The following is a 111538-nucleotide window of genomic DNA, read 5'->3' as shown; positions in this document are numbered from 1 at the left end:
TCAGCCGGGAAGGCGTCGGGTGTCACACCGCAGAATCGAGGGTGTCAATGCGGGCCTCTTCCCGGCTAAAGCCGGTCCTGCGCATGCATCGCGCGGCACTTCATTCCCTGCGACCACTTCCAGAGCCATTACGCTATAATCCCGCCCTTTAGCTGTCTGCCGCCGTGGCGCCAGACACACCTTATTTGTCAGGCGCGTGATGCCTGCATGCAGACTTAAGAGGCTAGACCCTAGTGGCATTGACGATCCTTGGCCTGTCCGGCGCCCTTAGCCATGATCCTTCCGCAGCCCTGTACATCGACGGCAAGCTGGTTGCTGCGGCCGAAGAAGAGCGTTTCGTTCGCGACAAGCATGCCAAGAACCGCATGCCCTATGAATCAGCGAAGTTCTGCCTCGAACAAGCGGGCATCAAGCCTTCCGATGTCGACGTCGTCGCCATTCCTTTCGCGCCCATCAGCCTGTTCGGCGAAGCGCGCTGGCACTACGCCAAACGCTACTGGTATGCCCCGGACCGCGCACTCGACGCGATCCTGATGGGCAACCGCCGCTACAAGCGCTATCGCAACAAGATCGTCTGGTGCCTGGAACAACTCGGTTTCGATCCGAAAAAGATCAAGATCGAACCCGTCGAGCACCACCTGGCTCACGCATCGAGCGCTTATCACTGCTCCGGTTTCCAAGAGAAAACCGCGATCCTCGGCATCGACGGCAAGGGCGAGTACGCCACCACGTTCTTCGGCTACGGCGAAAACGGCAAGATCCACAAGATCAAGGAATTCTTCGATCCGGATTCCCTCGGCGGCCTGTATGGCGCGATCACCGAATTCCTCGGTTTCGAGATGCTCGACGGCGAATTCAAAGTCATGGGCATGGCGCCGTACGGCGACGCGACCAAATACGATTTCTCCCGTCTGGCCACCTTTGAAAACGGCGAACTGGTGATCAACACCGAATACGCCAACGTCATCGGCCTGCGCCGTTACAAAGAGAAGGGCAAAGGCTTCTACTTCTCGCCGAAACTGATCGAGTGGCTGGGTCCCAAGCGCGAAGGCGACATCGCCGACGAGCCGTACATCCATTACGCCGCCAGCATGCAGGCGCTGTTCGAGAAGCTGTCGCTGCAGATGATCGACCATTATCTGGGCGACATCCTCAAGGAAACCGGCAAGCTCGCCTTTGCCGGCGGCTGTGCCCTGAACGTGAAGCTGAACCAGAAAATCATCGCGCGCCCCGACGTGAAAGAGCTGTTCGTTCAGCCGGCGTCGGGTGATGCCGGCACTGCTGTCGGTGCTGCCGCCTACGTTTCCCACGCCCGCGGCGTGCCGGTCGAGAAGATGGAACACGTTTACCTCGGCCCGTCCTACAGCAACGAAGACGTGATCGCCGCCTGCGCCCGCCACCCGAGCAAGCCGGCCTGGCGCCAGATCGACAACACCCCCGAGCGCATCGCCAAGATCATGGTCGCGGGCAATCCGGTGGCCTGGTTCCAGGGCCGCATGGAGTTCGGCCCACGCGCCCTCGGTGGTCGTTCGATCATCGGCTGCCCGAGCGTCGCCGGCGTGGCCGATCGCATCAACCATCAGATCAAGTTCCGCGAGCGCTGGAGGCCGTTCTGCCCGTCGATGCTCGACACCGTCGCCCCGCAGATGATCAAGATCGATCACCCGGCGCCGTTCATGACCTTCACTTTCGAAGTGGCGGAAGAGTGGAAAACCCGTGTGCCGGAAGTCGTCCACGAAGACGGTACGTCCCGCGCCCAGGTGCTCAAGCGCGAGTACAACCCGCGTTACTACGACATGATGAAGGCGCTCGAAGACCTGACCGGCAACGGTGTCTCGCTCAACACGTCGCTCAACCGCCGCGGCGAGCCAATGATCTGCTCGCCGACCGACGCGCTGAACATGTTCTTTGGCTCGGATCTGGAGTACCTGATCATGGAAGACATTCTGGTGGTCAAAGACGGCGTGGACACCCATGACACGCTCAGCTGAGCGTCATGTTTTACAGTTCTGCCACGGCTATGACGGGCCGTTCCTCGACTGCGCCCGTCAATACGCCAGCCTGTTCGTGGGCAGGGGATACCGGGTCACCACGGTATTCCTGACCGGCGCCGCCGATGCCGACGTTGCAGCCAGCTGCGCGTCGGACGAAGTGCTGTTCATGGAGTACAGCTCCAAAGCCATTGGTGGCATGAAGGTGGGAGCCATTCGCGATCTGCGCAAGATCGCGGCGTCGCGCAGCTTTCAGTTTTGCATCACCCACCGTTTCAAGCCGACCTACATCGCCCTCGTTGCGACTCGCTTGCCGGTGATCGGTGTTCATCATGCGTTTGGTGATTACCGCCGCCGCAGCCGCAAGGTGCTGGCTAACCTGTTCCGCTCCCGTTTGAGCCTGCTCGGCGTGTCTGATGCCGTGCGCGATGACATACGCAAATGCCTCCCCAAGTGGCCGGCCGAGCGTATCCAGACCCTCTACAACCGCATCGATGTCGATCAGCTCAGCGCTACGCTGCTGTCCCGCGAAGAGGCCCGCGACGCATTGGGCCTGGCGCAGGAGGCGTGGGTAGTGGGCAATGTCGGTCGGCTGCACCCTGACAAGGACCAGTCGACGCTCCTTCGCGGTTTCGCCCAGGCGTTGCCCGACCTGCCCGCTGACAGCCAGCTGGTGATTCTCGGTCAGGGCCGACTGGAGCAAGACCTCAAGCACCTGGCAGTCGAGTTGGGCATCGGCCAAGAGGTCATGCTGGCGGGGCAAGTGACCCAGGCCAGCCGCTACTTCAAGGCCTTCGACGTATTCGCGCTGAGTTCCGATCACGAGCCCTTCGGCATGGTTTTGCTCGAAGCCATGGTGGCCGGTGTGCCGCTGCTGGCCACAGCCTGTGGCGGCGCGAAGGAAGTCGTCGAAGGCGTGGGCATTCTGTTCCCCCTGGGCGGTGCCGAGCCGTTGGCTCAAGGGCTGGTACATCTTTCGCGGATGGACGCCGAACTGCGCCAGTCCTGCGCGGATGCGATGCTGCAGCGGCTTCACGACCGTTTCAGCGACGAGGCGGTAAAAGCGGTGTTCTGGCAGCTGCCGCAAGTCGTCGCGCTCACTTCGGAAACCTGATTTCACTCGAACCGCTGGCAGCCATTGGCCTCTGATAGCAATGAACACCCGGCTGCATAGCACAGGATATGGATTGGAATGGTTGTAAAAAATTTGCCGGCACGCGCGGGGTACATTGCAGGTTTACTGCTTGCAGTGGTGATGCTGATCATATTTCTCGGGCCGTTCTGGTGGCCCGGTGAGTCAAGTTCCTGGGCTGCGTTCATTCGCGCGGCGCTGGTCATTGCCTTGCTCTGCGCCGCGCCGGCGCTGAGCCGGCGGTCATTTTCAGTCAGTCCGCTGACGTATACCGTCCTGCTACTGTTCGCCTATCTGCTGATCAACAGCCTCCTGGCCGACGACGACATGAAGTCCCTGCGTCGGCTTCTGCTCATTCTCGTGTTTTTCATCGGCGTTGGCGTGATACGGGCGAGCGGCACCTTCGACTGGGAAAAAATCCTCAAGATCTCGGTGGCGGTGGTCGCCCTGTTCGCCGGGTTTTCGATGCTCAATCTCGCCATTCACGGCGCCTTTGTTCTGGGCTATCGGCAGATGTCACTGGCCGGCTCGGGCGTGACCGATGTGGCCGACTTCGGCAACACCATCGTTGCCGGCATGAACTACGGCTTGTTTCTGCTGGCCGGGGTCTGGCTGACGCTACGTTCACGGCGTCGTGCCGAAATCGCTCTCTGGTTGCTGTGCTGCGCCCTTATTGCCACCTACATCTACTTCACCTTCGCGCGCAGCGCCTGGCTGGCTTCATCGGTCGGCGGTCTGGTGCTGCTCGGCACCATGACCAGCGGCAAACTGCGCCGCAACATTCTCATCCCGGCGGCTATCGTCATCGCGCTCGTGCTCATATTCGGCTTCAGCGAGCTGGCGTACGAAGTGCAGACCCGCGGCGTGACGGGGCGCAACGAAGTCTGGCTGGCGGTGTTCGAGCGACTGGCCGGGCACTGGTGGTTCGGGGTTGGCGCCGGTACGCCGCTGGGGGAAGTTCACCTTTCCACCGGGCAAATCGTACGCAATACCCACGGCCTGTATTTCGAGGTGCTTTACCAGTTCGGCATCGTCGGTCTGGCGCTGCTGCTGGCGACAATGCTGCACGCCGGCGCTTGTCTGGCGCGAGCGCGCAAGACCTCGGAGACCGCCCGGCTCTGGCTGGCGATCCTCTGCGCCGGTGGCGTGGTGATGACGGTCGAGCTGCACACCTTCGTTGGGTCACCCAATCTGGTGTGGGAATGGCTCTGGCTGCCGCTGGCCGGCGCCGTGGCGATCTCCCGGGAGGCGCGGCGTGCTGAGGGTTGAAGCGCGGGGCGAGCAATGCTGGCTGGTAGGGCATGATCTGGAAATTTGCCTGCAGGACTTCGCGCACTCACGGCGTTCTGTCACAGGGCCGGTGCTGCTGCTGGCGTCCGGACCCTCGGCGAACGAGTTCCCGCTTTCCCGTTACCGAAGCCTGCCGGTCGTCGCCATGAACGGCTCGATCGTGCGCTGCGTCGACGAGGGCATACGGCCTTTCTATTACCTGTGTGACGATCCGAACTTCGTCATCGGCCGGCCGGCGCTCGCATTGATGGGGGTCAGCCATGGCGAGCATCTGGCGATGAGCCTTGATGTGCTTCAGGCGATTCACGCGGCTGACGCCACTGCCCTGAACGGCAAAAAGATCTATCTGCTGGAGCGGGTCAATCGCCAGGAAGGCAAGGCCGTCATGTCAGATCGAGCCTATGCGTGGTCTATCCGTAACGACGATGAGCTGATCTCGAACTTCTCCCTGCTGCGTCGCAAGCCCAACCGTATCGGCTTCAGCCTGAACCTCAAACGAGGCTATTTCGGCAGCCGGACCATTCCTTTCGGCGCCTTGCAGCTGGTTTGCCATCTGGGGTTTCGTCAGGTGTTCGTGGTCGGAATGGACCTGCGTCAGGGCGGGGGGCGCTTTTACGAGAAAGGAGAAGCGGCTTTGCCCAGCAGCCTGGACGAGGATTTCGAGCAGTACATCCTGCCAAGTTTCGCGCTGATGGCCCGCAAGATTCTCCCAAGAACCGGCATGCAGGTGTTCAACCTATCCCGCGTCAGCCGCATGCCGGAGCGGGTTATTCCTAAAATCACCCTGCAGCGCCTCGACGAACTGCTGGGCGTCCAATCCGACGCCTCTACGCAAACAGCGCCTGCAAACGCGCCGTAAAGTGCGCGCTCCGGCCTTTTGTGTAAGCCGAAATAAAGGCCACGCCCGCATCGCTTTCCACCAGCCACGCGCGATCTTCCTTGTAGCGGAGCAGGTGTTGGAAATTGCGCAGCCGCTTCGAGTCGCTCAACGTCCTGCGCTGGCACTTCATGTCAGAGATATCGATCAGCCCCAGTTTTGACTCGGGGGTGAGGATCACGTTGCCCAGATGCAGCGAGCGGAAATAAACACCTTGATCGTGCAAGCGGGCGATGAACGCACCCAGCTCAGCCCGCAGTGGCGCGCTTTCACCGTGCTCTTTCAGCACCTGGCGGATGGTCAGGCCGGGGAGCGGCGTGTAGCGCACGCCGTCGCGGCTGATGCTGGCAATTCGGTAGGTGGCGATGACGTCCGGGCAGGGAATGTTGCGCTTTTTGAGGGCTTCGATGTTGTCGGCGAAGCGTTGCGCGTAGGGAAACAGCAAGGCCGAGCTGATCAGGCGCTTGCGGCGGAACAGTTTGAGAATGGTGCCGTCCTCAAGCAACAGAACCTTGTCCCCGGATCCGTCCGCTTCGAGCACGGTGGCGTTTTCTCGCAAGGCCAGATAGGCGCTGTGTTCCATTGGATGCATCGGCATACTTACCTGAACAAATGCGGCATGTTACCCGAGTCGGCCCCGCTTGGGTCGCAGCAGGGGTCGACAAAAATGGGTTGTGCTACCATGCCCGCCTAATTTTTTCGTGCGGATTCCCATGAGCAGTCCTGATCCTCAAGCTAAAACGACCCTGGCGATTTACTTTCGTCTATTGACCTATGTGCGGCCGTATATAGGCCTTTTCTGCTTGAGCATTGTCGGCTTTCTTATCTTTGCGTCCACCCAGCCGATGCTCGCCTACATCCTCAAATACTTCGTGGATGGCCTGGCCAATCCTGAAGCCAGTCTGTTCCCCGGCAACCCTTATATTGGCCACCTGCAATTGCTGCAGGCGGTGCCGCTGATGATCGTGCTGATCGCGGCGTGGCAAGGTGCCGGCTCGTATCTGGGCAACTTCTTCCTGGCCCGCGTCTCCCTCGGGCTGGTCCATGACCTGCGCGTCGTGCTGTTCAACAAATTGCTCACGCTGCCCAACCGCTTCTTCGACAACAGCAACTCCGGGCATCTGATCTCGCGCATCACCTTCAACGTGACCATGGTCACCGGCGCTGCCACCGACGCGATCAAAGTCGTGATTCGTGAGGGCATGACGGTCATCTTCCTGTTCGGCGCGCTGCTGTGGATGAACTGGAAACTGACCCTGGTGATGCTGGCGATACTGCCGCTGATCGCGGTCATGGTGAACAGCACCAGCAAGAAATTTCGCAAGCAGAGCAAGAAGATTCAGGTGGCCATGGGCGACGTAACCCACGTGGCGTCCGAGACTATTCACGGCTATCGCGTGGTCCGCAGCTTTGGCGGCGAAGACTACGAAAAGGCCCGCTTCGAAAAGGCCAGCCGCAGCAACACCAAGAAGCAACTGGCGATGACCAAGACCGGCGCGGTCTACACGCCGATGCTGCAATTGGTGACCTACAGCGGCATGGCCATCGTGATGTTCCTTGTCCTTTATCTGCGCGGCGATTCCTCGGCGGGGGATCTGGTGGCCTACATCACCATGGCCGGCCTGCTGCCCAAGCCGATCCGCCAGCTGTCCGAAGTCAGTTCCACCATCCAGAAGGGCGTCGCCGGTGCGGAGAGCATCTTCGAGCAACTGGACGAGCAAACCGAACAGGACCTGGGCACGGTAGAGCGCGACAAGGTTTCCGGCCGTCTGGAGGTCAAGAACCTCACGTTCACCTACCCGGGCACGGAAAAACGCGTGCTGAACGACGTCAGTTTTGTCGCCGAAGCCGGCCAGATGGTCGCGCTCGTGGGTCGCTCCGGCAGCGGCAAATCCACGTTGGCGAGCCTGATCCCGCGTTTCTACGATCATGTGCAGGGCCAGATCCTCCTTGATGGCGTCCAGACTCAGGATTACACCCTGCGCAGCCTGCGCCGACAGATCGCCCTGGTGAACCAGAACGTCACGCTGTTCAACGACACCATCGCCAACAACATCGCCTATGGCGATCTGGCGGGCGTGCCGCTGGAAGAGATCAAAAAAGCCTCGGCCGATGCCTATTCCGATGAGTTCATCGACAAACTGCCTCAGCAGTATCAGACCCTCGTTGGCGAGAACGGCGTGCTGCTGTCCGGTGGCCAGCGTCAGCGTCTGGCAATTGCCCGCGCGCTGCTGAAAAATGCACCGCTGCTGATTCTCGACGAAGCGACTTCAGCGCTGGATACCGAGTCCGAGCGCCACATCCAGAAGGCGCTGGAAAAAGTCATGCAGGGCCGTACCACGCTGGTCATCGCCCACCGCCTGACCACCATCGAAAAAGCCGACGTTATTCTGGTGATGGACGAAGGCCGTATCGTCGAGCGCGGTTCCCATGCCGAACTGCTGGCGCTGAACGGCTACTACACGCGCCTGCATGCCAAACAGTTCGAAGAAGACGAGCCTGTCGAAATCGATCGGGCAGTCGATGCATGCTGAGTCACTTGCGCGCATGGCGTGAGCGAGGCTGGACCCCGATCGATGCAACGACTTACGCCACCGCCTGGCAGCAGTTTGGCGGCAGCGTTGCCACGCACCCGCAGGTGATCGAGCGTCTCGCCGGTTTGGCGGATATTCCGGTTCGGTATCTGGGTTGGCTGCAGGACGGCAACGTTGTCGCTGCGGTCGCCTGCTGGGGCCGGGATCTGGCGCTGGCTAAAAAGGTGCTCAAGCAGCGTGATCGGCGGGTCTTCGATCTGGGCAATGCAGAGATCATTCTGCCGGTTGCCCCTGGGGTGACAGTGCCAGTGCGCCAGCGCATGAGCTATGTGTCGGAGTTGAACGCCGGCCAGATCGACACCCTCAAACCGCAAGCCGAGAGCCTGGCGATCGCCCGCGCGCTCGAGGACTATTCCAAGAAATTCCGCTACAACCAGCGTCGCGAGCAGCGGTTGCTTGAGGAGGCGGGCGGGGTCGTGCAGCCGATGCTGGACTTCACGTCGGAGGAACAAGCGCGCATTTACTCAAGCCTGTTTCATGCCCGCTGGGGCTTCGACGTACCGGGCAAGGATCACTTGGCCAAGGTGTTCGAGCTGATGCGCGAGTTCATGACCGGCTCGATAATCCTGCTGGAGGGCAAGCCCATTGCCGCTCAGGTGCTGTACAGGGTCGAGTCGCCGCATTGGGTGTCGGTGGAATACATCAACGGCGGTGTGGATCCGGCCCATCAGGCGCTGAGCGCCGGCAGCGTGCTGAGCTTCGTCAACACGCAGAACGCCTGGGCTGACGCGAGGGCGGTGAACAAGCCATTGCGCTATTCCTTCGGCCGCTCCGATCGTGAATACAAAGACCGCTGGTGCCAGACGGTGCCTGTCTACAAGGTTGGATGACATGTCCGGGCGCAAGCAGCAGCTTCTGAAACGACATCGGCGCAACAAGCGTCTGGCGCTGATCATCGGTCTGGTGCTGCTGATCGGCATTGGTATCGGGGTCGCGTGGTGGCTGGTGCCGTTGCTGATCGTTGCTGCCTGGGTGGCCCACGAAGCCTGGTTCTCCGACCATCTGTTTTATTCGCCCAAGAGCGACTACCGCTATCAGTTTCCCGACGCGGCCCAGTCGCAGGCTGTCTCCGTCGTCAACGGCATGCTGCAACTGAGCGAGCCATTGGCCGAGGGCGAAACGCTGCTGCTGGAGCTCGATCTGCGCAGCAACTGGCTGGGTCGCTGGCTGGACCCTTACGTGGTGGCCGGCGACGACCGCCAGGATTTCGAACGGGGTTTCGCCGGGCGTCGCTACGTGAACCTCACCGGTCAGCGCGACGTCGTTGCTGACAGCACATTGCGCCTCAAGGGCGGGTTCTGTCGCATCGGCAATGCCGCCCGTTTGTACGTGCTGAGCAACCCGGATTACCGCCAGCAACGGTTGATGATCCTCGCGCCCCACGCCGACGATGCCGAACTGGCAGCGTTTGGCCTGTACAGCCAGGCCGCCGAATGCAGCATCGTCACGGTGACTCAGGGCGAGATCGAGGCCGAACGCTATGAACGACTGGGGCTGAACCGCGCCGATGCCGCGCGGCTCAAGGGTCGCCTGCGCACGTGGGACAGCCTGGCGATTCCGTTGTGGGGCGGTGTGCCCCAGAGCCAGTGCGTGCAGTTGGGCTACTACTGCCTGCAACTGCCGGCCATGGCCCAGTCGCCGGATCAGCCGTTTGGCTCTCGCGACTCTTCAGAAACCGACATCCGCAGCGCGCGGCAGCACAATCCTTCGCCGTTGCCAGGGGATCGGGACGGCGCGCCGACCTGGAACAATCTTGTTGCCGATCTTGCAGCGTTGCTCGACGCGCATCGACCGGACGTCATTGTCATGCCGCACCCTGAACTCGACCCCCACGCCGACCACATCGCCACGACTCAAGCGTTATATGAGGCGGTGAGCAGAAGCGCGCACACGCCTGATGTGGCGCTGTTCTATGCCAATCACCTGCACGACAACGATCGCTGGCCCATGGGTCTGGCCGGGAAAGGCGTGGCGCTGCCGCCGTTCGTTGAAGCGCCGTCGGTTGATCAGCTCTGGAGTACGTCGCTCAGTGCGGACGTGCAACTTGATAAAGCCATGGCTCTGGCGATGCAGCATGACCTGCAGGGACCGCCACCCCTGAAGAAGCGTCTGCGTCGGCAGATTCAACGCTGGCTGGCCGGCCGCGAATGGCCGCTGACGGGAGACGACGAATTCTTCCGCAAGGCCGTTCGCCGGCATGAGGTGTTCTGGGTTCGCCGCTTTCCGCGTCCTTGACTGCAACAGCCGATGCACCATTAAAGGCGCCATTTGAAGCGCCGTTTTAAGCACTACGGGATTCGAGGCCAACCGGCCAGCCAGCGCTGATCGCTGTGCTAAGATTCCGTCCTTGTCCATTTCTGCCACGGGTTGTTCGATGAAGTTGTCCATGCCGCGTTTTGATCAGGCTCAAGTGTTAGTTGTCGGCGATGTCATGCTCGACCGCTACTGGCACGGTGGCACTTCCAGAATCTCCCCTGAAGCGCCGGTGCCGGTGGTCAAAGTCGACCAGATCGAAGACCGTCCGGGCGGTGCTGCCAACGTGGCGTTGAACATCGCAGCACTGGGCGCCAAGGCGTCACTGGTCGGCGTCACCGGCACCGACGAAGCCGCTGACAGCCTGAGCAACAGCCTCAAGGCCGCTGGCGTCGTCGCCTGCTTCCAACGCATCGCCCACCAGCCCACCATCGTCAAATTGCGCGTCATGAGCCGGCACCAGCAGCTCCTGCGTATCGACTTCGAAGAACCCTTTGCCACCGATCCCGAGGCCCTGAGCCGCGAGGTCGACGCCTTGCTCGACGGCGTCAAAGTGTTGGTCCTGTCCGACTACGGCAAGGGCGCGCTGAAGAACCATCAAGTCCTGATCAAGGCAGCTCGGGACCGTGGCATTCCCGTGCTGGCCGACCCGAAGGGTAAAGACTTTGCCATCTACCGTGGCGCCAGCCTGATCACGCCCAACCTCAGTGAATTCGAAGCCATTGTCGGCCATTGTGTCGACGAGGCAGAGCTGGTCGCCAAAGGCGCAGCGTTGATGAAAGACCTCGATCTGGGTGCGTTGCTGGTCACCCGTGGCGAGCACGGCATGACCCTGCTGCGCCCGGACCAACCGACGCTGCACCTGCCAGCCCGTGCGCGGGAAGTCTTCGACGTGACCGGCGCCGGCGATACGGTGATTTCCACGCTGGCAGCGGCCATTGCATCGGGTGAGGAGTTGCCGCACGCGGTCGCGCTGGCGAACCTTGCGGCGGGCATCGTCGTAGGCAAGCTGGGCACCGCCGCGATCAGTGCGCCCGAGTTGCGTCGCGCCATCCAGCGTGCCGAAGGTTCCGAGCGCGGCGTGCTGACCCTCGATCAGTTGCTGCTGGCCATTGACGACGCCCGCGCCCACAACGAAACCATCGTCTTCACCAACGGCTGCTTCGATATTCTGCACGCCGGCCATGTCACCTACCTGGAACAGGCACGCGCCCAGGGCGATCGGCTGATCGTGGCGGTCAACGACGACGCGTCGGTGAGTCGCCTGAAAGGCCCGGGCCGCCCGATCAACAGCGTCGATCGACGCATGGCAGTGCTGGCAGGTCTGGGGGCGGTGGACTGGGTGATCAGCTTCCCGGAAGGCACCCCGGAAAACCTTCTGTCCCATGTCCATCCGGACGTGCTGGTGAAGGGTGGGGACTACTCGGTTGATCAGGTCGTCGGCGCTGACATCGTCGCCTCTTATGGCGGCACCGTGAAAGTGTTGGGGCTGGTCGCCAACAGTTCAACGACAGCCATCGTCGACAAGATCCGCAGTCAGGACTGATCCGACGCCCGCAGCGCAGAGTGGCACCCCTTGCCGCTGCCATTTTTGTATTCGCAGTTCGGTATATGAACGTATGAAAGTCATGTTACTGGTGATGGATGAACAGCGCGTCATACTGGACGGCTTGTACGAAACCGTACGGCAGCAGTGTGACGACTGCGTCATCTTTCGCCTGAGCAAGCAACAGCAGCTGAATCTTGGGCCGTTTCTGGCCTCGGTCGACTATCAGAGCTACGACCGGGTGGTGATCTTCTCCCGGGTCAAACGGCTTGCTCGCCAGCGCGCGGTGCTCAAGTGCATCCCGGGGCTGATCTTTCTTGAGCACGATGCTTACCAGAATTACATGAGCGCGAGCAAATACCACGGGATGTACTCGCGCCTGTACCGGCAACTGCCGTGGAGTCGCGCGCTGCTGTCGGGCGCGATGGTGGCGCGGCGCATGCGCGACGAAGGCATCGATGCGGTATTCGTGTCCAAGGGCTATGACCAGGAAATGCTGCGCAATCTCGGGCAGCCCCGGGACATTCCGGTGGGCTTCCTTGGCAGTCTGAAGAGCCGCGAGTATTCCCAGCGCAAGCAGCTGGTGGAAAACCTCGCGCAGCGCGCCGGCATGCTGGTGACACGCACGGCCTCTGGCGCCGAATACCTGGAAACCCTTAATCGCATCAGGATTTTCGTCAGCGCCGACATCGGCATGGGCGAGTTCATGATCAAGAATTTCGAAGCCATGGCTTGCGGTTGCGTGCTCCTCGCGTGGAGTCAGGGTGAAGAGGACGATCTGCTGGGCTTCGAAGAGGGGCGCAACGTCATGTTCTACCGCTCCGAAGACGAAGCCGTCGAGAAGATCCGCCTGCTGCAGAGCGACCCCGAGCTTGCCGCGCGCATCGCGGGCGAAGGGCAAAGATTCGCCGAAGAACGCTATGCCTTTGCCCGCGTGGGTCGCGATCTGGCCGATGAAATTCAGCGGCCAATGCGCCCGTGGCGGCGTCCATCCGCGCTGACCCGTGCCTGGGTCAAGTTGCGCCATGGCATGCAGGTGCCGGCCTGATGACGCTGCCGTCAGAACACGACAGCGCCGCGCCCCTTGAACCCCCTGTATTGCCGGGCGCCGCTCAGGACGTGATCGGCGCACTTCCCGCTGCACTGCGCCAGTGCCTGGCAAACGCTGCACGGGTCATCCTCATCGCCAACAACCCTGCCATCACCCAGGCGGACTTCGATGCCTTGGGCGTGGGCGCCGACGATGTGGTGGTCAGCTTCAATCTGTGCGTCAAGGCCGCTCTGCTGAAGCCAGAAAGCGTCAACCTGTTTGTGCATGGCTTCAATGCGCCGGACTGTTATTTCTTCGGACTCCCCGCAACCGCTGAAGTACAAAAACTCGCCGCCCAACCGGGGTCACGCTGCTTCACACTGTTGGTGGGATGCGCCGTCCCGCTGTGCCCGCTGCCTGACGTTGCGCTCTATTGGGACCGCATTCCGTTGCCGGCACTGGCTGAGCACTATCCGGTTGATCGCCCCAACGGCAAGCGGTTCGTCGGGCCTTCCACAGGATTCAACGTGCTGGTGCTGCTCGACTGGCTACGCCCCCATGCCGGTTATCGCTACAGACTTTTGACCCTGGGTTTTTCCAATGAAGCCGGCAAGCTCTGGGGCGGTCACGCCTGGGACTATGAGCGCCACTGGCTGCTGGGCGCCGACGTCGAGGTGATCGCCCTCAAGCCCCGAAGCTGGTGGCGCAAGCTGCTATTTAGTAAATGAACGACCCCGTCCGCCGCTTGCGCGCGCGTGTCCAGGCGCATCGCCATTGATCCCGGAGAGTTTGTCAGTGCTGAACATTGCGGTCGCGTTTTTTGGTATCCCGCGCAACTCGGAAATCTGTTTTCCGTCCATCGAGGAAAATGTCCTTGGCCAGTTGCCGAAGGGCAGCAACGTCAAATGCTTTTACCACCTCTACAAGATCGACGAAGTGCACAACCAGCGCTCGGCGGAGAAGGGCGAGCTGAAGGCGCAGAACTACGACGTTTTCCAGTCGATGACGGGGGTTCTCGAATCCACCGACGGCGTGCTCGATCGCTGGGATTTCGAACGGGTCAAGGCGATGGGAGACACCTGGGGCGACGAGCACGTTTCCCTGCGAAACCTGATCTATCAGCTCAACTCCCTGCACACGGTCACGGGCATGATGGAGTCGTTCGATCCGGACTTCGTGGTGTTTGTGCGTCCGGACAACTTCTTCCATTCGCCGCTGCCGGGTTATGTCTTTCATTCGCCGCAGGCCCGGCGGCTGAACGCCTATATCCCGGACTGGCAGTGGTGGGGCGGGCTGAATGATCGTTTTGCCATTTGCGGCCGCGATGTTTACCGGGCCTACGGCAAGCGGATCGAACGCATCTTTGAATTCTGCGAAGCGACTGGCCGCAAACTGCACTCGGAGCGCTTGCTCAAGTACGCGCTGCTCAAGGCGGATGCCCGGGTGTGCACACTGCCAACGACCGCCTCGCGTGTGCGCATCACCGGTGCCTTCGCCGATGAGTCGTTCTCACCGAAGCGCGGGATGGGCAAACGCGAAAACCGCTATTTCCACTTCTTCGCCCGGCTGCGCACCTGGCGTGACAAACGCCTTGCCGAGAAGAGCTGAGCGGCGGCTTACTTGTGCAGGCCGCTGCGAACCAGCCTGACCAGGCGCCGCGCCTTGATGCGCAGCTTGGTCAACCCTGACTTGGGCTTCTTCTTCGGCGTCATGCCCTGCTGCACCAGCCAGTCCTTCCAGCGAATCCGCTCCTCGCGCACCACCCAGCCTTCTTGCGGAGCGAAGCTCTCGGCCAGATAAAGACCCCGCGTACCGGCAGGCGAAAGCTTGTCGTTCTTCAGGGTGTACAGCTCGGGCAGGGGCGAGCCGTTTTCCAGGGGCATCAGGTAGAGATCCGGCTTGCTGCGATTGAGGCGCGCCACCAGCTCGTTGTTTTCCAGGCTTTCATCGACGTGGAAAAGGCTCAGCGGTCGAGCCTCTTTCGGCACTTCCAGGCGCATGTCGTAAATCAGCTGCAACGAGGCGGTCGGTAAATGCACATAAGCGCGGGGCCGCTCGATCAGGGTCAGGCTGCCGCAACGTACAGGGCGTGCCGCCCCGGAAAGCGGTGTGAGGCGAAAGGGCATCGCTTCGCGGTAATGCAGCGCTGCCGCGTAGGGCGCAGGCAGCCAGGTTTCATTGAAGCGTCCGCCGAGCCAGCCTTGGGGCGTCTCGATCAGGCATTCCTCAGCGACTTCCTGCACCGCGGTGTGCAACGGCAGGTTGAGCTCGTGGGCGGGAACGTAGCCGGAGATCAGCTTGAGCACCACATCGCCACGGTCCTGACGGCGCTGGCGAACCAGCACCCAGTAATCGCGGTTCTGCCAGCGCAGAGTCAGACGCACCGAGACGCCGAGATTGGCCAGCTCGGTGGAAAACCGTTCGCTGTCCTCTACGTCGATCTTGCGACGCCGCGCCAGGGTCTGGGTGAAATTCAGCGGCATTCCGACGCTCTGGTAGGTCAGGCCTTCCGGGGTGGCTTCGACGAATATCGGCAGGGTCTTGAAGTTACTGGGGTTCTTTCGGATCAGGGTTCGCGGCATATCGGCTCCTTCTTGCGTTGGGGTCGGCCGTGCGTCTCAGGGCTGACGACGGATCACGGCAGCGGCGGTTGCCACGTTATGGGCCAGATGCAGCGGGTTGATGGTGCCGACGATAGCACCGGTGACGCCGGGATGTTCAAACAGCAACTCGAAACTGGCACGCACAGGATCGACACCGGGGCTCAGGCAAACGTGCCCGCTGGCCAGTGCTTTTTTGACCAGCACCCCTTTGCCGTGTGCAGCAGCGTAGTCGAGGACCGGCTGTTCGCCCTGTTCGTTGAGGTTGTACGTGACCATCGCGCAGTCGCCGCCCTGCAAGGCCAGCAACCCGCCTTCGACGGTCTTGCCGGAGAAGCCGAAGCCGCGAATCTTGCCTTCGCGCTTGAGCTCGGCCAGTGTCTGATACACGGCGCATTCGTTGAGCACGTGCAGGTCGTTCCCGTCGGAATGCACCAGCACCAGATCGATGAAATCCGTTTCCAGGCGCTGCAGGCTGCGTTCCACCGACAGCCGCGTATGTTCGGCGCTGAAATCGTGCCGAGACTGGCCGGCTTCAAATTCCTCACCCACCTTGCTGACGATCACCCAGTCCTGGCGTTGCCCGCGCAGCAGCGGGCCGAGGCGCTCTTCGCTGCGACCGTAGGCCGGGGCGGTGTCGATCAGGTTGATGCCCAGATCCCGCGCCAGCTTCAGCAGCATCTGCGCTTCGCCGTCGTCGGGAATCGTGAAGCCATTGGGGTATTTGACGCCCTGATCGCGGCCCAGCTTCACCGTGCCCAGCCCCAGGGGGGAAACGTTGATGCCGAGGGTGCCGAGCGGTCGATGCAGATCGTGCAGGGTCTTCATGGCAGCAGTTGATCCCAGACAGGCATGGCGAGGGGCGGCTTGGGGAAGTCGGTGTGCGGCGGTTGTGGGGTGGGGTGAATGTCATCCCGGGACAACGAGGCCAGTACGCGATCGGCGAAGTCGGGAGCCAGCGCCAGCTTGGTCGGCCAGCCAACCAGCAAGCGGCCTTGCACGTCGAGAAAGGCGTTGTCGGGGCGAACCAGACCGCTTTGCTGCGGCTCTGCGCGGTCCACGCGCAGGGTGGCGAACTGCGCCTGACTGAGGTCGACCCACGGCAGCAGATTCCCGAGTTCTTTTTTTGCGGCGGCGATCTGCTCGGCGGGGTTGCGGGCAACGCCTTCGGCCTCGGCAATGTCGCCGCCCAGGTACCAGACCCACTGACCGTCGGCCGCCGGATGCGTCGTCACCGTGATCCTTGGTTTCGGCCCGCCACCCAGGCAATGGGCGTACAGCGGTTTAAGCGTCGGGCCCTTGACCAGCACCATATGCAGCGGCCGGCGTTGCATGGCCGGCTGGCTCACGTTCAGCGCCTTGAGCAGATCAGCCATGCCTTCACCGGCGCTGAGCACCACCCGCTGGGCGTGGATGTCGCGGCCGTCGACGCGCAGTCCGACCAGTTCGCTATCAACCCGCAGCGGCTCGATGTCCTGACCCGCCAGCAGGCTGTCGCCCGCCAGATCCGTCAGTTTTTTTACCAGGCTGGGGATGTCGATGACCAGCTCGGCCAGGCGGTACACCTTGCCTTTGAAGCGCGGATCCTGAAGCGCAGGCGGCAGGTCGCTGCCCTTGACCTGATCGACGCGCCCGCGCACGGCCTTGCTGGCGAAGAAACTGGTGAGATTGCCGGCGATGGTGCCGGGCGACCACAGGTAGTGGGCTTCCGACAGCAGGCGCACGCCCGACAGGTTCAGCTCGCCTTTGCCCTCCAGCGCTTCGCGCCAGCGGCGGGGCATGTCGGCGATCGCTTCGGAAGCGCCGGACAGCGCGCCGTGCAGGGCGTATTTGGCGCCGCCGTGAATGATCCCCTGGGATTTGAATGTCTGGCCGCCACCCAGGCTGGCCTTTTCCACCACCACCGTTGAAAAGCCCTGATGCCGCAGTCGCGCGTTGAGCCAGAGACCGGCAACGCCCGCGCCGACAATCAGGACGTCAGTGGAAATAGCAGATGACATGGGCACCTCAAATGGCGAAACGAATGCCGGCATTATAGGGGAAGGCTGTTTTCAGTAACCCCCTTAATGACCGGCCGTCTTCGAGAACAGCTGGATGACCACAACGCCTGCGACGATCAGACCCATGCCGGCGATGGCAGGCAGATCCAGTTTCTGCCCATAAATAAACAGCGCGGCGATGCTGACCATGACGATGCCCATGCCCGCCCAGACGGCGTATGCCACGCCAACCGGGATGGTGCGCACCACCAGCGTGAGCATCCAGAACGCAATGCCGTAACCGACGATCACCAGCAGCAGCGGGATCGGCGTGCTCAGGCCTTTGACGGCTTTCATGGACACGGTGCCGATGACCTCGGCACAGATGGCGATGGCCAGCAGGTAGTACGCAGGCATGGTGTCACTCCTTTTCGATGGCCGTCATTAAAGCGGCTTACCCGGCACCGAACAACCGGGCGTTTTGGGGGAGGCGCGGTGGTCTCAGGTGGACTGTGCCGGGCAAGATATGTGCGAAGCTCGATGGAAATCTGACAGCAATTGGCTGATAAACTCCGCGCCCATGAATAGAACCCTCTACAGCATCCTGTTTCACCTCGGCCTCCCATTGATCGCCCTGCGCCTGTGGCTGCGCTCGCGCAAAGCTCCGGCCTACGCGCGACGGGTCGGTGAGCGCTTCGCCCTGGGGCTGCCTGCCATGCAGCGTGGCGGGATATGGGTGCATGCGGTGTCGGTGGGCGAGAGCATTGCCGCTGCGCCGATGATTCGCGCGTTGCTGGCTCGCTATCCGCAATTGCCCATCACCATCACCTGCATGACGCCGACCGGCTCGGAGCGCATTCAGTCGCTGTTTGCCCACGAGCCGCGCGTCCAGCATTGCTATCTACCCTATGACTTTCCGTGGGCCGCCGGGCGCTTTCTCGATCACATCCAGCCGAAGATCGGCGTGATCATGGAAACCGAGCTGTGGCCCAATCACATTCATCAGTGTGCGAAGCGCGGCATTCCGACGGTGCTGGCGAATGCGCGGTTGTCAGAGCGCTCCGCCCGTGGCTACGGACGCTTCGCCGGGCTGACTCGGCCGATGCTCGCCGAGATGAGCCTGTTTGCCGTACAGACCGAAACCGAGGCCCAGCGTTTTCGTGACCTGGGCGCTCGGCCCGAATGCGTCACGGTGACAGGCTCGATCAAGTTTGACCTGACCATCGATCCGCAATTGCTCGAGCGCGCCGTTCAGCAGCGTCAGCAATGGCAGACCTTCCAGCGTCCGGTCTGGATTGCCGCCAGTACCCATGCGGGCGAAGACGAGGTGGTGTTGGCGGCCCATCGCACGTTGATGGAAACCCATGCCGATGCGCTGTTGATCCTTGTGCCCCGTCACCCCGAGCGGTTCAACAGCGTGTTTGAGCTGAGCCAGCAGCAGGGGTTCGCCAGCGTTCGTCGGTCTACGGCCGAGGCGGTGACGCCGGAAACGTCGGTTCTGGTGGGCGACACCATGGGCGAGTTGCTGTTTCTGTATGCGGTGGCGGACATCGCCTTCGTCGGCGGCAGCCTCGTGCCCAACGGCGGCCATAACCTGCTGGAACCTGCGGCGCTGGATAAACCCGTTCTAAGCGGCCCGCACCTGTTCAACTTCCTCGAAATCGCCGCGATGTTGCGTAACGCCGGCGCGTTGGAAGAGGTCAGTGACTCGCCCGCACTGGCCGTAGCGGTGAGGGGCTTGATCGACCAGCCCGAGAAAGCAAAGGCAATGGCCGATGCCGGATTGGCCGTGATGAAGGCCAATCAAGGTGCGTTGCAGAGGTTGCTGGATGGGATTGGGCGGTTGTTGAACTGATTGCGCCTGAAATGCCGCCTTCGTGAGCAAGGTGGAGCGCCACCCCGGTCACTCCCACAGGTGCGCTAGTTACCGCACGGCATCGGAGTGTCAGGGCGCCACCAATCCGACTAGTAAAGCTGGCCAACTCCGCAGCTCTGCCTGCTGACTGAGTACCTGTGGGACCGACCGGGGTGGCGCTCCACCTTGCTCGGGAAGAGGCAGGTACATCCGCCAAATCTTCAGCGGCTGGAATATCGTCTTCGTGAGCAAGCTCACTCCCACAAGTACGTCATTCACCACGCTACTGCGCGGTTTCAGGGCACAGCTCACTGACTACGAATCAAGCGCAGTAATTCCCCTTTCAATGCATTACATCCTTTCAGTGAATCCGCTCACCGCTCCGTCGGCCGCTCAAAATTCTTCGCCGCTTCTTTCGCCAGATCCGGCGGCAGGAAGTCTTTGTCGGGGTTGTAGTCGGCTTTCAGGAAGCGCGACAGATCCTGCAAATCCCCAGGGCTCAGCGTGCCGGCGGCTTGTTTCAGGCGCAGGTTGTCGAGGATGTAGTCGTAACGGGTGTTGTTGTAGTCGCGCACCGACGCGTACAGCTGGCGCTGTGCATCGAGCACGTCGACGATGTTGCGGGTCCCCACCTGATAACCGATTTCCGTCGCTTCCAACGCGCTCTGGTTGGAGATGATCGACTGTTTGCGCGCCTGCACCTGCTCGACATCAGTGTTCACCGCGCGGTGCAGGTTGCGGGTATTTTCCACCACCTGACGGCGCAGGCCTTCACGTTGCTGCTCGCTTTGACCAAGACGGGCATAAGCTTCGCGGACCTGGGAACTGGTCAGCCCGCCGCTGTAAATCGGGATGTTCACCTGCAGGCCGATGGTGCGTTGCTCGACGCTGCCGTGGAAACTCTGGCCGGTGTAGTTGGGGTTGGTGAAACCCAGCGGATCGTTGTCGCCTTTCTCGTACTGCGCCACCGCATCGACGGTGGGTGCGTGGCCTGCCTTGCGCTGACGCAGGGTTTCTTCCGCGGCGCTGACGGCGTAGTTGCTGGCCAGCAAATTCAGGTTCTGCTGGGTTGCGGTGTCGACCCAGGCTTTCGCGTCGTTGGGTGTAGGCGCTAGCACCGGCAGGGTGTGCACGATGCCTTCGATGGAGTTGTAATCGCGGTTGGTCAGGGTGATCAGCGCCTGAAAGGCGTCATCGACCTGGCGTTTGGCGACGATCCGCGCAGCGCGGGCGGTGTCGTAGCTGGCTTGCGCCTGAAGCACATCGGTCTTGTCCGACAGGCCGACATCGAAGCGTTCATTGGCCTGATCAAGCTGGCGCTTGAAAGCCGCTTCCTCTGCCTTGGTCGAGGCCAGATTGTCCTGTGCGCGGAGCACGGCGAAGTAGTCTTCGGCACTTTGCAGAATCAGATTCTGCTCGGTGGCCGAGAGCTGCAGAATGGCCTGCTCGTTGACGTCCTTCGCGGCTTTGAGCTGGAACCAGCGGTCAGCGCGGAAGATCGGCTGACTCAACGTCGCGCGATAGACTGTGCCGCTGCGGCTGATAACGGCCGAGGGCTGGTCGATCGATGTGCGGGTGTCATTGATGTCGGCGCCACCGGAGATGTTCGGCAGCAGGCCAGCGCGTGCCTGAGGCACGATTTCCTTCTGCGCGTCATAGCTGGCGCGGGCTGCCGCCAGGTCGGCGTTATTGTTGACCGCTTCCTGATACACACTGACCAAACCGGTCCTAGTGGGCAGCGGCATGTCTGCTGCCCCGGCCATCGCACTCGAAGCACACGACACGGCAATGGCCAGTGAAAGTTTGCGCAGCATAGACATTCCCTAGTAATTCAAACGGTATGAAGACGGTGACGTTGCGTCCGATCCAGATGGCTTTGGCGACGCGTAGCGAGTGTAGTTCCAGAGGGTAGGGACAACAATCGGGCAAATCAGCCATTTAACGCGCGTTTGAATTTGACGCTTGGCGTTGGGCCTGCGCCGCGACTAGACTGACGCCGTTCTTGTCGGGGTGCCTTGATATGAGGCTGAGATCGGATAATCCGGATCCCGTTGAACCTGATCAGGTTAACGCCTGCGTAGGGAACAAGATTTCTCGTCTCCGGGCGAGTCCTCTTGAGTGTCGTCCGGGGTCGTCTTTGTTCAAAATCTGAACAGTCCGTGCCTCTTCGATTCTCAGCATCCATGCCGTCTCAGGGTGCATCCGTCCGTATTCATCAGGCTCAAGCTCCGACAATTCATTCCGCTGCTGGATGATGTCTGGAGAGCCCGTGATGAGTACAACACTAAAAAACGCCAATCTGAGTGAATCCGCCCAAGTCGATTCGGGGTCGGTTCAACCGTTTACCCGCTCGCAGAAAATCTATGTTCAGGGCTCGCGTCCTGACATCCGTGTGCCCATGCGTGAGATCAGCCTGGACGTCACGCCTACAGGGTTCTCTGGAACAAACAGCGGCGGCGAGTTCAACGCACCGGTCTGCGTGTACGACACCTCCGGCCCGTACACCGACCCGAACGTCATCATCGACGTGCGCAAAGGCCTGGCCGACGTGCGTTCGGCATGGATCGAGTCCCGCGCCGACACCGAGCGTCTGGCAGGTCTGACCTCCAACTTCGGCCAGCAGCGTCTGGCCGATGCCGAGCTGACCAGGCTGCGTTTCGCCCACGTGCGCAATCCGCGTCGGGCAAAGGCAGGCGCCAATGTCAGCCAGATGCACTACGCGCGTCAGGGCATCATCACTGCCGAGATGGAATACGTCGCCATCCGCGAAAACATGAAGCTGCAGGAAGCCCGCGCCGCCGGCCTGCTCACCCAGCAGCACCCAGGCCAGAGCTTCGGTGCGAGCATTCCGAAAGAGATCACCCCCGAGTTCGTGCGCGAGGAAATCGCCCGCGGTCGCGCGATCATTCCGGCCAACATCAACCACGTTGAGCTGGAACCGATGATCATCGGGCGCAACTTTCTGGTGAAGATCAACGGCAACATCGGCAACAGCGCGCTGGGCTCGTCCATCGAAGAGGAAGTGGCGAAACTGACTTGGGGGATTCGCTGGGGGTCGGACACTGTCATGGACCTGTCCACCGGCAAGCATATTCATGAAACCCGCGAGTGGATCATTCGCAATTCGCCCGTGCCCATCGGCACCGTGCCGATTTATCAGGCGCTGGAAAAAGTCGGTGGCGCCGCCGAAGACCTGACCTGGGAGCTGTTCCGCGACACGCTGATCGAGCAGGCGGAGCAGGGCGTGGACTATTTCACTATTCACGCCGGTGTACTGCTGCGCTACGTGCCGCTGACCGCCAAGCGCGTGACCGGGATCGTCAGCCGTGGTGGTTCGATCATGGCCAAATGGTGCCTGGCCCATCACCAGGAAAACTTCCTCTACACCCACTTCGACGACATCTGCGAAATCATGAAGGCCTACGACGTCAGCTTCTCCCTGGGAGACGGCTTGCGCCCGGGCTCCATTGCCGATGCCAACGACGAAGCGCAGTTCGGTGAGTTGGAGACCCTTGGCGAGCTGACCAAGATCGCCTGGAAGCACGACGTGCAATGCATGATCGAGGGGCCGGGCCACGTGCCGATGCAGTTGATCAAGGAGAACATGGACAAGCAGCTGGAGTGCTGCGACGAGGCGCCGTTCTACACCCTCGGCCCACTGACCACCGACATTGCACCGGGCTACGACCACATCACGTCGGGCATCGGCGCGGCCATGATCGGCTGGTTCGGCTGCGCGATGCTCTGTTACGTCACGCCCAAGGAACACTTGGGATTGCCGAACAAGGACGACGTGAAGACCGGGATCATTACCTACAAGATCGCCGCCCATGCCGCGGATCTTGCGAAGGGGCATCCCGGTGCGCAGATTCGTGACAATGCGCTGAGCAAGGCGCGGTTTGAATTCCGCTGGGAAGACCAGTTCAACCTCGGGCTGGACCCGGACACCGCCCGTGCGTATCACGACGAGACGCTGCCGAAAGACTCGGCGAAGGTCGCGCATTTCTGCTCCATGTGCGGGCCGAAATTCTGCTCGATGAAGATCACCCAGGAAGTGCGCGAGTACGCCGCCAACCAGAAGATCAGCGCGGTGGACGTGTCGGTGGACGAAGGCATGCGCGAGCAGGCGGCGCGGTTCAGGCAGGAAGGCAGTCAGCTTTATAAAAAGGTTTGATCTGCATGCGCTTAGTCAGCGCCGCGTGATCGTTCCCACGCTCCGCGTGGTAATGCCGCCTCTGACGCTCTGCGTCATTCAGGACGCAGAGCGTCCCGGTAGGCGTGCCCACGCAGAGCGTGGGAACGATCAACTATTAGTTTCTTCGGGACAACAAACGTGAACACACCCGGCACCTATTCCCCCGACGCCCCCGTACCCGCCGCCAAGCGGGTTTTTGGCGGACGCGATCTATTCTCTCTGTGGTTTTCCCTCGGCATCGGCCTCATGGTCCTGCAAACCGGCGCGTTACTGGCGTCGGGGCTGGGCATGTCCGGCTCGGTGCTGGCGATTCTCCTCGGCACGCTGGTCGGCGTCTTGCTGCTCGCTGCTGTTGGCGTCGTTGGCAGTGACACCGGGCTGTCGTCGATGGCGGCGCTCAAGCTCAGCCTGGGCAGCAAGGGAGCAGGCGTTCCGGCGATTCTCAATCTGCTGCAACTGGTGGGCTGGGGCTCGTTTGAAATCATCGTCATGCGCGACGCCGCCAGCCTGCTGGGCGCGGGCGCTTTCTCCGAAGGGAGCCTCTGGGCGAGTCCGATGCTCTGGACCTTCGTGTTCGGCGCCCTCGCGACCTTGCTCGCCGTGAGCGGTCCGTTGGCCTTCGTCCGGCAGATCCTGCGCAAATGGGGCATCTGGCTGCTCTTGGCCGCATGCGCCTGGCTGACCTTCAATCTGTTAAGCAAGGCTGACCTGACGGTTCTGTGGTCGCGCGCGGGTGACGGCTCGATGCCGTTTGCCGTAGGCTTCGACATTGCCATCGCCATGCCGCTGTCGTGGCTGCCGCTGATTGCGGACTACTCACGGTTCGGCAAGCGCGCCACCGGTGTGTTCGGTGGCACAGCGCTGGGCTTCTTCATCGGCAATTTCTGGCTGATGTCCCTTGGCGTGGCGTACACCTTGGCCTTCGCGCCAAGTGGTGAAGCCAACGCGCTGCTGCTGGCGCTGGCGGGCGCGGGGATGGGCATTCCGTTGCTGCTTATCCTGCTGGATGAGTCGGAAAACGCGTTCGCCGACATTCACAGCGCCGCGGTATCGAGCGGGATTCTGCTCAAGGCCAAAGTCGAACACCTGTCGCTGGCGATCGGCATCATCTGCACACTGATCGCCTGCTTTGCGCCACTCGCCCAATACCAGAACTTCCTGCTGATGATCGCTTCGGTGTTCGCGCCACTGTTCGGCGTGGTACTGGTGGATCACTTCATCCTGCGCCGCCGCCGTCACGGCATCGCGACGACGGGCCTGCGCTGGATGACGTTAATCGCGTGGATCGGCGGGATCGGCACCTATCATCTGCTGGCGAATCTGTATCCGGACATCGGCGCGACGCTGCCCGCGCTCGTTGTCGCCGGCATGCTGCAGCTGGTACTTAGTAAAGCGATCAGCTCCGGCCAGGAAACAGCTCAGGCTTGATGATGCCGTTCAGCTGCGGGTACGGAATCTTCAGCTCGATGTGGCCCATGGCGTAGGGGGCGATGGTTGTCACCGGGTACTTGAGGATCACCGCACCGTACGTCAGAGCAATGTTGGAAGTTTGCTTGAATGCCCACATGTTCTGGAACTCGGTGTCCTTGTCCAGCTTGCTGCTGATCAGCCAGGCCTGATGAGCGAGGCGGGCCTTGTCCCAGAAGGCAGCTTCCTGACCCGGCACCAGCATGTCCGCGAGTGTCAGCACGCGGTGCTGCTGGCGAGAATAGTTGATGAACGCGCGCCCCGGGTTGCCCTGGCCGCTGCCGGAATCGACGTAGCTGGACAGCTCCACGACCACGATTCCGTCATGCTGCTCACGTACCTTGGCTTGCAGGTAGCTGCTGTTGCGCGCCGGCGCGCGGCTCAGGTATTGCTCCTGATACGCCTTCAGCGTTGGCGGCACCGGACCATCGCTGTCGCTGCGGGTCAGTTGCAGCAGCGTGCGCTGGACGATCTCGTCAAGTTTCGGCTCATCGGGGAAATGCACGGTGTCGATGTTCACCAGCGGGCAATCATCGGTGGTGCAGCCGGGCTTCATCAGCTCGGAGGCGTCACGCTGAACGGTCAGCGGACTGCGCAGATTGGGTTGGAACAGGCTTTGGCAGGCGCCCAAAATCAGGGCCACGCAGGCCAGTGAAATGATCTTCAGAAAAGACATGTTGATCCTTGGCATCGGCATAAGGGGGCGTCACGTGGTAGGTAACGGCAAGGTCCTTCGACTGTGGGTGGCGCAATCAGTTCGCCATCGGGCGGATTAGAGTGCTTTCGCCGGCAGTCGTCTACCCCGGTGACCGGTTTTGCGAATTCAAAGGGCTGCATCCCGCACCACAGCGCGTTAGGATGGGCCCGGACACAGTGCTCAAGCAGTGAGAAATGTATGACGGATAGCAACAGATCGACACCGACAAAGCACGAAATTACACACCGTGAGACCTGCTTCAAAGGGTTTTACCAGCTCGACCGTCTTCAGTTGCGCCACGAATTGTTCGCGGGCGGCATGGGCCCGGAAATCAAACGTGAGTTGTTCGTTCGCCACGATGCAGTGTGCGTGCTGCCCTACGACGCCAAACGCGATGAAGTCGTGCTCATCGAGCAGTTCCGCGTCGGCGTCATTGGCAAGCATGAGAACCCCTGGCTGATCGAAATGGTCGCCGGCCTGATCGATAAAAAAGAGGAGCCTGAAGAGGTTGCTCACCGCGAGGCACAAGAGGAAGCTGGGCTGACGTTCAACGCCCTTTGGCCGATCACCAAATACTTTCCATCGCCGGGCGGCAGCAACGAGTTCGTGCATCTGTACCTGGGCAAATGCGACAGCGAGGGGGCAGGTGGGCTGCACGGGCTGGTAGAAGAGGCCGAAGACATCCGGGTTTCGGTCTGGTCATTCGACGACGCGATGCAAGCCGTCAGGGACGGGCGCATCGTCAACGCCGCAACTATTATTGCAATGCAATGGCTGGCGCTTAACCGCGCCGAAGTAAGGGGGCTATGGTCGTGAATCTTCTGCGCGAGCGCTATCGTGTTGACCTCGCCGGGCTGCAAGCCGCCTGCGAGGCGAACTACGCGCGCTTGATGCGTTTGCTGCCCGATATGCGCAATCAACAGCGCTCACGCCGGGTCGCCGTGACCCAGGGCGATCAAATGCTGGGCGTGCTGGCGGTCGAGGTCATCCTCGATTGCCCGTACACCACCACGCTCCAAGTCCGTCAGGAACACAGCCTGCCGTGGTTGCCGGTGCCCGTCCTCGAAGTGCAGGTCTACCACGACGCGCGCATGGCCGAAGTCATCGGCGCCGAGCACGCGCGTCGTTTCCAGGGTATCTATCCCTATCCCAATGCCGACATGCACCAGCCTGACGAAAAGGCCCAGCTCAACGTGTTTCTGGGTGAATGGCTGAGCCATTGCCTGGCGTGCGGGCATGAGTTTGAGGCGGTACGCTGAGACGGCGCGACTTATCGGCTGGACCTTCTGCACGCAGATGAGAACCAGGCCCTCTTTCCAGGTTTGCCGCCGCACCGATCTCACACCATAATCCGGCCACATCCGCTTAAGGAGATGGCCATTGTCGAGCCCATCCTCTCATTCCTCATCCGTGCTGGTCGTCCAATTGACCGACAGCCATCTGTTCGCCGAAGCGGACGGCACGCTGCTGGGCATGCCCACGCGCGCCAGTCTCGATGCGGTGGTCGAGCGTGTCCTCATCGAGCAGCCGGCGATCGATCTGGTACTGGCGACGGGGGACTTGTCTCAGGACGGCACGGTTGAGTCGTATCAGGCATTCCGCGAGGCAAGTGAGCGCCTGAATGCGCCCGTGCGCTGGATTCCGGGGAATCACGACGAGCTGAGGGAGATGGCGATTGCCGCGCAGAACAGCGACTTTCTCGAACCGGTCGTCGACGTCGGCAGCTGGCGGGTCACGATGCTGGATTCTGCTGTTTCCGGGTCCGTCCCCGGTTATTTGCAAGACGGCCAGCTTCAGTTGCTCGCCCAGGCCTTGAGCGAGGCGCCGGAGCGGCATCATCTGGTGTGCCTGCATCATCATCCACTGCCCATCGGGGCGGCATGGATGGAACCCATCGGTTTGCGCAATCCCGAGGCGCTTTTTTCGGTCCTGGATCGATTTCCTCAGGTGCGTGCGGTGCTGTGGGGTCATGTGCATCAGGAATTCGATCAGCTTCGTGACGGCGTGCGGCTAATGGCTTCGCCATCGACCTGCATTCAATTCGCGCCGAACAGCGTGGATTTCGGTCTTGATGACCTTGCGCCCGGCTATCGCTGGCTGCGCCTGCACGACGATGGGCGGGTCGAAACCGGTGTTTCGCGTATCGAGCCCGACCTGTTCGACGTCGACATCAACGGCGCGGGCTACTGAAAGACATTTCCTCAATTTGCCGCGATTCGTCAACAGGTGAGTCATCGCGCAGTTGACCCTGTAAACTGCGTGGCTTTGCCTTGATGGGCGGCGACAGGCCAGCCCGTCCGGGATGTATCGATTGCCGTGTGGGAGGCAACTGCGTGAACCAGGATCAATCGACGCTTCTTTATATTCACGGCCTGAACAGCTCGGCCAGGTCGCAGAAAGCCACACAGCTGACGACGCTGATGGCGCGTCTGGGTCTGAGCGATTACGTGCGCGTGCCCGAACTGCATCATCATCCGCGTCAGGCGCTGATGCAGTTGGAGGCCGCAATCGAGGAGCTCGGTCGGCCGCTGCTGGTCGGCAGCTCGCTCGGCGGCTACTATGCGACTCACTTGGCTGAGCGCCACGGCCTCAAGGCTGTGCTGATCAACCCGGCGGTCAATCCGCATCAGCTCTTCGATGGTTTTCTCGGCACCCAACAAAACCTTTATACCGGCGAGAGCTGGGAGCTGACGCACGACCACGTGAAGGCGCTGGCCGAGCTGGAAGTGCCTGCTCCGCAGGACCCGCAGCGTATTCAGGTGTGGCTGCAGACGGGCGACGAGACGCTGGATTACCGCCGCGCCCAAAGTTTCTATCGGGCTTGTGCATTGCGCATCGAAGCGGGTGGCGACCATGGGTTTCAGGGTTTCGCTGCAAAGATGCCAGCGCTGTTGAGCTTCGCCGGGTTCGCTCCAGCGCTGCTGCAGGGCGTCGATCTGAGCGGGCTCTGACCTGAGCCGTCGCTGCGACACACGTGTAGAACAGTCTTGTAAAAACATTCTTGTAAAACAGTAGCACTCCGAAATTTCATGAACGACTTGATGACGAGACCCCATGGCCAATCCCAGCGCTAGCTCTTATAACGCAGACGCCATCGAAGTCCTCTCGGGCCTCGACCCGGTCCGCAAACGGCCGGGCATGTACACCGACACCTCACGCCCCAACCACCTGGCGCAGGAAGTCATCGACAACAGCGTCGACGAAGCGCTGGCAGGCCACGCCCGGTCCGTGCAGGTCATTCTGCACGCCGACAATTCGCTGGAAGTCTCCGACGATGGTCGCGGCATGCCCGTGGACATCCACCCCGAAGAAGGCGTGTCGGGCGTCGAGCTGATCCTCACCAAGCTCCACGCCGGCGGCAAGTTCTCCAACAAGAACTACCAGTTCTCCGGCGGCCTGCACGGCGTCGGGATTTCCGTGGTCAACGCGCTCTCGACCGAGGTACGGGTACGGGTCAAGCGCGATGGCAACGAACACGAAATGACCTTTGCCGATGGCTATAAAGCCAGCGAACTGGCGGTGATTGGCACCGTTGGCAAGCGAAATACCGGCACCAGCGTGTATTTCGCGCCGGACCCCAAATACTTCGACACCCCGAAATTTTCTGTCAGCCGCCTCAAGCACGTGCTCAAGGCCAAGGCCGTTCTGTGCCCGGGCCTGCTGGTCAGCTTCGAGGACAAAGGCACTGGCGAGAAGGTCGAGTGGCATTACGAGGATGGGCTGCGCTCGTACCTGCAGGATTCGGTGTCCGACTTTCTGCGCCTGCCCGACGAGCCGTTCTGCGGCGCATTCGCAGGCAATAAAGAGGCTGTCGACTGGGCGCTGCTGTGGTTGCCCGAGGGCGGCGACAGCGTTCAGGAGAGTTACGTCAACCTGATTCCGACGGCTCAGGGCGGCACCCACGTTAACGGCCTGCGGCAGGGCCTGCTGGACGCGATGCGTGACTTCTGCGAGTTCCGTAATCTGCTGCCCCGCGGCGTGAAGCTGGCACCCGAAGACGTCTGGGAGCGCATCGCTTTCGTGCTGTCGATGAAGATGCAAGAGCCGCAATTCTCCGGCCAGACCAAAGAGCGGCTGTCGTCCCGTGAGGCGGCGGCGTTTGTTGCCGGTGTGGTCAAGGATGCTTTCAGCCTGTGGCTCAATGCGCACCCGGAAATGGGAATGCAGCTGGCCGAACTGGCGATCAACAATGCCGGTCGTCGTCTCAAAGCGAGCAAGAAGGTCGAGCGCAAACGCATCACCTCAGGCCCTGCACTGCCGGGCAAACTGGCCGATTGCGCGGGGCAGGATCCGATGCGCTCCGAGCTGTTTCTGGTCGAGGGTGACTCCGCCGGCGGCTCCGCCAAACAGGCCCGGGACAAGGAATTTCAGGCCATCCTGCCGTTGCGCGGGAAGATCCTGAACACTTGGGAAGTCGACGGCGGCGAAGTGCTCGCCAGCCAGGAAGTGCACAACATTGCCGTGGCGATCGGGGTTGATCCGGGCGCTGCGGACATGAGCCAGCTGCGCTACGGCAAAATCTGCATCCTCGCCGACGCCGACTCCGACGGCCTGCACATCGCCACGCTGCTGTGCGCCTTGTTCGTCCAGCATTTCCGCCCGCTGGTGGATGCAGGTCACGTCTACGTCGCCATGCCGCCGCTGTACCGTATCGACTTGGGTAAAGACATTTATTACGCCCTGGACGAAGCCGAGCGCGACGGCATTCTCGACCGGCTCGTGGCTGAGAAGAAACGCGGCAAGCCGCAGGTCACCCGATTCAAAGGCCTGGGTGAAATGAACCCGCCGCAGCTGCGCGAAACCACCATGGACCCGAATACCCGCCGACTGGTGCAGCTGACCCTGGATGACTTTGAGGCGACGTCGGAAATGATGGACATGCTGCTGGCCAAGAAACGCGCAGGCGACCGCAAGAGCTGGCTCGAATCCAAAGGCAATCTGGCCGAGGTGCTGGTCTGATGCGGGGCTGGTTTGCAGCGCTGTTATTGATCGCCACGCCCGTTTTCGCCGCGCCATTGCCCGAGCTCAAGCTGCTGTCAGAGCATCCGGTGGACGACATGATCGGCGGCAACCTGTCCGGGCTCGCGTCCTGCAACGGCGTGCTGTGGACCGTTTCGGACCGCGACGACACCCTGCTTTACAGCCTTGACACCTCGGCAACGGTCTGGAAAGCCAAGGCCCAGACGCTGGAAATCCCACCGATTCCGGACAGCGGGCTGTCTGCGACCCTGCGTGGCATGGCCAAGGCTTCGGCGCTGATCCGTGGCGGCGACCTGGATTTTGAAGGCGTGAGTTGCGACGCAGCGGGCAACCGTTACCTCGTCAGTGAAGCCTACGCCGCCGTGCTGAAAGTGCCGGTTGACGGTGCGCCGGTCTGGCTGGAGCTGCCCAGGAAGGTCGTCGAAGAAGCGCAGTCGGCCGGGATGCTGCAGCATTTCAACGCCATATTCGAAGGGATCGCGGTCAATCCGGCAGGCGATCAACTATGGCTCGCCGCCGAGCGTGACAAGCGCGGCCTGTTGACCGCAAAGCTCGGCAAGGACGGCTGGGCCTGTGACGCCAGCTGCATTCTGCGAGTCGAGTCCGGCAACGATATTTTGCCGCCCGAGCTGGGTGGCAAGGCCGTCTCCAAGGACTTTTCCGACGTCTCGCTGTACAAGGGCAAGCTGTTCACCCTGGAGCGCGCGGCTTACCGAATCTGCCGTCGGACCTTGACGACAGGTCAGTTGGAAACGTGCTGGTCGTTCGCCAAAGAGGCGCTCCAGCCCAACCGGCTGTATGACCAGAAATACGGCCTGACCGAAGCGCTGATCGTCGACGAAAAAGGCGCTTGGGTCGGCACCGACAACAACTTCGGTGTCCGCGCCGATGGCGAAAAACGTCCCGTCGTCTGGCGCTTTGCCGCGCCCGAGGGTGGCTGGAGCGGCAAGCCTTGACCCCGTCACCCCCCGGCAAACGCGCCGGGCGGCTGATGCTGATCATCGCCTGGGCGGCGGCGCTGTTTCTGGCGACTCGGTTTTTTGGCGAGTGGGAGCAGCGTCAGGAAAATCCGAATACCATCGTCGCCTCCGAGCATGGAGACGGCTATGTCGAGGTGAAGCTGGTGGGCAATCGTGACGGCCATTTTGTCATGACCGGGCAGATCAATACTCGTTCCGTGCAGTTCATGCTCGACACCGGCGCAACCAATGTCGCCGTGCCGGAGAACGTCGCGCAGGCGCTGCGCCTCGAGCGGGGCGAGCGCGTGCAGGTGAGTACGGCCAACGGACGCACCGACGCGTTCCGGACCACGCTGCAACGGTTACAGATTGGCGACATCGTCCTGAACAACGTGCGCGCCCTGGTGGTGCCCGGTCTGGACGGTGAACAGGTGCTGCTGGGCATGAGCGCCGTGAAACAACTCGAATTCACACAGCGCGGCGGCACATTGCTGCTGCGCCAGACGACAAAATGATGAGGCCCGCATGAGCGACTCCCTTGACCTCAGCCTGGATGGCGTAGAACGCCGATCGCTGGCTGACTTCACCGAACAGGCCTATCTCAACTATTCCATGTACGTGATCATGGACCGGGCGCTGCCGCACATCGGCGACGGCCTGAAGCCTGTGCAGCGACGCATCGTCTACGCGATGAGCGAGCTGGGCCTGGACGCTGACGCCAAGCACAAAAAATCGGCGCGTACCGTCGGTGACGTGCTCGGCAAGTTTCACCCCCACGGCGACTCGGCCTGCTACGAAGCCATGGTGCTGATGGCGCAACCCTTCAGCTATCGCTACACACTCGTCGACGGCCAGGGTAACTGGGGTGCGCCGGACGATCCCAAGTCGTTCGCCGCCATGCGCTACACCGAAGCGCGTCTGTCCCGTTACTCCGAAGTGCTGCTCAGTGAATTGGGCCAGGGCACGGCGGATTGGGGACCGAATTTCGACGGCACCCTCGACGAGCCGCTGGTGTTGCCAGCGCGTTTGCCGAACATTCTGCTCAACGGCACCACCGGCATCGCTGTCGGCATGGCCACCGACGTACCGCCGCACAACCTGCGGGAGGTCGCGACAGCCTGCGTGCGGTTGCTCGATGAGCCGAAAGCCACGGTCGAACAGCTCTGTGAGCACATTCAGGGCCCGGACTACCCGACCGAAGCGGAAATCATCACGCCCCGCGCCGACCTGCTGAAAATGTACGAAACCGGCAAGGGCTCGGTGCGTATGCGCGCCGTGTACCACATCGAAGACGGCGACATCATCGTTACCGCGCTGCCGCATCAGGTGTCCGGTGCCAAGGTGCTGGAGCAGATCGCGGCGATGATGCAGGCCAAACCGTCCAAAGCGCCGCAGATCGCTGACCTGCGTGACGAATCCGACCACGAAAACCCGTGCCGGATCGTGATCATCCCGGGCGCCCGCAAGAACTTCGACCACGATGCGCTGATGCAGCACCTGTTCGCGACCACCGAGCTGGAGTCTAGCTACAGGGTCAACATCAACATCATTGGCCTGGACGGCAAGCCGCAGCTGAAAAACCTGCGCGCATTGCTGGTCGAGTGGTTGGAGTTCCGGTTACAGACCGTGCGTCGTCGCCTGCAATTCCGCCTCGACAAGGTTGAGCGTCGCTTGCACCTGTTGGATGGTTTGTTGATCGCTTACCTCAATCTGGATGAAGTGATTCACATCATCCGCACCGAGGAGCACCCGAAAGCCGCGCTGATCGCGCGTTTCGCCCTGAGCGAAATCCAGGCCGATTACATTCTCGACACCCGTTTGCGTCAGTTGGCGCGACTGGAAGAAATGAAGTTGCGTGCCGAGCAGGATGAATTGCTCAAGGAACAAGCCAAGCTGAAAGCCCTGTTGGGCAGCGAGGCCAGGCTGAAGAAACTGGTACGCACCGAGCTGATCAAGGATGCCCAAACCTATGGCGACGACCGTCGTTCGCCTATCGTCGAGCGCACCGAAGCCAAAGCCCTGACCGAACACGATCTGCTGCCGAACGAGAAAGTGACGGTCGTGTTGTCGGAAAAAGGCTGGGTTCGTTCCGCCAAAGGTCATGAAATCGATGCCACCGGGCTCTCTTATAAGGCCGGGGATGGCTTCAAGGCCCTGGCGCCGGGTCGTTCCAACCAGTTTGCGGTGTTTATCGACTCCACGGGTCGCAGTTATTCGGTGCCGTCGCACACCTTGCCATCGGCCCGTGGGCAAGGCGAACCGCTGACCGGGCGTCTGACGCCGCCGCCCGGTGCGACATTCGAATGCGTGCTGTTACCCGAGGATGACGCGCTGTACGTGGTTGCGTCCGATGCCGGCTACGGTTTCGTGGTCAAGGGTGAAGACCTGCAGGCCAAGAACAAAGCAGGCAAGGCGCTGTTGAGCTTGCCGGCCGGGGCCAAGGTGATCCTGCCGCGTCCGGTGCCGGATCGTGAGCACAACTGGCTCGCCGCCGTGACCACCGAAGGTCGCTTGCTGGTGTTCAAAATCAGCGATCTGCCGCAACTGGGCAAGGGCAAAGGCAACAAGATCATTGGCATTCCGGGCGAGCGCGTTGCCAGTCGGGAAGAGTTTGTGACCGACCTAGCCGTCGTCCCGGACGGCGCCACGCTGGTGCTGCAGGCGGGCAAGCGCAATCTGTCGCTCAAGCCCGACGATCTGGAGCACTACAAAGGCGAACGCGGACGACGGGGCAACAAGCTGCCGCGGGGATTCCAGCGCGTCGATGCGCTATTGGTGGAAACCGCTGACTAAGGCGGTTGGTTCGGCGGTCGCTCTTCGTTTCGTCACGAGAGCGACGCAGAATCGCTGGAGTCAACGCGCATATTCACGGATGATATGACGTCCTCCGGCGCCGCTATGGCGGAATGCCTTCATGTTTTCAAAGTATTCAACAGCGTGGACGCGTTACACGGCGTTCACTTGGACGGGATGATGAATTTTCTACGTGTTCCCTGTGTTCTGTTGTTGACCGGCGTTCTGGGTTTGGCCGGTTGCAGCGTTCATCAGCCCACGTCGCTCTATCAGCTGGACAGCGGCGACCCTGGGCAACCGAAACACACCAACGGGGTCGCAGTCTTGCTGGGCCCTGTGGCGATTGCTGACTATCTGCAGCGTGAAACATTACTGCAGCGTCAGCCGGATGGCAGCCTCAAGGCCTCCACCGACGGTCGCTGGGCCGGCAGCCTGTCTGCCGATATCGATCAACTGCTTCTGCGCCAGCTGGCCTGGAAGCTCGACAGCCAACGCGTAGTGATGGCGCCTGCCGCGGCCAATTTCACGCCCGATGTGCAGGTGGTGCTTTCCATCACCCGTCTGGATTCCGGCGAGAAGCAGCCGGCGGTACTGGATGCCCAGTGGCGCTTGCTCGACCGCCGCGGCAATGTGCGCGACAGCAAGCTGGTTCACCTGGAAGAGCCCCATGCAGGCTCATCAGCTGCGCAGGTCAAGGCTCAAGGGATTTTGCTGCAGCGCCTGGCGGACAAGCTGAGTGTCGCGGTCAAGCCCATCGCGAGTCAGCCCTATGTGGCGGACGTGCCCAAAAAGGCCTCAGCGCCGGCGAAAACCCGCACTGATCAGGACAAGCCGAAGATCCCGATGGCATCACCCATCCGCACCGATCTGGAAGTGTTCCGCTTCTGAGAGTGACGGCCACAAAAAAGCCCGCAGCGATGCGGGCTTTTTTGTGGGTGACGCTTAGACCTTGCGTGCCTCGTGCATGCGCGCCAGTTGGCGCTCCAGCATCGATGGATACGGCTCCATCAGACGCTCCACACAGCTGGCACCTTCAGGGCTCGCAATCGGGCGAATACGCGCACGCTGGCGGATGGTCGGGTCTTCGCTGATCTTGCGCTCCACCAGCAGCAGATTGCGGCTGTGCTGCGACAGCGCCAAGGCGTCCTGCGCGGTTTCGGTCAGCAGCAGATCGATCTGGTTCATGCCATGCAGGCCTTCGCCCAGTGTCAGGCCCAGCTGCAGTTGCAGGGTAATGCCGCTGTCGGCGACTTCGATCTGCAACGCATGGCTCAACGCACGCAGCAACTCGCCGCAGCAGATCGCATTGGTCAGGTAGTCATCGCCGCTGTCCTGGGTGCTGAAAACCATCAGCGAACTGCCGTCGTTCAGGGTGTGCAGCTCGCTGTCGTAGAGCGAAGCGGCCTGATCGATGCAGTCTCGGTAGCGCTCGAGCAGCTCGGTCAGGCGCGTTCGCGGCAGACGGCGCAGCTGCTCCTGTGATCCCAGCTGTACCGCCAGCACGGCGCTGTATTGCGGTTGCGACGGTACGACCGGAAGGATCGGGCGCGAGGCGGGTTTTGGCGTGGTGGGAGAGTGATCACGAAGGTCCGCAAACGGATCCTCCTCATCTTCTTCATCTTCCTCGGCAGCGATACGTCGTGCCGGAATCACTGTGGCGCGTGGTTTGGGTGTGTCGTCGAAGTCAGGGTCGCTCAGGTCGCTGCTGTCGAACTCCGGCGAAGCGTCTTCCTCGTCCTCGACCTGTGCAGGCTCGGGAATGGGCGCCGGTTCCGGTTCTGGCGGCGCGTACGAAGTCTTCAACTGACGCGCCAGATCGCCGATCTCATCCTGACGATCAGTGGCCGGCGTGTACGGATCGATGTAGCGCAACCACATGCGCAGTTGCAGCATTGGCGTGGAAATATGCCGCCCAAGGCGCAGGCTCAAGGCCAACGCGAGTGCCAGCAGGATACCGGCCAGAATCGCCATGCTCTGCAAGCTGATGGTCAGCGGCTGTTGGAACTGGGCCATGTCCAGGCTGATGCGCAGCGTGCCGGCGACCACGTCCTGAAAGGTGATCTTGATCTCGTAGAGACCTTCCGCCTCGCCCAGCAAGCCGTTTTTCGGACGCTGCCCGGCTTCGGCAAGAATGCGGTTGTCGGGGCTATAAATAGCCGCGTGGGCAACCAGCGGGTTTTTCACCAGGTTGCCCAGCAGCACATTGAGGCTGAGGATGTCGTTGGACACCAGCAGTTCGGTGGCGGACGTGGCGGTCTGCGTGGTCAGGGCTTGCCCCAGTGCGTCAGCCTGCTCGTGCATGGCTTGCTTGAATTGCAAACCCATGACGCAGGCGTAGATCACCAGAGCCAGCGCGACGAGGATCACGTTGTGGCTGGCGATACGCAAAGCAATCGGTACACGTCGATGACGCAATGCCCGGAAGATCAGCACGAAGAAATTATCGGTTTTTACAGGCGTGGGCCGGTTCACTGAGCACGGCTCTCTTGGTGAAGTTGGGGCGCAGTATAGCGAGCGACCCTGTGGCGGCAAAGCGCTGGCTGTGCCCGGCGGTCACTGAAAGTGCGTAGAATGCGGTTTTTTTCAACTGCGGGGGTGCGCCTTGCGCGAAATCGTCCTGATAAACATCACCGGTGAAGACCGTCCGGGCCTCACTGCGGCCATCACCGGTGTGCTGGCCCAAGGCGGCGTGAACATTCTCGACATCGGTCAGGCGGTGATTCACGACGCGCTGTCGTTCGGCCTTCTGGTCGAGATTCCCGACACAGAAGCAGGCGCGGCCGTGCGCCAGAACGTGCAGGCGACAGTCGACCAGTTGGGGCAGCACGTGCGTTTCACTGACGTGTCCGAAGCTGACTATCAGCACTGGGTCGACGGTCAGGGCAAGGCGCGGCACATCGTGACGCTGTTGACGCGCAAGGTCACCGCCGAGCAGCTGCAAACGGTCAGTGCGATCACTGCCAAATATGGCTTGAACATCGACCGCATCGATCGCCTTTCCGGGCGCATGCCGCTCGACATGCCCACCGAGAAGAGTAAAGGCTGCATCGAGTTTTCCGTGCGCGGCGAGCCGGTCGATCCTCAGCAGATGCAGGCTGAATTCCTCCATGTTGCCCAGGAGCTGAACGTCGATATCGCGTTCCAGCAGGACTCACTGTTCCGCCGCAACCGTCGTCTGGCGGTGTTCGACATGGACTCCACGCTGATCGAAGCCGAGGTCATCGACGAATTGGCCAAAGCCCACGGCGTCGGCGAGCGCGTGTCGGAGATCACCGAGCGCGCCATGCGTGGCGAACTGGACTTCCGCGCCAGCTTCAAAGAGCGGCTTGCGCTGCTTCAAGGCCTGGATGTGAAGGTGCTGGATGAGATCGGCGCTTCGCTGCGTTTGACGGAAGGCGCTGAAACGCTGTTTGCCGAACTCAAGCGGCTGGGCTACAAGACGGCGATCCTGTCGGGCGGCTTTACGTATTTTGCGCGTCAGCTGCAGGCCAAACTGGGCATTGACTACATCTTTGCCAATGAGCTGGAAGTGGTGGACGGCAAGTGCACGGGTAACGCGATCGAGCCAATCGTCGACGCCCAACGCAAGGCTGATCTGCTGCGCGAACTCGCCAGCAAGGAAGGGTTGAGTCTGGAGCAGACCATTGCAGTGGGCGACGGCGCCAACGACTTGCCGATGCTCGCCATCGCCGGCCTGGGTGTGGCGTTCCGCGCCAAGCCGCTGGTCAAGCAGTCGGCGAAGCAGGCCATCTCGACGCTGGGACTGGATGGCGTGCTGTATTTGCTGGGGTTCCGCGACCGGGAAGGGCGCAGCGCTTAACACGCATGGACGTTGAGGCATCTGCAACGGATGCCTCGATGGCTCAGAGCACTGTCCACAGCGAGTCGAATTCCTGCTCCGGGCCGTCGTCGTCTGGCGTCGCGGCCTTTTTCGGTCCTTCAAGAATCTGATATTCAAACTGGTTGTAGCTGCCCGTCGTCGCCCGACGATTGCTCAGGCTCGCGCGTCGCTGTTCGCCGCTGGTATTGATCAGCACCTTGGAACCGTCCTCGAACGGCAGGCGCGGAGCGATGACCGTCGCGGGTACGTCAATCGCACGAACTTCCGGCAGCAGCAGGGCGCGCAGAAACTGACTGCTCTGTTCGGCGCGCGTGAGCTGCATGCCGCACGCCTGGGCAAAGGGCGCAATCAGTTCCACGCCCATCTGCATGCCACCGCCACGAACCTGCCGCACCCAGCGCACCACTGCGATGCTCCAGCCGTGACCGTGGTCCTGGATGCCAATCATCTCGCCGGCCTGCAACTGGTCCGGCACTTCTTTCGGCCAGGCCAGGCAGTAGCCGCCCGGGCTGTGATTGACAATGTGCAGCGCGTAAGTAGGGAAGCTCTTTTGCCCGTCGGACGCCGCATTGGTTTCAGCGTCGTCACGTTTGTATTCGATTTCCTCGAACGGCAGCATGCTGTTCGAGGTGCCATCGCGTTGCGCGTCTGCAGTCTGCGCCCACGGATCATGCTTGACCGGCTTCAAAGGCTGCAGCGTGTAGTCGACGACTCTGGACAGCGTCGACATTTGCAGCAGGTCGCTGAAGGACTGCTGACCGCCGACGTAATAATGCAGAGCGCTCATGCCCACGCAGACGGTCAGGGTGCCTTGCCCCGGGGTGCGCTGAAACGCACGTTCCGACACGTCGCCCCACGCGGCTGCCAGGTGCTGCAGGACGTCGATGGACAAACCCGCCGGCACTTTCAGGGCTGACTTCGAACGTTCTTCAACCGGTGTTTCGGTGTAGCGCTCCAGGGCAGCCGACAAACCACGGGGGTCGATGCCGAGCAAATTTGGCCGCTGATCTTCGTCGTACAGCGCGGCATAGCGTGGCGCTGTGTCCGTACCTGGAGACACCGCGTACAGGCTGTTGCTGTCCAGCGGCTGCTGCAGGGTGACCATCGCGCTCCACGCATCCAGCGCTTCGGCGAGTTTGCCGATGTTGTGCTGGCGCATCTGATTGCAGCGCGAACACCCCATCAGCAGCGCAACGATGTATGTCTGTTCAACGCTCATCGCCTGAGTGTTGTGGGCGAGGCTGTCGGCAACCGGCACGTTCTGCAATTGATGCTGGCGGGCGATCTGATAAATCTGATGCATCTCCAGCCACAAGCCGTCCTGCACCGGGCAGTAAAGTTGGTTGGCGCGGATAAGCGGGCCGTTCAGGCAGCTGAGCGCACGCTGAAGGGCGGTGGTCAGCAGGCCGATGCGGTCTTTTCCGAGCTTGACCGCGACCCGCGCGATGATCTGTTTGTAACCAATGGCCAAGTGGTTTTGCAGGGCCTGGCACAGGTTGGCAACCTTGCGCGGACGCTCTTCGAGAACAACCGACTGGTTCAGGAAGTGACGCTCCAGATGCTTGCACACGAAAAAGACTTCCGGGCGAAGCAATTCGAGGAGCTGCATGCGGTTGTCGCTTGGGGTGAGCAACTGGTTCAGCTCGCCCAGCCCCTGATAGAGCTGGCGCGCCATTTCGCCGAGATTGGCCTTGGGCAGGGTGGCGATCCAGCGCTTCATGTCTTTGGGCGTCGCGTCACAGAACGACAGGCTCGACTGCGTCGGCACAGGTGCGCGCAACAACAGTGGGAGACTTAAATTACTCATGTGACAGGAAAACTCCGACAACTACAGGCCTGAACGGCGGCGTCCAACTCCGGGGCAAGCACCCTCGCCGGGCGAAAAGAGCACGTTTACGTCCATTGAAAGCGACGTTTCCTAAAGCGCTGACAACTGGACTCTAGCAGCATCCTGCAACGTCGCAGCCTGGGCCCAGGGTCATGCGGCCTGGCTCAACCATCCCTGACGAAGCGTAATGCTGCGCGACGCCTTGGTGCCGTTAGCGCCAGAAAAACAGCATCACGCTCTCAGGGGACTAGCTTACGCAAGAATCAGGCCTGCAATGGCAAAGCGAGGCCCTGACCCATTTGCACCGGCGAACCGGCCGCCAGCAGTTCGGACCATTTCACCTGATTTGGGCCAAACAGCACGATGGCCGTGGAGCCCAGCTTGAACCGACCCAGCTCGGCGCCTTTTTCCAGATGAATGGGGGCGCGCGCGGCTTCGTCGTAACGGAAAGTCTTGAGCTCGCGCTTGGGCGGCGTCACCAGACCTGCCCAGACGGTTTCGATCGAGGCGACGATCATGGCGCCCACCAGCACGACGGCCATCGGACCGCGCTCGGTATCGAAGAGGCAAACAACGCGCTCGTTACGGGCGAACAGCTCCGGCACGTTTTCCGCCGTCGTCTGGTTCACCGAGAACAGCCGGCCCGGTACGTAAACCATTTCGCGCAGGGTGCCGGCGAGCGGCATGTGAACGCGGTGATAGTCCTTCGGCGACAGGTAAACGGTCGCGAACTCGCCACCCATGAACGGCGCGGACAGGCGCGCATCGCCGCCCAGCAGTTCAAGCACGCTGTAGCTGTGGCCTTTGGCCTGGAAAATCCGGCCGTGTTCGATTGGGCCCAGTTGACTGACCGCGCCGTCGGCAGGGGAAAGAATCGCGCCCGGGGTTGAGTCCAATGGACGCGCGCCCGGCTTGAGGGCGCGGGTGAAGAAGTCATTGAAGTGCTGATACCCGGTGATGTCCTCGACCTGAGCCTGGGACATGTCGACCTGATAGCGGCGCGCGAACCATTGAGTGAAGGCATTTTTGAACCAGCGCACGCGGCATTCGGCCACACAGCCTGCCAGTTGCGACAGCAGATGGTGGGGAAGCAGATACTGGAAAAGGATAAACAGACGCTGTTTCATCAAGATTCCTAACGTTTGAAAAGGGGAATACGGGTCGACTCCACACGGGGCGCCGATTTTATGTCTCGACCGGGGTGTCCGGATGGTTGCCCCATTCGCCCCAGGAGCCGGCGTAGCCCTTGACCCTCGGGTAACCCAGCGCCTTGGCCACCAGATAGGTGAAGCCCGAGCGATGATGGGTCTGGCAGTGGGTAATGATTTCTTTCTCCGGAGTGATGCCCAAGTCTTCAAGGATCTTCGGCATGTCCTTGCGGATGCGCAGGTGGCGCGCCTGATCCATGCCGGCGGTCCATTCGAAGTTCACGGCGCCGGGAATGTGACCTCCCTTCGCAGCGACGACTTTTTCGCCGGAGTACTCGGTCGGCGCGCGCGCGTCCCAGATCGCCAGGTCAGCAGCGCCCAGGCGGCTTTGCAGGTATTCGCGGGTGGCCGTGGGCTCGTCGTGCAGGGTCAGCGAAACCGGACCGCCGACGGCTTTCGGCACCTCGGTCGACAGCGGCAGGCCTTCGGCTTGCCAGGCGAGCAGGCCACCGTCGATATAGTGATACTTTTTGTGTCCGATGACGTCGAGCAGCCAGATGAACCGGCCGGCCCAGCCGCCGCCTTCGTCGTCATACACCACGTATACCGCGTTGGGGTTGTGGCCCAGTTCGCCGAACAGCGCTGCCAGTTGCGTGTGCGAGGGCAGCAGCCCCGGCGCTGGTGGCAGGCCCAGTTGCGTACGCTTCGGATCGACGAATCGTGCTCCCGGGATATGCCCGGCCTCATAGCGGGCCGGGCTGGTCAGGTCGACCAGAATGAGCTCTGGCGCGCTGAGGCGTGCTTGCAGGTCGGCGGGCTCGATGACCAGCGGCAAGCTTGAAAAGGCAGACATCTAGCGTCTCCGGATCGCGAAAAGGTTGCGAATTGTAGCTCAGCCGTCAGCCATTGCGATGGCTAAAGGCAGTAAGCGCTTTCTCGATGCACTGACCGGTTTTTCCGAAAGCCTGGACGGACATCTCGGAAAACGGGCCACCGCCCTGATCGGCCATCACCATCATCACCACGCGTCCGTTGCTGGCCAGTGAGCGGATCAGCAGGTTCTCGCCGCTGAACAAATTGCGCAGTTGTGGCGGCAGCAGCGCCGAAAACTGAGCGTTGTTGGCCGGCGTCAGGCGTAATTGCGTGGGCTGAGCGAGCAGGCGTTGCAGCACGGTGCTGTCTTTGTAAGGCACCAGCAACGCCGCGGCCGACTTGTCCACACCCGCAATCTGATGCACACGCAGGCTGTCGGTCTTGCGATCGGTCATCAGCAACACCACCCGCTGCATGCCCGCCGCCACCAGAGCGTCCCGGGCGCAGGTGGTCAGGTGTATCGCGTTGATGAAAATGCCGGGCTCTTTCAACAGATCCGCGCAGTGCTTGCGCCACAGTTGCAGGGCGTCGGGCGAGGGTGGCGGGGCGGGCAGCAAGCCTTTATGTATCCTTCGCGCATGCCACGGCCAGAGCAACGCCTGCGCGGGGTGCCAGATATCCGGGCCGGAATGCTGGCGAGCGCTGGCCGCCGCGTTCTGATGAACCTGCTGCTGAAGCTCGTCGAGTGGCTGCTGCAGGTACAGGCTGGTCAATAGCTGCCAGCGCAGGCTGTGCGGCGTGTCCCAGGCCTGGTGCGCCGACAGCGCGAGGCCGTTGGCTAGCAGAATTGTATTGGCGGGCTGGTTAAGCCAGCGCCGCAGCGGCAGATCGGCGTCGAGTTGCTGTTGCTGCTTGAGTGGGTCGTTGTTGCTGTGGGCGATGCGCAGCACGCTTACCAGATTGCGTTGCTGTGAGGTCAGCAGTTCGTAACCCTGGGTCACCCAGATCGGCAGGCGCCAATGCTGTGCCAGCCCCAGACACAAATCCACCAGCCGCACGCCAAACAGCGTGTTTTCCACAGTCTTCGCGCACTCACCCTTGTGGATAACCCGCAACTCCCACGCTTCCAGCAATGTGGGGTGCGCCAGCGCCATCGGCCAGAGCGGCGACAGAAACAGCAGGCTGCCGAGATGGATGTCCTGCCACAGCCGGGCCAGTTGGTTGGCGAACAGGCCGTAAGCCTGCTGCATGGCGTGCTGACTGATCAGCTGTAGCTGACGGAGCGCCACCGGGATATCCCGTGCATCGACACTGGGCAGTCGCGCCAACAGCGCTTCGGTGCGCGCCAGGCCCAATCGGTTGATGGCGACTTCAAGGCTCTCCGCAGGCTGGGCGGTGGCGGGGCTGTGCAGGTTGGCGTCACGCAAAACGTTGAGCACCAGCGCCGGGCTGTCCTGCATGAGATCGGCAATATCGCGCAGCGAGCGGCGACTGTCGGTCAATGCTGCCTGCACGCGCTGATGCGCCACCCCGGGCACCGGCAGGGCGATGCCGTCGAGTTGTTTTATCCATTGATCCAGGGTGCGCGGGACAGGTAGCGAAGAAGCTTTATCTGATTGCATTCACAACACCCGTACGGCTGGGAGGTTAGATCGATGTCGGATACTGGCATCATGCTGGCCCTCGTGGCGCAACGTCCGTTGCGACGCACCGGTCAGCATTTTCCTGTGATCTGACTATAGTCTGGCGCATTCATGCCGATAAGCAGGACAAGAGTTTCAAGCGCTTCTCGCACAATGACCATGAACCCGACTCAGTAAGTATTTTCTACCTATGGCAAAAATTATCGGCATCATCGTCGTTTTCGCGAGCGTTCTCGGCGGATACGTACTGTCCCACGGTCAGATCGCAGCGTTGATCCAGCCTTTCGAGGTCATGATCATCGGCGGTGCGGCGCTGGGTGCATTCCTGCAAGCCAACCCGGGCTATATGACCATGCTGGTCATCAAGAAGTCCTTGAAGATGTTCAGCACCCGGTTCACCCATGGCTACTACCTCGAAGTGCTGGGCCTGGTCTACGAGATCCTCAACAAGAGCCGTCGCGAAGGCATGATGGCCATCGAAGGCGACATCGAGGAGCCTGAGAACAGCCCCATTTTCGCCAAATACCCTGGCGTGCTCAAAGACACCCGCATGATCGCTTTCATCTGCGATTACCTGCGCATCATGTCTTCCGGCAACATGGCGCCCCACGAGTTGGAAGGCTTGTTCGACATGGAATTGCTGAGCATGAAAGAAGAGCTCGAGCATCCTTCCCACGCCGTGACCGGTGTCGCCGATGCCATGCCAGGTTTCGGTATCGTTGCTGCGGTACTGGGTATCGTGGTGACCATGGCCTCCCTGGGCTCCGGCGACAAAGCGGCGATCGGCATGCACGTCGGCGCGGCGCTGGTCGGTACCTTCTTCGGTATTCTCGCGGCGTACGGTTTCTTCGGCCCGTTGGCCACTTCCCTGGCCCACGATGCCAAGGAAGAAATGAACGTCTATGAATCGATCAAAGCTTCCCTCGTAGCGTCCGCGTCCGGCGTGCCGCCTTCGCTGGCCGTGGAGTTCGGTCGCAAGGTTCTGTATCCGGCCCATCGCCCCAGCTTCAGCGAGCTGGAACAAGCTGTCCGCGGTCGTTGATCCATGGAAAATAATCAGCCGATCATCATAAAGCGCGTCAAGCGCTATGGCGGAGGGCATCACGGCGGCGCCTGGAAAATCGCATTTGCCGACTTCGCGACGGCGATGATGGCGTTCTTCCTGGTGCTGTGGCTGATGTCGTCTGCCACGCCGGAGCAACTGCTCGCCATCGCCGGTTACTTCAAGGACCCGGTCGGGTTTTCCGACAGCGGCTCGCCCTATGTCATTGACCTGGGCGGTTCGCCGGAAATGTCCCCGGACCAGACGCTGAACCCGGAGGTGCAATCCACGCCTTCGCCGGATCGTGTGCCGGTCGACGCGGATCAGCAGGACGCCGCCGCCGAGCAGGTCGAGCAGGACCGTCTGGAAATGTTGCTGCAAGAGTTGCAGAACAAGATCAACGAGAATCCGCAGCTGGCGAAGTTCAAGGACCAGATTCTGTTCGAGATCACCCAGGACGGCTTGCGTATCCAGATCACGGACGCCGAAAACCGCCCGATGTTCGACATCGGCAGTGCGAAGTTAAAACCGTATTTCGAAGACATCCTGCTGGCCATGGCCGACACCATCAAAGCGGTGCCGAACAAAGTCAGCATCAGTGGTCACACCGACGCGACCCCTTTTGTCGGCAACAACGGCTTCGGCAACTGGGAGCTGTCGTCCGGTCGAGCGAACGCTGCTCGTCGTGCGCTGCTCGCGGGTGGGTATCCGGATCAGCAGGTGGCGCGCGTGGTGGGTTATGCGTCTTCGGCCCTGTACGACAAAGAGCACCCGCAAAATCCGATCAACCGTCGCATCGACATTGTGGTGATGACCAAGAAAGCCCAGCAGCGGATCGAAGGCGCGCAGAATTCAGGCGAAGCACCGCAAACCCCGGATGCGCCTGGAGCCGCTGCGCCATTGCCGGCACCTGGCGCTACCGCACCGGCCAATCAGCCGGGGGCGTCGAATTCCACACCGGCAGTTGATCCCCAGGCTTATGCCCAACCCCACGAGATTCGGCAGAAGCTGAACATCTTCGATCAGGGCCAGCTGAAGATCGACGAAACCAAGAACTGATACCTGGGTTGCAGACGCAAAAACGCCGCGATGATCGCGGCGTTTTTGTTTGCGCAGTTCAAGCGCTGGGATCGCAGTCAGTAGGACCGGCTTCAGCCGTGAAGGCCTAAATCGAATTGACCGCTACCGCTGAATCAATAACTGCTTTCCGGCAAGCTGGCGATGATCGAGCGATAGCTGTTCATGCGCTGTTGCTGCACGCGGCCGTCTGCAAGGCCCTGCAACAACGCACAACCGGGTTCGCGGTCGTGTTTGCAGTCGCGGAAGCGGCATCGGCCGAGCAGATCGTTGAACTCGATGAAGCCCGCTTCGACGTCGGCACGGCTGACGTGGCCCAGGCCGAATTCACGAATGCCCGGTGAGTCGATCAGGTCGCCGCCGCGCGGGAAGTGGAACAGGCGCGCGGTGGTCGTGGTGTGCGTGCCTTGGCCCGAATACTCCGACAACGGCCCGACGCGGGTGCCGACTTCCGGCAGCAGGCTGTTGACCAGCGAGGATTTGCCGACGCCAGACTGGCCGACGAACACACTGATGTGGCCATCCAGCTGGTCCTGCAATTGCTGCATGCCGTCGCCGTGGTGGGCCGACACTTCCAGCACCGGGTAACCCAGCGTGCGATAAACGGCCAGCAGCGCATTGAGCGCCGGGGCGTTCTGATCGTCGATCAAGTCAAACTTGTTCAACAGCAACAACGGGCGAATCCCCGCATGCTCAGCGGCCACCAGGTAGCGGTCGATCAGATTGGCATGGGGTTCGGGCATCGGTGCGAAAACGATGACGATCAAGTCAACGTTGGCGGCGACCGGCTTGAGCTGGCCCCGGCTGTCCGGGCGGCTCAGTTCTGTATCGCGGGGCAACTGCGCAACGATGACGCCGATGCCCTGATTACCCGCGCGCCACACGACGCGGTCGCCGGTGACCAGCGCCGGCAGGTTGGCGCGCAAGTGACAGCGGAAAACCTGACCCTGCAGCTCGCCGTCCTGCGCTTCGACTTCTACCTGCACGCCAAAGTGCGCGATGACAAGGCCCGTTTGCTCGGGACCGAGATCGCCGCCTTCCAGCGTTTCGAGAGCGGTTGATTCACGTTTGGCGGCACGCGCGGCGCGTTCGCCCTGAATCTTTTCGATGCGCCAGTTCTGGCGGCGGTTGAGTTGGCGTTTGGCCATGGGTGTTCAGTGTTCCGTTTGAAGACGCATAAAGGTGCTGATTTGATAAAGCGCGGGCGAGTCTAGCACGCCCGGGTGGGCTAAACTGCGCGCCAACGCTGAGGAGCCGACATATGCAGAACAAACAGAATCTTATCTGGATCGACCTGGAAATGACCGGTCTGGACCCTGATAACGACGTCATCATCGAGATGGCAACCATCATCACTGACAGCGAGCTCAACACCCTGGCCGAAGGCCCGGTCATCGCGGTGCATCAGAGCGATGAGCTGCTGAACGGCATGGACGAATGGAACACCCGCCAGCACGGCGGTTCCGGCCTGACTCAGCGCGTGCGCGAAAGCAAAATCTCCAACGACGAAGCCGAGGCCATGACGCTTGAGTTCATCAAGCAGTGGGTGCCCGAGCGCAGTTCGCCCATCTGCGGCAACAGCATCTGCCAGGACCGTCGCTTCCTGTACAAGCGCATGCCGACGCTGGAAAACTATTTTCACTACCGCAACCTCGACGTCTCGACCCTCAAGGAACTGGCCGCGCGCTGGTCGCCTGACCTCAAGTTCAAGAAGGGCAGCACCCACCTGGCGCTGGATGACATTCGTGAGTCGATCGCCGAGCTGCGTTTCTACCGCGAGCACTTCATCAAGTCGTGACAGCAGGGCGCCGGCGGCCAATCGCAGTCGCCTGGAGATAGCGCTAAACCAAACGCTCTCTTTTGGTGCCCCGGTCGAGTGGTTAGACTGCGCCCCTTTCTCGCAGGGACTGCCGCCATGTTGTTGATGCTCTACCTGATCGCCATTACGGCCGAAGCCATGACCGGCGCGCTGTCCGCAGGCCGTCGCGGCATGGACTGGTTCGGTGTGGTGCTGATCGCCTGCATCACGGCGCTGGGCGGCGGTTCGGTTCGCGACGTGCTGCTGGGGCATTATCCGCTGACGTGGGTCAAGCACCCGGAATACCTGATCCTTACCAGCATTGCAGCGCTGGTGACCATCTTCATCGCACCGCTGATGCGCCATCTGCGCTCGCTGTTTCTGGTGCTCGATGCACTGGGATTGGTGGCGTTTACCCTGATCGGCTGCATGACCGCGCTGGACATGGGCTTGAGCATGACCGTCGCCGCCGTGAGCGGGGTGATCACCGGCGTGTTTGGGGGAATCCTGCGGGATATTTTCTGCAACGACATCCCCCTGATCTTCCGTCGCGAGCTGTATGCCAGCGTATCGTTCGCCGCCGCGTGGTGCTTTTTGCTGTGCCAGTACGCCGGATTGCCGGTGGAGCAGGGCACGCTGATCACGCTGTTTGGTGGGCTGTTGCTGCGGCTGCTGGCGATCAAGTTTCGCTGGGAAATGCCGAAGTTTGTTTACAAGGACGGGCACTGAACCGGCGCGTGATTACAACAAGCGCCCTGGGGCCCTGGCTTCATGCTGCCCCAACGCCCATTCCACATGCTCGCGCACCATCTCTGACGGATGCTCCCGCCGCGCTTTCAGCGCTTCGATCACGGGGATGGTAGACGGCGCGTTACCCAGCCCCACGGCCAGATTTCTCAACCACCGCTCATACCCGGCGCGCCGCAACGGTGAGCCTTCGGTGTTGCTCAGGAAGGTGGTCTCATCCCACAAAAACAGCGTGGTCAATTCGGCGTTATCAAGGCCGTGGCGGGGTTTGAAGTCCGTTTGATCGGTCGGCCGTGCGAAGCGATTCCACGGGCAGACGATCTGGCAGTCATCGCAGCCGAACACTCGATTGCCGATCAACGCACGCAAGTCTTCGGGGATCGACGTCTTCAGCTCGATGGTCAGGTAGGAAATACACTTTCGCGCATCCAGCACGTAGGGTCCGACGAAGGCGTTGGTCGGACACACGTCCAGGCAGGCCGTGCAGCGCCCGCAATGCTCGGTGGCGTGTGGGGCGTCTACCGGCAGCGGCAGGTCGACGAACAGCTCGCTGAGAAAGAAATAACTGCCGGCCTTGCGATTGAGCACCAGAGTGTTCTTGCCGATCCAGCCCAGCCCGGCCTGCTCGGCAATGGCCTTCTCCAGCACCGGCGCGCTGTCGACGAACGCGCGAAACCCGAATGGCCCGATCGCCTGTTGAATGCGCTCCGCCAGTTGCTGCACGCGCTTGCGGATCAGCTTGTGATAATCACGGCCCAGTGCGTACCGCGAGACGTAGGCTTTCTCGGGCTGACCCAGCAACTGAGCCATCTGCGTATCGCCGGGCAGATAGTCCATGCGCAGCGACACCACGCGCAGCGTTCCCGGCACCAACTCGTCCGGATGCGAACGTTTGCTGCCATGCGCTGCCATATAGTCCATCTCGCCGTGGTACCCGGCGTCGAGCCAGCGCTCCAGGTGCTGCTCGTGCTCGGCCAGGTCCAGCCCCGAGATTCCGACTTGCTGAAAGCCAAGCTCGCGCCCCCAACCCTTGATCGATTGGGCAAGGTCGGTCAGCCCGGCTGCCGTTAGAGGCTCTGGAGCTGTGGATGGGTCTACAGTTATCGCGGACATGCAAAGAGGACACCGGGGCGCAGGTGCGTATAATTCTGCCAGACATCGGAGCCCAAAGACGCATGTTGCACAGCAAACCCCCATTTCCCGACGCACTGTACAGCGCCGCTCAGGTGCGCGACCTCGACGCACGCCTGATTGCTGCCGGCACGCCCGGCTTTGAGCTGATGCAGCGCGCTGCCCATGCTGCATGGCGGGCAATACGTCGTCGCTGGCCCGAGGGCAGGCAGCTGACAGTGATGACCGGTCGCGGCAACAACGCCGGCGACGGCTACCTCGTGGCTGCGCTGGCCCGGCGTGCCGGCTGGCACGTTCACGTGCTGGCTGTGGGTGACTGCGCAGCGCTGGGCGGCGACGCTCGATCCGCTTATGAAGAAGCGGTTGCCGCCAAGGTCGATATTCAGCCCTGGCAACAGCAGGCGCTGGCCGGCATCGTTGTCGACGCGCTGCTGGGCACAGGGCTGACGGGGGACGTGCGCGATCCTTACGCGGCGGCCATTGAAGCCATCAACGAGAGTGGATTGCCAGTAGTGGCCGTCGACCTCCCTTCAGGGCTCTGCGCCGACACCGGCCGAACACTGGGCGTCGCCGTCCGCGCCGATCTGACCGTCACCTTCATTGGCCTCAAGGTCGGGCTGTTCACTGGCGATGCGCCCGAGATGGTCGGCGAGCTGGTGTTCGATGACTTGCAGGCCGACGCCGAGATCATTCGGCAAACCCCCGTCAGCGTCAAACGGCTGGACACCTTCAATCTGCCCACCCTGGCGCCTCGCTCACGCATCGCACACAAGGGCATGTTTGGTCGCGTGCTGGTGGTGGGCGGCGATCGAGGTTTCGGCGGCGCAGCATTGCTCGCCACCGAAAGCACGCTGCGCACCGGCGCCGGGATGGTCACGCTGGCCACGCGGCCGGAACATATCAGCGCCGCGCTGACGCGATTCCCTGAAGTGATGAGCGCCGGCATCAGCTCGGCCAACCAGCTCCTCGCCTTGATTGAGCCTGCGTCGGTGCTGGTGGTGGGTCCGGGGCTCGGCCAGCACAGTTGGGGAAAAAGCCTGTTGTCTGCGGCCGCGAACGCGCCGTTGCCGCAGGTCTGGGATGCCGACGCGCTGAACGAGCTGGCGACCGGTGCCGTGCAATTGCCCGAGGGCAGCGTGATCACCCCGCATCCTGGCGAAGCCGCGCGTCTGCTGGGCGCCGACACGAAACACATTCAAGCCGATCGTCCGGCTGCGGCGCGTGCGCTGGCCAAGAAATTCAATGCTGTATGCGTTTTAAAAGGCAGCGGCAGCCTGATCGCCAACCCGGCAGGTGACCTCTCACTGGCCGATCACGGCCATCCGGCGATGGCGACCGGCGGGCTGGGCGATGTCTTGTCCGGTGTCATCGGCGCGCTGATGGCGCAAAAGATGAGCGCCTATGACGCTGCTTGTCTGGGCGTCTGGCTGCACGCCTTCGCTGGTGAGTTATGCGGCGCCGGCGGGCGAGGGCTGGCTGCCGCTGATCTGATTCCTGTTATTCGCCAGCTTCTGGAGGAGCACCAACCGTGTCTGAGTTAACCCTGGCGCTCATGGGTGAAGAGGCCATGACCCACTTCGGCGCACGTATTGCCCAAGTGACTGAAAGCAATGGGATTATTTTTCTGAAGGGCGATCTGGGGGCGGGCAAGACCACGCTGTCCCGAGGGATCATTCGCGGCCTGGGGCATACCGGCGCGGTAAAAAGTCCGACGTTTACGCTGGTAGAACCTTACGAAATTGGGAGAAACCGCGCGTATCACTTTGATCTCTACCGACTTGTTGATCCAGAAGAGCTAGAATTCCTCGGCATCCGGGACTATTTCGAAGGCGATGCCCTTTGTCTTATCGAATGGCCCAATCTTGGTGCAGGCTTTTTGCCAAAGCCTGACCTGATCATTACCATAAGGCCGCTCGACGAAGGTCGAGCGTTGACGCTGAGCCCAAAAAGCTCGCGTGGCGAGATGTGGTGTGCCGCTTTGGCGCCTTCGTTTAAATAGACATTCAATAGATATGGGGTTTGGTATGCGCATGCGCGCGCTGGTTACTGTGATTGGACTGCTGCTGGCGACACTGGCTGTCGACGCGTTGGCCGCTTCACAGGTACGAAGTGTCCGCTTATGGCGTGCCCCGGATAACACGCGGCTGGTTTTCGACCTGTCTGGCCCTGTTCAGCACAGTGTCTTCACGCTGCAGTCCCCTGATCGTCTGGTCATCGACATCAACGGCGCCACCCTGGGTGGGCCGCTGAACGTGCCGACGGCCAACACGCCGATCACCAGCATGCGCTCGGCGCAACGCACGCCTGACGACCTGCGCGTGGTCATCGACCTGAAGAAGGCCGTGACGCCGAAGAGCTTCACCCTCGCGCCGAACCAGCAATACGGCAACCGTCTGGTGGTCGACCTGTACGACAACGCCGCCGATGCCAATCCGCCGCCGTCGGTTGCCGATACCCCGGCCACCACCGCGCCTGCGACGCCCGCAGTGGTGCCGGTCAGCCCGTCCAAGCCTGAAATCAAGCTTACCCCTGTGCCAAATGGCAAGCGCGACATCGTTGTCGTCATCGATGCCGGTCACGGCGGAGAAGATCCGGGTGCGTCCGGCGGTCGCGGTGAGAAAGAAAAGAACGTCGTGCTCGCGATTGCCAAGGAGCTTCAGCGCCAGATCAACGGCGAAAAGGGCTACCGCGCCGAGCTGACCCGTACGGGCGACTACTTCATCCCGCTGCGTAAGCGCACGGAAATTGCCCGCGCCAAAGGTGCTGATCTGTTCGTGTCCATTCATGCCGACGCGGCGCCTTCTTCGGCGGCCTTCGGCGCTTCGGTGTTTGCCCTGTCGGAACGCGGCGCGACCTCCGAAACAGCACGCTGGCTGGCGGACAGTGAAAACCGTTCCGACTTGATCGGTGGCGCCGGGGCCGTAAGTCTCGATGACAAGGACCGCATGCTCGCGGGTGTACTGCTCGATTTGTCGATGACCGCATCACTGACTTCAAGCCTGAACGTCGGCCAGAAGGTCCTGACCAACATCGGCCGCGTAACCTCGCTGCACAAGTCCCGCGTCGAGCAGGCCGGCTTCATGGTGCTGAAGTCGCCGGACATTCCGTCGATTCTGGTCGAGACCGGCTTCATCTCCAACGCGGCCGAAGCGAACAAGCTGCAAGGCACCAGCCACCAGCAGGCCCTGGCGCGCTCCATCACGGCGGGCGTGAAGCAGTTCTTCCAGCAGAATCCGCCGCAAGGCACGTATATCGCCTGGCTGCGGGATAACGGCAAGCTGGCCATGGGCGCGCGCGAGCATACGGTGCGTCCCGGCGAGTCGTTGAGCATGATCGCGGCGCGCTACGACATGACCATGCCGATGCTTCGTACAGCCAATCATCTGAGCTCTGACGAGGTGAAAGTCGGGCAGGAGCTGAGAATCCCCAGCGCAGAACTGGCAGGTGAGCCGTGACTGACCTGTTGCTCGGTGATCAAGAGCTGGATGTCAGCGTAAGCCCCGATTTACCGGCGGCCGAGGCTGCGCGTATCCAGCTGCTGAGTCCGCGGCTCGCCAACCAGATTGCTGCGGGCGAGGTCGTCGAGCGCCCGGCGTCGGTGGTCAAGGAACTGCTCGAAAACAGCCTTGATTCCGGCGCGCGCCGTATCGATGTCGACGTCGAGCAAGCCGGCATCAAACTGTTGCGTGTCCGCGACGACGGCGGCGGTATTTCCTCTGACGACCTGCCCCTGGCACTGGCCCGACATGCCACCAGCAAGATCCGCGACCTGGAAGACCTTGAGCGAGTCATGAGCCTTGGCTTCCGGGGCGAAGCGCTGGCGTCGATCAGTTCCGTGGCGCGCCTGACGTTGACGTCTCGCACGCGCGACGCCGATCAGGCCTGGCAGGTCGAGACCGAAGGCCGCGACATGGCTTCCCGTGTTCAGCCCGCTGCGCACCCCGTCGGCACCTCCGTGGAAGTGCGTGACCTGTTTTTCAACACCCCTGCGCGGCGCAAGTTTCTTAAAGCCGAGAAAACCGAGTTCGATCACCTCCAGGAGGTAATCAAGCGCATGGCGCTGGCTCGATTCGATGTGGCCTTTCATTTACGCCATAACGGCAAGACTGTCCTGAGCCTGCATGAAGCCCACGATGACGTCGCGCGCGCGCGTCGGGTTTCGGCTATTTGCGGCCCCGGGTTTCTGGAGCAGGCGCTGCCGATCGAGGTCGAGCGCAACGGTTTGAGGTTGTGGGGATGGGTGGGGCTGCCGACGTTCTCGCGCAGTCAGGCCGATCTGCAGTATTTCTTCGTCAATGGCCGTGCAGTGCGCGACAAACTGGTTGCCCACGCTGTGCGTCAGGCTTACCGCGACGTGCTGTTCAACGGCCGGCATCCGACCTTCGTGCTGTTTTTCGAAGTCGATCCGGCGGTCGTCGACGTCAACGTCCACCCGACCAAGCACGAAGTGCGGTTCCGCGACGGGCGCATGGTTCACGATTTCCTCTACGGCACGCTGCATCGCGCCCTCGGCGATGTAAGACCTGAAGATCAGCTCGCGGGCACCACCTCGGTTACCGCGCTGGTGCGTCCAAGCGGGCCGGATGCCGGCGAGTTCGGGCCCCAGGGCGAAATGCGCCTGGCCAATAACGTGCTCGAAACGCCACAAGGTCAGGCGTGGAATCCGCCGGCCGGATCCGCGCCAGGCTCTGGCAGTGGTGCGGGTTACCAGTATCAGTACACGCCGCGGCCGTCGTCGGTGCTTCCGGCTGAAGAGGCGCGTGCCGCTTACAGCGAATTCTTTGCCCCTCTGCCCGGCGTGCAGGCGTCGGCGAGCGCAGGCAGCGTGTCGCTTCCCGAATCCCAGGGCGATGTTCCGCCGCTGGGTTATGCACTCGCTCAGCTCAAAGGCATTTATATCCTCGCGGAAAACGCCCACGGCCTGGTGCTGGTGGACATGCACGCGGCCCATGAGCGAATCATGTACGAGCGCTTGAAGATCGCCATGGCCAGCGAAGGCCTTAGCGGTCAGCCGCTGCTGGTGCCGGAGTCCATTGCGGTCAGCCAGCGCGAAGCCGACTGCGCCGAGGAACACATGGTGACCTTCCAGCAGCTGGGCTTCGAGTTGCAGCGCCTTGGGCCGGAGACTCTCGCTATCCGGCAGATCCCCGCGCTGCTTAAACAGGCTGAGGCGAATCGACTGGTGCACGACGTGCTGGGCGATCTGATGGAGTACGGCACCAGCGATCGCGTTCAGGCGCACATGAATGAGCTGCTCGGCACCATGGCGTGCCACGGTGCGATCCGCGCCAATCGCCGGCTGGCCATCCCGGAAATGAACGGGCTGCTGCGTGACATGGAAAACACCGAGCGCAGCGGTCAATGCAACCATGGACGGCCCACCTGGACCCAGCTGGGTCTGGATGATCTGGACAAACTATTCCTGCGCGGTCGATGATGAGTGCTCTTCCTCCGGCCATCTTTCTGATGGGGCCGACCGCCGCCGGGAAAACCGATCTCGCCATCGAGCTGACCAAAGTGCTTCCGTGTGAGCTGATCAGCGTGGATTCCGCGCTGGTGTACCGCGGCATGGACATCGGCACTGCCAAGCCATCAAAAGCGCTGCTGGAGACGTATCCGCACCGTCTCATCGATATCCTCGACCCGAGCCAGAGCTACTCTGCGGCGGATTTTCGAACCGATGCCTTGCACGCCATGGCGGAAATTACCGCCCGGGGAAAAATTCCCCTGCTGGTGGGCGGCACGATGTTGTATTTCAAAGCTCTACTGGAGGGCCTGGCCGATATGCCTGCGGCTGACGCCGAGATTCGTGCGCAGATTGAGGCGCAAGCGGCCAGTCAGGGCTGGCAGTCGTTGCATGATGAGCTGGCGAGCATCGATCCGGTGTCGGCGGCGAGAATTCACCCCAACGATCCCCAACGGCTGGTTCGCGCGCTGGAAGTCTTTCGGGTTAGCGGCATGAGCATGACCGCGCACCGGGAACAACAAAGTGCGCAAAGTGCTCAAGCGAGCGCTTCGGGGCGTCATCAATTGCCCTATACTGTCGCAAATCTCGCGATCGCACCGACGGATCGCAAGGTGCTCCACGACCGAATTGCTGTGCGTTTCAGGCAAATGCTTGATGAAGGATTCGTTGAAGAAGTCGTAGCGCTACGTTCGAGGGGTGATCTGAACTCGAATTTACCGTCTATTAGAGCTGTAGGGTATCGCCAGGTCTGGGATCATCTGGACGGCAAGCTGACTCGGGACCAGATGCAGGAGCGCGGCATCATTGCCACGCGCCAGCTGGCCAAGAGGCAGTTCACCTGGTTACGCAGCTGGCAGAATTTGCACTGGTTGGACAGCCTGGCTTGCGACAATCTGCCACGCGCCTTGAAATACCTGGGGTCGGTCTCCATATTGAGCTGAGTCCTTGCAATAGCCGTCTATCCTTGGGGGATAGCCTTCGGGAGGTAGCGGCCCAAGCCAATGTTTTCGAATTTATTCTATTGATCCTTAAAGGAGTGCGGCACATGTCAAAAGGGCATTCGCTACAAGACCCTTACCTGAACACTTTGCGTAAAGAGAAGGTTGGGGTTTCGATCTATCTGGTAAACGGTATCAAGCTGCAAGGCACTATCGAATCCTTTGACCAGTTCGTTATTTTGCTGAAGAACACTGTCAGCCAAATGGTCTACAAACACGCCATCTCGACTGTCGTTCCCGTCCGCCCGATTCGTCTGCCTAGCGCTACCGAATCGGAGCAGGCTGACGCCGAGCCAGGTAACGCCTGATAGGAGTCTGCTTTGTTCTTTGAGCGCCACAGTGGTGGTGAGCGGGCGATCCTCGTTCACTTGGATGGTCAGGACCCTGAGGCGCGCGAAGATCCGCAGGAGTTCAGGGAGCTGGCGCTGTCGGCCGGCGCCGACATTGTCTCGTTCGTCAACGTGCCAAGGCATCGGCCAACGGCCAAGTATCTGGTAGGCAGCGGCAAGGTCGAGGAATTGCGCGACCTGGTCAAAACCGAAAAGTCAGATATCGTCATCTTCAATCATGTCCTTACACCCAGTCAGGAACGTAACCTCGAACGTGTTTTCGAGTGTCGCGTGCTTGACCGTACGGGCCTGATTCTCGACATCTTCGCCCAACGGGCGCGCACCCATGAAGGCAAGCTGCAGGTCGAACTGGCCCAGCTTGAGCACATGAGTACGCGGCTGGTCCGTGGCTGGACTCACCTTGAGCGTCAGGGTGGCGGTATCGGTCTGCGCGGTCCGGGTGAAACCCAGCTCGAAACGGACCGGCGCCTGTTGCGTGTGCGCCTGCGTCAGATCAAGGGCCGGCTTGAAAAAGTTCGCAGTCAGCGTGATCAGGCCCGTCGTGGCCGGTCCCGCGCCGACATCCCTACGGTTTCGATCGTCGGCTATACCAACGCCGGCAAGTCAACGCTGTTCAATGCGGTGACCGACTCCGACGTCTACGCGGCCGATCAGCTGTTCGCGACCCTTGATCCGACCCTGCGCCGCCTTGAAGTCAAAGACCTTGGGCCGATTGTGCTGGCTGATACGGTGGGTTTCATCCGTCATTTGCCGCACAAGCTGGTCGAGGCCTTTCGGGCTACGCTCGAAGAGTCGAGCAACTCCGATCTGCTGCTGCATGTGATTGACGCTCATGAGCCCGATCGCCTTGAGCAGATCGAGCAGGTCATGGTGGTGCTGGGCGAGATTGGGGCCCAGGACTTGCCGATGCTTGAGGTGTATAACAAACTCGATCTGCTCGAAGGGGTTGAGCCGCAGATCCAGCGCGATGCCGATGGCAAGCCGCAGCGGGTCTGGGTTTCTGCCCGTGATGGACGCGGTCTGGACTTGCTCAAGCAAGCCATTGCCGAAGTGTTGGGCAATGACCTCTTCGTGGGGACGCTGCGCCTCACGCAGGAGTTCGCCCGGTTGCGTGCCCAGTTTTTCAACCTGGGTGCGGTGCAGAGCGAAGAGCGCGACGAAGAAGGTCAGAGTCTTTTGGCTGTTCGGTTACCCCGAGTTGAATTCAACCGCCTGGTGAGTCGCGAAGGACTGCAGCCGCTGGAATTCATCGAGCAACACACTTTGCAATAAAAGCCTGACAAAGCGGTTGTACCGCTTCGACGGGCATTCTGTAGCATTGGTCGGCGCGCCGTGGGCGCGTCTTTGCTTTATCAGATGGAGAGCGCTATGGCTTGGAATGAGCCGGGTGGCAACTCGAATAATCAGGATCCTTGGGGTGGTAAGCGCAAGGGCGGCGACCGCAAGGGGCCACCGGATCTCGACGAGGCCTTCCGTAAGCTGCAGGAAAGCCTGAATGGGTTGTTCGGTGGTGGCAAGAAACGCAGTGGCGATGGCGGCGGCAGCGGCGGTGGATCGAGCAAGGGCGGTGGCCTCGGCCTGCTCGGCATCGGTCTGGTCGTGCTGCTCGCCATCTGGCTGTACAACGCAATCTATGTGGTCGACGAGCAGGAGCAGGCTGTTGTGCTGCGCTTCGGCAAGTACTACGAAACTGTCGGGCCGGGTCTGAATATCTATTTCCCGCCGTTTGATCGCAAGTACCTCGAAAACGTGACGCGTGAACGTGCGTACAGCAAGCAGGGCCAGATGCTCACCGAAGACGAGAACATCGTCGAAGTGCCGCTGACCGTGCAGTACAAAATCACCAATCTGCAGGATTTTGTGCTGAACGTTGATCAGCCTGAAGTCAGCCTGCAGCATGCGACCGAAAGTGCCTTGCGTCATGTGGTGGGTTCGACCGCCATGGACCAGGTGCTGACTGAAGGTCGTGAGTTGATGGCCAGCGAAATCAAGGAGCGGCTGCAACGCTTCCTCGATACCTATCGCACCGGCATCACCGTGACTCAGGTCAACGTGCAGAGCGCTGCGGCGCCGCGCGAAGTCCAGGAAGCGTTCGATGACGTGATCCGCGCCCGTGAAGACGAACAGCGCTCACGTAACCAGGCTGAAACCTACGCCAATGGTGTGATCCCGGAAGCGCGCGGTCAGGCTCAGCGTATTGTCGAAGACGCCAACGGCTATCGCGATGAAGTGGTTTCTCGGGCCAAGGGTGAGGCGGATCGTTTTACCAAGCTGGTCGCCGAGTACCGCAAGGCACCGGAAGTCACGCGTGAACGTCTGTATCTGGACACCATGCAGGAAGTCTTCAGCAACACCAGCAAGGTACTTGTGACCGGCGACAAAGGTCAGAACAACCTGCTTTATCTGCCGTTGGACAAAATGATCGATAGCAGCCGTAACGGTTCCAGCTCGTCTGCCACGGGCGGCGCTGCTGCTGCACCGGCAGATCCGGGTTCACGGGCAGCGGACATGCAACAGCAACGTGACACGCGCACTAGGGAGACTCGCTGATGAGCAATAAATCTCTGGTTGCCCTGATTGTCTGCGTCGTGTTGGCCGTGGTCGCATGGAACAGCTTCTACATCGTCGCTCAGACCGAGCGCGCGGTGCTGCTGCAATTCGGTCGCGTGGTTCAGGCGGATGTTTCGCCAGGCCTGCACGTGAAGATTCCTTACGTGAATCAGGTGCGCAAGTTCGATGGTCGCTTGATGACCCTCGATGCGCCGACTCAGCGTTTCCTGACGCTGGAAAAGAAAGCCGTGATGGTCGATGCCTACGCCAAATGGCGCGTGAAGGACGCTGAGCGTTTCTACACCGCGACTTCCGGCCTGAAGCAGATCGCCGATGAGCGTCTCTCCCGTCGTCTCGAATCCGGTCTGCGTGACCAGTTCGGCAAGCGCACGCTGCACGAGGTGGTTTCGGGTGAGCGTGACGCACTGATGGCTGACATCACTGCGTCTCTGAACACCATGGCCGGCAAAGAGCTGGGCATCGAAGTTGTCGATGTTCGAGTCAAGGCCATCGACCTGCCGAAGGAAGTGAACCGCAGCGTGTTCGAGCGTATGAGCACCGAGCGTGAGCGTGAGGCCCGTGAGCACCGCGCCAAGGGTAACGAGCTGGCGGAAGGCATCCGTGCCGACGCCGATCGTCAGCGCCGCGTTCTGTTGGCTGAGGCGTATCGGGAGTCTGAAGAGGCACGCGGTGATGGTGATGCTCAAGCGGCTGCGATCTACTCCAAGGCCTACGGTCAGGATCAGGAGTTCTACGCGTTCTACCGTAGCCTGCGCGCCTACCGTGAAAGCTTCGCCAACAAAAGCGATGTGATGGTGCTGGACCCAAGCAGCGAGTTCTTCCGCTATTTGCAAAAAGCCAAGCCGTAATCGCATCAGCACCTGATCACTCCGCCGGGCGGCAAAACTGCCCGTCGGGGTGATCGCGCGACAAAACGTGTGTATGATGCGGCAGCCGGGAAATTCCCGGCTTTTTTGCGTCTGCACGATTGATTGGCCGTGACGTGTTCCGTGCGCGGCAGTTTTTTCGAGGACGGTGTTCACGATAGTGCGGCGCATCGGGCAGGGGACATTCCCTTGCCCTGCGTCCGCAGAATGCTGTCTGCTTCACTCAAGGCTTGCCCAAGGGCCGGCCGCCCGGATCATAGGGGAAAGGCGTAATGGCAACGGTTGACCGCTGGCTGCTGCCGGATGGCATCGAAGAAGTACTGCCGCCGGAAGCTGCGCGCATTGAAGTCGCGCGTCGTCAGGTGCTGGATCTGTTTCAGAGCTGGGGCTACGAGTTTGTCGTGACCCCGCACATCGAATACCTCGAATCACTGCTCACCGGTGCGGGCCAGGATCTGGATCTGCGCACCTTCAAAGTGGTCGACCCGCAATCGGGTCGGCAGATGGGTTTCCGCGCGGACATCACGCCACAGGTCGCCCGCATCGACGCCCACACCCTGCGTCGCGAAGGCCCAAGCCGCCTCTGCTACGCCGGCAGCGTGCTGCATGCCCAGCCGCGTGCATTGTCGTCCTCGCGCAGCCCGATCCAGTTGGGTGCCGAGCTGTACGGCGACGCGAGCCCGAGCAGTGACGTCGAGGTCATCAGCCTCATGCTGGCGATGCTGCAATTGGCGGATGTGCCAGACGTCCATATGGACCTGGGGCACGTCGGGATTTACCGCGGTCTTGCCCGCGCTGCCGGATTGTCCGGCGAAGTCGAGCAACAGCTGTTTGATGCACTCCAGCGCAAAGCCATCGACGAGGTCATTGCGTTGACCGAAGGTCTGCCGACCGACCTGGCCAGCATGTTGCGTGCGCTGGTGGATCTGTGTGGCGACCGTACGGTATTGGCGCAGGCCCGCGACCGTCTGGCGAATGCGCCGGCGGCGGTCATTGAGGCGCTGGATGATCTGCAGGAAATCGCCGAACGTCTCTCGGCCCGATTCCCTGAGCTACCGTTGTACTTTGACCTTGGCGAATTGCGCGGCTACCACTACCACACTGGCGTGGTCTTTGCGGTCTTCGTCCCGGGTGTTGGCCAGTCGATCGCCCAGGGCGGTCGGTACGATGACATTGGTGCCGACTTCGGTCGCGCGCGACCGGCGACGGGTTTTTCCACCGATTTGAAAACCCTGGTGACACGCGGTCAGGCGCAGATCGAGCTACCGTCTGGCGGTATCTGGATGCCGGACAGCACTGATGCGGCGCTGTGGCAAACGGTCTGCCAGTTGCGCGCTGAAGGTCAGCGTGTGGTTCAGGCGTTGCCAGGCCAACCGGTTTCAGCAGCGCTAGACGCCGACTGTGATCGGCAATTGATTCAGCAGGGCGAGCGTTGGCAGGTAATGCCGCTGGCCTCTTGAGTTTCCCCGCCGGCCGCTGCCGGCACCAAGTTTGCGCGAATGAGGACAAGTGTTATGGGTAAGAATGTCGTAGTCCTGGGCACCCAATGGGGTGATGAGGGCAAAGGCAAGATCGTTGATCTGCTGACCGAACATGCAACCGCGGTAGTGCGCTATCAAGGTGGCCACAACGCTGGCCACACACTGGTGATCGACGGCGAAAAAACCGTCCTGCACCTGATTCCGTCCGGCGTCCTGCGCGAAGGCGTGCAGTGCCTGATCGGCAACGGTGTGGTCGTCGCGCCTGATGCGCTCATGCGCGAAATCACCAAGCTGGAAGATAAAGGCATTCCGGTGCGCGAGCGTCTGCGCATCAGCCCGTCCTGCCCGCTGATCCTGTCCTATCACGTGGCCCTTGATCAGGCCCGTGAAAAGGCTCGTGGCGAGCACAAGATCGGTACGACCGGTCGTGGCATCGGCCCGGCTTACGAAGACAAGGTTGCGCGTCGTGGCCTGCGCATCGGTGATCTGTTCCACCGCGAGCGCTTCGCCGCCAAGCTGGGCGAACTCCTGGATTACCACAACTTCGTTCTGGTCAATTACTACAAAGAGCCGGCGATCGACTTCCAGAAGACGCTCGACGAGTGCATGGAATACGCCGAACTGCTCAAGCCGATGATGCTCGACGTGACCGCAACGCTGCACGAAATGCGTCGCGCCGGCAAAGACATCATGTTCGAAGGCGCTCAGGGTTCGCTGCTGGACATCGACCACGGTACCTACCCGTACGTCACCAGTTCGAACACCACTGCCGGCGGCATCGCTACCGGTTCGGGCATGGGGCCAATGTACCTGGATTACATTCTGGGCATCACCAAGGCTTACACCACTCGCGTGGGTTCGGGTCCGTTCCCGACGGAGCTGTTCGACGACGTTGGCGCGTTCCTGGCCAAGCGCGGCCACGAGTTCGGGGCAACCACCGGCCGTGCGCGTCGCTGTGGCTGGTTCGACGCCGTTATCCTGCGTCGCGCCATCGACGTTAACAGCATCTCGGGCATCTGCCTGACCAAGCTGGACGTGCTTGACGGTCTCGAGACCATCAACATCTGCGTGGGTTACAAGAACGAAAACGGCGCAGTGATCGACGCACCGACCGACGCCGACAGCTACATCGGCCTTGAGCCGGTGTACGAAGAAGTGCCGGGCTGGTCCGAGTCGACCCTGGGTGCCAAGACCCTGGAAGAGCTGCCTGCCAATGCTCGCGCTTACATCAAGCGTCTTGAAGAGCTGGTCGGCGCACCGATCGACATTATTTCGACGGGCCCTGACCGCAACGAGACGATCGTTCTGCGTCATCCGTTCGACTGATAAGTCGTTGAAGCGCAAATAAAGGGTCGCCTCGGCGGCCCTTTGTTTTGCCCGCTGGAAACTACTCGCCACTGCGGCACGACCCTTGCTGTGATTCCGCTTATAAAACGATGCCATCATTTTGATGGCGTGTGTGGCGAGGGATCTCCTGTGTCGGCCGTTAATTCTCTTCTGCGCAGCCGCTTGCTGCGGCCCGTATTCATTGCTCTTGGTATCGCCCTTCTGGTGCAAGTGCTGGTTGCCGTCGCCCTCACTCGGAGCACCGTCACTGCGCTCGAAGCTGAGCTGGCGGCACGGCTGGGTGTAGATTCGCAACACTTGACCGGCGAGCTGGAGCAGGCGAGCCGTGACGTAACGTCCAGTCTGGACAGTCTTTCGCAAAATACTCGTCAGCGCCTGAGTGCCGGCCTCTCGACGCGCCTTAAAGATGAGCAGGCGCAACTGCGTGCGACGCTGGAGAAAGACCTTCGGGATTCGGCGACGGACATGGCCGAGCTGCTGGCAGCTGTCGCGCCACGGGCGATGTGGGATGGCGATACGCCGACGCTGTCGGAGTTCGCGCGCCGGGCGCAACGTAATCCGAACGTGCTGTTCGTGGTCTACGACGACGCCCAGGGCGAGCACTTGACGCGTTACCTGAATCGCGAGAACGAATCGATCAAGGCCCTGTTGGCGAAAGGCGAGGGTGAGCGCGCCATGGACAAGGTCCTGAACGCGGCGCAGAAAGACCCTTCGGTTTACTACGTTGAAGCGTCCATCAGCCCCAATGGCGTCGAGATCGGCAAGGTCCGCATGGGCGTGTCAACCACCTCGGTAGAAGAGAATCTGGCGGCGCTGGACAAGCGCTTCGTTGCGCTGATCGGCAGCGGTGATCAACTGGTTTCGGAAAGTCTTGGCGGCGCGGCCGCCGAGAGTTCTGCCGCGTTGCGCTCGCGTCTGCAGGCGGCGCAATCTTCGGCCGCCGCGATGGCAGGCAATACCAGCTCCGCTGTGCAGGAGGCCGCGACCACGCTGCGCTGGAGAATCGGTGTCGGGCTGTCTCTGGTGGGGCTCGGCGTGCTGGTTCTGTTGGCCATCGTCCTGGGGCGCCGCGTCGTGCTGCGCTTGCAGTTGCTCAGCCGCGCGCTGGATGATCTGGCGGCAGGCGAAGGTGATCTGACCAAACGCGTCAAACTCAACGGTAACGATGAGATTGGTGACATGGCTGCAGCGGTGAACCGCTTTGTCGACAAGTTGCAGCCGATCGTTCGAGAGGCAGGGGATGTGGCGCAGCAGACTGGCGTCGAGATTGGCGCCATGAGCAAGCGCAATGCAGGTGCTGGCGCTGCAGCCGAGTTGCAGCGCGATGAAGTGGCTGCCAGCCTTCAAGCGTTGGCGCAGATGGCTGACGAAGCGCAGGCCGAGAGCCAGGCAATGCAGGCAGCACTGCGGCAGGTGGTGGATATTCGTCAGGCGACCGATGAAAACACGCGCACCTCCAATCAGGTCGGCAGTTTGATCGAGGCGCTGGCCGGGCAGGTGGACACCGGCGCCCAGGTCATCGAGCGGCTGGCGCAGCAAAGCCAGCAGATTGAAGTGGTTTTGGAAGTGATCCATGGCATCGCCGAGCAGACCAATCTGCTTGCCCTTAATGCTGCCATTGAGGCCGCGCGCGCCGGTGAGACCGGTCGAGGTTTCGCCGTTGTCGCCGATGAAGTGCGCGCGTTGGCGAGCAAGACGCAAAGCTCGACGGGCGATATCCAGGAGCACATCGCCAAGCTGCAATCCGGCGCGCGCGAAGCAGTGGCAACGATTGGTCTCGCCGGTCGTCAGGCCAAGGAAGGGCTCGCAGTGCTGAAAGACAGCGCGCGGCTGCAGCACTCTGTGCAGGTGTCGGTCGAGCAGGTACATGCGGCGATTGGCCTGGCGACCCGAGCGGCAGAGCATCAGGCTCAGGGCGCGCAAGCGGTGCGTGGGCGGGTAGAGGTTATTCACGCCCAGGCCGAGAAGGCTGCCCAGGCGGTGGTGGAAACGACCGCCAGCGGCAAGACGCTGGACAGGCTTGCCGCGCAGCTGAAGGCTAGTCTGGGGCAATTTCGAGCGTAGTTTCGCTCTAGGGGGGACAATTGCAGCTCCCCAGAAAGCACAAAACCGAGCACTCGGCTCGGTTTTGTTTGTTTGGTGCCCAGAAGAAGACTCGAACTTCCACGACCTTGCGGTCACCAGCACCTGAAGCTGGCGTGTCTACCAATTTCACCATCTGGGCATGGCGCTGATTTAATTAGATTTTTCGCGGGAGTGCAACTGAATTTTTGAATTTCTTCGGGAGGCTGTTCAGCGATTCGTTTGCCCCATGGGACAGGGCAGGGTAAGTGATCTACGCTGAGCGCTGTTTTGCCAGGCTTGACTTTTCAAACCATAAAATGCACAAAACCGAGCCAAGGCTCGGTTTCGTTGAATTGGTGCCCAGAAGAAGACTCGAACTTCCACGACCTTGCGGTCACCAGCACCTGAAGCTGGCGTGTCTACCAATTTCACCATCTGGGCAGTTCGTTGATTTCATTCGATATTTCGTTTGATTTCAACTACAACTTGGCAGTGCCGTCGTTGTGGGGCGCATCTTACGGAGGAGATTGAAGGCTGTAAAGCCCCCGTGCAAAAATAATTTGAAATAGCGAAAAGTCCCAGCAAACGCTGTCTTCGCGTTTCAATCTGGTATATGCCAAACTAATTACATACAGATAAGGTGAATTCATTCTAATGGCCGATTGGCAGTCCCTCGATCCCGAGGCCGCTCGTGAAGCGGAAAAATACGAAAACCCCATCCCTAGCCGTGAGCTGATTCTGGCTCACCTCTCCGAGCGCGGATCGCCCGCAGCCCGCGAGCAGTTGGTGGAAGAATTTGGCCTGACGACTGAAGATCAGATCGAGGCCCTGCGACGTCGGCTCCGTGCCATGGAGCGCGACGCGCAACTGATTTACACCCGGCGCGGCACGTACGCGCCGGTCGACAAGCTGGACCTCATCCTGGGTCGCATCAGCGGTCACCGTGACGGCTTCGGCTTCCTGGTCCCGGATGACGGCTCTGACGACCTGTTCATGAGCCCTGCGCAAATGCGCCTGGTGTTCGATGGTGACCGTGCATTGGCGCGTGTCTCGGGCCTGGACCGTCGCGGTCGCCGCGAAGGCGTCATCGTCGAGGTCATCTCCCGCGCCCATGAAACCGTAGTGGGCCGCTACTTCGAAGAAAGCGGCATCGGTTTCGTCCAGCCGGACAACCCAAAAATCCAGCAAGAAGTGCTGATTACCCCGGGCCGTAACAACGGCGCCAAGGTCGGTCAGTTCGTCGAGGTGAAAATCACCCACTGGCCAACCCCGCGTTTTCAGCCGCAAGGCGACGTGGTTGAGGTCGTGGGTAATTACATGGCGCCAGGCATGGAGATCGATGTCGCGCTGCGTACCTACGACATTCCTCACGTCTGGCCCGAGGCTGTGCTGAAAGAAGCCGCCAAACTGAAGCCGGAAGTGGAGGAGAAGGACAAGGAAAACCGCGTCGATCTGCGTCACCTTCCATTCGTCACCATCGACGGTGAAGACGCCCGCGACTTCGACGATGCTGTTTTCTGCGAAGCCAAGCCGGGCAAGCTGCGCCTGTTCTCCGGCGGCTGGAAGCTTTACGTGGCCATCGCCGACGTATCAAGCTACGTGAAGCTCGGCTCGGCGCTCGACGCGGAGTCTCAAGTGCGTGGCAACTCGGTGTATTTCCCCGAGCGCGTGATCCCGATGCTGCCTGAGCAGCTGTCCAATGGGCTGTGCTCGCTGAATCCGCTTGTTGATCGTCTGGCAATGGTTTGCGAGATGACGATCTCCAAAACCGGTGAAATGACCGACTACGTGTTCTACGAAGCCGTGATCCACTCCCATGCACGCCTGACCTACAACAAGGTCAGCTCGATGCTGGAACACCCGAAAGCCGCCGAAGCCAAGCAGCTGCGTGAGCAGTATGGCGACGTCGTACCGCATCTGAAGCAGCTTTATGCGTTGTACAAAGTGCTTCTGGGCGCCCGGCATGTTCGCGGTGCCATCGATTTTGAAACCCAGGAAACCCGGATCATTTTCGGCTCCGAGCGCAAAATCGCCGAGATCCGTCCGACCACTCGCAACGATGCGCACAAGCTGATTGAAGAGTGCATGCTCGCGGCGAACGTGGCGACTGCAGCGTTTCTCAAGAAGCACGAAATTCCCGCACTGTACCGCGTACACGACGGCCCGCCGCCTGAGCGCCTGGAAAAGCTGCGTGCCTTCCTTGGCGAGCTGGGTCTTTCCCTGCACAAGGGCAAAGACGGCCCGACGCCGAAGGACTACCAGGCGCTGCTCGAAACCATTAAGGACCGTCCGGATTACCACCTGATCCAGACTGTCATGCTGCGTTCGTTGAGCCAGGCGGTATACAGCTCCGATAACCATGGCCACTTCGGCTTGAATTACGAGGCGTACACTCACTTCACCTCGCCGATTCGTCGCTACCCGGACTTGCTGACTCACCGCGCGATCCGCAGTGTGATCCGCTCCAGGCAGGAAACCCCGCACGTTCGCCGTGCCGGTGCTCCCGCCATTCCGAAGGCCCGTATTTACCCGTACGACGAAGCGATGCTCGAGCAATTGGGCGAGCAGTGCTCGATGAGCGAGCGCCGTGCCGATGAGGCGACACGCGACGTCACGAACTGGCTGAAATGCGAGTTCATGAAAGACCGCGTTGGCGAGTCGTTCCCGGGTGTGATCACGGCTGTTACCGGCTTTGGTCTGTTCGTCGAGCTGACCGATATCTACGTCGAAGGCCTGGTTCACGTCACCGCATTGCCGGGTGACTACTACCACTTCGATCCGGTCCATCATCGCCTGGCCGGCGAGCGCACAGGCCGTAGCTTCCGTCTGGGCGATACCGTTGAAGTGCGCGTGATGCGCGTTGATCTGGACGAGCGCAAGATCGACTTCGAAATGTCCGAAAAGACCACCAGCGCGCCGATCGGCCGCAAGCGTCGAACGTCCGAGCCTGCTGCGGCGGAGAAGGGCAAGGATTCCAAGGAGTCGTCGTCTGCTTCCAAGTCCGGTCGTCGCACCGCGAAAGAGCCTGTCGCCGAAGCTTACCGGCCGGGTGATGCGGCTGCCAAGAATGCGGAAGTACGCAAAAGCCGTGAGATGAAGAAAGCGCTGCTGACTGAAGCCAAGGGTGGTAGCAAGGCATCGTCGGGAAAGTCGACGAGTGACTCTGCTGGCGCTTCCGGTAAAACCAGCAAACATCGCAAGGGGTCGTCCAAATCGGGCTCGACCTCTGCTTCAGGCAGTGGCAGCGTGCGCAAACCTAAGGCGAAGTCATGAGTCAGCTGGAAAAAATCTACGGTGTTCATGCCGTAGAGGCGTTGTTGCGTCATCACCCGAAGCGGGTCAAGCAGATCTGGCTGGCTGAAGGGCGCAGCGATCCGCGGGTTCAGGTGCTTATCGAGCTCGCCGCGCAGAACCGCGTGTCGGTGGGGCAGGCCGAGCGCCGCGAGATGGATGCGTGGGTCGAGGGTGTTCACCAAGGCGTAGTGGCGGATGTCAGTCCGAGCCAGGTCTGGGGCGAGGCGATGCTCGACGAGTTGCTCGATCGCACTGAAGGTCCGCCACTGATCCTGGTGCTTGATGGCGTCACTGACCCCCATAACCTCGGCGCCTGCCTGCGGACTGCCGACGCAGCCGGCGCTCTGGCGGTGATCGTGCCCAAGGACAAGTCTGCGACATTGACGCCGACCGTTCGAAAAGTGGCATGCGGTGCGGCGGAGGTGATCCCTCTGGTGGCCGTGACCAACCTGGCACGCACGCTGGAAAAACTCCAGCAACGTGGTCTGTGGGTCGTCGGCACTGCGGGCGAGGCCGAGCAGGAGTTGTACCAGCAGGACCTGACCGGGCCGACCATCCTGATCATGGGTGCCGAAGGCAAAGGCATGCGCCGCCTGACCCGCGAGCATTGCGACTATCTGGTGCGCCTGCCGATGGCTGGCAGCGTGAGCAGTCTAAACGTTTCGGTTGCCACAGGCGTCTGCCTGTTCGAAGCCCTGCGTCAGCGCGCTGCTGCCAAGAAGTAGTCAGCCAAGAGTGGCAAGCTCCAAGCCTCAAGCTGCAAGCCGGTTACGCTTCAGCTTGTAGCTTGTAGCTTGTAGCTTGTAGCTCAGCGTCATTGTTCAAATATTCACCAATCTCCTTGCGCCCCTCCGACCCCTTCTCTACAATTGCGCCCCTTGCTGTCATGGCAGGCGCTCATGTGCCTGTCCCTGTGCAAGATAAACCAGTGTTATTCACTCCTTGTCTGACCGCTTTGGCGGCAGGCTACAACCCGTAAGGAGCATTCATGCGTCATTACGAAATCATCTTTCTGGTTCACCCGGACCAGAGCGAGCAAGTCGGCGGCATGGTAGAGCGTTACACCAAGCTGATCGAAGAAGACGGCGGCAAGATCCACCGTCTGGAAGATTGGGGCCGTCGTCAACTGGCCTATGCAATCAACAATGTTCACAAGGCTCACTACGTGATGCTGAACGTTGAGTGCACTGGCAAGGCTCTGGCCGAGCTGGAAGACAACTTCCGTTACAACGATGCCGTGATCCGTAACCTTGTCATCCGTCGCGACGAAGCTGTTACTGGCCAGTCCGAAATGCTAAAGGCTGAAGAAAACCGCAGTGAGCGCCGTGAGCGTCGCGACCGTCCTGAGCACTCCGACGCCGATGGCGCCGATGGTGATGACAGCGACAACAGCGATAACGCTGACGAGTAATCCACGGACCTTTTGAGGAGCCCATTACATGGCACGTTTCTTCCGTCGTCGTAAATTCTGCCGCTTCACAGCTGAAAATGTGAAGGAGATCGATTACAAAGATCTCAACACCCTGAAAGCCTACGTATCTGAAACCGGCAAGATCGTTCCTAGCCGCATTACTGGTACCAAAGCTCGTTATCAGCGTCAGCTGGCTACCGCTATCAAGCGCGCCCGCTTCCTGGCCCTGTTGGCCTACACCGACAGCCACGGCCGCTGAGACCAGGTAGTCGACAAACGCAGTAAGGGATAGATCGCATGCGCGCCATGGCTGAATTCATCATGCGCGGCCGCATGCAGGCCACTCTCGTAGTGGTTGGATGTGCGGCATTGCCGCTGTTGTTCTGGTTGAGTGCTGCCGCAGGTTGCCTTGTGCTCCTGCGACGCGGGATGAGTGACGCCCTGGGCGTCCTTGCCTGGGCTCTGCTGCCGGCGTTGGTCTGGTGGTATTTCGGTGAACCTCGCACCCTGATGGTGTTGCTGGGTTCCTGGGGGCTGGCCGCCGTGTTGCGTGCCAGCGAGTCCTGGGTCCGCGTGCTGCTGGTCAGCGTGGCGGTTGGATTGTTGTATGCAGTGGTTCTGGGCGCGGTGTTTCGCGAGCCAATCGAAGCCATGGCGGGGGAGCTGCAAAAGCTCCTGCCCCACGTCTTCGGTGATGTCTACCAGCAGATGTCGGTAGAAGAGCGAGCGCGTCTGGGGGCACTGATTACACCGGTCCTCAATGGCCTGATTGCAGCGTTGTTGCAGATCGTCAGCGTGGTATGCCTGCTCCTTGGGCGGTACTGGCAGGCGTTGTTGTATAACCCGGGCGGTTTCGGACGCGAATTTCGCAGCCTGAAACTCCCGCGGGCACCGATGCTGGTGCTGCTGGTGTGCATGTTGGTGGGGCCGAATTTCGGTCCTCAACTGGCGATGCTGACACCGTTGTGCAGCGTGCCGCTCATGTTCGCGGGCCTGGCCCTGATTCACGGTCTGGTCGCTGCAAAGCGCCTGACACGGTTCTGGCTGGTGGGGTTGTACGTCACGCTGTTGCTGTTCATGCAGCTGATCTATCCGTTGCTGGTGGTGTTTGCCATTGTCGACAGCCTGATTGATTTTCGCGGCCGTCTGGCGTCGGAAGATGCCGACAACGGTTCTGCGAACGGTGAAGGTTAAAGTTAAGAGGTTTTACCAAATGGAACTCATCCTGCTGGAAAAAGTCGCCAACCTGGGCAACCTGGGCGATAAAGTAAACGTTAAGGCTGGCTACGGTCGTAACTTCCTGCTGCCTTTCGGCAAAGCAACCGCTGCAACCGCTGCCAACGTGGCCGCGTTTGAAGAGCGTCGTGCAGAGCTGGAAAAAGCTGCCGCCGAGAAGAAAGCTTCTGCTGAAACTCGTGCTGCTCAACTGGCTGAGCTGGAAGTGACTATCACTGCCACCGCTGGTGACGAAGGCAAGCTGTTCGGTTCGATCGGTACTCACGACATCGCTGACGCACTGACCGCCTCTGGCGTTGAAGTGGCTAAAGCTGAAGTTCGTCTGCCGAACGGCACCATCCGTAACGTTGGCGAATACGACGTAGCCGTGCACCTGCACAGCGATGTTGAAGCTACCGTTCGCGTTGTTGTTGTAGCTGCTTAAGCAGTATGGTTTCTGCGCTTCGGTGCAGAGGTCTGACCGACTGATGACTCGCTCCTCGGTCGGTTAGCATTGGGCACGTTCCTGTTCGCAGGTCGTGCCCTTTGTCATTTCTGAGTATCCTGATTCAACCCCCTGATTTCCGTGTGGCCATGAACGACATCTCCGCTCCCGAGCAATATGACCTGCAAACCGCTGCCCTGAAGGTGCCGCCGCATTCCATCGAGGCCGAACAGGCCGTGCTCGGTGGTTTGATGCTGGACAACAACGCCTGGGAGCGCGTGCTTGATCAGGTGTCGGATGGCGACTTCTATCGTCATGACCACCGTCTGATATTCCGCGCCATTGCCAAGCTGGCGGATCAAAACCAGCCGATTGACGTCGTGACCCTCGCCGAGCAGCTCGACAAGGAAGGCCAGACGTCGCAAGTCGGTGGCCTCGGTTACCTGTCGGAACTCGCGAAGAACATCCCGTCGGTTGCGAACATCAAGGCGTATGCCCAGATCGTTCGTCAGCGCGCAACGCTGCGTCAGTTGATCGGCATCAGTACCGAGATCGCTGACAGTGCGTTCAACCCGGAGGGGCGTACCGCCGAAGAGATACTCGACGAGGCCGAACGGCAGATCTTCCAGATCGCCGAAGCGCGGCCCAAGACAGGCGGCCCGGTCAGCGTCAACGACCTGCTGACCCGGGCGATTGACCGTATCGATACGCTGTTCAACATCGGCGACGGCATCACCGGTCTCTCTACCGGTTACGCCGACCTGGATGAAAAGACCAGCGGTCTGCAGCAGTCTGACCTGATCATCGTGGCGGGTCGTCCGTCGATGGGTAAGACCACCTTCGCGATGAACCTGGTAGAAAACGCGGTGCTGCGCAGCGACAAGGTGGTGCTGGTCTACTCGCTGGAGATGCCAGGCGAATCGCTGATCATGCGTATGCTTTCGTCGCTTGGTCGTATCGATCAGACCAAGGTCCGTTCCGGTCAGCTCGATGACGATGACTGGCCGCGCCTGACATCGGCGGTCAACCTGCTCAACGATCGCAAGTTGTTCATCGATGACACGGCCGGCATCAGCCCCTCCGAGATGCGAGCGCGCACGCGGCGGCTGGTCCGCGAACATGGCGATATCGGCCTGATCATGATCGACTACCTGCAACTGATGCAGATCCCTGGCTCAAGCGGCGATAACCGGACGAACGAGATTTCCGAGATCTCCCGTTCGTTGAAAGCGCTCGCCAAGGAATTCAATTGCCCGGTGGTCGCGCTGTCCCAGCTCAACCGCTCCCTCGAACAGCGTCCCAACAAGCGCCCGGTGAACTCCGACTTGCGGGAATCCGGAGCGATCGAGCAGGACGCCGACGTCATCATGTTCGTCTACCGGGATGAGGTGTATCACCCCGAGACCGAACACAAAGGCATCGCTGAAATCATCATCGGCAAGCAGCGGAACGGCCCGATCGGGTTTATCCGGCTGGCGTTCATCGGCAAGTACACCCGCTTCGAGAACCTCGCACCGGGCAGTTACAACTTTGATGATGATGAATAAGTAGGCCTCTGGATCGCGACTTTGATGCCGGAAGGATGCCAGAGTCGCGAGTCAAGCCGATCACTTATCCGACTACTGTCGTCGGATTTGATCAAAATTTGTGCTATTCTCCGCGCCCGCGAATTTCCAAGCGAAAATCGCCCCCAGACACGAACACTGGTCATCGATATGCAAGCAGCCAAGCCGTTATTTGACTATCCGAAGTACTGGGCCGAATGTTTCGGACCAGCGCCTTTCCTGCCCATGAGCCGGGAAGAAATGGATCAGCTTGGCTGGGATTCCTGCGACATCATCATTGTCACGGGTGATGCCTACGTCGATCACCCCTCGTTTGGCATGGCAATCATTGGCCGGCTGCTGGAGTCCCAGGGCTTCCGCGTCGGGATCATTGCCCAGCCTGACTGGAAGTCAAAAGACGACTTCATGAAGCTCGGCGAGCCGAACCTGTTCTTCGGCGTCGCGGCCGGCAACATGGACTCGATGATCAACCGTTACACCGCCGACAAAAAGATTCGCTCCGACGATGCTTACACGCCGGGCGGCATGGCGGGCAAGCGTCCGGACCGTGCGAGTCTGGTCTACAGCCAGCGCTGCAAGGAAGCCTACAAGAACGTGCCGATCGTTCTGGGTGGCATCGAAGCATCGCTGCGCCGCATCGCTCACTACGACTACTGGCAGGACAAGGTTCGCAATTCGATCCTGATCGACGCCTGCGCCGATATCCTGCTGTATGGCAACGCCGAGCGGGCCATCGTCGAAGTGGCGACCCGCCTGTCTTATGGCGAGACGATCGAAAGCATCACCGACGTCCGCGGCACGGCATTCATTCGCCGTGATACGCCGGAAGGCTGGTATGAAGTCGATTCCACCCGTATCGACCGTCCAGGCAAGATCGACAAGATCATCAACCCGTACGTGAACACTCAGGACACCCAGGCCTGTGCCATCGAGCAGGAAAAGGGTGACGTTGAGGATCCGAACGAAGCGAAGGTCGTGCAGATTCTGGCGAGCCCGCGCATGACTCGCGACAAGACGGTCATCCGTCTGCCGTCGATGGAAAAAGTGCGCGGCGACGCGGTGCTCTATGCCCACGCCAACCGCGTCCTGCACCTGGAAACCAACCCGGGCAACGCCCGCGCACTGGTCCAGAAGCACGGCGAAGTGGACGTCTGGTTCAATCCTCCGCCCATTCCGATGACCACCGAAGAAATGGACTACGTGTTCGGCATGCCTTACGCGCGCATTCCGCACCCGGTGTATGGCAAGGAGAAGATCCCGGCCTACGACATGATCCGTTTCTCGGTGAACATCATGCGCGGCTGCTTCGGCGGCTGTACGTTCTGCTCGATCACCGAGCACGAAGGCCGGATCATCCAGAACCGTTCCCACGACTCGATCATTCGCGAGATTGAAGAGATCCGGGACAAGGTCCCTGGTTTCACCGGCGTGATTTCCGACCTCGGCGGGCCGACGGCGAACATGTATCGCATCGCCTGCAAGAGCCCGGAAATCGAATCGGCGTGCCGCAAGCCGTCGTGCGTGTTCCCGGGTATCTGCCCGAACCTGAACACCGATCACTCGGCATTGATTCAGCTGTACCGCAGCGCCCGTGAACTGCCCGGCGTGAAGAAGATTCTGATCGCGTCCGGTCTGCGGTACGACCTGGCCGTTGAATCTCCCGAGTACGTCAAGGAACTGGTGACGCACCACGTCGGCGGTTACCTGAAGATTGCGCCTGAGCATACCGAAGAAGGCCCGCTCAACCAGATGATGAAGCCGGGCATTGGCAGCTATGACAAGTTCAAGCGCATGTTCGAGAAGTACTCCAAGGAGGCGGGTAAAGAGCAGTACCTGATTCCTTACTTCATCGCGGCCCACCCGGGCACGACCGACGAAGACATGATGAACCTGGCGCTGTGGCTCAAGGGCAACGGCTTCCGTGCGGATCAGGTGCAGGCGTTCTATCCGTCGCCGATGGCCAGTGCGACGGCCATGTACCACTCCGGCAAGAACCCGTTGCGCAAGGTCACGTACAAGAGCGACTCGGTCACCATCGTCAAGAGCGAGGAGCAGCGCCGTCTGCACAAGGCGTTCCTGCGCTACCACGATCCGAAGGGCTGGCCGATGCTGCGTGAAGCGCTTGAGCGGATGGGCCGTGCCGATCTGATCGGGCCGGGCAAGCACCAGTTGATTCCGCTGCATCAGGTTGAAACCGATAGCTATCAGAGCGCGCGCCGCAAGAACTCGACGCCGGCCGGTAGTCATAAGGTCGCCAAGACCACCAAGATCCTGACGCAGCACACGGGTTTGCCTCAACGTGCGAGCGACGGCAGCAAGCCTTGGGACAAGCGCGAAGAGGCCAAGGCCGCTGCGGCAGCTCGTAACCGGGACGCCGCCAAGGAACGCGCTGATGCCGCCAAGGGTGGCAAAGGCGGCAAAAGCAAGAAGCCTTCGCGTCAGCCGGTCTTTCCACGCTAAGGTCCCGCGCCGCGCGATACCGAACAACAAAACGCCAGCTTTCGAGCTGGCGTTTTGCATTCCAGTGCAAATAACCCCACCCGCCTCATTTCCGTGCGACCCTTGCACCATTCGTTGAGGGTGGCGCGATTTTGGTGCTGTGCCTGGCTGAACAGGCAACCTCCACACCGGGGGCGCCTGATTTGCCGGGGTGGCATAAGTCTTGCGCAGCTCCGTTACCGTCCAGGCTCGCAGGAGGCACGCCGTGTCGATTCACATTGCCTTGCACCATGTCACGCATTACCGCTACGAACGCGCGGTAGAGCTGGGTCCGCAGATCGTCCGCTTGCGCCCGGCGGCCCACAGCCGCACGCGTGTGCTGTCGTATTCGCTGAACGTCCTCCCCGAAAACCACTTCATCAACTGGCAGCAGGACCCGCAGGGTAATTACCTGGCGCGGTTAGTGTTCCCGGAAAAGACCAGCGAGTTGCGCATCGAAGTGGACCTGGTCGCCGAAATGGCGGTGTTCAATCCGTTCGATTTCTTCCTTGAGCCCTATGCCGAGAAGATCCCCTTCACTTATGCCCGAGAAGAGCACCACGAGCTGCAGCCCTATCTGGAAAAGCTGCCGCTGACTCCAAGATTCCAGGCGTACCTGGACAGCATCGACCGCACGCCGATTCCGGCGATCGACTTTCTGGTGGGGCTCAACCAGCGTCTGGCCAACGACATCGGTTACCTGATCCGTATGGAACCGGGCATTCAGACGCCGGAATACACCCTCGAAAACGCGTCGGGGTCCTGCCGTGATTCGGCCTGGTTGCTGGTGCAGTTGCTGCGTCACCTGGGCCTCGCCGCGCGGTTCGTGTCCGGTTATCTGATTCAGCTCAAGGCCGATGTCAAAGCGCTGGACGGACCGTCTGGCACTGACATTGATTTCACAGACTTGCACGCCTGGTGCGAGGTGTACCTGCCGGGCGCTGGATGGGTGGGCCTCGACGCGACCTCAGGCTTGTTCGCAGGTGAGGGGCACATTCCGCTGGCGTGCAGCCCCGAGCCGTCTTCGGCGGCCCCGATCAGTGGCATGGTCGAGCCTTGCAACACCGAGTTCACCCACGAGATGTCGGTGGAGCGTATCTGGGAAGCGCCGCGCGTCACCCAGCCCTACACCGAAGCGCAGTGGCAGGACATTCAAGCGCTGGGACGCCAGATCGACAGCGATCTGGTTGCCCACGACGTGCGCCTGACCATGGGCGGCGAGCCGACCTTTGTGTCCATCGACGACCGTGACGGCGAGGAATGGAACACCGCTGCGCTGGGGCCGAAGAAGCGCCTGCTCTCCGCCGAGCTGTACCAGCGCATGCGAGACCATTACGCGCCCCAGGGCATCGTTCATTTCGGTCAGGGCAAGTGGTACCCCGGTGAGCAACTCCCGCGCTGGTCGCTGAACTGCTTCTGGCGCAGGGACGGGCAACCGGTGTGGCGCAACAATGCGCTGATCGCTGATGAAACCCGGGACTATGGCGCCGACAGCGAGATGGCGGGCAGTTTCCTGCGCAGCGTTGCCGAGAGGCTGAAGCTGCCGACGCGTTACGTTTTCCCGGCGTACGAAGACAATTTCTATTACCTGTGGCGCGAGGGCGCGCTGCCCAAAAACGTCAGCGCCGAAGCCTCACGTCTTGAGGACCCCCTTGAGCGCGCCCGTCTGCGCAAAGTGTTTTCCCAAGGGTTGGACACGATCATTGGCCACGTTCTGCCGTTGGCGCGAACCGCCGCCGACGATCAATGGCAGAGCGGTCGCTGGTACCTGCGCGACGAGCATTGCCGCCTGGTGCCGGGGGATTCCGCCCTTGGCTATCGCCTGCCGCTGGCCTCGCAGCCATGGGTCAAGGCGGCGGAATATCCCTACATCCACCCGACCGACCACAATCAGGCATTTGCCGAGCTGCCCGACCGCGACGAGGTTCAGTCGCGACTGAACAGCCTGTCGGAGCAGGGCGATCCGAGCGTCGACCGCGAACCCGAGATCGACGAGTCTGCCGATTGGCTCACCCGCACGGCACTCAGCGCCGAAGCACGGGGCGGACGGTTGTATCTGTTCATGCCGCCGCTGCAATCCCTTGAGGCCTATCTGGAATTGGTTGCCGCCATTGAAGCGACGGCCGAGGACATGCGCTGCCCGGTGTTGCTGGAAGGTTACGAGCCGCCGAGCGATCCGCGTCTGGCGAACTTCCGCATCACCCCGGATCCTGGCGTGATTGAAGTGAACGTACAGCCGTCGTCCACCTGGGATGAGCTGGTGGAACGCACCGAGTTTCTCTACGAGCAGGCGCGTCTGACCCGGCTGACCACCGAGAAATTCATGATCGACGGGCGCCACACCGGCACCGGCGGCGGTAACCATTTTGTCCTCGGTGGCGCGACGCCGGGCGACTCGCCCTTCTTGCGTCGGCCGGATCTGCTGCGCAGCCTGTTGAGCTACTGGCATAACCACCCGTCGCTGTCCTACCTGTTCTCCGGATTGTTCATCGGCCCGACCTCCCAGGCACCGCGGGTCGACGAAGCGCGCAATGACTCGCTGTACGAGCTGGAAATCGCCTTTTCGCAAATGCCCGCGCCGGGCGAGGAATGCGCGCCGTGGCTGGTGGACCGGCTGCTGCGCAACCTGCTGATCGACGTGACCGGCAATACCCATCGCGCGGAATTCTGCATCGACAAGCTGTACTCGCCGGACGGTGCTACCGGGCGGCTGGGACTGCTGGAACTGCGGGCATTCGAAATGCCGCCGCACGCGCGCATGAGCCTGGCGCAACAGCTGTTGCTTCGGGCACTGGTCGCGCGTTTCTGGCGCGAGCCCTATGCACCGGTGAAACTGGCGCGCTGGGGGACCGAGCTGCATGACCGCTTCATGCTGCCGCACTTTATCGACCAGGATTTTGCCGACGTTATCGCCGAGCTCAACGACGCGGGTTATCCCGTGCGCGGCGAGTGGTTCGCGGCGCATCTAGAGTTTCGCTTTCCGAAGGTCGGCGACTACGCCGTCAGCGGCATCGAGCTGGAGCTGCGTCAGGCGCTGGAACCGTGGCACGTGCTGGGCGAGGAGGGTGCAGCCGGTGGCGCGGTTCGCTACGTGGACTCGTCTCTTGAGCGCTTGCAGCTGAAGGTCACGGGTCTGCCGCCGCAGCGTTACACGCTCACCTGCAACGGCGTGCCGGTGCCCCTGCAACCGACCGGGCGCGTCGGCGAGTTCGTCGCCGGCGTGCGTTACCGCGCCTGGCAGCCGACCAATGCCTTGCAGCCGACAATCCCGGTGCATGCGCCGCTGGTCTTCGACATCTTCGACACCTGGATGCAGCGCTCGCTGGGGGGCTGCGAGTACTATGTCGCCCACCCTGGCGGGCGCAATTACGAGACCCTGCCGGTGAACGCCAATGAAGCGGAAAGCCGACGTCTGGCGCGGTTCTTCCGGGTCGGCCACAGTCCCGGCAAACGTGAGGTTCCCGCGTTGACCCTCAACGATGAGCTGCCGATGACCCTGGACCTGCGCCTGCATCGGTAGCCGCGCCGGCGACCTGACGTGGGATCAGGTCGCCGTGCCGCACGTTTGAAACGTGGAAAGCGGCGCCTGCGTGTCATGTTGTCTGCGCTAGTCTAAGCGCTGTTGATTCGAGTCCTTTTGTTGCCTGCCGAGCCTTCCATGCCTGACCTGCTTGATCAATATCCGCTCACCCCGGGTACCTATCACGAGATGCTGGATGCCAGCGGCGCCGTTCGGCCGCACTGGCAGCGTCTGTACGAGCATCTCCAGCGCAGTACACCTGCGCAGCTCATCCAGCGTCAGGCGCTGCTCGCCCGGCAGATTCAGGAAAACGGCGTGACCTATAACGTCTATGCCGACCCCAAGGGTGCCGATCGGCCCTGGGAACTGGACATGCTGCCCCACGTGATTCCAATGGAAGAGTGGCAGCCGCTGGCGGCCGGCATCGCCCAGCGCGCGCGTCTGCTCAATGCCGTGCTGGCTGATCTCTACGGTCCGCAGGAACTGATCGCCGAAGGACTGCTGCCGTCGGAACTGGTGTTCGGCCACAATAATTTTCTCTGGCCATGCCAGGGCGTAACGCCCCCCGAAGGCACCTTCCTGCATGTGTACGCAGTGGACTTGGCGCGCACGCCCGACGGTCGCTGGTGGGTGACCGCCGACCGGACTCAGGCGCCGTCGGGTGCCGGTTATGCGCTGGAAAACCGCCTGATCGTGTCGCGAGCATTTCCCGAGTTGTACCGGGATCTGCAGGTCCAGCACCTCTCCAATTTCTTTCGGTCGCTGCAGGAAACACTTGCGCGCCAGGCACCGACCAGCCACGAAGCACCGCTGGTGGTGTTGCTGACGCCCGGGCGTTTCAACGAGAGCTATTTCGAGCACCTTTATCTGGCCGGTCAGCTGGGCTATCCGCTGGTGGAAGGCAGCGACCTGACCGTACGCGACGCCACGGTGTACCTGAAAACCCTCAGCGGCCTGCGTCGTGTTCACGCGATCATGCGCCGTCTGGACGACGACTTCTGCGATCCGCTGGAACTGCGCACAGATTCAGCGCTGGGCGTGCCCGGCCTGCTGCAGGCGGTGCGTCAGGGGCGTGTGCTGGTTGCCAACGCCCTGGGCAGCGGCGTGCTGGAATCGCCGGGGCTGTTGGGGTTTCTGCCAAAGATCAACGAACACCTGTTTGGCGAAGAGCTGTTGCTGCCGTCGATCGCCACGTGGTGGTGCGGCGAGCCGCCGGTGCTGGCGCAGGCGCTGGAGAAGATGCCGGAGCTGCTCATCAAACCTGCATTCCCGTCCCAGAGTTTCGCCCCGGTGTTCGGCCGCGATCTCAGCGAGGAAGCGCGTCAGGCGCTGTCCGCGCGCATGCAGGCCAGGCCCTATGCCTACGTGGCTCAAGAACTGGCGCAGTTGTCCCACGCGCCGGTTTGGCAGGGCGAGGACAGCCAGCTGCAGCCCCGCGCCATCGGCATGCGCGTATACGCAGTGGCCACCGCCGATGGCTATCGCGTCCTGCCGGGCGGATTGACCCGCGTGGCCGCCGATGCCGACGCCGACGTGGTGTCGATGCAGCGCGGCGGCGCAAGCAAGGACACCTGGATTCTTGGCGAGCGTCCGCTCGGCAGCGAACCGTGGAAACATCGCCATTCCCTGGGTGTGCACGACCTGGTACGTCGCGACCCGTATCTGCCGTCGCGGGTGGTGGAAAATCTGTTCTGGTTCGGCCGCTACTGCGAGCGCTGCGACAACAGCGCGCGCCTGCTGCGAATCATGCTCACGCGCTATGTCGACGGTGATGATCCGGTCGCCCTGCAAGCAGCGGTCGAGCTGGCCGAACGGTTGAACCTCCTGCCGCTTCAAGACGAAGAAGCACCGAGCGAGCTGCATGAGCGTCTGCTCGAAGCGCTGTTGGGTGACGACTGGCCGTTCAGCCTGCGCTCCAACTTGCAGCGCTTGCAGTGGGCGGCGTCCCAAGTACGCGGCAAGTTGTCCCGCGAGAACTGGCAGGCGCTGGTGGAGTTGCAGCGGGAAGCGATGAGCCTGGAGACCGAAACCCCTGATTTCGGCGAGCTGCTGGATTTCCTCAACCGGCTGGTGATGTCACTGGCGGCGTTGTCCGGTTTTGCCTTGGACGACATGACCCGCGACGAGGGCTGGCGCTTCCTGATGATCGGGCGGCGCATCGAGCGCTTGCAGTTTCTGTGCACGACGCTGGCGGCATTCCTGCGCAGCGACGCGGTATTTCATCAGGATGCGCTGGACGGGCTGCTTGAACTGGGTAACAGCGGGATCACTTACCGCTCGCGCTATCTGGCGCTGCCGCAGTTGATCCCGGTGCTCGATTTGCTGGTGCTGGACGATCAGAACCCCCACGCGGTGTTGTTTCAGCTCAAGCTGGTGGCCCGCTCGGTGAAACGCATGAACGAGGATTTCGGCGTGCCCCAGGACAACAGTCTCGCGGCGCTGATTCAGCGGCTGTCGATGTTCGATCTGGGTTGCCTGGAAGAAGGGCTCTTCGGCGAGAGCAGCGTCAAAGCGGCGCTGGATGGGCTGGCGGATTTGCTGCAGACCATAGGCGATACCAGCGGCCATGTTTCTGACCGGCTTGCGCTGCGTCATTTCGCCCACGTCGACGATGTCAGTCAGCGCACGGTGTCGGTCTGATGAACAGTGCCCAGTATCAGATCCTCCACGACACGCACTACAAATACGACAGCCCGGTTTCCCTGGCCCAGCAACTTGCGCATCTGTGGCCGCGGCGCAGTCCCTGGCAGCGTTGTCTGGAGCAGCACCTAGTCATCAGCCCGACACCGACCACGCGCCGCGATGAACTGGACGTGTTCGGCAATCCGCTGACGCGTCTGGCGTTCGAACGCCCCCACGATGAGCTGCAGGTCAACGCGCGCCTGCGCATTGAAGTGCTGGAACGCCCGCTGCTGGATTTCAATGCTTCCGCTTCGTGGGATGAGGCCCAGCACCGGCTGACCTACAGCGCGTCGAGAATGGCGCCGGATATCCTTGATGCCTGCCGCTATCGCTTCGAATCGCCCTACGTGCACCTGAAGCAGACGTTTGTCGAGTTCTCCGCCAGTTGCTTTCCCGCGGGGCGGCCGGTACTGCTGTGCGCGCAGGCGCTGATGGAGAAGATATTCGAAGAATTCACGTTTGACGGCGAGGCGACTCAGGTTGCGACGCCGTTGGTGGAGGTCCTGGAAACCCGCCGTGGCGTCTGTCAGGACTTCGCTCATTTGATGCTGGCGTGCGTCCGGTCGCGCGGGCTGGCGGCGCGTTATGTCAGCGGCTATCTGCTGACCCAGCCGCCGCCCGGTCAGCCACGGCTGATCGGTGCCGATGCGTCCCACGCGTGGGTGTCAGTGTTCTGTCCGGTGCTGGGGTGGGTGGATTTCGATCCGACCAACAACGTTCAGCCTGCGCTTGAGCACATCAGTCTGGCGTGGGGGAGGGATTTTTCGGACGTGTCGCCGTTGCGAGGGGTGATTCTGGGGGGCGGGAGCCATGACCCGGACGTGCGCGTCACGGTGATGCCGATTGCGGGGTAGGTGGGCGTTGCTGTCGACGGGGCTGTGAGCGTACTGGCGATCAGGGGGTGTCAGCCAATGGATGGATCATGGCGAAAATCCCATCGCGAGCAAGCTCACTCCTAGAGGTTTCGCGTTCATCCATCCCATTGCGCTGAATCAGACGATCACTCAGCGGGCTTTGCTTCGGCGGAGCCTTTTACGTCAGCGGAGCCTTCAGCATCGGTAGAGTGTTCGGCTTCGGAAGAGCCTTCGGCGTTTTCGCCGTCTACAACTGCAGCTTCTCCGGCCTCTGCTTCAGCCTTCTCAGCCTGCTTGCGCTGTGCTTTTTCCTCTTTCTTTTGCTCTTTTGCCAGATCACGTTGGCGTTTGGCGAAGGAATAGTTGGGTTTGGCCATGGGCAGTCCTCGAGGCAGACGATAAGTCAGCACATTCTGCCTGAGAATGGTGCAAAGCCGGCGTGGTATTTTTCTTCACCCAGTCATATATCCCGGTCGGTCGCCCGCCGTTACAGGTCGTAGCCTGCGGAAAACGCGCGTTGGTAGACGCCGTAATCCTGGCTGGCGCGGTCGTAACTACCCGATGCGCCACAGGCGTAAGCGGCGAGCAAGCTGCGGAAAATGCTGGAGAGTTGCATGGGATCGTCCTGAAGATAGGTGACAGCGCGATCTTATGCAGCCATCGTAGCGCTGACTGTTTGATTGTCTTGATGGCACTGATAGAGGCCGCCCAGAGGTGACCGGTCATAACGGTTGATAAATTGTTCTAATTCAGGTCAGTCTTTGTATGCAAAATCCAAGGCTGCCCACCAGGAGACGCACCATGATTCGCAAGCTTGTCGCTGCATCCATTCTGACTTTGGCCAGTGGGCACCTTCTGGCGGCGGAATGCTCGGTCGAAGTCGATTCCACCGACCAGATGACGTTCACCACCAAGGCCATCGAAATCGACAAGAGCTGCAAGCAGTTCACCGTCAACCTGAAACACTCCGGCAGCCTGCCGAAGGCCGTCATGGGTCACAATCTGGTCATTAGCAAATACGATGACATGTCGCAGATCGCCACAGACGGCATGAGCGTCGGCATCGACAAGGATTATCTGAAGGACGGTGACGCGCGCGTTATTGCTCACACCAAAGTGATCGGCGGAGGCGAGAATGATTCGGTCACGTTCGACGTCTCCAAGCTGGACCCGGCCGAGAAATACGGCTTTTTCTGCTCGTTCCCCGGCCACATCGGCATGATGAAAGGCACCGTCAGCCTGAAGTGACCGCTAGGGCTGCTTCGAGTCGGTCATTTTGAAGATGCCCTGCGCGTTGCTGCTGTCGAAGTTGAGATCGATCTTGCCGTTGTCAGGGTCGATCTTGCGCTGAATGAACTCCACGAATGAGCCCGGCACCTTGTGCGCCACGACGACGCCCTCGGCATTCATCAGCCCTCGGCTCACCGTGCAGGCCTTGTACGCGGTCTGCATGACCCTTCCCGAACCTGACACCTCGATGCTGTCCTTCATCGGCCGTTCGCGCCGATTCTGTTCGGCCACCGTCGCTTCCAGATCCACCACCCGATCGGTCAGATGATTGAAGCTGTTGCCCTCGGTGGCGATCCACGCCATTTCCGCGCTTTCGCTCAGCAGCTGGCGATAGTCATCCTCCCGAACGACGCCGTGCTGGCGGCCAAACGCGCGATACAGGGCCGGCAGCAGGCGCGTGGCTTCGGCCAGGCTGCAATGCCGGGTGGTGCGCAGGCGATTCAGCACGCTCAAGTCTTCAGGGCTCAACGGGTCGCGGCTCGAACCGACGACGCGGCTGACCGCCTCTTGAAACGACTGACTGAGTCGGCCGGGGTGCAGTTCGGAGACGAAGAACTGCGCGATGTCTTCTGGCAGGTCCATCTGGCGATAGCCCCAACCGGTCATGTTCAGTTTGGTCAGCGGATAGGTGCGCACATCGGTGAAACCCAGCGGCTCGAGCAGGCGCGAGAAGGCCTGACGACCGCGCGGCAATTCGCCGTTGTCCGCCCAGTCGACGGTGCGGATGGCGCCATGATCAAACACCACCTTGCGGCCGCTCTCGGATTGCTCGTCCACATAATGAAGCCCGTCGGGCACGGCCTCTACCAACTTGTGGAACAGGCAGAGGTTCAACGCTTCGGCGAGCCAGACCCGATGGACCGCCTCCTCGGACCAGGAAAACCCGCCCAGCGCCTGCGGCACCTCGACGCGGTCTTCCAGCCATGCCGCAGCAGGCTGGCCGACGGTGGACGCAACGAGGGTGAAGAGGCCTTGGAAAGCAGTCATGGTTAGCGGCTCTGGGCGGGAAGTCAGAGCGCTATGTAAGCCGTGATGGCGAGCGCCATCAAGCGAAAAGAAATAACGGGTTCATTCCGTTTTTGAATGCAGCGGTACTGATGCCCGATGAATTTTCAATCAAACCCATCGGGCGTCCTTGTGGCCGAGCGTTATGGCGCGTAAGGCAGATCCCGCTTGTGCTGGGTCTTGCGGTAGGTGCTGACAATGATCTCGGCGGTTTCCTGCTTCACCGGTTCGCCGTGCAGGAAGGCGTCGATTTCTGCGTAGCTGATGCCGTGGGCCGCTTCGTCCGGTTTGCCGGGGACCAGTTCTTCGAGGTCCGCGGTGGGGACTTTCTCGACGAGGTTCTGTGGCGCGCCGAAGCTGCGGGCGATCGCACGGACCTGGTTCTTCACCAGACCGCTCAACGGCGCCAGGTCGCAGGCCCCGTCGCCGAACTTGGTGTAGAAGCCCATGACCGCTTCAGCCGCATGGTCGGTGCCGATGACCAGACCGCCTTTCACGCCAGCAATGGCGTACTGCGCGACCATCCGCGCCCGGGCCTTGATGTTGCCTTTGACGAAATCCACGGTATTGGCCGGCTGGCCCTCGAAGGCTTTGATCTGATCAACCAGCGCTTTCACCGAGGGCGCGATGTCCACGGTGTGGCGCTCGTCCGGGTTGATGAAATCAACCGATGCCGTGGCTTCGTGTTCGTCGTGCTGGATGTGATACGGCAGGCGCACGGCGACGAAGGTGTAGGCATTGTCGCCGGTACTTTCACGCAGCTCGCGGATGGCGCGTTGGGCCATAAGACCCGCTGTCAGCGAATCCACGCCACCACTGATGCCCAGCACCAGCACTTTCAGACGGGCGTTATGCAGGCAGTCCTTGATGAATTGCACGCGGCGGCTGACTTCCGCCTGCAGCGCCTGGTCATTGGCAAAGGGCGGCTGGACGTTGAGCTGCCGGGCGATCTCGCGCTGTACGTCTTGCATGATTGACTCCTCGAGCAAAAAAGGAATGGCATAAAAAGGGGCGGCGGTCGGTGCTCGACTCAGGCTGGCACCTTGAATACGTGGCGCAGATAGGACACGAACTCCGGGTCCTTGCACTGCGTTTTGCCGGGCTCGTCGGAAATCTTGGCGACGGGCTGGCCGGCGCAGGCAGTCATTTTCAGCACGATGCTCATCGGCTGGATCCCCGGGATGTCGGCGGTCAGGTTGGTGCCGATCCCGAAGCTGACGTTGATGCGACCCCGCAGCGCACGGAATATTTCCAGCGCCTTGGGCAGATTCAACCCGTCGGAGAACACCAGGGTCTTGCTCATCGGCTCGATGCCCAGCTTTTGATAATGCCGGATGCATTTTTCGGCCCACTGCACGGGGTCGCCCGAATCGTGGCGCAGGCCGTCGAAGAGCTTGGCGAAGAACAGGTCGAAATCACCGAGGAAGGCATCGGTGGTGATGCAGTCTGTCAGCGCAATACCCAGCAGGCCGCGGTATTCGCGGACCCAGCAATCGAGGGCGGCAATCTGGCTGTCGATCAGCCGCGGGCCGAGTTGCTGATGGGCCATGATCCACTCGTGGGCCATGGTGCCGAGGGGTTTGAGGTCGAATTTGCGCGCCAGGTGCACGTTGCTGGTGCCGACGAACTGGCCGGGGAAATCCTTTTTCAGCACCGAAACGACGTCTTCCTGCACCGCGTAGGAGAAGCGCCGGCGGGTGCCGAAGTCAGCCACCTTCAATTCCGCCAGTTCATCAGCGGTGGCGGTTGCGTTGAGCCAGTCGATTTTTCGGTACAGCTGATCGCGGGCCTGGCTGAGCAGGGTTTCCGGGTTGCGATGGCGATTGCGGACTTCGCTGACGATGGCCAGGACGGGCACTTCGAAAAGGATCACGTGCAGCCAGGGGCCTGAGAGGCGGATGCACAGTTCGTCGTTTTCGATGGTGGTCTGGACGTAGCGCAGGTTGAAGCGGAACAGCCCGAGGAAACGCAGGAAGTCGGGCTTCATGAAGTTGATGCGTTCGAGGAAGCCGGTCTCCTCGACACTCAGCGACAGGTCGCAGAGCTGCTCGATCTGATGGCGGATCTCGGCCAGATACGGCCGGAGGTCTTCACCGTTGCGGCAGCGAAACTCCCACTCCACTTCGACGTTGGGGTAGTTGTGCAGCACGGCCTGCATCATGCTCAGCTTATAGAGGTCGGTATCGAGCAGGTTCTGCACGATGCGGTCCGCGAAAGCGCTCTCACTCATTGTGTCGCTCCAGCCAGCAGCGGCCGCCAAGGTGCGGCCCGGGATTCAATTGGATGTCGCATACAACCTTGCGGTAGCGCTGTGGCGGTACGTCCGGTTTGTTATTGACGATGGCCGACATAATGCCAGTCGTCGTGGAAGAGGGGCAGAAATGTTTCAGCGACTGACTGCCTGCACCTGGCAGGACTGGCTGGAACTCCGATTCCATGGACTGGCCTGAACTCCAATTGTAGGACCGGCTTTAGCCGGGAAGGCGTCTGTGGTCACGGCGCAGGTTTGATGGTGCGCAAACTGGCCTCTTCCCGGCTGAAGCCGGTCCCACTAAAAGCATCGCGTGCATCCAATGGGGCTGGCTGGAACCCCAACGTGTGGGACCGGCTTTAGCCGGGAAGGCATCGGTGGTCACGGCGCAGATTTGATGGTGCGCAAACTGGCCTCTTACCGGCTGAAGCCGGTCCTACTAAAAGCATCGCGTGCATCCACTGGGGCTGGCTGGAATCCCAACGTGTGGGACCGGCTTTAGCCGGGAATGCGTCGGTGGTCACGGCGCAGGTTTGATGGTGCGCAAACTGGCCTCTTCCCGGCTGAAGCCGGTCCCACTAAAGCATCGCGTGCATCCAATGGGGCTGGCTGGAACCCCAACGTGTGGGACCGGCTTTAGCCGGGAAGGCGTCGGTGGTCACGGCGCAGATTTGATGGTGCGCAAACTGGCCTTTTCCCGGCTGAAGCCGGTCCTACTATGAGATTGCGCGACGTCAGTAGGACCGGCTTTAGCCGGGAATGTTTTTACTTCGGCGTTGGCTCGTTGAGCTGTTCGAGCATCCACTCCACGAACACGCGGATCTTCGGCACTTCGGCCGCGTGCTCCGGGTATGCGAGGTAGTAGGCGTCCTGACTGGGCAGGGCGTGGGGCCAGGGGATGATCAGCTTGCCGTCCGTCAGCTCTTCCTCCACCAGAAACCGGGGCAGCAGCGCGACGCCGCAGCCCACTTGCGCCGCACGAATGCACATATAGATCGTTTCGAAGCGCGGGCCGTGGTAGCTGTGCTCGGTCTGGTGACCCTGACTGTCGAACCAGTCATGCCAGGCCTGGGGACGGTGCGCGTTTTGCAGCAGGACCAGATCGGTCAGTTGCGTAGGATCGGTGAAGGGTTCATCGGGCAGGCTGCCGGGAGCGCATACTGGCACTAGCTCTTCACTGAACAGCTTCACGCTCTCCGCACCGGGTCGGGCGCCACCGCCGAAATAGAACGACAGGTCGCAGCGGCTCTGGGCTACATCATCGCTCTCCTGTTCGTTGACCAGATCCAGATGAATGTGCGGATGACGCAAGCGCCAGCCCTTGAGCCGTGGCACCAGCCAGCGGGCGCCGAAGGTCGAGGGTGTTGACACCCGCAGGACTTCGGTTTCGCCGCCGTAGGAACGCAGGAAGTGCGTCGACATTTCCATCTGCGTGAGCACTTTGCGCACCTCTCCCAAGTACAGCGCACCGGCTGGCGTCAGTTGCAGGCGTCGACGCACCCGTCGGAACAACAGGTGCTGCACCAATTCTTCCAGCTGGGCGACCTGCTTGCTGACCGCGCTCTGGGTGAGGTTCAGCTCCTCGGCCGCGCGGGTGAAACTAAGGTGACGGGTCACCGCTTCAAAACATTGCAGCGCGGTGACCGACGGGAGATGGCGTTTGCTCAGCATATTCGGCTCGTTCAGCGTCAGCATGAAAAAACGGAATGATATCTCGCTTAATCGTCGTTTGTTGCAGTGTCGCCGGCCAGCTATTACTAGAGGCTGACGAAGTAACCCATATTTGGCATTCCGCTTTTGCGCTTACGATCAGTCTCAGGAGAAACCATGCTCAACGACCTGCTTACCCGACTCGGTGTCGACGCCGCGCTTTATCAACAGGGTGACAAGCCTGTTCACACGCCGATCGATGGCAGCCAGGTCGCGTCGGTGAGCTGGGAAAGCGCCGCCGAAGTCGAGCAGCGCATCACCCGCGCCGATCACGCCTTCGAAGCCTGGCGCAAAGTGCCTGCACCCCGTCGCGGCGAGCTGATTCGTCTGTTTGGCGAAGCGCTGCGCAAGCACAAAGCCGACCTCGGTGAGCTGGTGTCGTGGGAAGCCGGCAAGATCACTCAGGAAGGGCTGGGTGAAGTGCAGGAAATGATCGACATCTGCGACTTCGCCGTCGGCCTGTCGCGCCAGATGTACGGCCTGACCATCGCTTCCGAGCGCCCGGGCCACCACATGCGTGAGACCTGGCATCCGCTGGGGGTTGTCGGCGTTATCAGCGCGTTCAACTTCCCTGTCGCGGTCTGGTCGTGGAACACCGCGCTGGCGCTGGTCTGCGGTAACGCGGTGATCTGGAAACCGTCGGAAAAAACGCCCCTCACTGCGCTGGCCTGTCAGGCCCTGTTTGATAAAGTCGCCGCTGAATTTTCGGATGCCCCGCAGTACCTCACCCAATGCATTGTCGGCGGCCGCGAAGCCGGTGAGGCATTGGTCGATGACATCCGCGTCGCATTGATCAGCGCCACTGGCAGCACGCGCATGGGCCGCGAAGTGGCGCCGAAACTCGCTGCACGTTTCGCCCGCAGCATTCTGGAGCTGGGCGGCAACAACGCGATGATTCTGACCCCGAGTGCCGATCTGGATCTGGCCGTGCGCGCGGTGCTGTTCAGCGCCGTCGGCACGGCCGGTCAACGCTGCACCACCCTGCGCCGTTTGATTGCGCACTCGTCGGTGAAGGCGGAGTTCGTCGAGCGCCTCAAAGCGGCGTACGCCAAAGTGCGCATCGGGCATCCGCTGGAAGGCAATCTGGTCGGTCCGCTGATCGACAAGCAAAGCTACGAAAACATGCAGGAAGCGCTGGAGCAGGCGTTGAGCGAAGGCGGCAAGGTGTTCGGCGGCAAGCGCCAGTTGGAGGAGAAATTCCCGAACGCGTATTACGTCTCGCCGGCCATCGTCGAGATGCCGGAACAGAGCGAGGTCGTGCGCAGCGAAACCTTCGCGCCGATTTTGTACGTGGTCGGGTACGAAGAATTCAGCGAGGCGGTGCGCCTGAACAACGACGTGCCCCAAGGTTTGTCGTCCTGCATCTTCACCACCGACGTGCGCGAGGCCGAGCAGTTCATTTCGGCACTGGGCAGCGATTGCGGCATCGCCAACGTCAACATTGGCCCGAGTGGTGCAGAGATTGGCGGCGCGTTCGGTGGCGAGAAAGAAACCGGCGGTGGCCGCGAATCCGGCTCGGACTCCTGGAAAGGCTACATGCGTCGCCAGACCGCGACGGTGAACTACTCCCGCGAACTGCCGCTGGCGCAGGGCATTACGTTTGATTGATGGTTTGTGTAGGAGCGTGGCTTGTCCCGCGATCTGGCGCGCACCGGCAGTAAGTTCTTGAACCCGGTTTGTCTGAATCAACCGGGGAAACGCATTACGACTGCTGCGCAGCCGATCGCGGGACAAGCCACGCTCCTACAGGTTTAAGCCATCCGCGCGCATGCATTACCACGCGGAGCGTGGGAACGATCAATGGTCTGGCTGTCTCTTTCCGAGGTTTTGCGATGCCGTTACGCGAAGAATGTCTGTGGGAAACGCTGACGCCGCAAAGGCCGGAGGCGCCCGCCTTGAGCGGGGAAGTGACGGTCGATGTGTGCGTCATCGGCGCAGGCATCACGGGTTTGTCGGCGGCCCTTCATCTGCTTGAGCAAGGCAAGACGGTCGCTGTCGTCGAAGCTCATCGCACCGGGCAGGGCGGGTCCGGCCGAAACGTGGGACTGGTCAATGCCGGCCTGTGGATTCCGCCTGACGAAATCGAAGCCGGATTCGGCGAGAAAGTCGGCAGCCAGCTCAACACCATGCTCGGCAACGCGCCGTCGCTGGTCTTCAGCCTCATCGAAAAATACGGCATCGACTGCCAGGCGACGCGCAAAGGCACGCTGCACATGGCCCACAACGCCAAAGGCGAGCTGGACCTGCGCAGCCGTGAGGAACAGTGGAAACGTCGCGGCGCGCCTGTGGAATTGCTCACCGGCAAGGCCTGTCAGGAAGCGACCGGCACCACCGAGATCACCTCCGCTTTACTTGATCACCGCGCGGGCACCATTAATCCGATGGCCTATACCAGCGGGCTGGCGGCGGCCGTCACGCAATTGGGCGGTCAGCGTTTCGACCACTCGCCGGTCAGACGCCTTGAGCGACAAGGCTCGCGCTGGTGCGTGATCACTGGAAGCGGCGCGGTGCTTGCCGAGCAAGTCGTCATCGCCTCCAACGCCTACACCGAGGGCGAGTGGACGGAGCTTCGGCGCAACTTCTTCCCCGGCTATTACTATCAAGTGGCCTCGGGGCCGCTGACCGAAGACGCGGCGCAGCGGATTTTACCGGGCGGGCAGGGCTCCTGGGACACGCGGCAGGTGCTCAGCAGCATCCGTCGCGATGCCGATGGCCGGTTGTTGTTGGGCAGTCTGGGCAATGGCAATCAAAAGCCTGGCTGGTTTCTCAAAGCGTGGGCCGATCGTGTGCAACAGCATTATTTCCCGTACCTCAAAACGGTCGAGTGGGAATGCACCTGGACCGGCTGCATCGCGTTCACGCCCGATCACTTGCTGCGAATGTTCGAGCCTGCACCAGGACTGGTCGCGGTCACCGGTTACAACGGACGCGGCAACACCACTGGGACGGTCGTCGGCAAAGCATTCGCCGATTACCTGTGCAGCGGCAACGCCAGTGTTTTACCCATCCCCTTTGCGCAGATGCAGCCGCTGGCGGCCGTCGGACTGCGCAGTTCTTTGTACGAGGCTGGCTTTTCGCTATACCATGCGGGACAGTGCCTCAGAATCGTAATCTAAGAAGAATTCTCTCTCCAAAACAACGCTTTCTCCTACATCCACTACCCTCAAATGGTGCGGCCCGTAGCGGATCCGCACCGACGGTGTGCAGTTCGGTGACGCACGCTGTAACAACAGGGTTGTACAGGTGAGAACGGCGCGGTTGCGCGGCTGTCTCGCCAGGGTTGCTCTTTTAAAGTCGCGAGGTTGCACCTTGCGCGGTTTAGACGGTTGCACGCCCCGTGAAAAAGGGCAGAAATCAGTCGGATAGCGACAAAACGACGAGTTTCTCAAGAATAAAAAACCGATGGCACGCCACTTGCTCGCAGCAGCTCTGTGGTCGCAGTGCTAATTAAAAAACCCAGGAGCACCAACTCATGTCGCAGACGTTCTACAGAAAAGGCTTTCTCGCACTCGCCGTGGCTACTGCCATGGGTGCGGCTTCATTTGCGCAGGCAGCCGACATCAAGATCGGCGTTGCAGGCCCGATGACCGGCGCCAACGCCTCATTCGGCGAGCAGTACATGAAGGGCGCTCAAGCGGCTGCCGATGCCATTAACGCTGCGGGCGGCGTCAACGGCGACAAAATCGTCCTGACCGCCTACGACGATGCGTGCGAACCGAAACAGGCCGTTGCCGTCGCCAACAAGGCCGCGTCTGACAAAGTCGCCGGCGTTGTCGGTCACTTCTGCTCCTCCTCGACCATCCCGGCGTCGGAAGTCTATGACGAAGCCGGCATCATCGCGATCACTCCTGGCTCCACCAACCCGACCGTGACCGAGCGCGGCCTGAGCGCCATGTTCCGCATGTGCGGTCGTGACGATCAGCAAGGCGTCGTTGCCGGCGACTACATCGTCGACGTGCTCAAGGGCAAGAAGATCGCCGTCATCAACGACAAAGACACCTACGGCAAAGGCTTGGCAGACGCCACCGCCAAGCAGCTGACCAAGCGCGGCGTGAAGCCTGTGCTGGAAGAAGGTCTGACCCGTGGCGAAAAAGACTTCAGCGCCCTGGTCACCAAGATCCGCTCCGTTGGCGCTGACGTCGTTTACTTCGGCGGCCTGCACCCGGAAGCCGGTCCACTGGTTCGCCAACTGCGTGAGCAAGGCCTGAAAGACGTCAAGTTCATGTCCGACGACGGCGTTGTGACCGACGAGCTGGTGACCACCGCTGGCGGCGCGCAATACGTCGATGGCGTGTACATGACCTTCGGCGCCGACCCGCGCATGCTGCCAGACAGCAAGGCTGTGGTTGAGCAGTTCCGCAAATCCGGCTACGAGCCAGAAGGCTACACCCTCTACGCTTACGCTTCGGTTCAGGCCCTGGCTGCTGGCTTTAACGGCGCCAAGTCGAACAAAGGCGAGGACGCTGCCAAGTTCCTGAAAGCCCATCCTGTCAAAACCGTCATGGGCGAGAAAGCCTGGGACACCAAGGGCGACCTGAAAGTCTCTGACTACGTGGTTTACCAGTGGGACAAGGACGGCAAATATCACCAACTCGAAAAGCAGAAGTGAGTTAAGCGCTTATTCGGATCGGCCGTTTCCCGGGGGTGAGCCGGGAAACGTTCTGATCCGGTAATCGGCGCTGTCTGACAGCGGCGCCGGATTTCTTCTGTTGCCACTGTGTGCGCCGCTCTGTTCCTCACGAGGGAATGGTCGCCGCGCGTCAGGCTGGCCTTTCAAGTTCGTGAGCGTGCGTGATGGACGGTATTTTCCTGCAGCAAATGGTCAACGGCCTGACACTGGGCTCGGTCTATGGCCTGATCGCCATCGGTTACACGATGGTCTACGGCATCATCGGCATGATCAACTTCGCCCACGGCGACGTGTACATGATCTCCGCCTACCTCGCAGCCATTGGCCTCGCCGTACTGTCGTTCTTCGGCGTTGAGTCATTCCCCTTTCTGATTCTCGGCACACTGATCTTCACCATTGTGGTGACCGGTGTGTACGGCTTCGTCATCGAGCGCGTGGCGTATAAACCGCTGCGTAACTCGACCCGTCTGGCGCCGCTGATCAGTGCGATCGGCATCTCCCTGATTCTGCAGAACTACGCGCAGATCGCTCAGGGCCCACGCCAGCAAGGCGTACCGACCCTGCTCGAAGGCGCCATGCGCTTCGATGTCGGCAGCGGCTTCGTACAGATCACCTACACCAAAATCTTCATCCTGATCGCCGCCTTCGTCGGCATGGGCGTACTGACCTACATCATCAAGTACACCAAGCTGGGCCGCATGTGCCGCGCCACGCAGCAGGATCGCAAGATGGCCTCGATTCTGGGCATCAATACCGACCGGGTCATTTCCTACGTGTTCATCATCGGCGCGGCCATGGCGGCACTGGCCGGCGTGCTGATCACCATGAACTACGGCACCTTCGACTTCTTCGCCGGCTTCGTCATCGGCATCAAGGCGTTTACCGCAGCGGTCCTGGGCGGCATTGGTTCGTTGCCGGGCGCCATGCTCGGCGGGCTGATCCTGGGGGTGGCCGAGTCGCAGTTCTCCGGCCTGATCAACTCCGACTACAAAGACGTGTTCAGTTTCGGCCTGCTGGTAGTGATTCTGATCTTCCGTCCCCAAGGCCTGCTGGGTCGCCCACTCGTGGCGAAGGTATAACCATGTCTGCACCTACTAAACCCATTGATATCAAACAAAGCCTGATCGACGCGGTGATCGCCGGCTTGCTGGCGTTGATCGTGTTCGGCCCGATCGTCGGCATCGTGCTCGACGGTTACGGCTTCAACCTGCAACCAGGGCGCGTCGCCGTGCTGGTGGGCGTGGTCGTTGTCGGTCGTTTCTTCATGAGCCTGTTCCTGCAGACGCCGAAGGGCGTGGCCATCGCCCAGAGCTTCGAAAACTCGGGCTCAGGCGTGCACGTGCTGCCACCGGGTTACAAGACGCGCCTGCGTTTCATCATTCCGCTGATGATTCTGATTGCGGTGATTTTCCCGGTCTTCGCCGACAAGTATGTGCTGACCGTGGTGATCCTCGGCCTGATCTATGTGCTGCTGGGCCTGGGCCTTAATATCGTGGTCGGGCTCGCCGGTCTGCTCGATCTGGGTTACGTGGCTTTCTATGCGATTGGCGCGTACGGCCTGGCACTGGGTTATCAGTATCTGGGTCTGGGGTTCTGGTCGGCGTTGCCGCTGGCAGCCATTGCGGCGGCGCTTGCCGGTTGCATCCTCGGCTTTCCGGTGCTGCGCATGCACGGGGATTACCTGGCGATCGTGACCCTGGGCTTCGGCGAGATCATCCGTTTGGTGCTCAATAACTGGCTGTCGTTCACCGGCGGACCCAACGGCGTGGCGGTGCCTGCGCCGACCTTCTTCGGCCTGGAGTTCGGACGTCGCGCGAAAGACGGCGGCATCCCCATCCACGAGTATTTCGGCTTCGAATACAACCCGGACCTGAAATTCATTTTCATCTACACCGTGCTGTTCCTGGTCGTGTTGGCGGTGCTGTACGTCAAGCATCGCCTGACGCGCATGCCGGTCGGCCGCGCGTGGGAGGCACTGCGTGAAGACGAAATCGCCTGCCGCTCCATGGGCCTGAACCACGTGCTGGTCAAGCTTTCGGCTTTCACCATCGGCGCCTCGACCGCAGGGCTGGCCGGCGTGTTCTTCGCCAGCTATCAAGGCTTCGTCAACCCGACCTCGTTCACCTTCTTCGAGTCGGCGTTGATTCTCGCCATCGTCGTGCTCGGCGGCATGGGCTCGACCGTCGGCGTGGTCATTGCGGCGTTCGTGCTGACCGTCGCACCGGAACTGCTGCGCAGCTTCGCGGAATACCGCGTCTTGCTGTTCGGCATCCTCATGGTGCTGATGATGATCTGGCGTCCCCGTGGCTTGATCCGCATCAGCCGTACCGGCGTGCAGCCACGCAAAGGCGTGCTGGCTAAAGTGGAGGGCGCGTGATGAGCGACGAAATCGTTCTGTCCGTCGAAAACCTGATGATGCACTTCGGCGGCATCAAGGCCCTCAGCGACGTCAGCCTGCAAGTGCGGCGCAACTCGATCTTCGCCCTCATCGGCCCGAACGGCGCCGGCAAGACCACGGTGTTCAACTGCCTGACCGGTTTCTACAAAGCCACCGGCGGGCGCATCGAGCTCAACGCGCGGGGCAAGAAAACCAACGTCATTCAGTTGCTCGGCGAACAATTTCGCGCTGCTGACTTCGCGTCGCCCAAGCGCTTCGGCAGCCGCCTGTACTACAAAATGTTTGGCGGCACGCACCTGGTAAACCGTGCGGGGCTTGCGCGTACCTTCCAGAACATTCGCCTGTTCAAGGAAATGTCCGTCGTCGAGAACCTGCTGGTCGCACAGCACATGTGGGTCAATCGCAACATGCTGGCCGGCATCCTCAACACCAAGGCCTATCGCAAGGCCGAAGAAGACGCCATGAACACCGCGTTCTACTGGCTCGAAGTGGTGGATCTGGTGGACTGCGCGAACCGTCTGGCCGGTGAACTTTCCTACGGCCAGCAACGCCGTCTGGAGATCGCGCGGGCGATGTGCACGCGGCCGCAGGTCATCTGCCTGGACGAACCGGCAGCCGGCTTGAACCCGCAGGAAACCGAGGCGTTGAGCGGCATGATTCGCCACCTGCGCGACGATCACGACATGACCATCGTGCTGATCGAGCACGACATGGGAATGGTCATGGGCATTTCCGACGACATCGTCGTGCTCGACCACGGCAACGTGATCGCCAAGGGCAAGCCGGAGCAGATCCGCAACGATCCGAAAGTGATCGCGGCGTATCTGGGCGCTGATGAAGAGGAGTTGGTATGAGTAAGCCGATCCTCGAACTGAAAGAGATCGACGTGTATTACGGGCCGATTCAGGCCTTGAAGAAAGTCTCGATGCACATTGACGAGGGCGAAACGGTCAGCCTGATCGGCTCCAACGGCGCGGGTAAATCCACGCTGCTGATGTCGATCTTCGGCCAGCCGCGCGCGGCCAGTGGACAGATCATCTATCAGGGCACCGACATCACCCACAAGTCGTCGCACTACATCGCGTCCAATGGCATCGCGCAGTCGCCGGAAGGCCGCCGTGTGTTCCCGGACATGTCGGTGGAAGAGAACCTGATGATGGGCACCATCCCCATCGGCGACAAACACGCCAGCGAAGACATGCAGCGCATGTTCGAGATGTTCCCGCGGCTCAAGGAGCGTCGCAATCAGCGGGCGATGACGATGTCCGGGGGCGAACAGCAAATGCTCGCCATTGCGCGGGCGTTGATGAGCCGTCCCAAGTTGCTGTTGCTGGACGAACCGAGCCTGGGGCTGGCACCCATCATCGTGAAGCAGATTTTCGCAACGCTGCGCGAGCTGGCCCAGACCGGCATGACCATCTTCCTGGTGGAGCAGAACGCCAACCATGCGCTGAAGCTGTCGGACCGCGCCTACGTGATGGTCAACGGCGAGATTCGCCTGACGGGCACGGGTAAGGAATTGCTCACCAACGAGGAGGTCAGGAACGCCTATCTAGGCGGTCACTGATTGCTGATCAATGCGGCTCAAAAAAGCCCCGGGTGGATAACTTCCGGGGCTTTTTTATGCGGTAGCCTAATTGTGGAAAACAATTTTGGGCAGATGCGAAAACGCGACATATAGCCGCTGCAAATCGCTGTTTTGTCACGCTTTTGACTTGTTCAGTTTTACTGTGGAGGTGACTGTGAATAAGTTGGGAGCAGCTGGCTGGAGGCCTTTATTTACGTGGCTTTCAGCATGCTGATCAATATTTGACCAGTGCTTTCGGCCGGTATTTTGAGGGGGTTTGTCAACGTTCTTGTGGCTGGTTTTTTATACAGTCTTTATAAGGTGTCTGCCTGTGGATAAGTCTGTGTGCAACCGTTGGAAAGACCGCCGCAGATAGCGCAATCTCTGGCGTTCACGCAGCAATCCTGTCCGCGCACCCAAGTCTTGAGAAAATCGACGGCAGATGGCCCATGGCCGGTCAAGTAAAAACATGCGCTGAGTTACCCACACGTCCCGTATGCCGGGACTTTCGGCGTTTTAGAGTTGCCCCCAGAAAATGTACGTCTGACTGTGGATAAGGTGGGCAAAAGTGTCTGCAGGCCACATGGTGTAAGGGTTGGGAGCAATTGGTTATTTTTTATACAGCAGAGAGGTTGTATAACCATGTTGCGGATGGTGCTTGATCCCGGCCTGTGCGGGCGGGCATTCTCCAGAACCTTCCTACACGCAACGCTGCTTGCGTGACATTCCCGCTTGGCTTGATAAGCCCGCATCTTTAGTCAGGAGAAAGAAATGACCTCTACCGTATTCATTACCGGGGCCACTTCCGGGTTTGGCGAAGCCTGCGCCCGTCGTTTTGCCGAGGCGGGTTGGTCGCTGGTGCTGACCGGTCGCCGTGAAGACCGCTTGCAGGCGCTGAGCGCCGAATTGTCGAAACAGACCAAGGTGCACACGCTGACGCTGGACGTGCGCGATCGCGCAGGCGTGGAGCGCGCCGTGGAAAGCCTGCCGGCTGAATTCGCGAAGATCCGCGGCCTGATCAACAACGCAGGCCTGGCGCTGGGGATTGATCCTGCACCCAAGTGCGATCTGGATGACTGGGACACCATGATCGACACCAACATCAAAGGGCTGGTTTACACGACGCGCACGCTGCTTTCGCGTCTGATCGCCTACGGCCGCGGCGCCAGCATCGTCAACCTTGGCTCGGTTGCGGGGAATTATCCGTACCCGGGCGGTAACGTATATGGCGGCACCAAAGCGTTCGTCGGACAGTTCTCGCTGAACCTGCGCAACGACCTGGTCGGCACCGGCGTACGGGTGACCAACCTTGAACCGGGGCTGTGTGAGAGCGAGTTCTCGCTGGTGCGTTTCGGTGGCGATCAGGCCAAGTACGACGCCACCTACGCAGGCGCCGAGCCGATCCAGCCCCAGGACATTGCCGACACCATCTTCTGGATCATGAACACGCCGGCCCACGTCAACGTCAACAGCCTGGAGCTAATGCCCGTGAGCCAGACCTGGGCCGGGTTTGCAATTGATCGCAGTCGCGGGGAGAAATAAGTAGGGTTTTAGGAGATTAGCGTCGCCCGACACGCGGCGCGTTCTTGAGGGCAGCGCCGTCCATGTGGGAGTGAGCTTGCTCACGAAGACGGCATTCCAACCGCTGAATATTTAGCGGACGTACTTGCCCATTCGCGAGCAAGCTCGCCCCCACAGGGGTCGCCGCCAATCTCTGATGGGATGACCATCAGGGAATCAGCTCAGCCGATAAAAAACTCGGCCAGCCCGATGTAGCAGGTCGCCAGGTGATACGGCGTTGTCGACGGCATGTCGCTGCGGCTGATCTGTCCCTGGCTGTCGAGGCACTCGTTCCAGCCGGTGGGGTGCAGAAACTGCGTTTGCAGCGCAGTCAATTGGCGCGCCAGCAGATGTTCGCTCTCAGGCCGTAACGTCAGCGCGCGCAGGTATTCAGCCTGAGCCCAGATGCGCTGCGTGCCGTCTTTTACCGAACCGTCCACTTCCAGCATCGCCGCGACCGCGCCAGTCGTCTGGTCGACACCCTGTGCTTCGGCGTGGGCGAATGCAGTCTCCAGCGAGCGATACAGCGGCGTGCCCCGCAGACGCGCGGACGATGCCAGCAGATAAAACCATTCAAACTGATGACCCGGCTCGGACCAGTTATCCACAGCGTCCAGCGGTTTCTCCAGCATGACGCCGTGATCGACGTCCACGAAGCGTCGCTGCATGGCTTCTACCAGGGCATCCAGCGCCGCCAGCGTGTCAGCGTCATCACGCACGGCCAAGGTGCCGAGAAATGCTTCGGCCAGATGCATCAGCGGGTTTTGCAGCGGGCCGGCGTTGAGCGAAGACCAATCCTCGGCCAGCACGGATTCGTACAAGCCATCGCCATCGGCGAAGCGTTCGGCGACCACGTTCAGCGCGGCATTAAGCACCGACTCCACCAACGGCTCACGGACCTTGCCCCAGTAGTGCGCGCAGGCGAAGACGATGAAGGCGTGAGTGTAGAGATCCTTGCGGCGATCCAGCGGTGCGCCCTGTGGATCAATGCTGTAGAACCAGCCGCCGTGCTCGGCGTCGTGAAAGTGCTGCTGCAACGAACGAAACAGCGCGGCCGCGCGGGTGGCGGCGTCGGGCACGTCGGGGTGATCGATCAGGCTTGAAAACAGAAACAGCTGACGCGCGCAGGCCATGGCCCGGTAGCGCTGTGGCGGCAAAGGCCGATGCTGGGCGTCGAGCGCCTCGAACGGCAACGCCATCTCGGCATTCCACCCCGGGCCCTGCCACAACGGCACGACCACGCGCATGAAGTGCTGCTGCAGCTCAGTGAACAGGGCGGACAGTTCAGACTTGGCGGTGGGAAGGGAAGCGTCAGGCATTGGATGGCGTCACGGCAGTGGCAAATTGCGCGACATGGTAGCAGGAGGTGAGGCGGGCGGGGCAGCGGGGATCGATTGATCCCCGCCGAACCCTATAACGCATGGTTTAGCCCGCGAACAACCAGATGCCGGCTGCGGCCGACAGCGCACCTGCGATCCGCACCACTGGTGCCGCCGCGGTTGGCAGAAACCGCACCACGGCATAACCCGCTGCATGCAGCGCAGCCGTCGCGCCGACGAATCCGAGGGCATAGCCCCACGGGCTCGACATTTCAGGGAGCTCCAGACCGTGGGCGACGCCGTGGAACAGCGCAAACAGCGCCGTCGCTGCTACAGCCATGAACAGTGGCGGGCGTACGGCCAGCGCGACCGCCAGGCCCAATGCAAACACCGATGCCGCAATACCGCTCTCCAGTGCCGGCAATGCCAGGCCTTCAAACCCGAGCAAGCCGCCCATCAGCATGGTGCCGACAAACGTGCACGGCAGCGCCCAGCGCGCGGCGCCTTTTTGCTGTGCAGCCCAAAGCCCGACAGCGATCATCGCCAGCAGGTGATCGATGCCGCCCAGTGGATGGCTGATGCCGGCCACAAGACCGCTTTCATCATGGCCGGGGTGGGCGAAGGCCAGCGCCGGAACGAGGAGCAGCGCCAACGCGCCGAATACTTTTTTGCCGTTCATGAATGAATTCCTTGCTTCACTTGGGTGTTAGCCATTTGGGTGGACGAAATCAGGCCGCAGTCAGCAGACCCTGGCGCTCGATGAACGCGATGATCTGCTCCAGGCCGTGACCGGTTTTCTGGTTGCTGAACACGAACGGCTTGTCGCCGCGCATCTTCTTCGTGTCGCGGTCCATCATCTCCAGCGATGCACCCACCAGCGGCGCGAGGTCGATCTTGTTGATCACCAGCAGATCGGATTTGCAGATGCCGGGGCCGCCCTTGCGCGGCAGCTTGTCGCCGGCTGACACGTCGATCACATAAATGGTGAGGTCCGACAGCTCCGGGCTGAACGTCGCGGACAGGTTGTCGCCGCCGGATTCGACGATGATCAGGTCCAGCCCCTCGAAGCGCCGATTGAGCTGGTCGACCGCTTCCAGATTGATCGAAGCGTCTTCGCGGATCGCCGTGTGCGGGCAGCCACCGGTTTCGACGCCGATGATGCGCTCGGGCGCCAGTGCTTCATTGCGCACCAGAAAATCAGCGTCTTCACGGGTGTAGATATCGTTGGTGACCACCGCGAGGTTGTAACGATCGCGCAGGGCCAGGCACAGCGCGAGCGTCAGCGCGGTCTTGCCGGACCCGACCGGACCGCCGATGCCGACGCGCAAAGGTTGGCTGTTCATTCGTTCTCTCCGTTAAGCATGGTGTGCGGTTCGAGGTGCTGCGGCGATGGCAGCCACCTCATGATCGGAACAGGCGGCTGTACTGCCGCTCATGGTTCATGCTCGCCAGCGCCAGACCGAATGGCGCGCTGCCGATGTGTTCAGGATTCAGTACGGTCGCGTCGTGCTGGGCCTTCTGCAGCAGCGGCAGCAACTCACTGGTCAGGCGCTGTGCAGCTTGCTGCCCCAGTGGCAGGGTTTTCATCAGCACCGCCAACTGGTTTTCGAGCCAGCTCCAGAGCCAGGCAGCGAGCGCGTCCTGAGGGCTGATCTGCCAGGCGCGCGCGGCCAGTGCCCAACCCAGCGCCAGATGTGGCTCGCCCATACGCTGTAGAAAGTCCCGCGCGGGCTGATCCATTTCCGGCAGACCGTTGAGCAATTGCTGCAGCGAGTAGCCCATCTGCCGGCTTTCCAGATGCAGTTCGCGGGTTTCGCGGCTGGCGCGATGCTCTTCGCTCAATTGCAACAAGGCCGCCCAGTCGTCTTCGGCAGCCGCCGTGCAGTGCGCCAGTAAAAGCGGCGCCTCGAATCGTGCAAGGTTGAGCAGCAACTGGTCGCCAATCCAGCGGGCGGCGCTGGCCGAGTCGTGGACGGTCGATTGCTCGACCGCCATTTCCAGGCCCTGGGAATAGCTGTAGCCGCCGATCGGCAGCTGGGGGCTGGCCAGACGCAGCAGCGCCCAGGCTGCGTTCACGTGCGTACGCCGAATTGATGAATGCGCGGCGCGTAATTGAAATCTTCCTCACCGGCGCGCGAGTGGTGATGGCCGCCGCCATAGGCGCCGTGCTCGGGCTGGAAGGGGGCTTCGATGGATTCGGTCGTGGCGCCCAGTTGATCGAGCATGGCCTTGAGCACGTAGTCGTCGAGCAGACGCAGCCAGCCGTCGCCTACTTGCAGTGCCACATGGCGGTTGCCCAAGTGATACGCCGCCCGGGTCAGCTCGAACGTGTTGCTGCACGTCACGTGCATCAGTTGCTCGGGGCGCGCGCAAACACGCACGATCCGCCCGTCTTCAGCCTTGAGAAAGTCGCCATCACGCAGCGGCGGCTGGCCCCGCTCAAGGAACAGCCCGACGTCTTCGCCCTCGGCACTGAAACAGCGCAGCCGGCTTTTGCTCCGCGCCTCGAATATCAAATGCAGCTCTGCGGCCCATTCAGCCTGAGGTTCGACCCGTTGATGAATCACCAGCATCAGAAAGCTTCCAGCAATGTGCGATGCAAGGGCTAGAGCAAGTGGCTTGCCAACAGATGGACAGGGCAGAAATTGCCAGAATACGGTGCAGTAAGGGCGGGGCTGATCACCTGAGTGCGACTTATCGGTGCGTCAGTTGCGAAGGCGCACCTCCGTGGTGCGAAGGGAGGGTCATGAAGCCGTGTTGCAGAGGAGTGAAGCGTCGCGACTCACTCGGTGCTGCCCAATCCCTGCCAACGCTTGGCGCCGATGAAGATAAAGCGCAGTTGCTGAGTGATTTTCGCGCGGGGGGTCAAATGTTCGGCCAATGCCGGGGGCGGCGGATCGATCAGCTCCGGAAGCATGGCAAACACGCTTTTTACCACGAGGTCGGCCATGACCGAGAGGTCGTCGGTGTTCAGGTGATGGAATTTGGGCATCGACGCCAGGTCGGTCGCGAGGTCGGCGATGATGCCTTCGCGCAGCGCACCGAGCGCCTGTCGGACCTTCAGCGAGCCGCCGTATTGTTCGCGCGCCAGGAACAGAAACTGCGAGCGGTTGGCGGCCACGACGTCCAGAAAGATGCGGATGGAGGCGTCGATGATGCCGCTGTCGATGTTGTCGTTGTGCCGCACGCGGCGGATGGTTTCGCGGAAGGTCTGACCGACTTCGCTGACCAGCGCCAGGCCGAGGTGGTCCATGTCATCGAAGTGCCGATAGAAACCGGTGGGTACGATGCCGGCTGTTTTCGCCACCTCGCGCAGGCTCAGACTGCCGAAACCGCGTCCGCTCTCCATCAGACCCCGGGCTGCATCGAGCAGGGCATGGCGAGTCTGCTGTTTCTGTTCGGCGCGGGGCAGCATGGGGCGTGTATCTGATAGAGGCATGGGCCGCAACTCTAGCAAATGCGTTTGCGTGGCGTCGAACCCGGTTTGACGTCGGGCAATAAAAAGCCCGGCGATCAGGGCCGGGCTGTTCACATGTTTTTTGTCGTGCCGATTTTTGGTTGATCTGAACGGCCTCTTCCCGGCTTAAGCCGGTTCCACTAACAAGCGCCGCGTTATTTCCGTAGGACTGGCTTTAGCCGGGAAGCTTTTGACGCAGCGGGTAAAAATCAGGAAACGCGCTGATACTGCTGAATCAGCCGATCAGGGCCGTTTTCGGCGACGCGCTGATATTGATTGATCAATCGGTCGGGGCCGTCCTGCGCAAGGGTCGGCAAACCGGAATGCTGTGTCGCCTTTGCTTCGCCGAGGATCGCTTGTTCGCTGGCAGGCATCGCGAACGCGCTCGAGGCAAGCAGGGAAAGGGTCAGGGCAATCAACTGGCGTTTCATGGAAGGATGCTCGGGTGTAAAGGGTGATGTGAACGTGCTGGCGATTTTACCGCTGCCCGCTTGATAAAGAAGTTCAGCGAGCTGATGGTGACCATCGACAGAAATGATGCGCCTCTGGACTCGTTGCCCGGCGGGCCTTTCAGCGAGTTTCAGAGGGATCGCCAAGCCCGTCTGGACGTACAGTATCGGTGGGGTGCGGAACTTTTCTGGCCTTGAATACAGATTTGATCAAACCGACGCGGCTTTTCTCAGTCGAAGCGTTACGACGTACGAGACGCGCCCTGGATGGCGCATCGGTTTTTGGGGAGACAACGCAATGACGCGAGGCCGTAAAATCTTCGCCTGGACAGCCGCAATCCTGCTGCTGTTGCTGGTGATTCTGATCATTGTGATCGCCACGTTCGACTGGAACCGACTCAAGCCGACCATCAACGAGAAGGTGTCTGCAGAACTCCATCGTCCCTTTGCCATCAACGGCAATCTGGCCGTGAGCTGGCACCGCGAGCCCGATGAAGGCGGCTGGCGCGCCTGGGTGCCGTGGCCGCACCTGTCGGCGGAAGACATCGCACTGGGCAACCCGGAATGGTCAAAGACGCCGCAGATGGTCACGCTCAAGCGCGTCGACCTGCGTTTGTCTCCCTTGCCGTTGCTGGCCCAGCGCGTGGTCATCCCGCGTATCAACCTGACCGAGCCCAACGCGAAGATCGAGCGTCTGGCCGATGGCCGCGCCAACTGGGTCTTTGATCTGCCCAAGAGCGACCCGAACGCCAAACCGTCGAGCTGGGTGGTCGACATCGGCTCGATCGGCTTCGACAAAGGCTTCGTGAGCTACAACGACCAGAAGATCAACACGGCCGTCGATGTCGTCATCGACATGCTGGGCAAGCCGATCCCCTACAGCGACATCGTCGGCAGCAGCGAGGCGAAGAAGGTTCAGGACAAGGGCGCTTCGGCTCAGGACTATGCCTTCGGCTTTACTGCCAAAGGCCAGTACCACGGCCAGAAACTCAACGGCAGCGGCAAGGTAGGTGGGCTACTGGCGCTGAAAGACGCGGCGTTGCCATTCCCGGTGCAGGCCGACGTCAGCGCGGGCGCCTTGCGTGTTGCGATCGCAGGCACGGTTACCGATCCGCAGAATCTGGGTGAACTGGACCTGCGCCTGAAATTGTCCGGCGACAGCCTCAGCAATCTCTATCCGCTGACCGGCGTGACGCTGCCGGATTCCCCTCCGTACTCCACAGACGGCCGCCTGATCGCGAAACTGCACGACCCGGCGGGTGCGTCGTTCCAGTACAAGGGCTTCAACGGCAAGATCGGCGACAGCGACATCCACGGTGATCTCGGCTTTGCCGCCAGCGAACCTCGCCCCAAGCTGACCGGCGCGCTGGTGTCCAACCAACTGCTGATGGCGGACCTCAAGCCGCTGATTGGCGCCGATTCCAATGCCGAGCAGAAAACCCGGGGCGGCGAGAGCAAACAGCCGACAGGCAAGGTGCTGCCGGTCGAGGAGTTCAAGACAGACCGCTGGGCTGCCATGGACGCCGACGTCGAGTTCACCGGCAAGCGCATTGTGCAGAGCGCCGACCTGCCGTTCACCGACCTGTACACCCACGTGGTGCTCAACGATGGTGTGCTGAGTCTGGAACCGCTGCGGTTTGGTGTGGCAGGCGGCAAGCTCGACGCCGACATCAAGCTCAACGGGCACACCCAGCCGCTGGAGGGCCGCGCGAAACTGTCGGCTCGCGGCTTCAAGCTCAAGCAGCTGTTCCCCACCTTCGAACCGATGAAAACCAGCTTTGGTGAGCTCAACGGTGATGCCGACCTCAGTGGCCGTGGCAACTCGGTGGCAGCGTTGCTGGGCACGTCCAACGGCGAGCTGAAGATGCTGATCAACGACGGCGCCGTCAGCCGTGGCCTGATGGAGATTGCGGGCCTGAACGTTGGCAACTACGTGGTGGGCAAGCTGTTCGGCGACAAGGACGTGAAGATCAACTGTGCGGCCACCGATGTCGGCTTCAAGGACGGCTTGGCGAGCACGAAGGTGTTTGTGTTCGATACCGAGAACGCGATTATTTACGTCGATGGCACGGCGAACCTGAAGACCGAGCAACTGGACATGAAGGTGACGCCCGAGTCGAAAGGCTTCCGGGTCTTCTCCCTGCGTTCGCCGCTGTATGTGCGTGGGCCGTTCAGCAAACCCAACGCGGGTGTTGAGTCAGGTCCGCTGTTGCTGCGCGGCGCGGGCATGGTGCTGTTGGGCGCTGCAGTCGGACCGGCGGCGGGATTGCTGGCACTGGTGGCACCGAGTAGTGGCGACGCGCCTAACCAGTGCACCGGGTTGCTGGAGCAGATGCGTTCAGGCAAGGCGCCTAAGACTGTGAAATAAGTTCGGCGCAGGATTCTGTGCCGTCTTTACTCACGCAATATGCCCGGGTTCGGCGCAGGCTTGCGTGGTACCCGGTCCCACAGAACCGCGTTCGGCGCCTGATTCAGCGTCAGGTTGATCTGGCCCTTGTGGGAGCGAGCTTGCTCGCGAAGAGCTCGGTATCCGCTAAACATTCCGCCTGAAAGTTACCCACAAAAAAGCCAGGGCATGTGCCCTGGCTTTTTGCATTGCGTGTCGCGTATCAGAGGCCGTCGAGCAGGTCTGCCATGTCGTCGGCGTGCTCTTCTTCCTGCGCCAGGATCTCTTCAAAGATACGGCGGGTGGTCGGGTCTCGGTCGCCGATGTACTGAATGATTTCGCGGTAGCTGTCGATCGCGATGCGCTCGGCCACCAGGTCTTCAGTGATCATCTCTTTAAGCGTGTTGCCGGCCACGTACTGGGCGTGGGAATTCTGGCTCAGCAGGTCCGGGTTGAATTCCGGCTCGCCGCCCAACTGCACGATGCGCTCGGCCAGCTTGTCAGCGTGTTCGAGCTCTTGATTGGCGTGTTCCAGAAACTCATCAGCGGCGGCGTGGGACTTGATGCCCTTGGCCATGAAGTAGTGACGCTTGTAACGCAGGGTGCAGACCAGTTCAGTCGCGAGCGACGAGTTCAGCAAACGCAGGACCTCATCACGATCACCGTTGTAGCCTTCAGTGACGGCGCCGTCTTCAACGTTTTTGCGCGCGCGCTCTCGCAGGGTGGCGACGTCGGTCATTGGGTGCAGATTGATCATCAGATTTCTCCAGGGCTTTTACGGTTTTTTCCGTCGCGCTCTGTTGCGCCATACGTCAAGCAGGCGCCCGGCGAGATCGGGTCTTAAGGTGTGAGTGGTGGGCGCTGGCAAAAGTTTGATTTTTGTTCGGGGACTTTTTGACGCAGTGTCAGATGGTCGGGTTGTAGGGGGACGAGGGTGATGCGGAGTCAAGACGGGGTGCGCTTGCTTCAAGGGAATCACTCGCGACAGCGGCAGCGCCGGGCATCTTTGCGATGCCTCGGCGCTCGTGATCGCGAGCGGACTCACCCATTCATACGGACGGCGTCAGATCACATGGCGCGTTCGTTGGCGTCACGCTGTTCGCAGGTCATGAAACCCTTGCTGTTGACGCGGCCATTGTTGTCGAAGGTGACGTAGTACGCCTGCTGATGGCCTTCGCGGTTCAGCACGTAGTTGTTGCAAGTACCTGGGTGGGCGCGACGCTGAATGGAGGTCGATGGCGTGCCGCCGATGGTCAGGACCTGTTCTTTGGTCATGCCTTCTTCGACTTGCTTGACCAGCGGCTCATTGCGATAGGTCGCGTAATCAACCGGGTTCGGCAGGGTGGTCGATGCGCAACCGGCCAATGCGGCCATGGAAATCACTACTGCCAGGGATTGCTTGAACATTCGAATCGCTCCGCGAAAAAGGCCATTGTTGGCCCGTTGCTGTTAGGAGCATTCAAGATGCAAAAGAGTTCGATCAAATTGATGGCGATGGGGCATTACCCGTACTGTCATGTTTTATGAATGTTTCCCGGCTACTTTGACGTGGCTGACTTGACCCCGCAGCGCTGAACAAAAACGCTCACTGAGGAACGCTCCTTAATGTCGCAAGAGCAGGCCACCCGTTATCCCATCGTCTTGGTACCGGGATTGATGGGCTTCGTGAAACTGGTGGTCTATCCGTATTGGTTCGGCATCGTGCCGGCGCTGCGTCGGGGCGGCGCGCAGGTGATTCCGGTCATGGTGTCGGCGGTCAATTCCACCGAGATTCGCGGCGAGCAATTGCTGGCCCGAGTCCAGGAAGTTCTCAAGGAAACCGGCGCGGCGAAGGTCAACCTGATCGGTCACAGTCAGGGAGCGCTGACCATTCGGTATGTTGCTGGCGTACGCCCGGACCTGGTCGCCTCGGTCACCTCCGTCGCGGGGCCCAACCATGGCTCCGAACTGGCCGACTACTTTGAAGCGCATTACCCGCCCCATACCCTGAAAGGGCGTGTGGTCAACGCTGCCATCCGCCTCACCACGCTCATCACCAGCCTGCTCGACACCGGTTATCGCGGTACGCGCCTGCCCGTGGATGTCGACGCTGCGCACCATTCGCTGACCGCACGCGGCGTGGCGCACTTCAACCGGCGGTTCCCCCAGGGATTGCCCGAACACTGGGGCGGGCAGGGCGAGGAGGAGGTCGGCGGCGTGCGCTATTACTCGTGGTCAGGGACCCTGCAACCGGGGCGTACCGACCGCGGCAAGAACCTCTTTGATACGTCAAATCTCACTTGCCGAATATTTGCTCGCACGTTCACGAAAGAGCGGGGTCAATCTGATGGCATGGTCGGGAGATGCAGTTCTCACCTGGGTAAAGTCATCGGTGATGACTACCCGCTCGACCATTTCGACATCGTCAACCAGCACTTCGGGCTGGTGGGCAACGGAGCCGATCCCGTGGGGTTGTTCCTTGAACATGCCGCGCGTCTCAAAGCCGCCGGTCTTTGACTTATTTGGCCGTAGTTCGTGATCAGTCGACCCGTGAGGTCGCGTAGGAAGAGATGCGATGAGCGATAAAGAGCTTTATGAAATCGAGTACACGCTGGCCGGTGAGCACCATGTCGATCTGATTGAAAACCTCGACGTGCCAATCATCGAGGTTGTGCACGAGCTGGCGCTCAAGCACAACGTGGCCGTTGAAGATGACCCCTTCGATACCGGTGAGGACACCATCGGTCTGCCCCATGTGCTGGGCATCACCGACGTGTCGATTCACGCTGCGCAGGAGCACGACAAAGCCTGATAGCCGGTTTCATTCGACGGACAGCGTTAATGGATTGCGGCCTTGCGCAGCGGTGTGGTCCAGCGTTCTGCCAGGATCACCCCGCCCAGCGTCAGGGCACCGCCGATGAAGTGATACGACGCCAGCTGCTCGCCCAGTGCGAGCGCAGCGACCAGCGCCGTCAGGATCGGCACCAGGTTGAAAAACAACGTGGTACGGCTTGGCCCGAGGATGGAAATCGCTTTCATCCACAGCAACGGCGCGAGCATTGAGGTCGGGATGCACGCGTAGAGCACCAACGGAATGTTGCTCGCATTCAGGCCGGTTTTCGGTGAAATCACGAACAGCGGAAACAGCGCGATGATCGCCACCAGGATCTGCAAATAAAGCAGCTGCAACGGCGGCATGCGCAACTGCCACTTCTTCAGCAGCGTGCTATAGGTCGCATAGGCCAGCGTTGCGACCAGCATCATCACGTCGCCGATGTTGATGCCATGGGCAATCAGCAAGCTCCAGCTCCCTTGGGACACCACCCACAACACGCCCGCAAACGACACGATAGCGCCGACCAGCGCGCCTGCGGTCAACCGGGTGCCAAGGCTGGCGATCGACATGCCCAGGGTCATCACCGGCACCAAAGACAGAATGATGCCCATGTTGGTGGCCGTCGTGATGTTCGCCGCGTAGTACGCCAGGCTCTGATAAATCGCCATGCCCAGCACGCCCAGCACCACGACCTTGCCGATGATGGGTTTGATCTGCGCCCGATTGCGCAGCACGGGACCCAGCAGAAACGGCGTGAACAGCAAGCCGGCCAGTAACCAGCGATAGAAGCCGATCTCGGCCGGGAAAATACGGCCCGCGGCGGCTTTGGTGATGACGTTGTTGCCCGCCCAGATCATGACGGTGAGCAGTGGATAAAGGTATTGCATGACCGGCCCGGCGGCTGAATGAGGCGCCATTATCGGCCTGTCAGTGCGCGCGTCCAGCGTGCGCTACGCATTTGCAGAAATATGCAGCAACATTCTTTGGCTACACTGCTCCGAAAGCCATGCAGGTGCGTGGCGCTTCCGGAGAAAAGCGATGACGATGCTGCGTATTCCTCTGCTGGTGATGGGCCTGCTGCTGAGCGCCCAGGGTTTTGCCGCCACCGCCCAACAAAACAAGATGACCACCTGCAACGCCGATGCCTCGGCCAAATCCCTCAAAGGCGACGAGCGCAAGGCGTTCATGAGCTCCTGCCTGAAGGCCGCGCCTGCGCCTGCCGCCACTCAACAGGAGAAGATGAAAACCTGCAACGCCACGGCCAGCACTCAGGCGCTCAAGGGCGATGCGCGCAAGGCGTTCATGAGCGATTGTCTTAAAAAGAAATAATTTTCCGAGCCAATGGCGGGCGTCGAAAGGCGGCGCCGGCCCCTGTACTTTCTGCGATTGCGGCCGATGATCTGGCCTGCAATCGCAGCCTCCCAACGCTTGAGCCCTGAAGGGCTTTCGCGTCGCTGGTTCTCCACTCAGAACGCTGGCAGACTGCCCATCCTTCACGCCGCTCGTTTTGAGGCTGTATGCCAACGTTTACGCCCCGTCAAGTCTATCTGGCCAGTTGCATTCTCGTGTTCGGCGGGTTGCTGCTGGTCTTGCCGCTCAACCTTCTGCCCAGTCTGCTGGCGGGTTTGCTGGTGTACGAACTGGTCGACATGCTCACCCCACAGCTGCAACGGCTGATTGCCGGCGAGCGTGCGCGGTGGCTGGCGGTGGCGTTGCTGGGGACTCTGGTGGTGACGGTGCTGGCGTTGCTGTTTGCCGGCGCGATCAGTTTCCTGCTGCACGAGGCGGAAAACCCCGGCGCGTCGCTGGATAAATTCATGATTCTGGTGGACCGCGCCCGCGGTCAGCTGCCGCCTTTCATCGACAACTACCTGCCGGCCAGTGCCACCGAGTTTCAGGTGTCCCTCAGCGCGTGGCTGACCAAGCACCTGGGCGAGCTTCAGCTGCTCGGCAAGGGGGCGGCGCACATGTTCGTGACGTTGCTGATTGGCATGGTACTGGGCGCGATCATCGCCCTGCAGCGCATCCCCGATGTCACCAAGCGCAAGCCATTGGCGGCGGCGCTGTTCGAGCGTCTGCATCTGCTGACCCAGGCCTTCCGCAATATCGTTTTTGCGCAAATCAAGATCTCGCTGCTGAACACGGCGTTCACTTCTATATTCCTGGCGGTGATCCTGCCGTTGTGTGGCGTGCACCTGCCGCTGACCAAAACCCTGATCGTGCTGACCTTCCTGCTGGGCTTGCTTCCGGTGGTCGGCAACCTGATGTCCAACACGCTGATCTTCATCGTCGGCATGTCGTTGTCGATCTGGGTGGCGGTGGCGGCGTTGGGTTATCTGATCGTGATCCACAAGGTCGAGTATTTCCTCAACGCACGGATCGTCGGCGGGCAGATCAGCGCCAAGTCGTGGGAGTTGCTGCTGGCGATGCTGATCTTCGAAGCCGCCTTCGGCCTGCCGGGGGTAGTGGCAGGGCCGATTTATTACGCGTACCTGAAGAGCGAACTGCGCCGGGCAGAGCTGGTATAGCGGCAGGTTTCAACCATTCGCGGCTACCCGCGGTGTGGAGGACCGGCTTCAGCCGGGAAGAGGCCTGCGCGGACACCCTCAATTTTGCGGCGTGACGCCTGACGCCTTCCCGGCTAAAGCCAGTCCTACGATGCGCCTCCGATGTAGTAGGACCGGCTTCAGCCGGGAAGAGGCCTGCGCAGACTGCAGTGGTCTAATTTCCCCGGACACCTCGATAAGTGGAAAATACATTTATCGAGGAGTTCTACATGACCAGAAA

The 111538-nt window shown here is 61.2% G+C and carries 94 protein-coding genes, 2 tRNA genes, 2 pseudogenes and 1 riboswitch; of the genes and pseudogenes, 65 read left to right on the top strand and 33 right to left on the bottom strand.

Annotation, left to right across the window (positions count from 1 at the left end; all coding sequences use genetic code 11):
* Positions 1-233: 233 nt before the first annotated feature.
* The 4 genes from IFT99_RS23100 (at position 234) to IFT99_RS23085 (ending at position 5272) form a co-directional block, all read left to right on the top strand.
* Positions 234-1991, top strand: a complete 1758-nt coding sequence (locus IFT99_RS23100; RefSeq protein ID WP_065987849.1) for a carbamoyltransferase family protein — start codon at positions 234-236, stop codon at positions 1989-1991.
* Positions 1975-3105: a glycosyltransferase gene (locus tag IFT99_RS23095; protein WP_192135392.1), complete on the top strand. Its 1131-nt coding sequence runs from the start codon at positions 1975-1977 to the stop codon at positions 3103-3105. Before IFT99_RS23100 ends, IFT99_RS23095 begins: the two co-directional genes overlap by 17 nt.
* Positions 3106-3183: 78 nt before the next feature.
* On the top strand, positions 3184-4392 hold the full coding sequence (locus IFT99_RS23090; protein ID WP_192135390.1) for an O-antigen ligase family protein: 1209 nt from the start codon (positions 3184-3186) through the stop codon (positions 4390-4392).
* Entirely contained in the window at positions 4379-5272 is an 894-nt protein-coding gene (locus tag IFT99_RS23085) for a lipopolysaccharide core biosynthesis protein (protein WP_192135388.1), read from the top strand. Before IFT99_RS23090 ends, IFT99_RS23085 begins: the two co-directional genes overlap by 14 nt.
* Here the strand turns inward: IFT99_RS23085 and IFT99_RS23080 are convergent.
* Positions 5241-5882: a lipopolysaccharide kinase InaA family protein gene (locus tag IFT99_RS23080; protein ID WP_192135386.1), complete on the bottom strand. Its 642-nt coding sequence runs from the start codon at positions 5880-5882 to the stop codon at positions 5241-5243. The two genes, IFT99_RS23085 and IFT99_RS23080, sit on opposite strands and share 32 nt — an antisense overlap.
* A 121-nt stretch (positions 5883-6003) precedes the next feature.
* Between IFT99_RS23080 and msbA the strand changes: the two genes are divergently transcribed.
* The 7 genes from msbA to IFT99_RS23045 all read left to right on the top strand — a co-directional run bounded on the left by msbA (position 6004) and on the right by IFT99_RS23045 (position 14321).
* Positions 6004-7824, top strand: coding sequence for a lipid A export permease/ATP-binding protein MsbA (msbA, locus tag IFT99_RS23075; protein ID WP_065987845.1), 1821 nt, complete (start codon positions 6004-6006; stop codon positions 7822-7824).
* Complete coding sequence (locus tag IFT99_RS23070; RefSeq protein WP_192135384.1) at positions 7818-8714, top strand: GNAT family N-acetyltransferase; 897 nt, start codon at positions 7818-7820, stop codon at positions 8712-8714. Before msbA ends, IFT99_RS23070 begins: the two co-directional genes overlap by 7 nt.
* A 1-nt stretch (position 8715) precedes the next feature.
* Entirely contained in the window at positions 8716-10119 is a 1404-nt protein-coding gene (locus IFT99_RS23065) for a PIG-L deacetylase family protein (protein ID WP_192135383.1), read from the top strand.
* A gap of 139 nt (positions 10120-10258) precedes the next feature.
* Positions 10259-11683: a bifunctional D-glycero-beta-D-manno-heptose-7-phosphate kinase/D-glycero-beta-D-manno-heptose 1-phosphate adenylyltransferase HldE gene (hldE, locus tag IFT99_RS23060; protein ID WP_065987842.1), complete on the top strand. Its 1425-nt coding sequence runs from the start codon at positions 10259-10261 to the stop codon at positions 11681-11683.
* A gap of 73 nt (positions 11684-11756) precedes the next feature.
* Entirely contained in the window at positions 11757-12731 is a 975-nt protein-coding gene (locus IFT99_RS23055) for a glycosyltransferase family protein (RefSeq protein WP_192135381.1), read from the top strand.
* Positions 12731-13441 (top strand): hypothetical protein, encoded by a 711-nt coding sequence (locus IFT99_RS23050; RefSeq protein ID WP_192135379.1) that lies wholly within the window; start codon positions 12731-12733, stop codon positions 13439-13441. Before IFT99_RS23055 ends, IFT99_RS23050 begins: the two co-directional genes overlap by 1 nt.
* A gap of 67 nt (positions 13442-13508) precedes the next feature.
* The gene (locus tag IFT99_RS23045; RefSeq protein WP_065987839.1) at positions 13509-14321 is read left to right on the top strand and encodes a hypothetical protein; all 813 of its coding nucleotides are present in this window, start codon (positions 13509-13511) and stop codon (positions 14319-14321) included.
* A gap of 8 nt (positions 14322-14329) precedes the next feature.
* Here IFT99_RS23045 and IFT99_RS23040 read toward each other — a convergent pair whose 3' ends face one another.
* From IFT99_RS23040 to IFT99_RS23025, 4 genes are all read right to left on the bottom strand, one after another.
* Positions 14330-15295, bottom strand: coding sequence for a metal ABC transporter ATPase (locus IFT99_RS23040; protein ID WP_065987838.1), 966 nt, complete (start codon positions 15293-15295; stop codon positions 14330-14332).
* Between the two features lie 36 nt (positions 15296-15331).
* The gene (locus IFT99_RS23035) at positions 15332-16141 is read right to left on the bottom strand and encodes an aldo/keto reductase (RefSeq protein WP_065987837.1); all 810 of its coding nucleotides are present in this window, start codon (positions 16139-16141) and stop codon (positions 15332-15334) included.
* A complete protein-coding gene (locus IFT99_RS23030; protein ID WP_192135377.1) occupies positions 16138-17313 on the bottom strand; it encodes an NAD(P)/FAD-dependent oxidoreductase in 1176 nt (391 codons plus the stop codon). Before IFT99_RS23030 ends, IFT99_RS23035 begins: the two co-directional genes overlap by 4 nt.
* 63 nt (positions 17314-17376) lie before the next feature.
* Complete coding sequence (locus IFT99_RS23025) at positions 17377-17709, bottom strand: DMT family transporter (protein ID WP_065987835.1); 333 nt, start codon at positions 17707-17709, stop codon at positions 17377-17379.
* Positions 17710-17872: 163 nt separating this feature from the next.
* On the opposite strand from IFT99_RS23025, the gene waaA reads away from it, so the two are divergent.
* Positions 17873-19147, top strand: a complete 1275-nt coding sequence (waaA, locus tag IFT99_RS23020) for a lipid IV(A) 3-deoxy-D-manno-octulosonic acid transferase (RefSeq protein ID WP_192135375.1) — start codon at positions 17873-17875, stop codon at positions 19145-19147.
* Positions 19148-19521: 374 nt separating this feature from the next.
* On the opposite strand, the gene IFT99_RS23015 is transcribed toward waaA, so the two are convergent.
* On the bottom strand, positions 19522-20961 hold the full coding sequence (locus IFT99_RS23015; protein ID WP_122625610.1) for a TolC family outer membrane protein: 1440 nt from the start codon (positions 20959-20961) through the stop codon (positions 19522-19524).
* Between the two features lie 182 nt (positions 20962-21143).
* A riboswitch (TPP riboswitch) is annotated at positions 21144-21248 on the top strand.
* 171 nt (positions 21249-21419) lie between these two features.
* Between IFT99_RS23015 and thiC the strand changes: the two genes are divergently transcribed.
* Both thiC and cytX read left to right on the top strand, forming a co-directional pair.
* Entirely contained in the window at positions 21420-23321 is a 1902-nt protein-coding gene (gene thiC, locus IFT99_RS23010) for a phosphomethylpyrimidine synthase ThiC (protein WP_192135373.1), read from the top strand.
* Between the two features lie 159 nt (positions 23322-23480).
* Positions 23481-24770: a putative hydroxymethylpyrimidine transporter CytX gene (gene cytX / locus IFT99_RS23005; protein ID WP_192135371.1), complete on the top strand. Its 1290-nt coding sequence runs from the start codon at positions 23481-23483 to the stop codon at positions 24768-24770.
* Here cytX and IFT99_RS23000 read toward each other — a convergent pair.
* The gene (locus IFT99_RS23000; RefSeq protein ID WP_192135369.1) at positions 24739-25485 is read right to left on the bottom strand and encodes an RsiV family protein; all 747 of its coding nucleotides are present in this window, start codon (positions 25483-25485) and stop codon (positions 24739-24741) included. The genes cytX and IFT99_RS23000 overlap by 32 nt on opposite strands.
* A 219-nt stretch (positions 25486-25704) precedes the next feature.
* Between IFT99_RS23000 and IFT99_RS22995 the strand changes: the two genes are divergently transcribed.
* The 9 genes from IFT99_RS22995 (at position 25705) to IFT99_RS22955 (ending at position 35126) form a co-directional block, all read left to right on the top strand.
* Complete coding sequence (locus IFT99_RS22995; RefSeq protein WP_065987827.1) at positions 25705-26322, top strand: NUDIX domain-containing protein; 618 nt, start codon at positions 25705-25707, stop codon at positions 26320-26322.
* Positions 26313-26765, top strand: coding sequence for a DUF1249 domain-containing protein (locus IFT99_RS22990; RefSeq protein WP_065987826.1), 453 nt, complete (start codon positions 26313-26315; stop codon positions 26763-26765). The genes IFT99_RS22995 and IFT99_RS22990 overlap by 10 nt, the downstream gene beginning before the upstream one ends.
* 121 nt (positions 26766-26886) lie before the next feature.
* Complete coding sequence (cpdA, locus tag IFT99_RS22985) at positions 26887-27696, top strand: 3',5'-cyclic-AMP phosphodiesterase (protein ID WP_065987825.1); 810 nt, start codon at positions 26887-26889, stop codon at positions 27694-27696.
* Positions 27697-27839: 143 nt separating this feature from the next.
* Positions 27840-28457: a YqiA/YcfP family alpha/beta fold hydrolase gene (locus IFT99_RS22980; RefSeq protein WP_296310618.1), complete on the top strand. Its 618-nt coding sequence runs from the start codon at positions 27840-27842 to the stop codon at positions 28455-28457.
* 103 nt (positions 28458-28560) lie between these two features.
* Complete coding sequence (gene parE / locus IFT99_RS22975; protein ID WP_192135367.1) at positions 28561-30465, top strand: DNA topoisomerase IV subunit B; 1905 nt, start codon at positions 28561-28563, stop codon at positions 30463-30465.
* Positions 30465-31442 carry an esterase-like activity of phytase family protein gene (locus tag IFT99_RS22970; RefSeq protein ID WP_192135365.1) on the top strand — a complete coding sequence of 326 codons (978 nt, stop codon included), beginning with the start codon at positions 30465-30467 and terminating at the stop codon, positions 31440-31442. Before parE ends, IFT99_RS22970 begins: the two co-directional genes overlap by 1 nt.
* Positions 31443-31477: 35 nt before the next feature.
* Positions 31478-31960, top strand: a complete 483-nt coding sequence (locus IFT99_RS22965; protein ID WP_192135363.1) for a retropepsin-like aspartic protease family protein — start codon at positions 31478-31480, stop codon at positions 31958-31960.
* A gap of 10 nt (positions 31961-31970) precedes the next feature.
* Entirely contained in the window at positions 31971-34238 is a 2268-nt protein-coding gene (gene parC / locus IFT99_RS22960) for a DNA topoisomerase IV subunit A (protein ID WP_192135361.1), read from the top strand.
* Between the two features lie 180 nt (positions 34239-34418).
* Positions 34419-35126, top strand: a complete 708-nt coding sequence (locus IFT99_RS22955; protein WP_065987883.1) for a PqiC family protein — start codon at positions 34419-34421, stop codon at positions 35124-35126.
* A 54-nt stretch (positions 35127-35180) separates the two neighbouring features.
* Here IFT99_RS22955 and IFT99_RS26980 read toward each other — a convergent pair.
* Positions 35181-35885: pseudogene (locus tag IFT99_RS26980) on the bottom strand (histidine kinase); the annotation flags it as partial.
* 102 nt (positions 35886-35987) lie between these two features.
* Positions 35988-36710 (bottom strand): annotated as a pseudogene (locus IFT99_RS26975) (AhpA/YtjB family protein); the annotation flags it as partial.
* 130 nt (positions 36711-36840) lie between these two features.
* Here IFT99_RS26975 and serB point away from each other — a divergent pair.
* Positions 36841-38058 carry a phosphoserine phosphatase SerB gene (gene serB, locus IFT99_RS22945; protein ID WP_065987818.1) on the top strand — a complete coding sequence of 406 codons (1218 nt, stop codon included), beginning with the start codon at positions 36841-36843 and terminating at the stop codon, positions 38056-38058.
* 43 nt (positions 38059-38101) lie between these two features.
* Here the strand turns inward: serB and IFT99_RS22940 are convergent, their stop codons facing one another.
* The 4 genes from IFT99_RS22940 to IFT99_RS22925 all read right to left on the bottom strand — a co-directional run bounded on the left by IFT99_RS22940 (position 38102) and on the right by IFT99_RS22925 (position 43490).
* Positions 38102-39886: a molecular chaperone gene (locus IFT99_RS22940; protein WP_192135357.1), complete on the bottom strand. Its 1785-nt coding sequence runs from the start codon at positions 39884-39886 to the stop codon at positions 38102-38104.
* A gap of 284 nt (positions 39887-40170) precedes the next feature.
* Positions 40171-41040, bottom strand: coding sequence for an archaetidylserine decarboxylase (gene asd, locus IFT99_RS22935; RefSeq protein WP_192135399.1), 870 nt, complete (start codon positions 41038-41040; stop codon positions 40171-40173).
* A gap of 52 nt (positions 41041-41092) precedes the next feature.
* The gene (locus tag IFT99_RS22930; protein WP_192135355.1) at positions 41093-41908 is read right to left on the bottom strand and encodes a rhodanese-like domain-containing protein; all 816 of its coding nucleotides are present in this window, start codon (positions 41906-41908) and stop codon (positions 41093-41095) included.
* 46 nt (positions 41909-41954) lie between these two features.
* Positions 41955-43490, bottom strand: a complete 1536-nt coding sequence (locus IFT99_RS22925) for an HDOD domain-containing protein (protein WP_192135353.1) — start codon at positions 43488-43490, stop codon at positions 41955-41957.
* Positions 43491-43701: 211 nt separating this feature from the next.
* Between IFT99_RS22925 and motA the strand changes: the two genes are divergently transcribed.
* The gene (gene motA / locus IFT99_RS22920; RefSeq protein WP_037015764.1) at positions 43702-44553 is read left to right on the top strand and encodes a flagellar motor stator protein MotA; all 852 of its coding nucleotides are present in this window, start codon (positions 43702-43704) and stop codon (positions 44551-44553) included.
* Between the two features lie 3 nt (positions 44554-44556).
* Entirely contained in the window at positions 44557-45612 is a 1056-nt protein-coding gene (gene motB, locus IFT99_RS22915) for a flagellar motor protein MotB (RefSeq protein WP_192135351.1), read from the top strand.
* A gap of 134 nt (positions 45613-45746) precedes the next feature.
* Here the strand turns inward: motB and rsgA are convergent, their stop codons facing one another.
* The gene (gene rsgA / locus IFT99_RS22910; protein WP_065987812.1) at positions 45747-46778 is read right to left on the bottom strand and encodes a small ribosomal subunit biogenesis GTPase RsgA; all 1032 of its coding nucleotides are present in this window, start codon (positions 46776-46778) and stop codon (positions 45747-45749) included.
* A 113-nt stretch (positions 46779-46891) separates the two neighbouring features.
* On the opposite strand from rsgA, the gene orn reads away from it, so the two are divergent.
* On the top strand, positions 46892-47428 hold the full coding sequence (orn, locus tag IFT99_RS22905) for an oligoribonuclease (protein ID WP_065987811.1): 537 nt from the start codon (positions 46892-46894) through the stop codon (positions 47426-47428).
* A gap of 117 nt (positions 47429-47545) precedes the next feature.
* Positions 47546-48157 carry a trimeric intracellular cation channel family protein gene (locus IFT99_RS22900; protein WP_065987810.1) on the top strand — a complete coding sequence of 204 codons (612 nt, stop codon included), beginning with the start codon at positions 47546-47548 and terminating at the stop codon, positions 48155-48157.
* Between the two features lie 12 nt (positions 48158-48169).
* Here IFT99_RS22900 and queG read toward each other — a convergent pair whose 3' ends face one another.
* Positions 48170-49288 (bottom strand): tRNA epoxyqueuosine(34) reductase QueG, encoded by a 1119-nt coding sequence (gene queG, locus IFT99_RS22895; RefSeq protein ID WP_244657057.1) that lies wholly within the window; start codon positions 49286-49288, stop codon positions 48170-48172.
* 62 nt (positions 49289-49350) lie between these two features.
* Here queG and IFT99_RS22890 point away from each other — a divergent pair, with 62 nt between their 5' ends.
* The 12 genes from IFT99_RS22890 (at position 49351) to IFT99_RS22835 (ending at position 64450) form a co-directional block, all read left to right on the top strand.
* Positions 49351-50847, top strand: coding sequence for an NAD(P)H-hydrate dehydratase (locus tag IFT99_RS22890; RefSeq protein ID WP_192135349.1), 1497 nt, complete (start codon positions 49351-49353; stop codon positions 50845-50847).
* Entirely contained in the window at positions 50835-51305 is a 471-nt protein-coding gene (gene tsaE, locus IFT99_RS22885; RefSeq protein ID WP_192135347.1) for a tRNA (adenosine(37)-N6)-threonylcarbamoyltransferase complex ATPase subunit type 1 TsaE, read from the top strand. Before IFT99_RS22890 ends, tsaE begins: the two co-directional genes overlap by 13 nt.
* Before the next feature lie 13 nt (positions 51306-51318).
* Positions 51319-52761: an N-acetylmuramoyl-L-alanine amidase gene (locus IFT99_RS22880; protein ID WP_197986088.1), complete on the top strand. Its 1443-nt coding sequence runs from the start codon at positions 51319-51321 to the stop codon at positions 52759-52761.
* A gap of 26 nt (positions 52762-52787) precedes the next feature.
* Entirely contained in the window at positions 52788-54743 is a 1956-nt protein-coding gene (gene mutL / locus IFT99_RS22875; RefSeq protein WP_192135395.1) for a DNA mismatch repair endonuclease MutL, read from the top strand.
* The gene (gene miaA, locus IFT99_RS22870; protein ID WP_065987804.1) at positions 54743-55714 is read left to right on the top strand and encodes a tRNA (adenosine(37)-N6)-dimethylallyltransferase MiaA; all 972 of its coding nucleotides are present in this window, start codon (positions 54743-54745) and stop codon (positions 55712-55714) included. The genes mutL and miaA overlap by 1 nt, the downstream gene beginning before the upstream one ends.
* Positions 55715-55818: 104 nt before the next feature.
* A complete protein-coding gene (hfq, locus tag IFT99_RS22865) occupies positions 55819-56079 on the top strand; it encodes an RNA chaperone Hfq (protein WP_019691505.1) in 261 nt (86 codons plus the stop codon).
* A gap of 12 nt (positions 56080-56091) precedes the next feature.
* On the top strand, positions 56092-57393 hold the full coding sequence (hflX, locus tag IFT99_RS22860) for a ribosome rescue GTPase HflX (protein ID WP_192135338.1): 1302 nt from the start codon (positions 56092-56094) through the stop codon (positions 57391-57393).
* A 96-nt stretch (positions 57394-57489) separates the two neighbouring features.
* Complete coding sequence (gene hflK, locus IFT99_RS22855; protein ID WP_065987802.1) at positions 57490-58671, top strand: FtsH protease activity modulator HflK; 1182 nt, start codon at positions 57490-57492, stop codon at positions 58669-58671.
* Entirely contained in the window at positions 58671-59540 is an 870-nt protein-coding gene (hflC, locus tag IFT99_RS22850; RefSeq protein WP_065987801.1) for a protease modulator HflC, read from the top strand. Before hflK ends, hflC begins: the two co-directional genes overlap by 1 nt.
* Before the next feature lie 290 nt (positions 59541-59830).
* A complete protein-coding gene (locus IFT99_RS22845; RefSeq protein WP_065987800.1) occupies positions 59831-61018 on the top strand; it encodes an ATP phosphoribosyltransferase regulatory subunit in 1188 nt (395 codons plus the stop codon).
* Positions 61019-61072: 54 nt separating this feature from the next.
* Positions 61073-62365: an adenylosuccinate synthase gene (locus tag IFT99_RS22840; protein ID WP_065987799.1), complete on the top strand. Its 1293-nt coding sequence runs from the start codon at positions 61073-61075 to the stop codon at positions 62363-62365.
* A gap of 150 nt (positions 62366-62515) precedes the next feature.
* Positions 62516-64450, top strand: coding sequence for a methyl-accepting chemotaxis protein (locus IFT99_RS22835; protein WP_192135330.1), 1935 nt, complete (start codon positions 62516-62518; stop codon positions 64448-64450).
* A gap of 73 nt (positions 64451-64523) precedes the next feature.
* Here IFT99_RS22835 and IFT99_RS22830 read toward each other — a convergent pair.
* Together IFT99_RS22830 and IFT99_RS22825 are read right to left on the bottom strand one after the other, a co-directional pair.
* A tRNA-Leu gene (locus IFT99_RS22830) sits at positions 64524-64610 on the bottom strand.
* 194 nt (positions 64611-64804) lie between these two features.
* Positions 64805-64891, bottom strand: a tRNA-Leu gene (locus tag IFT99_RS22825).
* A gap of 213 nt (positions 64892-65104) precedes the next feature.
* Here IFT99_RS22825 and rnr point away from each other — a divergent pair.
* From rnr to IFT99_RS22770, 11 genes are all read left to right on the top strand, one after another.
* Positions 65105-67723, top strand: coding sequence for a ribonuclease R (rnr, locus tag IFT99_RS22820; RefSeq protein WP_192135328.1), 2619 nt, complete (start codon positions 65105-65107; stop codon positions 67721-67723).
* Complete coding sequence (rlmB, locus tag IFT99_RS22815; protein ID WP_037015712.1) at positions 67720-68469, top strand: 23S rRNA (guanosine(2251)-2'-O)-methyltransferase RlmB; 750 nt, start codon at positions 67720-67722, stop codon at positions 68467-68469. The genes rnr and rlmB overlap by 4 nt, the downstream gene beginning before the upstream one ends.
* Positions 68470-68732: 263 nt before the next feature.
* Positions 68733-69155, top strand: coding sequence for a 30S ribosomal protein S6 (gene rpsF, locus IFT99_RS22810; protein ID WP_065987796.1), 423 nt, complete (start codon positions 68733-68735; stop codon positions 69153-69155).
* A 28-nt stretch (positions 69156-69183) separates the two neighbouring features.
* Complete coding sequence (gene rpsR / locus IFT99_RS22805; RefSeq protein WP_037015707.1) at positions 69184-69414, top strand: 30S ribosomal protein S18; 231 nt, start codon at positions 69184-69186, stop codon at positions 69412-69414.
* A 38-nt stretch (positions 69415-69452) separates the two neighbouring features.
* Positions 69453-70349 (top strand): hypothetical protein, encoded by an 897-nt coding sequence (locus IFT99_RS22800; RefSeq protein WP_192135326.1) that lies wholly within the window; start codon positions 69453-69455, stop codon positions 70347-70349.
* 19 nt (positions 70350-70368) lie between these two features.
* Complete coding sequence (gene rplI, locus IFT99_RS22795; RefSeq protein ID WP_065987794.1) at positions 70369-70815, top strand: 50S ribosomal protein L9; 447 nt, start codon at positions 70369-70371, stop codon at positions 70813-70815.
* Positions 70816-70964: 149 nt separating this feature from the next.
* Positions 70965-72362, top strand: a complete 1398-nt coding sequence (dnaB, locus tag IFT99_RS22790) for a replicative DNA helicase (RefSeq protein ID WP_065987793.1) — start codon at positions 70965-70967, stop codon at positions 72360-72362.
* A gap of 168 nt (positions 72363-72530) precedes the next feature.
* Positions 72531-74840, top strand: coding sequence for a YgiQ family radical SAM protein (locus IFT99_RS22785; protein ID WP_108119052.1), 2310 nt, complete (start codon positions 72531-72533; stop codon positions 74838-74840).
* A 244-nt stretch (positions 74841-75084) separates the two neighbouring features.
* Positions 75085-78378 (top strand): transglutaminase family protein, encoded by a 3294-nt coding sequence (locus IFT99_RS22780; RefSeq protein ID WP_192135325.1) that lies wholly within the window; start codon positions 75085-75087, stop codon positions 78376-78378.
* 138 nt (positions 78379-78516) lie between these two features.
* Entirely contained in the window at positions 78517-81018 is a 2502-nt protein-coding gene (locus IFT99_RS22775) for a circularly permuted type 2 ATP-grasp protein (RefSeq protein ID WP_192135323.1), read from the top strand.
* On the top strand, positions 81018-81914 hold the full coding sequence (locus tag IFT99_RS22770; protein ID WP_192135321.1) for a transglutaminase family protein: 897 nt from the start codon (positions 81018-81020) through the stop codon (positions 81912-81914). Before IFT99_RS22775 ends, IFT99_RS22770 begins: the two co-directional genes overlap by 1 nt.
* Positions 81915-82060: 146 nt before the next feature.
* Here IFT99_RS22770 and IFT99_RS22765 read toward each other — a convergent pair whose 3' ends face one another.
* Complete coding sequence (locus tag IFT99_RS22765; protein ID WP_065987788.1) at positions 82061-82291, bottom strand: hypothetical protein; 231 nt, start codon at positions 82289-82291, stop codon at positions 82061-82063.
* A 110-nt stretch (positions 82292-82401) separates the two neighbouring features.
* Positions 82402-82530 (bottom strand): hypothetical protein, encoded by a 129-nt coding sequence (locus IFT99_RS26530; protein WP_274605159.1) that lies wholly within the window; start codon positions 82528-82530, stop codon positions 82402-82404.
* 185 nt (positions 82531-82715) lie between these two features.
* Between IFT99_RS26530 and azu the strand changes: the two genes are divergently transcribed.
* A complete protein-coding gene (azu, locus tag IFT99_RS22760; RefSeq protein WP_192135320.1) occupies positions 82716-83162 on the top strand; it encodes an azurin in 447 nt (148 codons plus the stop codon).
* 3 nt (positions 83163-83165) lie between these two features.
* On the opposite strand, the gene IFT99_RS22755 is transcribed toward azu, so the two are convergent.
* The 4 genes from IFT99_RS22755 to IFT99_RS22740 form a co-directional block, all read right to left on the bottom strand.
* The gene (locus tag IFT99_RS22755) at positions 83166-84191 is read right to left on the bottom strand and encodes a DUF1338 domain-containing protein (RefSeq protein WP_192135318.1); all 1026 of its coding nucleotides are present in this window, start codon (positions 84189-84191) and stop codon (positions 83166-83168) included.
* A 161-nt stretch (positions 84192-84352) separates the two neighbouring features.
* A complete protein-coding gene (nadE, locus tag IFT99_RS22750) occupies positions 84353-85180 on the bottom strand; it encodes an ammonia-dependent NAD(+) synthetase (protein WP_192135316.1) in 828 nt (275 codons plus the stop codon).
* A 59-nt stretch (positions 85181-85239) separates the two neighbouring features.
* Positions 85240-86439, bottom strand: coding sequence for a nicotinate phosphoribosyltransferase (gene pncB / locus IFT99_RS22745; RefSeq protein WP_065987784.1), 1200 nt, complete (start codon positions 86437-86439; stop codon positions 85240-85242).
* Between the two features lie 786 nt (positions 86440-87225).
* Positions 87226-88131, bottom strand: a complete 906-nt coding sequence (locus IFT99_RS22740) for a LysR family transcriptional regulator (protein ID WP_192135312.1) — start codon at positions 88129-88131, stop codon at positions 87226-87228.
* A 156-nt stretch (positions 88132-88287) separates the two neighbouring features.
* Between IFT99_RS22740 and amaB the strand changes: the two genes are divergently transcribed.
* The 8 genes from amaB (at position 88288) to IFT99_RS22700 (ending at position 98307) form a co-directional block, all read left to right on the top strand.
* Positions 88288-89778 carry an L-piperidine-6-carboxylate dehydrogenase gene (gene amaB / locus IFT99_RS22735; protein ID WP_065987783.1) on the top strand — a complete coding sequence of 497 codons (1491 nt, stop codon included), beginning with the start codon at positions 88288-88290 and terminating at the stop codon, positions 89776-89778.
* Between the two features lie 224 nt (positions 89779-90002).
* Positions 90003-91286, top strand: a complete 1284-nt coding sequence (gene amaA / locus IFT99_RS22730; RefSeq protein WP_192135311.1) for an L-pipecolate oxidase — start codon at positions 90003-90005, stop codon at positions 91284-91286.
* A gap of 356 nt (positions 91287-91642) precedes the next feature.
* The gene (locus IFT99_RS22725) at positions 91643-92779 is read left to right on the top strand and encodes an ABC transporter substrate-binding protein (RefSeq protein WP_192135310.1); all 1137 of its coding nucleotides are present in this window, start codon (positions 91643-91645) and stop codon (positions 92777-92779) included.
* A 185-nt stretch (positions 92780-92964) separates the two neighbouring features.
* Positions 92965-93879, top strand: a complete 915-nt coding sequence (locus tag IFT99_RS22720) for an ABC transporter permease subunit (protein ID WP_065987780.1) — start codon at positions 92965-92967, stop codon at positions 93877-93879.
* Between the two features lie 2 nt (positions 93880-93881).
* Positions 93882-95177, top strand: a complete 1296-nt coding sequence (gene livM, locus IFT99_RS22715) for a high-affinity branched-chain amino acid ABC transporter permease LivM (protein ID WP_065987779.1) — start codon at positions 93882-93884, stop codon at positions 95175-95177.
* The gene (locus tag IFT99_RS22710) at positions 95177-96052 is read left to right on the top strand and encodes an ABC transporter ATP-binding protein (protein ID WP_065987778.1); all 876 of its coding nucleotides are present in this window, start codon (positions 95177-95179) and stop codon (positions 96050-96052) included. Before livM ends, IFT99_RS22710 begins: the two co-directional genes overlap by 1 nt.
* On the top strand, positions 96049-96765 hold the full coding sequence (locus IFT99_RS22705; RefSeq protein ID WP_065987777.1) for an ABC transporter ATP-binding protein: 717 nt from the start codon (positions 96049-96051) through the stop codon (positions 96763-96765). Before IFT99_RS22710 ends, IFT99_RS22705 begins: the two co-directional genes overlap by 4 nt.
* A gap of 771 nt (positions 96766-97536) precedes the next feature.
* A complete protein-coding gene (locus IFT99_RS22700) occupies positions 97537-98307 on the top strand; it encodes an SDR family oxidoreductase (protein ID WP_065987776.1) in 771 nt (256 codons plus the stop codon).
* Between the two features lie 200 nt (positions 98308-98507).
* Here the strand turns inward: IFT99_RS22700 and IFT99_RS22695 are convergent, their stop codons facing one another.
* The 7 genes from IFT99_RS22695 to IFT99_RS22665 all read right to left on the bottom strand — a co-directional run bounded on the left by IFT99_RS22695 (position 98508) and on the right by IFT99_RS22665 (position 103697).
* Positions 98508-99644 (bottom strand): AGE family epimerase/isomerase, encoded by a 1137-nt coding sequence (locus IFT99_RS22695; protein ID WP_192135309.1) that lies wholly within the window; start codon positions 99642-99644, stop codon positions 98508-98510.
* A 106-nt stretch (positions 99645-99750) separates the two neighbouring features.
* The gene (locus tag IFT99_RS22690) at positions 99751-100323 is read right to left on the bottom strand and encodes a HupE/UreJ family protein (RefSeq protein WP_065987774.1); all 573 of its coding nucleotides are present in this window, start codon (positions 100321-100323) and stop codon (positions 99751-99753) included.
* Between the two features lie 49 nt (positions 100324-100372).
* Positions 100373-100987, bottom strand: a complete 615-nt coding sequence (gene ureG / locus IFT99_RS22685) for an urease accessory protein UreG (RefSeq protein WP_074891382.1) — start codon at positions 100985-100987, stop codon at positions 100373-100375.
* A 58-nt stretch (positions 100988-101045) separates the two neighbouring features.
* A complete protein-coding gene (locus IFT99_RS22680; RefSeq protein WP_192135308.1) occupies positions 101046-101720 on the bottom strand; it encodes an urease accessory protein UreF in 675 nt (224 codons plus the stop codon).
* Positions 101717-102217 (bottom strand): urease accessory protein UreE, encoded by a 501-nt coding sequence (ureE, locus tag IFT99_RS22675; protein ID WP_192135307.1) that lies wholly within the window; start codon positions 102215-102217, stop codon positions 101717-101719. The genes IFT99_RS22680 and ureE overlap by 4 nt, the downstream gene beginning before the upstream one ends.
* A 209-nt stretch (positions 102218-102426) precedes the next feature.
* The gene (locus tag IFT99_RS22670; RefSeq protein WP_065987770.1) at positions 102427-103059 is read right to left on the bottom strand and encodes a TetR family transcriptional regulator; all 633 of its coding nucleotides are present in this window, start codon (positions 103057-103059) and stop codon (positions 102427-102429) included.
* A 251-nt stretch (positions 103060-103310) separates the two neighbouring features.
* Positions 103311-103697 carry a hypothetical protein gene (locus IFT99_RS22665; RefSeq protein ID WP_192135306.1) on the bottom strand — a complete coding sequence of 129 codons (387 nt, stop codon included), beginning with the start codon at positions 103695-103697 and terminating at the stop codon, positions 103311-103313.
* A 151-nt stretch (positions 103698-103848) separates the two neighbouring features.
* Between IFT99_RS22665 and IFT99_RS22660 the strand changes: the two genes are divergently transcribed.
* Positions 103849-105918: an AsmA family protein gene (locus tag IFT99_RS22660; RefSeq protein ID WP_192135301.1), complete on the top strand. Its 2070-nt coding sequence runs from the start codon at positions 103849-103851 to the stop codon at positions 105916-105918.
* Between the two features lie 241 nt (positions 105919-106159).
* Here the strand turns inward: IFT99_RS22660 and IFT99_RS22655 are convergent, their stop codons facing one another.
* Both IFT99_RS22655 and osmE read right to left on the bottom strand, forming a co-directional pair.
* Positions 106160-106693, bottom strand: a complete 534-nt coding sequence (locus IFT99_RS22655; RefSeq protein WP_192135299.1) for a ferritin-like domain-containing protein — start codon at positions 106691-106693, stop codon at positions 106160-106162.
* A 311-nt stretch (positions 106694-107004) separates the two neighbouring features.
* Entirely contained in the window at positions 107005-107343 is a 339-nt protein-coding gene (gene osmE, locus IFT99_RS22650) for an osmotically-inducible lipoprotein OsmE (RefSeq protein WP_065987766.1), read from the bottom strand.
* 198 nt (positions 107344-107541) lie between these two features.
* Here osmE and IFT99_RS22645 point away from each other — a divergent pair, with 198 nt between their 5' ends.
* Both IFT99_RS22645 and IFT99_RS22640 read left to right on the top strand, forming a co-directional pair.
* Positions 107542-108432 carry an esterase/lipase family protein gene (locus tag IFT99_RS22645; protein ID WP_192135297.1) on the top strand — a complete coding sequence of 297 codons (891 nt, stop codon included), beginning with the start codon at positions 107542-107544 and terminating at the stop codon, positions 108430-108432.
* 58 nt (positions 108433-108490) lie between these two features.
* Positions 108491-108727, top strand: a complete 237-nt coding sequence (locus IFT99_RS22640) for a hypothetical protein (protein WP_074891368.1) — start codon at positions 108491-108493, stop codon at positions 108725-108727.
* A gap of 26 nt (positions 108728-108753) precedes the next feature.
* Here the strand turns inward: IFT99_RS22640 and IFT99_RS22635 are convergent, their stop codons facing one another.
* Positions 108754-109638, bottom strand: a complete 885-nt coding sequence (locus IFT99_RS22635) for a DMT family transporter (protein ID WP_192135393.1) — start codon at positions 109636-109638, stop codon at positions 108754-108756.
* Between the two features lie 151 nt (positions 109639-109789).
* Here IFT99_RS22635 and IFT99_RS22630 point away from each other — a divergent pair, with 151 nt between their 5' ends.
* Complete coding sequence (locus IFT99_RS22630; protein ID WP_065987763.1) at positions 109790-110080, top strand: PsiF family protein; 291 nt, start codon at positions 109790-109792, stop codon at positions 110078-110080.
* Positions 110081-110268: 188 nt separating this feature from the next.
* Positions 110269-111279 (top strand): AI-2E family transporter, encoded by a 1011-nt coding sequence (locus IFT99_RS22625; protein ID WP_065987762.1) that lies wholly within the window; start codon positions 110269-110271, stop codon positions 111277-111279.
* Positions 111280-111538: the final 259 nt, after the last annotated feature.

Source organism: Pseudomonas sp. CFBP 8772 (genome assembly GCF_014841665.1).
Taxonomy (GTDB): Bacteria; Pseudomonadota; Gammaproteobacteria; order Pseudomonadales; family Pseudomonadaceae; genus Aquipseudomonas; species Aquipseudomonas graminis_B.
This window is presented reverse-complemented; position numbering and strand designations above follow the sequence as displayed.

What these genes read in the sequence shown, in the direction of transcription:
- IFT99_RS22700 (WP_065987776.1), top strand. Translation starts at nt 97,537, where the DNA reads ATGACCTCTACCGTATTCATTACCGGGGCCACTTCCGGGTTTGGCGAA.
- IFT99_RS23015 (WP_122625610.1), bottom strand. Translation starts at nt 20,961, where the DNA reads ATGCTGCGCAAACTTTCACTGGCCATTGCCGTGTCGTGTGCTTCGAGT.
- hflC (WP_065987801.1), top strand. Translation starts at nt 58,671, where the DNA reads ATGAGCAATAAATCTCTGGTTGCCCTGATTGTCTGCGTCGTGTTGGCC.
- IFT99_RS22955 (WP_065987883.1), top strand. Translation starts at nt 34,419, where the DNA reads ATGAATTTTCTACGTGTTCCCTGTGTTCTGTTGTTGACCGGCGTTCTG.
- amaB (WP_065987783.1), top strand. Translation starts at nt 88,288, where the DNA reads ATGCTCAACGACCTGCTTACCCGACTCGGTGTCGACGCCGCGCTTTAT.
- osmE (WP_065987766.1), bottom strand. Translation starts at nt 107,343, where the DNA reads ATGTTCAAGCAATCCCTGGCAGTAGTGATTTCCATGGCCGCATTGGCC.
- IFT99_RS22845 (WP_065987800.1), top strand. Translation starts at nt 59,831, where the DNA reads ATGGCAACGGTTGACCGCTGGCTGCTGCCGGATGGCATCGAAGAAGTA.
- hfq (WP_019691505.1), top strand. Translation starts at nt 55,819, where the DNA reads ATGTCAAAAGGGCATTCGCTACAAGACCCTTACCTGAACACTTTGCGT.
- IFT99_RS23050 (WP_192135379.1), top strand. Translation starts at nt 12,731, where the DNA reads ATGACGCTGCCGTCAGAACACGACAGCGCCGCGCCCCTTGAACCCCCT.
- IFT99_RS22695 (WP_192135309.1), bottom strand. Translation starts at nt 99,644, where the DNA reads ATGCCTGACGCTTCCCTTCCCACCGCCAAGTCTGAACTGTCCGCCCTG.
- dnaB (WP_065987793.1), top strand. Translation starts at nt 70,965, where the DNA reads ATGAACGACATCTCCGCTCCCGAGCAATATGACCTGCAAACCGCTGCC.
- IFT99_RS23080 (WP_192135386.1), bottom strand. Translation starts at nt 5,882, where the DNA reads ATGCATCCAATGGAACACAGCGCCTATCTGGCCTTGCGAGAAAACGCC.
- IFT99_RS22965 (WP_192135363.1), top strand. Translation starts at nt 31,478, where the DNA reads ATGCTGATCATCGCCTGGGCGGCGGCGCTGTTTCTGGCGACTCGGTTT.
- rlmB (WP_037015712.1), top strand. Translation starts at nt 67,720, where the DNA reads ATGAGTCAGCTGGAAAAAATCTACGGTGTTCATGCCGTAGAGGCGTTG.
- IFT99_RS22880 (WP_197986088.1), top strand. Translation starts at nt 51,319, where the DNA reads ATGGGGTTTGGTATGCGCATGCGCGCGCTGGTTACTGTGATTGGACTG.
- miaA (WP_065987804.1), top strand. Translation starts at nt 54,743, where the DNA reads ATGAGTGCTCTTCCTCCGGCCATCTTTCTGATGGGGCCGACCGCCGCC.
- IFT99_RS23095 (WP_192135392.1), top strand. Translation starts at nt 1,975, where the DNA reads ATGACACGCTCAGCTGAGCGTCATGTTTTACAGTTCTGCCACGGCTAT.
- IFT99_RS23000 (WP_192135369.1), bottom strand. Translation starts at nt 25,485, where the DNA reads ATGTCTTTTCTGAAGATCATTTCACTGGCCTGCGTGGCCCTGATTTTG.
- IFT99_RS22990 (WP_065987826.1), top strand. Translation starts at nt 26,313, where the DNA reads ATGGTCGTGAATCTTCTGCGCGAGCGCTATCGTGTTGACCTCGCCGGG.
- IFT99_RS23035 (WP_065987837.1), bottom strand. Translation starts at nt 16,141, where the DNA reads ATGAAGACCCTGCACGATCTGCATCGACCGCTCGGCACCCTCGGCATC.
- azu (WP_192135320.1), top strand. Translation starts at nt 82,716, where the DNA reads ATGATTCGCAAGCTTGTCGCTGCATCCATTCTGACTTTGGCCAGTGGG.
- motA (WP_037015764.1), top strand. Translation starts at nt 43,702, where the DNA reads ATGGCAAAAATTATCGGCATCATCGTCGTTTTCGCGAGCGTTCTCGGC.
- IFT99_RS23030 (WP_192135377.1), bottom strand. Translation starts at nt 17,313, where the DNA reads ATGTCATCTGCTATTTCCACTGACGTCCTGATTGTCGGCGCGGGCGTT.
- IFT99_RS22740 (WP_192135312.1), bottom strand. Translation starts at nt 88,131, where the DNA reads ATGCTGAGCAAACGCCATCTCCCGTCGGTCACCGCGCTGCAATGTTTT.
- IFT99_RS22670 (WP_065987770.1), bottom strand. Translation starts at nt 103,059, where the DNA reads ATGCTGCCCCGCGCCGAACAGAAACAGCAGACTCGCCATGCCCTGCTC.
- IFT99_RS22940 (WP_192135357.1), bottom strand. Translation starts at nt 39,886, where the DNA reads ATGAGTAATTTAAGTCTCCCACTGTTGTTGCGCGCACCTGTGCCGACG.
- hflK (WP_065987802.1), top strand. Translation starts at nt 57,490, where the DNA reads ATGGCTTGGAATGAGCCGGGTGGCAACTCGAATAATCAGGATCCTTGG.
- IFT99_RS22625 (WP_065987762.1), top strand. Translation starts at nt 110,269, where the DNA reads ATGCCAACGTTTACGCCCCGTCAAGTCTATCTGGCCAGTTGCATTCTC.
- IFT99_RS22995 (WP_065987827.1), top strand. Translation starts at nt 25,705, where the DNA reads ATGACGGATAGCAACAGATCGACACCGACAAAGCACGAAATTACACAC.
- IFT99_RS23055 (WP_192135381.1), top strand. Translation starts at nt 11,757, where the DNA reads ATGAAAGTCATGTTACTGGTGATGGATGAACAGCGCGTCATACTGGAC.
- rnr (WP_192135328.1), top strand. Translation starts at nt 65,105, where the DNA reads ATGGCCGATTGGCAGTCCCTCGATCCCGAGGCCGCTCGTGAAGCGGAA.
- motB (WP_192135351.1), top strand. Translation starts at nt 44,557, where the DNA reads ATGGAAAATAATCAGCCGATCATCATAAAGCGCGTCAAGCGCTATGGC.
- rsgA (WP_065987812.1), bottom strand. Translation starts at nt 46,778, where the DNA reads ATGGCCAAACGCCAACTCAACCGCCGCCAGAACTGGCGCATCGAAAAG.
- thiC (WP_192135373.1), top strand. Translation starts at nt 21,420, where the DNA reads ATGAGTACAACACTAAAAAACGCCAATCTGAGTGAATCCGCCCAAGTC.
- rpsR (WP_037015707.1), top strand. Translation starts at nt 69,184, where the DNA reads ATGGCACGTTTCTTCCGTCGTCGTAAATTCTGCCGCTTCACAGCTGAA.
- IFT99_RS23040 (WP_065987838.1), bottom strand. Translation starts at nt 15,295, where the DNA reads ATGCCGCGAACCCTGATCCGAAAGAACCCCAGTAACTTCAAGACCCTG.
- IFT99_RS23070 (WP_192135384.1), top strand. Translation starts at nt 7,818, where the DNA reads ATGCTGAGTCACTTGCGCGCATGGCGTGAGCGAGGCTGGACCCCGATC.
- IFT99_RS22630 (WP_065987763.1), top strand. Translation starts at nt 109,790, where the DNA reads ATGACGATGCTGCGTATTCCTCTGCTGGTGATGGGCCTGCTGCTGAGC.
- ureG (WP_074891382.1), bottom strand. Translation starts at nt 100,987, where the DNA reads ATGAACAGCCAACCTTTGCGCGTCGGCATCGGCGGTCCGGTCGGGTCC.
- IFT99_RS22925 (WP_192135353.1), bottom strand. Translation starts at nt 43,490, where the DNA reads ATGCAATCAGATAAAGCTTCTTCGCTACCTGTCCCGCGCACCCTGGAT.
- IFT99_RS22800 (WP_192135326.1), top strand. Translation starts at nt 69,453, where the DNA reads ATGCGCGCCATGGCTGAATTCATCATGCGCGGCCGCATGCAGGCCACT.
- IFT99_RS22890 (WP_192135349.1), top strand. Translation starts at nt 49,351, where the DNA reads ATGTTGCACAGCAAACCCCCATTTCCCGACGCACTGTACAGCGCCGCT.
- IFT99_RS22770 (WP_192135321.1), top strand. Translation starts at nt 81,018, where the DNA reads ATGAACAGTGCCCAGTATCAGATCCTCCACGACACGCACTACAAATAC.
- IFT99_RS22755 (WP_192135318.1), bottom strand. Translation starts at nt 84,191, where the DNA reads ATGACTGCTTTCCAAGGCCTCTTCACCCTCGTTGCGTCCACCGTCGGC.
- IFT99_RS26530 (WP_274605159.1), bottom strand. Translation starts at nt 82,530, where the DNA reads ATGCAACTCTCCAGCATTTTCCGCAGCTTGCTCGCCGCTTACGCCTGT.
- parC (WP_192135361.1), top strand. Translation starts at nt 31,971, where the DNA reads ATGAGCGACTCCCTTGACCTCAGCCTGGATGGCGTAGAACGCCGATCG.
- IFT99_RS22645 (WP_192135297.1), top strand. Translation starts at nt 107,542, where the DNA reads ATGTCGCAAGAGCAGGCCACCCGTTATCCCATCGTCTTGGTACCGGGA.
- IFT99_RS22765 (WP_065987788.1), bottom strand. Translation starts at nt 82,291, where the DNA reads ATGGCCAAACCCAACTATTCCTTCGCCAAACGCCAACGTGATCTGGCA.
- parE (WP_192135367.1), top strand. Translation starts at nt 28,561, where the DNA reads ATGGCCAATCCCAGCGCTAGCTCTTATAACGCAGACGCCATCGAAGTC.
- orn (WP_065987811.1), top strand. Translation starts at nt 46,892, where the DNA reads ATGCAGAACAAACAGAATCTTATCTGGATCGACCTGGAAATGACCGGT.
- ureE (WP_192135307.1), bottom strand. Translation starts at nt 102,217, where the DNA reads ATGCTGGTGATTCATCAACGGGTCGAACCTCAGGCTGAATGGGCCGCA.
- msbA (WP_065987845.1), top strand. Translation starts at nt 6,004, where the DNA reads ATGAGCAGTCCTGATCCTCAAGCTAAAACGACCCTGGCGATTTACTTT.
- livM (WP_065987779.1), top strand. Translation starts at nt 93,882, where the DNA reads ATGTCTGCACCTACTAAACCCATTGATATCAAACAAAGCCTGATCGAC.
- IFT99_RS23090 (WP_192135390.1), top strand. Translation starts at nt 3,184, where the DNA reads ATGGTTGTAAAAAATTTGCCGGCACGCGCGGGGTACATTGCAGGTTTA.
- hldE (WP_065987842.1), top strand. Translation starts at nt 10,259, where the DNA reads ATGAAGTTGTCCATGCCGCGTTTTGATCAGGCTCAAGTGTTAGTTGTC.
- queG (WP_244657057.1), bottom strand. Translation starts at nt 49,288, where the DNA reads ATGTCCGCGATAACTGTAGACCCATCCACAGCTCCAGAGCCTCTAACG.
- IFT99_RS22930 (WP_192135355.1), bottom strand. Translation starts at nt 41,908, where the DNA reads ATGTCTGCCTTTTCAAGCTTGCCGCTGGTCATCGAGCCCGCCGACCTG.
- IFT99_RS22655 (WP_192135299.1), bottom strand. Translation starts at nt 106,693, where the DNA reads ATGATCAATCTGCACCCAATGACCGACGTCGCCACCCTGCGAGAGCGC.
- IFT99_RS22720 (WP_065987780.1), top strand. Translation starts at nt 92,965, where the DNA reads ATGGACGGTATTTTCCTGCAGCAAATGGTCAACGGCCTGACACTGGGC.
- IFT99_RS22785 (WP_108119052.1), top strand. Translation starts at nt 72,531, where the DNA reads ATGCAAGCAGCCAAGCCGTTATTTGACTATCCGAAGTACTGGGCCGAA.
- IFT99_RS22640 (WP_074891368.1), top strand. Translation starts at nt 108,491, where the DNA reads ATGAGCGATAAAGAGCTTTATGAAATCGAGTACACGCTGGCCGGTGAG.
- IFT99_RS22660 (WP_192135301.1), top strand. Translation starts at nt 103,849, where the DNA reads ATGACGCGAGGCCGTAAAATCTTCGCCTGGACAGCCGCAATCCTGCTG.
- IFT99_RS22775 (WP_192135323.1), top strand. Translation starts at nt 78,517, where the DNA reads ATGCCTGACCTGCTTGATCAATATCCGCTCACCCCGGGTACCTATCAC.
- IFT99_RS22725 (WP_192135310.1), top strand. Translation starts at nt 91,643, where the DNA reads ATGTCGCAGACGTTCTACAGAAAAGGCTTTCTCGCACTCGCCGTGGCT.
- nadE (WP_192135316.1), bottom strand. Translation starts at nt 85,180, where the DNA reads ATGCAAGACGTACAGCGCGAGATCGCCCGGCAGCTCAACGTCCAGCCG.
- rpsF (WP_065987796.1), top strand. Translation starts at nt 68,733, where the DNA reads ATGCGTCATTACGAAATCATCTTTCTGGTTCACCCGGACCAGAGCGAG.
- IFT99_RS22635 (WP_192135393.1), bottom strand. Translation starts at nt 109,638, where the DNA reads ATGCAATACCTTTATCCACTGCTCACCGTCATGATCTGGGCGGGCAAC.
- IFT99_RS22970 (WP_192135365.1), top strand. Translation starts at nt 30,465, where the DNA reads ATGCGGGGCTGGTTTGCAGCGCTGTTATTGATCGCCACGCCCGTTTTC.
- pncB (WP_065987784.1), bottom strand. Translation starts at nt 86,439, where the DNA reads ATGAGTGAGAGCGCTTTCGCGGACCGCATCGTGCAGAACCTGCTCGAT.
- rplI (WP_065987794.1), top strand. Translation starts at nt 70,369, where the DNA reads ATGGAACTCATCCTGCTGGAAAAAGTCGCCAACCTGGGCAACCTGGGC.
- IFT99_RS22840 (WP_065987799.1), top strand. Translation starts at nt 61,073, where the DNA reads ATGGGTAAGAATGTCGTAGTCCTGGGCACCCAATGGGGTGATGAGGGC.
- IFT99_RS22900 (WP_065987810.1), top strand. Translation starts at nt 47,546, where the DNA reads ATGTTGTTGATGCTCTACCTGATCGCCATTACGGCCGAAGCCATGACC.
- IFT99_RS22705 (WP_065987777.1), top strand. Translation starts at nt 96,049, where the DNA reads ATGAGTAAGCCGATCCTCGAACTGAAAGAGATCGACGTGTATTACGGG.
- amaA (WP_192135311.1), top strand. Translation starts at nt 90,003, where the DNA reads ATGCCGTTACGCGAAGAATGTCTGTGGGAAACGCTGACGCCGCAAAGG.
- waaA (WP_192135375.1), top strand. Translation starts at nt 17,873, where the DNA reads ATGAATAGAACCCTCTACAGCATCCTGTTTCACCTCGGCCTCCCATTG.
- IFT99_RS23025 (WP_065987835.1), bottom strand. Translation starts at nt 17,709, where the DNA reads ATGCCTGCGTACTACCTGCTGGCCATCGCCATCTGTGCCGAGGTCATC.
- IFT99_RS23065 (WP_192135383.1), top strand. Translation starts at nt 8,716, where the DNA reads ATGTCCGGGCGCAAGCAGCAGCTTCTGAAACGACATCGGCGCAACAAG.
- IFT99_RS22690 (WP_065987774.1), bottom strand. Translation starts at nt 100,323, where the DNA reads ATGAACGGCAAAAAAGTATTCGGCGCGTTGGCGCTGCTCCTCGTTCCG.
- IFT99_RS22710 (WP_065987778.1), top strand. Translation starts at nt 95,177, where the DNA reads ATGAGCGACGAAATCGTTCTGTCCGTCGAAAACCTGATGATGCACTTC.